The sequence below is a fragment of the Pseudomonas sp. S2_A05 genome, from assembly GCF_054668485.1.
In genome coordinates this window covers 5,451,715-5,545,000 of record NZ_CP162775.1, presented here as the reverse complement: position 1 = coordinate 5,545,000, position 93,286 = coordinate 5,451,715, and the positions used below count along the sequence as shown (strand labels likewise).

Genomic DNA, 93,286 nt, shown 5'->3' with positions numbered 1-93,286 from the left:
TTATAGACCTCTGGAATCTGCCGTCAACACCTATTTTCATATTTCTGTCATATCGGTCAAAAAACCCCGAAAACGCGAAGGCCGACCTGAAAGGTCGGCCTCCTGCGCACCCTGCTACTTATAAGCTTGGGAATGCGAACTGCGAAGCTTCATGGCTTGCACGCTGCGGCCAGCGCTGGGTGATCGCCTTGCGACGAGTGTAGAAGCGCACGCCATCCGGACCATACGCATGCAGGTCGCCAAACAGCGAACGCTTCCAGCCGCCGAAACTGTGATAAGCCACCGGCACCGGCAACGGCACGTTGACGCCGACCATGCCGACTTCGATCTCGTCGCAGAACAGCCGCGCCGCTTCGCCGTCACGGGTGAAGATGCAGGTGCCGTTGCCGTATTCGTGATCATTGATCAGTTGCATCGCCTCTTCCAGGCTGTTCACCCGCACCACGCACAGCACCGGCCCGAAGATCTCTTCTTTATAGATGCGCATCTCAGGGGTGACGTTGTCGAACAGGCAGCCACCGAGGAAGAAGCCGTCTTCATGACCGGCGACGCTCAGACCGCGACCATCGACCACCAGGGTCGCGCCCGCCGCCACACCGTCATCCACATAACCGCTGACCTTGTCACGCGCCTGACCGGTAACCAACGGCCCCATGTCCAGACCGCACGAGGTGCCCGCGCCGATTTTCAGCGCTTTGATCTGTGGAACCAGTTTCGCCACCAGCGCGTCCGCGACCTGATCGCCAACACACACGGCCACCGAGATGGCCATGCAGCGTTCGCCGCAGGAACCGTAAGCCGCGCCCATCAGTGCACTTACCGCATTGTCCAGATCGGCATCCGGCATCAGTACCGCGTGGTTCTTCGCGCCGCCCAGTGCCTGTACGCGTTTGCCGCGCTTGGTGCCTTCGGCGTAGATGTACTCGGCAATCGGTGTCGAACCGACGAAACTCAGCGCTTTGACTTCCGGCGCTTCGATCAACGCGTCCACCGCTGTCTTGTCACCATGGACCACACTCATAACGCCTTTCGGCAACCCTGCTTCCAGCAGCAACTGAGCGATCAGCAGCGTCGAGCTTGGATCGCGCTCGGATGGCTTGAGGATGAAGCAGTTGCCGCAGACGATCGCCAGCGGGTACATCCACAGCGGGACCATGGCCGGAAAGTTGAACGGGGTGATACCGGCAACAATCCCCAACGGCTGGAAGTCCGACCAGGCATCGATGTTCGGGCCGACGTTGCGGCTGTATTCGCCCTTGAGGATTTCCGGGGCGGCGCAGGCGAACTCGACGTTCTCGATACCGCGCTTCAATTCACCGGCGGCATCTTCCAGGGTCTTGCCGTGCTCTTCGCTGATCAGTTGCGAGATGCGCGCTTCGTTCTGCTCCAGCAGTTGCTTGAAGCGGAACATCACCTGGGCGCGTTTGGCCGGTGGCGTATTACGCCACGCAGGAAACGCAGCCTTGGCGGCATCGATGGCTTTCTGAATGGTGGCCTGGCTGGCCAATGGCAGTTTATGGATCGCCTGGCCGGTAGACGGGTTGAACACATCCACCGCGCGACCGTTCTCGGTCACCAGTTCGCCATTGATCAAATGCGGGATAACGCTCATCGAACACTCCTGAATTCTGGTCCGCAGGCGCCGTGAGAGACGCCGGCACTTTTGTACATATATAGAGGGAAAAATCAGTCGAGCTTGTTCAGCACTTCGCCGACCGCGTCGAACAGACGATCAAGGTCTTGCGGCTTGCTGTTGAAGGTTGGGCCGAACTGCAGGGTGTCGCCGCCGAAGCGTACGTAGAACCCGGCTTTCCACAAGGCCATGCCCGCTTCGAAAGGACGCACGATCGCGTCGCCGTCACGCCCGGCAATCTGGATCGCGCCAGCCAGGCCGTAGTTGCGGATGTCGATGACGTTCTTCGAGCCCTTCAGACCATGCAGCGCGTTTTCGAAATGCGGCGCGACTTCGGCGACGCTCTGCACCAGGTTTTCCTTTTGCAGCAGGTCGAGTGCTGCAAGGCCGGCGGCACAGGCCACCGGGTGTGCCGAATAGGTGTAGCCGTGAGGGAATTCCACGGCGTATTCCGGCGTCGGCTGGTTCATGAAGGTCTGGTAGATCTCGGAGCTTGCAATCACCGCGCCCATTGGAATCGCGCCGTTGGTGACTTGCTTGGCGATGCACATCAGGTCCGGGGTCACGCCGAAGCTCTCGGCGCCGAACATCGAACCGGTGCGGCCGAAACCAGTGATCACTTCATCGAACACCAGCAGGATGTTGTGCTGATCGCAGATTTCGCGCAGACGCTTGAGGTAACCCTGCGGCGGAACCAGTACCCCGGCAGAGCCGGCCATCGGCTCAACGAACACCGCAGCGATGTTGGAAGCGTCGTGCAGTTCGATCAACTTCAGCAGTTCATCGGCCAAAGCAATACCGCCCTGCTCCGGCATGCCGCGGGAAAACGCATTGCTCGCCAGCAGTGTGTGCGGCAGGTGATCGACATCCATCATCGCCTGACCGAACAGCTTGCGGTTGCCGTTGACGCCGCCGAGGCTGGTGCCAGCGATATTCACGCCGTGGTAGCCACGGGCGCGGCCGATCATTTTGGTCTTGGTCGCCTGACCTTTCAGACGCCAGTAGGCACGCACCATTTTCACCGCAGTATCGGCGCACTCGGAACCAGAGTCGGTGAAGAACACGTGGTTCAGGTTGCCCGGAGTCAGTTCGGTGATTTTCTCTGCCAACTGGAACGACAATGGATGGCCGTACTGGAAACCCGGCGAGTAATCGAGGGTGCCCAGCTGTTTCGAAACGGCTTCCTGAATTTCCTTGCGGGTGTGCCCGGCGCCGCAGGTCCACAGACCGGACAGCGAGTCGTAGATCTTGCGGCCCTTGTCATCGAACAGCCAGCTGCCTTCAGCGCCGACGATCAGCCGCGGGTCGCGCTGAAAGTTGCGGTTGGCGGTGTACGGCATCCAGTGCGCGTCCAGCTTCAGTTGACTGGCCAGTGGCGACGGCGCGTTTTCAGGCATGTTCATCGGGCAAAACCTCGCAGGGCATAAGCGTCAGGGAGATGGAAAGCGTTGTTGCAGCTAAATTGCCACGGCGATAAAGTCGGTGAAATCCAACTCTTCTAACCTTCAGTTAGATCATTGCTAAACAAAGAGAACAAAAAATGAGCAGCCGCCGCGCCGATCCATTGGCCCAGGTCAGTGACTTTGATATCCGTTTGCTGCGGATTTTTCGCAGTGTCGTGGAATGTGGCGGCTTCTCCGCAGCGGAAACCGTGCTCGGCATCGGGCGTTCGGCGATCAGCCAGCAGATGAGCGATCTGGAACAGCGCCTCGGCTTGCGCTTGTGTCAGCGTGGCCGGGCCGGATTTTCCCTGACCGAGGAAGGTCGTGAGGTGTATCAATCGGCACTACAGCTGTTGAGTGCACTGGAGAGTTTTCGCACTGAGGTCAACGGACTGCACCAACACCTGCGCGGCGAGCTGATCATCGGCCTCACCGACAACCTCGTCACCCTGCCGCACATGCGCATCACCCATGCCCTCGCGCAGTTGAAGGAGCGCGGGCCGGACGTACAGATCCAGATCCGCATGATTGCGCCGAACGAAGTTGAACAAGGTGTGCTCGACGGGCGCCTGCACGTTGGCGTGGTGCCGCAGGCCAGCGCCTTGTCAGGACTGGAATATCAGCCGTTATACAGCGAGCGTTCGCTGCTGTATTGCGCGGTGGGTCATCCGCTGTTTTATGTCGACGACAAACAACTCGATGATCAACGCCTCGACAGTCAGGACGCGATTGCGCCGACCTTTCGTTTGCCGGCGGAGATTCAGGCGCATTATCAGGCGCTCAACTGCACCGCCAGTGCCTCTGACCGTGAGGGCATGGCATTTCTGATTCTGACCGGGCGCTACATCGGTTATCTGCCGGATCACTACGCCAGCCTTTGGGTGCAGCAGGGGCGTTTGCGTGCGCTCAAGGCCGGCACGCGTTTTTACGATTTGAGTCTGGCATCGGTCACGCGCAAGGGCCGGCGCCCTCATTTGGTGCTGGAAAGTTTCCTCGAGAGTCTGGCCGCGACGCGTTAGCTAAGCGCGCAGAGCCCAGCCCGGCAGGGCCTCATCGACAGAACCCAGGAATAACCTGAGCAAGTGGACAGGTTTTTGCAGTGAAGGGCTGACTCGTCCTTCAACAAGAAGCCAAAACCATGCAGCCAGATTCCGATTCGTCCAGTGAACTGATCTACGGCCTCAACGACCGCCCCAAACCACTCGCCGCCATTCTCGCCGCGCTGCAACACGTGCTCGCCAGTTTCGTCGGCATCATCACCCCGCCACTGGTGATTGGTTCGGCGCTCGGGCTGACCGCGCATCTACCGTACCTGATCAGTATGGCGTTGATGGTCTCGGGCGTCGGCACCTTTATCCAGGCGCTACGACCGTTCGGCATCGGCGCGGGGATGATCTGTCTGCAAGGCACCAGTTTCGCGTTTCTCGGTGCGGTGCTGTCGGCCGGGTTTCTGGTCAAGCAGCGCGGCGGCAGCCCGGAAGATATCCTGGCGATGATTTTCGGCGTGTGCTTTTTCGGCGCAATCGTGCAGATCGTGCTCAGCCGTTTCATCGGTCAGTTGCGCCGAGTGGTCACACCGCTGGTGACCGGCATTGTCATCACGCTGATCGGCATCAGCCTGATCAAGGTCGGCATCACCGATCTGGGTGGCGGCTTCAACGCGCCGGACTTCGGCGCGCCGGGCAATCTGGCCTTGGGCGTGTTCGTGCTGCTGACGATCATTCTGCTCAACCGTTCGAACACGCCTTGGGTACGACTGTCGGCGATCATCATCGGACTGGTGCTAGGCAGTCTCGCTGCGTGGTTCAGCGGAAAATTAGTGCCACAGCCGTTGCCTGACTTGCCGCTGGTGAGTTTTCCTACGCCGTTCAAGTTCGGATTCAACTTCGACTGGACCGCTTTCCTGCCGGTCGCGCTGATTTATCTGATTAGCACCATCGAAACCGTCGGCGACCTCACCGCCAATTGCATGCTCGCCCGCCAACCGATCAGCGGCCCTTCTTATATAAGCCGCTTGCGCGGTGGCGTGCTCGGTGACGGCGTGAGCTGCATGATTGCGGCGACCTTCAGCGCTTTCCCCAACACAACGTTCGCGCAGAACAACGGCGTGATCCAATTGACCGGCGTTGCCAGCCGCTACGTCGGTCTGTACATCGGCGCGATCCTGTTCTGCCTCGGCCTGTTCCCGATGATCGGTGCGGTGCTGCAACAGATCCCGAAACCGGTGCTCGGCGGTGCGACGCTGGTGATGTTCGGCGCAGTGGCGGCGGCGGGCGTACGCATTCTCGCGCAGTCACCGCTGGACCGGCGCAGCATGTTGATCATCGCCACTTCGTTCGGCGTCGGCCTTGGCATCGCCGCGCAACCGAACCTGCTGCACCTGTTGCCGAAACTGGTGCAGAACCTGTTCGACTCGGCGATCACCAGCGGCGGGTTGACGGCAATCTTCCTTTGTCTGTTGTTGCCGGAAGGCAAAACCGCAGCGGCAAAAAGCTCCGCGTCATTGAACAAGATCGAACAGGCGTAACTGTTTTTCCGCGCAAGGACTTGTCGGATGCCTGTGGGTGCGCTATCAACGCAACTGGTTGCACCCACAGACAATTCCGGAAGTGCCTATGACCTTTGAAGTCCCAGCCCACGGCGGCAAACCCGCCAGCCGCATTCGTCAGAAGAACGAAGAGACCATTCTCAAAGCCGCCGAAGACGAGTTCGCCCGTCACGGGTTCAAAGGCACCAGCATGAACACCATCGCGCAGAATGCCGGGCTGCCCAAGGCCAACCTGCATTACTACTTCACCAACAAGCTCGGTTTGTATGTGGCAGTGCTGAGCAACATCATCGAGTTGTGGGACAGCACCTTCAACACCCTCACTGCCGAGGATGACCCGGCCGAAGCGCTGACCCGCTACATCCGCGCGAAGATGGAATTCTCCCGGCGCCAGCCACAGGCTTCGCGAATCTTCGCCATGGAAGTGATCAGCGGCGGCGAATGCCTGAGCGAATATTTCAATCAGGATTACCGCACCTGGTTCACCGGGCGCGCGGCGGTGTTTCAGGCGTGGATCGATGCGGGCAAGATGGATCCGGTCGATCCGGTGCACCTGATCTTCCTGCTGTGGGGCAGCACCCAGCATTACGCCGACTTCGCCACGCAGATCTGCCGCGTCACCGGGCGCAGCAAGTTGACCAAGCAGGACATGGAAGACGCCGGCAACAACCTGATCCGCATCATTCTCAAAGGCTGCGGCCTCACTCCTTCTCTATAAGACGTTTATGCCTTTCACCCTCAGCGGTTTTTGCGAGTACCGCGAAGAGATTCGCAAAAGCCGCTTCATCACTCTGGCGACGCCGATCAGCAGCCCCGCCGACGCGCAGGCATTTTTCGAGCAGCACAGCGATTTGAATGCCACGCACAATTGCTGGGCGTGGAAACTCGGCGCGCAATACCGCAGCACTGACGACGGCGAACCTGGCGGCACCGCAGGGCGCCCTATTCTCGCGGCGATCGAAGCGCAGGACTGCGATCAGGTCGCGGTGCTGGTGATCCGCTGGTACGGCGGCATTCAACTGGGCACCGGCGGCCTGGCCCGGGCCTACGGCGGTGGCGCCAACAAGTGCCTGCAAGCGGCGGAAAAAATCGAGCTGATCAGCCGCGTGCCGCTGAGTTGCGCCTGCGGATTTGCCGAGTTGGCGCTGGTGAAGTTGCGCGTGGCGGATCTCGGTGGATTGGTGGTGGAGGAAAACTTCACGGCCAATGGGGTTGAGTTGAAATTGGCGGTAGGAGAAGCGCAGATCGAAGTGCTGCAAAGTCAGTTGGCGGATCTGAGCCGTGGGCGGATTTTGTTGCAGCGTTGAGAGTGGAAGATCAAAACATCGCAGCCTTCGGCAGCTCCTACAGGGGGATCGCATTCCAATTGTAGGAGCTGCGGAACGCTGCGATCTTTTTGGGGCATTACATGCATTCCATTTTCTGCCGACTTGCCCACATCGGCTGTGCACCCGGCTGTGGATAACCTGAGTACATACCGCTGTAACCCTTCTGTCATGCGGCTTTGCGCGATTTGTTCACTTTTCGTTCAATTGATCCGACGAAACGAAAAATCAGCGTAAAAACAGATAGTTAACATCGTTTATCACCATTAGAAGAAAGCATCGCAGTGCTTATGCCCGACCTCGGCGCTTGCGCACAATTACTGTGGAACAACCTGTGGATAAGCCGTTCATGACCGTCGCTGTCGCTGGATCTGCCTAGGCCCCAAGTGATTGCTCGTTTTTTAACCAACGTAGCGCGAGCAAAACTGGAGCCTGTTCAATGGCTTTGCGCTGAATTGGTGCTCGATAGAAAGACAAAACGCCCGCCGATGCGCTGCTGTCGGCACTTGCGGACTGGCTCCGCAAGCGTTCCTGACTCAATGGCCAGGAAATTGCTTTATCCACAGGCACAACTCCAAGTCAGTCGAGCCTGTCATGTCCATCGCCCCTTCCCCGCCGCGCCTGCAACTGCGCCAGATCAGCAAACGCTACCCCGGTTGTCTGGCCAACGACGCCATCGACCTGAACATCGCGCCGGGTGAAATCCATGCCCTGCTCGGTGAAAACGGCGCGGGCAAAAGTACGTTGATGAAGATCATTTACGGGGTCACCCAGTGCGACAGCGGCGAAATGCTCTGGCAGGGGCAGCGCGTGCAGATCCGCAACCCGGCACAGGCGCGGCAGTTGGGCATTGGCATGGTGTTCCAGCATTTCTCGCTGTTCGAAACCCTCAGCGTCGCGCAGAACATTGCCCTGGCGATGGGCGCGGCGGCCGGCACGCCGAAACAACTGGAGCCGAAGATTCGCGAAGTATCGCGGCGTTACGGCATGGCGCTGGAGCCGGAGCGACTTGTCCACAGCCTGTCGATCGGCGAGCGGCAGCGGGTGGAAATCATCCGTTGCCTGATGCAGGACATCCGCCTGTTGATTCTCGACGAGCCGACCTCGGTGCTGACGCCGCAAGAGGCGGACGAATTGTTCATCACCCTGCGGCGCCTTGCCGACGAGGGTTGCAGCATTCTGTTTATCAGCCACAAGCTCGGTGAAGTGCGGGCCTTGTGCCACAGCGCCACGGTGCTGCGCGGCGGTCGGGTAGCCGGGCATTGCCTGCCGGCGCAATGTACGGATCAGCAACTGGCACAACTGATGGTCGGCGAAGCGGCGGCATTGATTGGCGAGTATCCGAAAGTCAGCGGTGGCGCGGCGTTTCTGCAGGTGCAGGGTTTGAGCTGGCACAACCCGGATCCGTTCGGCTGCTCGCTGACAGACATCGACCTGCAAGTGCGCAGCGGTGAAATCGTCGGCATCGCCGGGGTCGCGGGCAATGGTCAGGATGAGCTGCTCGCCCTGCTCAGCGGCGAGCAGCCCTTGCCTCGTGCGCAAGCGGCGACCCTGCGCTTCGCCGAGCGAAACGTCGCTGACCTGCGCCCGGACGCGCGGCGCAAACTCGGTCTGGCCTTCGTGCCGGCCGAACGCCTCGGCCACGGCGCGGTGCCGGAGTTGAGTCTGGCCGATAACGCCCTGCTCAGTGCTTTCCAGCAAGGACTGGTGAGCCACGGGTTGATCCAACGCGGCAAAGTCGAAACCCTCGCGCAGCAGATCATCCAGCGTTTCGGCGTGAAGACCCCGGACACGCAAACCGCTGCGCGCAGCCTGTCCGGCGGCAACCTGCAGAAATTCATCCTCGGCCGGGAAATTCTTCAGCAACCGAAACTGCTGATCGCCGCGCACCCGACCTGGGGCGTCGACGTCGGCGCCGCCGCCACCATCCATCGCGCCTTGATTGCCCTGCGCGATGCCGGCGCGGCGATTCTGGTGATTTCCGAAGACCTCGATGAGCTGTTCCAGATCAGCGATCGCCTCGGCGCGCTATGCGGCGGGCGTCTGTCGGCACTGCAAGACACCTGCCTTACACAACTGAGCGATGTCGGCGCGTGGATGGCCGGCCAGTTCGATCACTCACCTCGCACCGCCTCGGTTTAACGGAGTTTCAACATGCTGCTTTCCCTCGAACCCCGTGGCCAGCAATCGCGCCTGATGCTGTGGTGCTCGCCGTTATTGGCGGCGGCGCTAACCCTCGGCTGCGGCTCGCTGTTGTTCATCGCGCTGGGCCACGACCCATTGCAAACCTTGCACACACTGCTGATCGCGCCCGTCAGCGATTTGTATGGAGTGTCCGAATTGCTGGTCAAGGCGCTGCCGATTCTGCTCTGCGCACTCGGCCTGGCCGTGGCCTATCAGGCGCGGATCTGGAACATCGGCGCCGAAGGCCAACTTCTACTCGGCGCGTTGGCCGGCAGTGCTCTGGCAGTGAACGTTATCGACATGCAAAGTCGCTGGGCGCTGGTGCTGATTCTGCTGACCGGCACGCTGGCGGGCGCCGCATGGGCCGGGCTCACCGCATGGCTGCGCACGCGCTTCAACGCCAACGAAATCCTCACCAGCATCATGCTCAACTACATCGCGCTGAACCTGCTGCTGTTCTGCGTGCACGGGCCGTTGAAGGATCCAGCGGGCTTCAATTTCCCGGAGTCGGCGATGTTCGGCGACGCCAGTCGTTTGCCGCTGCTGCTGGAAGATGGCCGCGTGCATGCCGGCGTGTATTTCGCCCTGCTCGCGCTGGTTGCGGTGTGGGTGCTGTTGCAGAAAAGCTTCATCGGCTTCCAGATCAAAGTGCTCGGGCTGGACAAACGTGCGGCAGGTTTTGTCGGCTTTCGCGAGAAGCGCCTGATCTGGCTGGCGCTGTTGATCAGCGGTGCTCTGGCCGGGCTCGCCGGAGTCTGCGAAGTGACCGGGCCGATCGGCCAACTGGTGCCGCAGGTGTCGCCGGGCTATGGCTACGCGGCGATCACCGTGGCGTTTCTGGGACGGTTGAATCCGCTCGGCATTCTGTTCTCCAGTCTGCTCATGGCGCTGCTGTACATCGGCGGCGAGAGCGCGCAGATGTCGCTCAATCTGCCGCAAGCGATCACCCAATTGTTCCAGGGCATGATGCTGTTTTTCCTGCTCGCCTGTGACGTGCTGATTCTCTATCGGCCACGCCTGAAACTGCGCTGGAGCCGGCGCGCCTCGACCCCTGCCGTAACCGCCGGAGCGCTGTGATGGATATCGATCTGTTGAGCAATATTTTCTATGCCATGGTCCGCTGCGGCACGCCGCTGTTGCTGGTGGGATTGGGTGAGTTGATCTGCGAGAAAAGCGGCGTCCTCAACCTCGGCCAGGAAGGCATGATGCTGTTCGGTGCGGTGATCGGTTTTATCGTCGCGCTGAACAGCGGCAACCTGTGGCTGGGTGTGCTGTTGGCGATGTTGGCCGGGATGTTGTTGTCGTCACTGTTTGCCCTGGTCGCGCTGGTGTTCAACGCCAATCAGGTGGCCACCGGGTTGGCGCTGACGATCTTTGGTGTCGGGCTTTCGACGTTTGTCGGCGCGGCCTGGGTGGGTAAGCCGCTGGCGGGTTTCGAGCCTCTGGCGATTCCGTATCTGAGTGAGATCCCGCTGATCGGGCGGATGCTGTTTGCCCAGGATCTGCTGGTGTATCTGTCGTTCGCGCTATTTGCCTTGGTGGCGTGGGTAATCATCAAAAGTCGTGTCGGCCTGATCATTCAAGCGGTCGGTGAAAACCCGGATGCGGCCAGCGCGATGGGCTTGCCAGTGCTGACCGTGCGTACCTTGGCGGTGTTGTTCGGCGGAGCAATGGCCGGGCTGGCCGGGGCCTATCTGTCGCTGGCCTACACGCCGATGTGGGCGGAAAACATGACCGCTGGGCGCGGCTGGATTGCCCTGGCACTGGTGGTGTTTGCCAGTTGGCGGGTGTGGCGGTTGTTGCTCGGGGCGTATCTGTTTGGCCTCGCCAGCATCCTGCATTTGGTGGCACAGGGATTGGGACTGGCGATACATTCGAGCCTGCTGGCGATGCTGCCGTATGTGGCGACGATTTTGGTGCTGGTGTTGCTGTCCCGCGATGCCGTGCGCACTCGGTTGTATGCGCCGGTTTCGTTGGGGCAGCCGTGGCAATCGGGACATTAGTTGATGTCAGAGCGGGCCTCTTCGCGAGCAGGCTCGCTCCCACAGGGGATCTGAGTGAACGCGGGCATATGTGGGAGCGAGCCTGCTCGCGAAGGCCTCCGCACCGGCAACATCTGGAGCACGACCCACAACTATTTCTGATCAAACACCCTCGAGAAACTCAAGAAGCCTGGAGTATGCTCCGGGATCAAAGCCTGTTTTCGCCAAGCGCTGCAACTGTGGCTCGGTCAGGCGTGTCCATTGAATCCTGAATGCTGACTTTCAAGGAAACCCATCATGTCTCAGGCAAAAAACGCACTGATCATCGGCGCCTCCCGCGGCTTGGGCCTCGGTCTGGTGAAGACCCTGCTGGCCGATGGCTGGCAAGTGACCGCGACAGTGCGCAATCCGCAGAAGGCCGAGGCGCTGCAAGCGCTGGGTGACGTGCGCATCGAGAAGCTCGACATGGACGATCAGCAAGCGGTGATCGCTCTGAGCCAGAAGCTCAAGGGCGAAACCTTCGATCTGTTGTTCGTCAACGCCGGGGTCAAAGGCCCGGACGTGCAGACGCCGGGCGGCGCGACCCTGGCCGAGGTCGGGCAACTGTTTTTCACCAACGCGGTGGCGCCGATCAATCTGGCCCAGCGCTTCGTCGGGCAGATTCGCGACGGCAGCGGCGTGCTGGCGTTCATGAGTTCGGTACTCGGCAGCGTGACCATGCCCGATGCGCCGGAGCTGGCGCTGTACAAGGCGAGCAAGGCGGCGCTGAATTCGATGACCAACAGTTTCGTCACGCAACTGGGCGAGCAGAAACTGACCGTACTTTCGCTGCACCCGGGCTGGGTGAAGACCGACATGGGCGGCGAAGGCGCCGATCTCGACGTCGAGACCAGCACCCGCGGGCTGATTGATCAGGTCAATGCGTTTACCGGCAAGGGCGGGCATCACTTCGTCAATTACAAGGGTGAAACCATTCCCTGGTAAGCACTGATAATCCCGATGTGGGAGCGAGCCTGCTCGCGAATACGATCTGTCAGGTAAATCTGTATCGACTGACATGACGCCTTCGCGAGCAGGCTCGCTCCCACAGGGGGATGATGGTGAATGGTCGGGTGGCGCTTGCCCGATGGGGCGATTTGTTTGAAACTGCGCGCCTCGTCCTTCGCGGCGACCCTGGATCAGCAGACAGGGCAACACTGAGCTGGCAACCCTGAACCCAACTTTCAGAGGAGCCGGCCACAATGCCTGCGACCCGTACCTGGTTAAAAAATCCCCTCGCCATTTTCACTTCCAACGAGCTTGATGCCCGTGGCGGCCTTGTCGTGCAAGACGGTGTCATCGTCGAAGTCCTCGCTGCCGGTCAGCAGCCGTCGGCGCCGTGCAATGAAGTGTTCGATGCCCGCGAGCATGTGATCCTGCCGGGCCTGATCAACACCCACCATCACTTCTATCAAACCCTGACCCGCGCCTGGGCGCCGGTGGTCAATCAGCCGCTGTTCCCGTGGCTGAAAACCCTGTACCCGGTATGGGCGCGGCTGACCCCGGAAAAACTCGCCCTCGCCACCAAAGTGGCGCTGGCCGAATTGCTGCTCTCGGGTTGCACCACGGCTGCCGACCATCACTATCTGTTCCCGGACGGTCTGGAAAACGCCATCGACGTGCAGGTCGAAACGGTGCGTGAACTGGGCATGCGCGCCATGCTCACACGCGGCTCGATGAGCCTTGGCGAGAAGGACGGCGGTCTGCCTCCGCAACAAACGGTGCAGGAAGGTCAGGTGATTCTCGACGACAGCCAGCGGCTGATTCACGAGTATCACGAGCGTGGCGATGGTGCGCAGATCCAGATCGCTCTGGCGCCATGCTCGCCATTCTCGGTGACCCCGGAAATCATGTCGGCCAGCGCTGATCTGGCGAACAAGCTCGATGTGCGTCTGCACACCCACCTCGCTGAAACTCTCGATGAAGAAGACTTCTGTCTGCAACGCTTCGGCCTGCGCACCGTCGATTATCTGGACAGCGTCGGCTGGCTCGGCCCGCGTACCTGGCTGGCCCACGGCATCCATTTCAACCCCGACGAAATCGCCCGCCTCGGCCAGGCCGGCACCGGCATTTGTCACTGCCCAAGCTCGAACATGCGCCTGGCGTCCGGCATCTGCCCGAGCATCGAGCTGACCGACGCCGGCGCGCTGTTCGGTCTTGGCGTCGACGGTTCGGCGTCCAACGATGCCTCGAACATGATCCTCGAAGCGCGTCAGGCCCTGTACATCCAGCGCCTGCGTTACGGCGCCGAAAAGATCACCCCGGAGCGCGTACTGGGCTGGGCGACCAAAGGTTCGGCGAGCCTGCTCGGCCGCACTGACATCGGCGAAATCGCCGTGGGCAAACAGGCGGATCTCGCGTTGTTCAAGCTCGATGAACTGCGCTTCTCCGGTAGCCATGATCCGATTTCGGCGTTGCTGCTGTGCGGCGCTGACCGAGCGGATCGGGTGATGATCGGCGGCAAGTGGCGTGTGGTTGATGGTCAGGTTGAAGGGTTGGACCTGAAAGGTCTGATCGCCGATCACAGTCAAGCCGCTCGCCAACTGATCGCCGGGACCTGACTCACCGCCGTTCAAAACTGTGGGAGCGAGCCTGCTCGCGAAGAAGGAGTGTCAGACAACATGTTTGTTGGATGACACACCGTTTTCGCGAGCAGGCTCGCTCCCACATGGGTATCTGCCAGCCCTAAAGGCCCAGTAGCGACAGCATGATGAATGTGGCAAACAGCACAAAGTGCGTCATGCCCTCAATGGCGTTGGTCTCGCCGTCATTGAGGTTGATTGCGCTGACGATCAGGGTGATGAAGATCATCACCGTTTGCACCGGGGTCATCGCCATTTGAAACGGCTGGCCGGTGTACAGCGCCATCGCTTCCATCACCGGTACGGTCAGAATCACCGTCGACAGTGACGCCCCCATCGCAATGTTGACCACCGACTGCATGCGATTGGCCAGCGCCGCTCGTAATGCGGTGAGAATCTCCGGCGCGGCGGAAATCGCTGCCACCAGAATCGCCGTGATTACCGGCGGCGCGCCCGTGCCTTCCAGGCCCAGATCGAGGGTCTTGGACATCACCTCGGCCAGTGCGCCGATGATCACCACCCCCGACACCAGAATGCCGACCGACAGCGCCAGGCTGACCGGTTTCGGCTCCTGCTCGACCGGCTCCTTTTTGCGACGTTTGTCCGGATAGCTGTAGCTGAAAAAGTAACTGTGCGGGCCGACCTGCATGCGCAGGAACAGCGCGTAGAGCACCATCATTGCGCCGATGGTGAACGCCGAATACATCTTCCAGTTGGCCTCGGGAATGAACTCCGGGACCACCATCGACACCCCCATCGCGGTGAGGATCATGACGCTGTAGCTGCGCGCCGAATCGTCGTTGTAGGACTGTTCGCCGTGTTTGATCCCGCCCATCAAAGCGGCGAGGCCGAGGATGCCGTTGATGTCGAGCATCACCGCTGAATAAATCGTGTCGCGCACCAGTGTTGCCGAGGCTTCGTTGCTCATCATGATCGCCAGGATCACCACTTCGACCAGCACTGCCGAGAGTGTGAGGATCATCGTGCCGTAGGGATCACCGACTTTTTCCGCCAGCAGTTCGGCGTGATGAGCGACGCGCATTGACGCGGCGACGATGAAGGCAATCAGCAGCAGACCGCCGCCCAGCGCGACGATCTGGCCGCTGTGCAGCAGCCAGTGTTCCAGTGGATAAGCGACGCACGCGGCAAGGACTGCCAGCAGCAGGAAGCTTTCTTGTTTGAGGATCGAGAGCATGACGGGCCTTTTGCCGAAAAGAGCTGATGAAGCTACTGACTGCCGCGCGCCGCTAACGTTTCGTTACATCTTTACGCACCACGCGATGGCAGCTGGATTCAGGCATGCACTTTTATTGGCCTTGCCGGCCTCTTCGCGAGCAGGCTCGCTCCCACATTGAAATGCGTCCCTGTGGGAGCGAGCCTGCTCGCGAAGGCCGCACCGCGTTTTCAAATGAGTTTGTTGTCCTGTTGGTCAGCAATTTGCATTGGCCCTGAGCACACACAACAAAATGGAGTTCGGGTTCATGCCAATACGTCCGCTGCACAAACTGCTGTACGCCGCCATCGGTCTGGGAATCAGCCTGAGCGCCAGCGCTGCCGATCCGCTGAAGGTCGGTTTCGTCTACATCGGCCCGATCGGTGACCACGGCTGGACGTATCAGCACGAACAGGGGCGCAAGGCCCTGGCGGAAAAACTCGGCACGCAGATCACCACCAACTACGTGGAAAACGTCGCCGAGGGCGCCGACGCCGAGCGGGTGATCCGCAACATGGCCAAGGACAAATATGACCTGATCTTCACCACGTCTTTCGGCTACATGAACCCGACAGTGAAAGTCGCCAAGCAATTTCCCAAGGTGACGTTCGAACACGCCACCGGTTACAAGCAGGACAAGAACCTCGGCACCTACCTGGCGCGCACTTACGAGGGCCGTTACGTCGGCGGTTTCCTCGCGGCGAAGATGACCAAGACCAAGAAGATCGGCTACGTCGCCTCGTTCCCGATTCCGGAAGTGATCCGCGACATCAACGCCATCCAGCTGGCCTTGAACAAGTACAACCCCGGCACCGAAATCAAAGTGGTGTGGGTCAACTCCTGGTTTGATCCGGGCAAGGAAGCCGACGCCGCCAACGCGCTGATCGATCAGGGCGTCGACGTGGTGTTCCAGCACACCGACAGCCCGGCGCCGATCCAGGCTGCCGAACGGCGCGGCGTGTATGCCGTGGGCTACGCCTCGGACATGGCCCGCTTCGGCCCGAAAGCGGTGCTGACCTCTATCGTCAACGACTGGGCGCCGCACTACATTCAGGCGACGCAGAGCGTGATCGATCACACCTGGAAATCCCAGGATTACTGGGGTGGGTTGAAGGAAGGCACGGTGGAACTGCCGATCAGCGACCTGGTGCCGGCGCCGGTGAAAGCCGAAGCCGAGCAGTTGATCGCCGACATCAAGAGCGGCGCATTGCAGCCGTTTACCGGGCCGATCAAGGATCAGGCCGGTGTAGAAAAAATCCCGGCGGGCGTGAGCGCGACCAATGCGGAACTGGCTTCGATGAATTATTACGTTGAGGGCATGAAGGCCGAGATGCCGAAGTAGTCCCCCGATTCACCACACAAAACCCTGTGGGAGCGAGCCTGCTCGCGAAAGCGGTGTGTCATTAAACAAAAATGTTGTCTGACACTCCCTCTTCGCGAGCAGGCTCGCTCCCACATTGGAAACACAGCGTATTCAAGGATTGTGTATGGATCAGCTTCCGATCATTGATATCAGCCCGCTCTACAGCACCGATGAAAATGCCTGGCCCGCCGTGGCCGAGCAGATCGACCAAGCCTGCCGCGAGTGGGGCTTTTTCTATATCAAGGGCCATCCGATCTCGGCGCAACGCATCGACGATCTGCTCGGTCACGCCCAGCGCTTCTTCGCCTTGCCCGCCGCAGAAAAACTCAAGATCGACATCACCCAGACCCGCCATCATCGCGGCTACGGTGCGATTGCCACAGAGCAACTGGACCCGGACAAACCCAGCGATCTCAAAGAAACTTTCGACATGGGCCTGCATCTGCCGGACGAACATCCCGAGGTGCTCGCGGAAAAACCCTTGCGCGGCCCCAATCGGCACCCGGCGCAACCCGGCTGGGAAACGCTGATGGAGCAGCATTACCTCGACATGCAGGCGCTGGCGCAAACCCTGCTTCGAGCGATGACCGTTGCGCTGGGCATCGAGCGCGACTTCTTCGATACGCGTTTTGTCGAACCGGTCAGCGTGTTGCGCATGATCCATTACCCACCGCGTCACACCGCCAGCTCCGCCGAGCAACAAGGTGCCGGCGCCCATACCGATTACGGCTGCATCACCCTGCTCTATCAGGACAGCGCCGGCGGTTTGCAGGTGAAGAACGTCAAAGGTGAATGGATCGACGCGCCACCGATTGACGGCACGTTCGTGGTCAACCTCGGCGACATGATGGCGCGCTGGAGCAACGACCGTTATCGCTCGACGCCGCACCGGGTGATCAGCCCGCTGGGCGTGGATCGCTATTCGATGCCGTTCTTCGCCGAACCGCACCCGGACACGCGCATCGAATGCCTGCCCGGCTGCCAGGACGCGCAGCATCCGGCGAAATATCCGACCACCACCTGCGCGCAATTCCTGCTGTCGCGCTTCGCCGATACCTACGCGTATCGACGTGAGCAAGAGGCGGTTTGATCGATCACCTGGTCAGGTTTTGCCAATTGTTGCGGCCAGCCTCTGTAGAATGCCGGCATTGCACCTGATGAGAAAAGACTATGTACGACTGGCTCAACGCCCTGCCCAAAGCCGAACTGCACCTGCATCTGGAAGGTTCGCTGGAGCCTGAACTGCTGTTCGCCCTGGCCGAGCGCAACAAGATCGCCCTGCCGTGGAGCGACGTCGAAACCCTGCGCAAGGCCTACGCCTTCAACAATCTGCAGGAATTTCTCGATCTGTATTACCAGGGCGCCGACGTGCTGCGCACCTCGCAGGACTTCTATGACCTGACCTGGGCCTACCTGCTGCGCTGCAAAGCACAGAACGTGATTCATACCGAACCGTTCTTCGACCCGCAGACCCACACCGACCGGGGCATCCCGTTCGAAGTGGTGCTCAACGGCATCGCCGCCGCCCTCAAGGATGGCGAGACGCAACTGGGCATCAGCAGCGGTTTGATCCTCAGCTTCCTGCGCCACCTCAGCGAAGACGAAGCGCAGAAAACCCTGGATCAGGCGCTGCCGTTCCGTGATGCGTTTGTCGCGGTCGGGCTCGACAGTTCCGAGATGGGCCACCCGCCGAGCAAATTCAAACGCGTCTTCGATCGCGCCCGCGACGAAGGTTTCCTCACCGTCGCCCATGCCGGTGAAGAAGGCCCGCCGGAGTACATCTGGGAAGCCATCGACCTGCTGAAAATCCAGCGCATCGACCATGGCGTACGCGCGATCGAAGACGAGCGCCTGATGCAGCGGATCATCGACGAGCAGATTCCTCTGACCGTATGCCCGCTGTCGAACACCAAGCTCTGCGTGTTCGATCACATGTCGCAGCACAACATCCTCGACATGCTCGAGCGCGGCGTGAAGGTCACGGTCAACTCCGATGACCCGGCGTATTTCGGTGGGTACGTGACCGAGAACTTCCATGCGCTGCACGAGCATCTGGGCATGACCCAGGATCAGGCCAAGCGCCTGGCGCAGAACAGCCTGGATGCGCGGTTGGTAAAACCGTAAGCAACACCGCAAAACCAATGTGGGAGCGAGCCTGCTCGCGAAGAGGGAGAGTCAGTCAACATTTACGTTGAATGACACACCGCTTTCGCGAGCAGGCTCGCTCCCACATTCATATCGATGTTCACTCGGTAAGCTCTTCCAGGGTCTTGCCCCGCGTCTCCATCCCGAACAACCACACCACGCCCGCCGCAATCGCGAAGCACGCCGCGCCCAGCGCGAACACCCCGCCCTGCCCGGTAATCGGGAACACCAGCCCGGTCACCAATGGCCCGAGCAGAGAGCCGACGCGGCCGATGGCCGAGGCGAATCCCGAGCCGGTTGCCCGCGCTGAAGTCGGATACAGCTCTGGCGTGTAGGTGTAGAGCACCGCCCACATGCCGAACAGGAAAAACTGCATCAACAATCCGGTGCCGATCAGCAACGCGACGTTGCCGCCGAACACCGCACTCTGCCCATACAGAAACGCCATCACCCCGCCGCCGAGCAGGGTGACGATGCACACCGGTTTACGCCCCCAACGCTCGACCAGCCACGCCGCCATGAGGAAGCCGGGAATCCCGCCGAGCGAGATCAGCACCGTGTAGTACACCGACTGCGTCACGGCGAAACCCGACTGCTGCAGCAATGCACTGAGCCAGGAAGTCAGCCCGTAAAAACCCAGCAATGCGAAGAACCACAGACTCCAGATCATCGTTGTACGCTGGCGATATTGCGGCGACCAGATCTGCTTGAGTGCCGAGAAGAAATTACCCGGTGGCGTCACCGTGCGTGGCAAACGAACCGGTTCCGGCAAGGCTGCACCGCAGAGCGAAGCACGCACTCGCGCTTCGATGCCGTTCAACACCTTGTCCGCGTCGACGTCGCGCCCGGCCTGTTCCAGCCAGCGCGGCGACTCAGGGATGAAAAAGCGGATAGCCAGAACGAACACCGCCGGCACCGCCAGTACCAGGAAGATATCGCGCCAGCCAATCAGCGGCAGCAGGAAGTACGAGAGTACGCCCGCCGCGACAAACCCCAGCGGCCAGAAGCCGTCCATCAGGGCGATGTAGCGCCCGCGCCGTTGTGCTGGAATCAGCTCCGAGAGCATCGACTGTGCGATGGGAAACTCCATGCCCATGCCAATTCCGAGCAGGATGCGAAACAGCGTCAGCGTCTCCACCGTTTGCGCCGTCGAACACAGGTAACTGGCCACGCCCCACAGCACGATGCTCCATTGAAACACCGGTTTGCGCCCGAAGCGGTCGGCGAGCATTCCCGACAGCGACGCGCCGAGCACCATGCCGAAAAAGCTCGAGCTGGCCAGCAACCCCGCTTGCGCACTGCTCAGGCCGAACTCGGCTTTGATCGAGCCGAGCAGGAAAGTCATCATCGCCAGATCCATGGAATCGAAGAAAAACGCCAAGGCGATGATGATGAAAATGACGCGGTGATAGCCGCTGAGCGGCAGCCGTTCCAGGCGTTCAGCCGCACTAAAGCGTTGTGTATTCATGTTGTGCTCCCCCATCCGGAAAATCCCCGGATCGAGTGTGCGCGATGGTCATACAGAGGTCGTACTGGATGCGACCTGTTCACAGCCGTGGACGACGTCAGCCTTCAGCTCATCGCCGAGCAACGCTCTAGAACGCTGTTTCCAGCTCGGTTTCCTTGGCAAAGCGATGGATTTCGCGCTGGCCGGTGGCGGTCAACTGCAAGGCGCGGGAATCGTTGGGCAAGGTCAGCCAGCCGGACTGCATGAACAACTGCAACAGCGCCGCGCCCAGTGAGCCGCCCATGTGCGGACGGCGCTCGCTCCAGTCCGGGCAGGCGCAGGCGACCTGCACGTTGCGGTGGGCCAGGGCCTGGATGAACACTCCGCGCTGCGCCAGTCGGGTGGAGCCCTTGTGCGTCACCACCACCCGCTGCTCAAGCTGTTCGATCCAGCCGGCGTCGAGCAGGCGCTGATACAGATCGGCCGCCAGGGTGCCGCCCAGATGATCGTCGCAGAACCGCGCGCGCAACAGCGAAGACGGCGCCGCCTGCGGCCTGACCATGGGAGTCGTGCGTTTCAGCGCATCAGGGATTTGCCGTGGCGCGCTGGCAATGGTGGCGCTGGCCAGTGCTTCGATTGCCGCGCCGATTTCCGGTGCCGCCAGGCGAAAGAAGCGTTTGCGCCCACGCATTTCGATGTTCAACAGCCCCCCTGCGGACAGGCGTCCCAGATGCGCACTGGCCGACGACGGCGATAGCCCGGCCAGCAGCGCCAGCTCTTCGGCTTGCCGGGCCGAGCCATCCATCAACGCCCACATCATCGCGCTGCGCTTGGGGTCGGCCAGCAATGTCGCGATCTGGCTGATGCACGGTGCATGTTCCATATGTTCACTCCCTGTTGAATCGTATCGTCTACCGCTCGGAGACATCCTGGCCGGTTATGGGGCATCGGCCAACACGCGAAAATCGCCCGGGATCGGTGGCAAGGGATGCCACCGACACCAGCTGCTCCGGCACACAACCTGGCAGCAGAAGTAGCAACCGTCACCAAAAGCCGGCAACGCGTTACGGGGTCTGCGCGCCGGGTGTCAGTGCAGGCATGAGGCGGGCGCTAGTATAAGCGGGTTAAGCCAGACGTCCTGCGCCTGGGCCTGGGCAGGTGGCGATTGTTCCTGACAGAAATTTCTCTAATTGCCTGCGACTAATGATCAACTTTGAGGAAACCGGGAAATTGGCTACTCAATTCGGCGCATCGGCTGGCGAGCATCGCCCTCAGCAGGTTCACCGGCTTACTCAATTGTGCGCGATGGGCGCACAACAGATTCAGCGGTGCGCGCTCACACAGCAGTTCCGGCATCAGCACTTTGAGGCGTCCGGCGAGCACATCGGCGCCGACGTCGAGCCAGGATTTGTAGGCAATGCCGGCACCGGCCAGCGCCCATAACCGTACTACGTCGGCGTCATCGCTGAAGCGGTCGCCGCTGACGGTCAGGCCGACTTCGCGCTTGCCATCGTGAAAACTCCAGTGGTCGTGAACGCGGCTGCCGAGCATGTAGAGCAGGCAATTGTGCTGGGCCAATTGCTCGAGATGGCGCGGCTCGCCCTGCCGGGCCAGGTAATCGGGGGATGCGCACAACACCCGGCGATTGTGTGGCGCGATGGGCAAGGCGATCAGGCTGGAATCTTCCGGCTCGCCGTAGCGCAGGGCGATGTCCACCGGTTGCCGGAACAGGTCGGCGATGCGGTCGCCAAGCAGCAGGCGCACCGTCAGTTTCGGGTGTTCACGCTGGAACGCGTCGAGCCACGGCAGCAGCAGATTGCGACCGAAGTCCGAGGGCGCCGAAAGCTGCAAAATCCCGCTGACCTGGTCCTGACCGCTGGCGAGCAGGCGACGCCCCTCGTCGAGATTGCTCAGGGCGGCGCGGGCATACTCAAGGAAGCCTTCGCCCTCGGCGGTGAGGCGCAGGCTGCGGGTCGAACGCGCCAGCAGCCGCGCACCGAGTTGCTGCTCGATGCGCTTCAACGCCGCGCTGGCCACCGCCGCGGACATGTCCATCACCCGTGCCGCCGCCGACAGGCTGCCCAGATCCGCCGCGCGAACAAACAACTGCAAGTCATCAAAACGCAGCATGCGCAGCCTCGATTATCAAAAAAATATTGAAAGAGACTGCTCTTTTAGCCGGTTTTATCGCGCAGAGAAATAGCCAATGATGACCTCCATCGAATTCACCCCGATTCTGGAGTCCACGCATGTCCCAGCCCTTTACCGCTATCGCCACCCTGACCGCTAAATCCGGCCAGCAGGACGTTCTCGAACAGGCCCTGCGTGCCCTCGTCGAACCGAGCCGCGCCGAGCCCGGTTGTGGTCAGTACGACCTGCACCGCGACCTTGCCGATCCGCAGGTTTTTTATGTCATCGAACAGTGGGCCAGTGACGAGATTCTTGAGGCGCACAACGCCAGCGCGCATTTTCAGAAGTTTCAGGCCAGCGCCGGCCACACCATCGAACACTTCCAGCTCAAACGCCTCGGCAAGATTGTCTGAATCCTTCTTCTATCAACTGTACGGAGCCATTTATGAAAGCCATTGCCTATTACGCTTCCCTGCCGATCAGCGACGCCAAGTCCCTGCAGGACATTGAACTGCCAGAGCCGGTCGCCGGCCCGCGCGACCTCTTGGTGGAGGTCAAAGCCATTTCGGTCAACCCGGTCGACACCAAAGTGCGGCAGAACATGGCGCCGGAAAACGGCGCGGCGAAAGTGCTGGGCTGGGACGTTGCCGGTGTGGTCAAGGCGGTCGGCAGCGAAGTCACCCTGTTCAAGGCGGGCGACAAGGTGTTCTACGCCGGTTCGATCGCCCGGGCCGGTGGCAACAGCGAGTTGCACGTGGTCGATGAGCGCATCGTCGGTCACATGCCCAAGTCCCTCGGTTTTGCCGAAGCCGCCGCGCTACCGCTGACCGCCATCACTGCGTGGGAATTGCTCTTCGAGCGCCTGCAAATCAGCGAGGGCAGCAGCGATGAAGGCCAGAGCCTGCTGATCGTTGGTGCGGCGGGCGGCGTGGGCTCGATCCTTACCCAATTGGCCAAGCAGTTGACCGGCCTGAAAGTGATCGGCACCGCTTCGCGCCCACAGACCAGTGACTGGGTCAGTGAACTCGGTGCCGATCTGGTCATCGATCACAGCCAGCCACTGAGCGAAGAATTGAAGCGCGCCGGCATCGCCAGCGTGACCCACGTCGCCAGCCTGACCCAGACCGATCAGCATCTGGCGCAACTGGTCGAAGCCCTCGCGCCGCAAGGCAAGCTGGCGCTGATCGACGATCCGAAGTCACTCGACATCAGTCTGCTCAAGCGCAAGAGCCTGTCGCTGCACTGGGAGTTCATGTACACCCGCTCGCTGTTCGAAACGCCGGACATGATCGAACAGCACAAGCTGCTCAACCGCGTCGCCGAACTGATCGACGCCGGCACTTTGAAGACAACTTTGGGCGAGCACTTCGGCGTGATCAATGCAGCCAACCTGCGCCGCGCCCATGAGCTGCTGGAAAGCGGCAAGGCCAAGGGGAAAATTGTTTTAGAAGGTTTCTAAAAAAATAAAGCCCCGCAACCGCTCGTGATGCCAGAGCGGTTGCGGGGCTTTTTGCCGTCAGTCGGTTGCTTGACCCTTGTCACAATTACGCGGGTATCGAGGTCTACAATCGAAGCCTCTGCGATACATCTTTTACGCAAGGGAGGTCAGCAATGAAGATCCTGATAAAAGAAGTGGCAAAGTCCAAATGGCAGGTGCGCCTGGACCAGCACGTCGTAACCTTTCGCAGTGAAGCCGAGGCTCTGGCCTTCACTCGCACCCTCGAAGCGCGACTCTGCGCGCCCCACCGAATCCCCGAACCCAGCCAGCAGCGCGCCGCCGGCTGAGCTCCAAAGTCGAGCGTTCAGACCTGGGCTTGCGCCAACGCCCGGGCATTCTGCAAACGCCGGGTGAGCAGCGCGACGCTCACCACCAGCAAACCGCACAGGCTGATGACCATCGCCATCGGCACGGCGCTGCCATCGTGCAACACCCCCACCAACGCGGCGGCACCGGCGGCGATGCTGAATTGCAGGCAACCGAGCATTGCCGATGCACTGCCGGCACGGGCGCCCTGACCGTTCATTGCGCAAGCTGAGGCGTTGGGAATGATGCAGCCGAGGCTGGCAATGCAGATGAACAGCGGAATCAGCAACGGCCACAACGCCTCTGGACGCATCGCGCCGACCGCCAGCAGCGTCAGCCCGGCGAGGAAATACACCCACACCGCGCGCACCAGCAAGAACGCCGGGCCACGCTTGGCCAGCAGACGCGCATTGACCTGCGCCACCAGAATGAAGCCCGCCGCGTTGGTGCCGAACAGCCAGCCAAAATGCTCGGCGGGTACACCGTAGAGCTTGATGAACACAAACGGTGAGCCAGCGATGTAGGCGAACATGCCGGCGATCGCGATGCCGCCGGTCAGGGCGTGGCCGAGGTAGACCGAGTCCTTGACCAGTCGCGCGTACTGGCGCAACGCACCGGACAACGGCTGGCGCGGCACGTGGGCCGGCATGCTTTCCGGCAGCCCCAACGCCACCGCCAGACCCGCCGCCGCACTGAACCCGGTCAGGACCAGAAAGATCGACTGCCAACCCGTGGTGTTGACCAGCAGACCACCGAGCATCGGCGCCAGAATCGGCGCCAGGCCCATCACCAGCATCAATTGGGAAAACACCTTCGCCGAGCCGACCGCGTCGCACTTGTCGGCAACCACCGCGCGGGAAATCACCATCCCCGCGCAACCGCCCAATGCCTGGACGAAACGCGCGCCGATCAGCCATTCCAGGCTCGGCGCATAGGCGCAGGCCAATGACGCCAGGGTGAACAGAGCAACGCCGCTGAGCAGCGGAAGCCGCCGGCCAAAACGATCGGAAATCGGCCCATAAGCCAGTTGGCCCAGGGACAGACCAAGGAAATACGCCGCCAGCGTCAGCTGGACATGCTGCTCATCGGTGCCGAACGCCAGCGCCATGGCCGGGAAGGCAGGTAAATAGAAGTCGATCGCCAAGGGACCGAAAGCGCTCAAGGCGCCGAGTATCAAAATCGTGCGGAAGTTCATCAGGCATCCAGGTGGGCAAGTCGCAGCCCGACAGTCTAGCCGCGCCCGGACGCCTTGAACATTCCGATAGCTCGCTAACGATCAATTTCAGACGAGCTTCACCTCATAACCCTTTTCGCGAATCGCTGCGATGACCTGATCGGCACTCAGCGCGCTCTCGACGCCGACTTCCCTGGCCGCCAGATCGACGCGCACGCTGGCTGCCGGATCCAGCGCCTGCACCGCAGTGGTGATGGCTTTGACGCAATGACCGCAGGACATGCCTTGAACGTTGAACACTTGCATGGGAAGACTCCTTTGAGTGAGGTTGCCGGCAGTCTCAAGCTTGCCACGATGGCAAGGTCAAGTTCTGCGAAAAACTGCCGGGCTGGCATTCGGCGCCGCGCTCGGCCAAGCTGCATGCATCAATGACTGGAATTCAGGAGATTCAGCCATGCGCTGGTCAGCTTTGGGCCTGTTTGGCTTGCTCAGCCTTTTCGCCGCCGTCCCGCAGGTGCAAGCCGCCGGCGAGGATTACGCGGTACTGATCATTTCCCGCGAGCGCCTCGAAGTGGCGACCTCGTGCGAGATCGGCGTGTACATCCAGGACCAGCTCTCGGCGCGCCTGTTCCAGGAGCAGAGCACGTCGTTCAACCTGCCGCCGGGCAAGGTTTCGCTGCGCTTGAAACTGCTGCCGGGCCAGGCACCGGGTTGCAACCCCGGGATGCTCGCACCGGGCTCGCAGGAAGTCGTGCTGCACGCCGGGGATGTGCTGAAGTTCCGCCTGGCAATGAATGCCGAAGGCGTGTACCTGAAGCCGGCTGGCCTCGGTTACTGAGCCAAGCGCCGACCCGTTGCCGATCGTTCCCACGCTCTGCGTGGGAATGCAGCCATGGACGCTCTGCGTCCCGAAGCGTGACGCGGAGCGTCACAGGAGGCATTCCCACGCGGAGCGTGGGAACGATCAACATCTTGCGGAATGGTGCTTGACCTTGCCCGCATGGCAAGGTTGATCCTGTAGACATCCACTACAGGGAGCGCGACCGATGTCCGAATCCACCACTTTCGATCTGCCGATTGCCGGCATGACCTGTGCCAGTTGCGCCGGGCGTGTCGAGCGAGCGCTGCGCAAGGTCAGCGGCGCCAGTGCCGTCAGTGTCAACCTCGCCACCGAACAGGCGCGGGTACAGGCGCCCGGCGACAGCCTGCCGGCGCTGATGCAAGCCGTGGAGCGCGCCGGTTACAGCGTGCCCCGGCAAACCGTCGAATTGAGCATCGACGGCATGACATGCGCGTCCTGCGTCGGTCGCGTCGAACGCGCCCTGAGCAAAGTCCCAGGCGTGAGCAGCGTCAGCGTCAATCTGGCCAACGAACGTGCGCACATCGAATTGCTCGGCCAGGTCGATACGCAAACCCTGCTCGACGCGGTGAGCAAGGCCGGTTACTCGGCCAGAGTCTGGCAAGCTGAACGGCCACAGTCCGATGACCAGCAAAAACGCCTGCATCGCGAGCGCTGGGCATTGATCTGTGCGATCGCCCTCGCTCTGCCGCTGGTGCTGCCGATGTTGCTGCAGCCGTTCGGCATTCACTGGATGCTCCCGGCCTGGGCGCAATTCGCCCTCGCCACCCCCGTGCAATTCATCTTCGGCGCACGCTTTTATGTTGCGGCGTGGAAAGCCGTGCGCGCCGGGGCCGGCAACATGGACCTGCTCGTCGCCCTCGGCACCAGCGCCGGTTATGGCCTGAGTGTCTATGAATGGGCCAGCGCGGCGGGACGCATGCCGCATCTGTATTTCGAGGCCTCGGCGGTGGTCATCGCTTTGGTGTTGCTCGGCAAATATCTCGAAAGCCGCGCCAAACGCCAGACCGCCAGCGCCATCCGCGCTCTTGAAGCGTTGCGGCCGGAGCGGGCGATTCAAGTCATCGACGGGCGTGAGCAGGACGTTGCGATCAGCGCCCTGCGCCTCGACGATCTGGTGCTGGTCAAACCCGGCGAACGCTTCCCGGTGGATGGCGAAGTCGTTGAAGGCCAGAGCCACGCCGACGAAGCGCTGATCAGTGGCGAAAGCCTGCCAGTGCCGAAACAGCCGGGCGACAAGGTCACCGGCGGCGCGATCAATGGCGAAGGTCGTTTGCTGGTGCGCACCCAGGCGCTCGGCGCGGAAACCGTGCTGGCGCGGATCATTCGTTTGGTCGAGGACGCGCAAGCGGCGAAAGCGCCGATCCAGAAACTGGTGGACAAGGTCAGCCAGATCTTCGTGCCGACCGTATTGCTGATCGCCCTGGCCACGCTGATCGGCTGGTGGCTGTACGGCGCACCGCTGGAAACTGCGCTGATCAATGCCGTCGCCGTGCTGGTGATTGCCTGCCCGTGCGCCCTCGGCCTCGCCACCCCGACGGCGATCATGGCCGGCACCGGCGTCGCCGCACGCCACGGCATTCTGATCAAGGACGCCGAAGCGCTGGAGCGCGCCCATGAAGTCAGCAGTGTGGTGTTCGACAAGACCGGCACGCTGACCTCGGGTACGCCGCGTATCGCGCACTTCAGCGCGGTCGATGGTGACGAAAACAATCTGCTGACACTGGCCGGTGCCTTGCAGCGCGGCAGCGAGCATCCGTTGGCCAAAGCCGTGCTGGATGCAGCCGCCGAACGCGGCTTGAACGTGCCCGACGTCAGCGACAGCCAGTCGCTGACCGGGCGCGGCATCGCTGGCACGCTGGATGGCCGGCGCCTGGCGCTGGGCAACCGGCGGATGCTCGACGAAAGCGCCTTGAATGCCGGTGAATTGAGCACATCCGCCGAAGCGTGGGAACGCGAAGGTCGGACACTGTCGTGGCTGATCGAACAAAGTCCTGAGCCGAAGGTACTGGGTCTGTTCGCCTTCGGTGACACGCTGAAACCCGGCGCACTGCAAGCGGTGCAACAACTCGCCGCGCGGGGTATCCAGAGCCACCTGCTGACCGGCGACAATCGCGGCAGCGCACGGGTGGTGGCCGAGGCCTTGGGCATCCGCAATGTTCACGCCGAAGTGCTGCCTGCCGACAAAGCCGCGACGGTGGCCGAGCTGAAGAAAACCGGCGTGGTTGCCATGGTCGGCGATGGTATCAACGATGCCCCGGCCCTCGCCGCCGCAGACATCGGCATCGCCATGGGCGGCGGCACCGACGTCGCCATGCACGCGGCCGGCATCACCTTGATGCGCGGCGATCCGCGACTGGTGCCGGCAGCGCTGGAGATCAGTCGCAAGACCTATGCGAAGATTCGCCAGAACCTGTTCTGGGCCTTTGTCTACAACCTGATCGGCATTCCGCTGGCGGTGTTCGGCTTCCTCAATCCGGTGCTGGCCGGTGCGGCGATGGCGCTGTCGAGCGTCAGCGTGGTGAGCAATGCGCTACTGTTGAAAACCTGGAAACCCAAGGACCTGGAGGAACACCGATGAACATCGGCCAAGCGGCCCGACAAAGTGGCCTGAGTGCAAAAATGATCCGCTATTACGAATCGATCGGCCTGCTCAAAGCGGCCAATCGCACCGACAGCGGTTACCGCGTGTACGGCAGCGATGACCTGCACACGCTGGCGTTCATCAAGCGCTCGCGGGATCTGGGCTTTTCCCTGGAAGAGGTCGGCAAGCTGCTGACCCTCTGGCAGGATCGCCAGCGCGCCAGCGCTGATGTGAAAGCACTGGCGCGCCAGCACATCGACGAGCTGAACCAGAAGATCCGCGAGCTCGGCGAGTTGCGTGACACCCTGCAGGACCTGGTCGAGCATTGCAGCGGCGACCATCGCCCGGACTGCCCGATCCTCAAGGAACTGGCGTCGGGCTGCTGCGCGCAACCCGCCCGCGCCTGATCCGCAAAAGCGTCACCACGCACAACGTACCCAGGGGAATGCCGTGGAACAGCATGACCACGGCCCCCGGCGTCCACCACGCATAGAACGGCGCAGCGACCAGCATGCCGATACCGAAACCGGTCATCTGCAGCAAGGTCAGCACGCTGAAAAACGGCAGGCGCAACGCCGCAGGTTCCCGTTGCAGCCGTGACATCAGGCTGACTTCGGAAACCCCGTCGCCAAGCCCGGCCGGCAAGGCGAACAGCAGCAGACCGTAGAGGCCGTGCTGCTGGACCATCAGAATGAAACCGCATGACATCAGCGCCACGCCGAAGAAAAATCTTCTTTCGAGGTGGCTGTTCTCCGAGCCCTTGAGGTGACTGGCGATGCGTGCGCCGAGCAGTTTGCCGCTGGCCCATACCGCAAGCGCCAGGCCCAAGGTCGTACTCGCCGCCTCCGGCGTGAGCAGTTTCGAAATGATCGGGAAGCCGACGTTATGCGCGGCACTGCCCAAGGTGTCGGCCATGGTCACCGCGAGCATGGCCGCGACCACTGGCGCCGAACGCAGGCCTTGCCGCAGCGCAAACCATTCACCGCGTTCCGGCTGTTCGCTGACGTGCGTTTTTTCGAAACGCAGCGGCACGATCAGCAGCGCCGCGAGCAAATAGGTCAGCGCGTTGAGGGCGAAGACCGTTTCAAAACCAAAAGCAGCCACCAGCAACCCCGACACCAGACTGCCGCCGACCATGGCGGCTGAAGAGGCTGAAGTGATCCAGGCGTTGGCCTTGAGCAACTGCGCCGGCGCGATCAAACGCGGCAACTGGCTGTTGAGGCCGATGGCGAACATCGAATTGCCCAAGCCGAGGCCGAAGGCAATCAACGGCAACAGCCACGCCTGCTGACTCGCCGGAGTGATCAACAGCAGCCCCAGCAGCGCCGCACGCAACAGATCGAACGCAATCAGCGGCGCGCGGCCCTGCCAGCGTCGGTAGAAGCGTGTGCCGATCAGGCTGGCAAAAATTCCGCCACCGACGCGGCTGGCGAGGAAAATCCCGACGCTCATGGCGCTGTTGCTTAACAGGTAAACGTAGGTGGCCAGCGCGACCATGTTGAGGAAGGCGCCGAAATCGGAGATCAGCCGGGCGGTTACGATCAGGTGGGTGTTGCGTGGGGTGGTCACATTCAGTCCTTGAGTGTGGTTGGAGCGCTGGACAGTAGACGCGAATAAGCCAGGATCCGAAAGCCCCCTCACCCTAGCCCTCTCCCAAAGGGAGAGGGGACCGATTGGGGGATATTTGGGAGATACACCGACCTGAACGTTTTCCGTTGAATCCATGATCGACTCGGTTTTTTCAGGTCGATGTATGGCTCAAGACACCTCGGTCGGCCCCCTCTCCCTCCGGGAGAGGGACCGATTGGGGGATATTTGGGAAATACACCGACCTGAACGTTTTTCTTTGAATCCATAATCGACTCGGTTTTTTCAGGTCGATGTATGGCTAAAGACACCTCGGTCGGCCCCCTCTCCCTCCGGGAGAGGGACCGATTGGGGGATATTTGGGAGATACACCGACCTGAACGTTTTTCTTTGAATCCATAATCGACTCGGTTTTTTCAGGTCGATGTATGGCTAAAGACACCTCGGTCGGCCCCCTCTCCCCTCCGGGAGAGGGCTGGGGTGAGGGTGCTTTTTGACTCAAACAAAAAACCCGGCCGAAGCCGGGTTTTTCATCACGCGATCACTGCATCCACGGCGGTGGAGGCGGTTCTTCGGGTTTGCCTTTCGGCGCGTCGTCCGCCGCGCGAATGGCTTGCTTGCGTTCCTCGTCGAGGCGCGCCGCTTCGATTTCGCGCAGCACCCCGCCGACATCCGCCAGGTCCTCCGGATCGTCGAACTCGCCGGTCAGCACACTGTTCGGGTGCAAGGTGCCGGCTTCGTACAACGCCCACATTTCCTTGGCATATTTGGTCTTCTTCAATTCCGGCGCGAAGCGACCGAAGTACGAAGCCATGTTGCCAACGTCACGCTCGAGCATGCTGAACGCGTGGTTGTTGCCCGCAGCGTCGACTGCCTGGGGCAGGTCAATAATCACCGGACCGGTCGGGGTCAGCAGCACGTTGAACTCGGAGAGGTCACCGTGCACCAGACCGGTACACAACATCAGCACGATCTGCGAAATCAGGAACGCGTGATACTCGCGGGCCTGATCAGGCTCCAGCACCACATCGTTCAGACGCGGCGCAGCGTCGCCGAATTCGTCAGCCACCAGTTCCATCAACAGCACGCCGTCGAGGAAGTCATAGGGTTTGGGCACTCGCACGCCGGCGCCGGCCAGACGGAACAGCGCCGCCACTTCGGCGTTCTGCCAGGCGTCTTCGGTCTCTTTGCGACCGAACTTGGACCCCTTCGCCATGGCCCGCGCCTGACGACTGTTACGAACCTTGCGGCCTTCCTGATACTCGGCCGCCTGGCGGAAACTGCGTTTATTCGCCTCCTTGTAGACCTTGGCGCAACGTAACTGATTGCCGCAGCGCACTACATAAACAGCTGCCTCTTTGCCACTCATCAGTGGACGCAGCACTTCGTCGACCAGACCGTCCTCGATCAGGGGTTCAATGCGTTTTGGAGTCTTCATCAGCTTTTATTGTGGGTCCTTTATTACCAAACACGCGAATGTCACTCGTTATACGGCAATCCTCGCCCGACGGGGAGGGGTTGCCGACCTGTGAACCTTGAGGATGCACACACTGTGCCGGATCAATCGCAGCGACCCGGGCGAATCATAGCCGAGACCGTGGCATTGATTGGTATCGGTCGGCAAGGGCATTTGCGACAGAATCTGACATGGTCGGTGAACTTCAGTTGCCCTCACCCCAGCCCTTTCCCAGAGGGAGAGGGGGCCGACCGAGGTGTCTCCCGTAATACATCGACCTGACAGACCGCAGCGCTTCTGGTTTGAATCGCATCTCTGGATTCGGTGAAGGGCGCTCAGGTCGGCGTCGATTTCAAGCATCCCCCAATCAGTCCCCTCTCCCTTTGGGAGAGGGTTAGGGTGAGGGGCTTTTTCAGCGTTCAATGATCGCGGTGACACCCTGCCCGCCCGCCGCACAGATCGAAATCAACCCTCGGCCCTTGCCCGCCGCATCCAGCAGCTTGGCCAAATTCGCGACAATCCGCCCGCCCGTTGCGGCAAACGGGTGCCCCGCCGCCAGCGAACTGCCTTTCACATTGAGCCGACTGCGATCAATCGAACCCAGCGGTGCGTCGAGCCCCAGGCGGGTTTGGCAATATTCGGGATCTTCCCAGGCCTTGAGCGTGCACAGCACTTGCGCGGCGAAGGCTTCGTGAATTTCGTAGTAATCAAAATCCTGCAACGTCAGCCCATTGCGCGCCAGCAAGCGTGGCACGGCGTACACCGGCGCCATCAGCAGGCCCTCGGCACCGTTGACGAAATCCACCGCCGCCGCTTCACCGTCGCGCAAGTAGGCAAGAATCGGCAGACCGCGCTCTTTGGCCCATTCCTCACTTCCCAGCAACACCACCGAAGCGCCATCGGTGAGCGGCGTGGAGTTGCCGGCCGTCAGCGTGCCCTTGGCGCTTTTCTCGAACGCCGGTTTCAGCGTGGCGAGTTTTTCCAGGGTCAGATCGGGGCGCAGATTGTTGTCGCGGGTCAGGCCGAGGAACGGCGTCATCAGATCGTTGTGCCAGCCTTCGCTGTAGGAAGCGGCGAGTTTGTGGTGGCTTTCGAGGGCCAGTTGATCCTGTTCTTCGCGGGGGATATTCCAGGTCTGCGCCATCAGTTCGCAGTGCTCGCCCATCGACAGGCCAGTGCGTGGCTCGCCGTTGCGCGGGAATTCGGGGATCAGGTGCTGGGGGCGCAACTGCAAAAGGGTTTTCAGTTTGTCGCCGGTACTCTTGGCGCGGTTGGCCTGCAGAAGAATCCTGCGCAGGCCTTCGCTGACGCTGATCGGCGCGTCGGAGGTGGTGTCGACGCCGCCGGCAATGCCGCAGTCGATCTGGCCGAGGGCGATCTTGTTCGCCACCAGCAACGCCGCTTCCAGACCGGTGCCGCAGGCTTGCTGAATGTCATAGGCCGGCGTCGCTGGAGACAGGCGCGAGCCGAGCACGCATTCGCGGGTCAGGTTCATATCCCGTGACAATTTAAGCACCGCGCCTGCCACCACCTCGCCAATGCGCTGGCCGTGCAGGTTGTAGCGCTCGATCAGGCCTTCCAGCGCGGCGGTGAGCATCGCCTGATTGCTGGCCGTGGCGTACGGCCCGTTGGAGCGGGCGAAAGGGATGCGGTTACCGCCGATGATCGCGACGCGGCGCAGCTGGGTCATGGATAACTCCTGTGGAATTTGCGGATTCACATGGAAACCTGTGGGAGCTGGCTTGCCAGCGATGGGGGCGGCACTCCCAACCCTTCAGCGGCTGACACTCCGCCATCGCGGGCAAGCCCGCTCCCACAGGGTCAGTGGTCTACTCTGCTAAACCAGCGTAGGCCTTATTGCGCCGATCGAACGATTGATTGCCGTAGACAGTCCACACTTTGAACCCCAACTTCTGGAGAGCGTTCCATGTCTGACCGCTATATCGACTTCGCCAACTCATCCTTCGGCCATCGTCTGGTCGGGGCCTTGGGCCTGCCGTCGCCGGTGCGGCTGGAACGCTGGCAGGCGGGGCGTCTGCGGCCGATCGAGGGCGCCCTGTTGATCGGTGGCGGGCCGCTGGCCGAACGGATCAGCGTGTTTGCCAACCGCTTGACCGATGCAATCTACAGCTACGGCACCGAGCCCTCGCTGGCCACCGCGTGGATCCCCGGCCACGGGCCGAAACTCAAAGCGGTGGTGTTCGACGCCAGCGGTCTGCAACACACCGACCAGCTCAAGCAGTTGCGCGAGTTCTTCCAGCCATTGATGAAGAACCTCGACCATAGCGCGCACCTGGTGATTCTCGGCCGTGCTCCGGAAAGCCTGGGTGATCCGTTCGCCTCCAGTGCGCAGCGAGCACTCGAAGGCTTCTCGCGCTCGCTGGCCAAAGAGCTGCGCGGCGGTGGCACCTTGCAGTTGATCTACGTCGGCGAAGGTGCCGAGGATCAATTGGAAGGCCCGCTGCGATTTTTCCTCTCGCCGAAAAGCGCATTCGTTTCCGGCCAGGTGATTCGCCTGACCGCGTGCGCCACGCCAGTGACCGACTGGACCCGACCGCTGGCCGGGCGCAAGGCGCTGGTCACCGGTGCTGCGCGCGGCATCGGCGCGTCGATTGCCGAAACCCTCGCCCGCGATGGCGCCGAGGTGATTCTGCTCGACGTACCGCCGGCCAAAACCGATCTCGAAGCCCTCGCCGCGCGCCTCGGCGGCCGGGCGATCACCCTCGATATCTGCGCCGATGACGCCGCCGTGCACTTGATCGAACAGCTGCCCGACGGCCTCGACATCCTCGTGCACAACGCCGGCATCACCCGCGACAAAACCCTGGCCAACATGACCCCGGAATTCTGGGACGCGGTGCTGGCCGTCAACCTCAATGCCCCGCAAGTGCTGACCAAGGCGCTGCTCGACAGCGGCACCCTGCGCGACAACGCACGGGTGGTCCTGCTCGCCTCGATCAGCGGCATCGCCGGCAATCGCGGGCAAACCAATTACGCGGCGAGCAAGGCTGGCCTGATCGGTCTGGCCCAGGCATGGGCGCCAACGCTGCTGGAACGCGGCATCAGCATCAACGCCGTGGCCCCCGGTTTTATCGAAACCCAGATGACCGCGCACATTCCGTTCGGCCTGCGCGAGGCCGGGCGGCGCATGAGTTCGCTGGGCCAGGGTGGCTTGCCGCAGGACGTCGCCGAAGCCGTGGCGTGGCTGGCGCAACCGGGCACGGGCGCGTTCACCGGGCAAGCGCTGCGGGTTTGTGGGCAAAGTGTTCTGGGGGCATAAAGATGAGCATCGAATGGCACACGCTGGATCGCGAACCGAGTCTGCCCGCGCTGTACTCGCGGGCGGCGACGCGACGCAAAATCACCGGTACGCAACTGCCCGACAGCGGCCTGCGCTGCTGGGTTGATATCGACGGCAAGCGGCTGGCGGCTTATCGCAAGGTCTGCGGTTTCGTCGATGACGGCCTGCTGCCGCCGACCTATCCACACATCCTCGCCTTTGCCTTGCAGATGCAATTGCTCACGGCCAGGGATTTTCCCTTCCCGCTGCTCGGGCTGATTCACCTGAGCAACCGCATCCGCGTGCTGCGGCCGATGGGCGCGATGAGCCGCGCGCAAGTCAGCGTGCATGTGCACAATCTGCAACCGCACGCCAAAGGCGCGACGTTCGATCTGCTCACTACCCTGGACGATCAACTCGGGCCGCTGTGGGAAGCCGAAAGCCGGATGCTCTGTCGCGGGGTGAAACTCGAGGGCGAGGCGCTGGCACAGGACTGGCAGCCGTCGCAGGATTTGCTTGAGGTGACGCGTTGGACTGCGCCGGCCGATATCGGTCGCCAGTATGCGAAAGTCTCCGGCGACTACAACCCGATTCACCTGAGTGCAGCGAGCGCCAAGCTGTTCGGTTTTCCCACCGCGATCGCCCACGGACTGTGGAACAAGGCACGCACACTGGCGGCACTCTCTGATCACCTGCCCAAAGCCAACCTGGAAATCGCCGTGCACTTTCGCAAACCGGTGCGCCTGCCCAGTGAAGTGACATTGCTGGCCAGTGCCGCGGGCTCCAGCGGTGAGTTGCGTCTGATCGGCGCCGGCGACCTGGAACATATGGTCGGTCAGTGGCAACCGATCGCCTGATCTGGCGGGGCGGAAAAACCCGTTAATTGTGTATATATCACTTAAGTTTTTCCGCGCCCTGCCCGCTGCTTTGCAAAAAACCGAGCCTTGAATTTCAAGGCTTTTTTTTGCCCGTTTATTACCTGGGTATTAGTCCTTCGGCATAGCGCCGAGCCCTCTATATAAAGGGGTTAATACCAACTTGAGAATGGTGAAAAACCTGCCCTCGACTGAGATTACAGCCACGGACGAGGCATCGCCGACGACAGATCGGCGAGCCATCGAAGGCAACGTAACGTTGTGACAGGTGCAGGAATCTCAATCATGAAAACTCAAGTGATGTGGTCCAAATCGGCAATCGCGCTGGCACTGATTCTTTCGGTCGGCCTCGTCGGCTGCAGCAGCGGCGGTGGCGGCCATCGCAGCAGTTCGGGCAGCTCGACGGCGGACGGCACGGCGGGCACCGATGGCAGCGGTGGCGCGGGCGGCGGAACCGGCGGCGATACTGCCGGCACTGGTGGCACAGGTGGCACCGGCGGCGATACCGCAGGCACTGGTGGAACCGGTGGCACTGGCGGTACTGGCGGTACTGGCGGCGGCACCGATCCGACCAATCCAACCAATCCGACAGACCCGACCGATCCCACCAACCCGACCAATCCCGCTGCACCTTCGCTGGTGACCACAACACTTGTTCAGGATGTCGGCAAAACCGTCAGCGGTGTCGGCGATGGCGTCGGCCAGATCGGCGATTCGCTGAGCACTGTTCCGGTCGCTGGCGGCATCGTGCAAAGCCTGGCCAACACCACCGGCAACGTGGTCAGCACCTTGGGCGATGGCGTCACTGATGGCATCGGCAAACTGGCCACTGACCCCAATGGCCTGACCACCACCGTGGCCTCGGTTGGTGGCGTGGTTTCCGATGTTGGCGGCGGCGTGTCGGACCTCAGCGTCAAACTCAACACAGCGACCCGTAGCGTTCCTGTCGTTGGCGGTGTAGTCACCCGTGTGGCGCCGCTGGTCGATGGCATCGGCGAAAAAGTCACCATGCTTGGCGACACCCTCAACACCTCAATGACCAGCGGCCCGACCAGCCAGTTGACCGACAAGGTCGGCAGCGGCCTGGTACCGGTGATCGCCATGGTCGAAAGCACCACCGACAAACTCGGCGATGCCACCGGTCTGGGTGATCCGCTCAAAGGGGTGATCTCCAAGGTGGGCGGCACGGTGAACAGCCTTGGCGGCAAAGTCACCGACGCAGGCAGCGGCAATGCCCTGACCAACACCCTCGGCGGCGCCCTGAGCAACACCGGCACGGCGGTCGGCAAAGCGGGTGGTCTGGTGTCCAATGGCACTGGCTCGGGCAGTGGCGGCATCGGTGGCGGGCTGGGCGGCACCGGTCTGCTGCAAACTGTCGGTGGTGCGGTGGTCAACGTCGGCAGCGGTCTGAATGCCGGCAGCACCAGCGGCGTGGTCAGTGCCGGCGGCGTCACCGCCGGCGGGCTGGGCAACACGATTGCTTCGATCAACACCGTACTCGGTGGTTCGGGCACACCGATTACTGTATCCACCTCGCCGCTGGCCAGCGTCGGCGCCGCAGTCGGAGCCGGCCTCAATCCGGTCACCAGCGCGGTGACCACTGTCACTCAACAGGTCGGCGCCGCTACCGGTCTCGGCACTCCGGTGGCGGGTATCACAAGTCAGGTCGGCGCTGCGGTGGGCAATCTCGGCGGGGCGATCGCCGCAACCAACAACCCGGTCACCACAGCGGTCGGCGGTCTGGTTACCAACGTCGGCGGCACCGTGGCAGCGGTCGGTGGTCTGGTCAACAGCGGCACTGCCACTGGTGGCGGCACGGCAACCGGTGGCCTGGGCGGGGTACTCGGCGGCCTGACCGGCGCGTTGAGCGGCACTCAACGCTGAATTGCACCTGGCCGATTCGACGGCCTTACCTACAGCGCCTACGCTTGGTTGAGGGCGGAAGATTCCCACGAGTCTTCCGCCTTTTTTCTAAGGAAAAATCTGCCCTGTGCTGTGTTCTGACCATGGAGTGTCCTATGCGCGTACTGGCATCCCTGCTGTGCCTGAGCCTCAGTTCCGCTGCCCTCGCCGACACCTTGCCCAGCTTTCTCAACAGCAACGAAACCATCCGCAACCTGCCCGTTCCCAACCTGCCCGCCGACGCCTATCGCCCGAGCGCGGCGCCGCTGCAAGTGCCGGACCCGGGTGCGACCGCCGCGCAGCCACTGCTGATGGAAACCAAGGTCAACCTGAAGACCGTGCAGATCGAAGGCGGCACGATCTACCCGCTCAACGAACTCGCGGAAATCTACAAGCCCCTGATCGGCCGTCAGGCCAGCCTTGCCGAACTGATCGAAGCCACGCGCAACATCACCCGTCGCTATCAGCAGGACGGCTATCTGTTGTCCTACGCGTTCCTGCCGCAACAGAACTTCGATGACGGCGTGGCCCGCGTGGTGCTGGTCGAGGGCTATGTGCGCGATATCCAGATGCAGGGCGACATCGGTCGGGTCAAAGGCCTGCTCGATAAACTCGCCGCGAAAATCCAGGCCGAACGCCCGCTGACGCGCAAGACCTTCGAGCGCTACACCACGCTGATGAGCCGCATTCCCGGCGTGACGATTCAAGCGCAAGTGCCACCGCCGGGCACCACCGATGGCGCGACCACCCTGGTTGCCCAGGCCAGTCGCAAACCGTTCACCAGCACCCTGAGCACCACCGAAGACAACCGTAACGGCCCGCAAGCGTTGCTCGGTGTCAGCAGCAATTCGCAGACCTCGATGGGCGAACAGTTGAGCCTCAGCGGCCTGTTCCCACCGGGCGACGACAAAGAGCATTACTACCGTCTCGACTACAGCCAGTTCCTCGATACCGAAGGCACGCAACTCAACGTCTCGGCCTCGCGTTACCGCGCCGACCCGGACACCGAAGTGCTGGTCGGCGGTGGCGGACGCCTGAGTACCCACCGCGAGAACGATCGCTACTCGATCGGCTTCAGCACGCCCTTGATCGCCTCCGCCAACGAACTGCTGACCGCCGGCTCACGCCTGTATGCGGTCGACGACAAGACGCGCTACGACGGCATCAACTTTCCCTTCAGCACCGAACTGCGCACCGATGTCCGCGCCCTGGCTTTCGAAGGCGACTGGCGCAAGGCCGACGCCCGCCAACTGCGCATCCTCAGTGCCGGCGTCTACCAGGGCTTCGACAGCCTCGGCGCACACACCAACTACGACGACATCGACCTGGATTTTTTCCGCGTGCGCTTGTCCGGCGTGCAGAGCGACAAGTTCCTCGACAACTGGCAAGGCGTGCTCTCGGCGGCGCTGTACTGGAGCGACGACACCTTGCCCGACAGCGAACGCGCCGTGTTCGGCGGGCAGAACTTCGGCCGTGGCTACCCCGACGACCAGGCCTCGGGCGACAAGGGTTGGGGCGTGGCTTACGAGGTCAACTACAGCTTCAACCGCGACGGCAACTGGGTGCGCATCCTGCAACCCTACGTAGTTGTCGACCGCTCGCGCAGCTGGTTCAACCAACTGCCGGTGCAGGCCAACAACCTGTCATCCACCGCCGTCGGGCTGCGCTTTGGTGATGCCAAGTATTACAACGTGGCGCTGGAAGTGGCGAAGGCGATGTCGGATGAAGCACTGGATACGTTCAATCGCAAGCCTCGGTACAGCATCAGTTTCAGTTATCAGTTGTGATGGTCGAGCGATGTGTCAATCAGGATTTTTTTGACTGACGCACCGCCTTCGCGAGCAGGCTCGCTCCCACAGATTCGGCGGTGTTCATGGTTGCTGAGTACAACCGCCGTCCCTGTGTGAACGAGCCTGCTCGCGAAAGCGTTCGGCTATTCAACCGATTTATCGCAGCGCTTAAACCAGCCGTTTAAACACACGCCCCGTTACCTCGCAACAGCCCACAAATCCTTGCGCCATTGCCTACGGCTACGCCAGAATCCGCCGGCTTGTGCGCCTGGGGCGCGGGTTCTATCGTTTGCCTGCCACTGCTCATCAGTGGTCGGGTTTAGCAGCTCGCCGATACCACGTTGCACCAGTTCTATCAGTCTGGAATACATTCCTGTGCTTGATGGCGGCTGTGCGCAGGGCGCCCTCGGGCGCGCCGATTTCGTGGCTCATCGGTCTGCTAACCTGCGTCCAGCTGCCACCCTTATCGTTTAGCAGCGAGAGGTTGCGGCCCTTACTCCACAAGGAGACTGAGCCCGTGAAAAAGATAACGCCCGATCCACCCCTTGCCGATCCGACTTTCGCCGACCCGCTCGTCGAAGCGCAAAAGCTCAAGGAAGCCGCCGACCGCGCCATCGATTACTACCTCAACCCCCGCCTCATCAAAGACCCCGCCGCACCGCGCAAACCCAGCACCCTGTTCATCGTCGACCCGGCCGCGGACAACGAAACCCTGCTGGTGCATGCCTGCGAATCACTGGCCTCGGCGAGCATCATGGCCAGCGACCTCGCCGGATTTATCGATGGACCGCAGCGCAACTCCCTGTTGGGAATACAGCAGGTGATCATGCTGGGCGAACTGGCGGTCAACCGCGTACTGGACAGGCTTGTGCCGGAGTGACAAGAGCAAGAGGCTGGTTGCGAAGGTGGTGAGACAGGCAGAGCGTTGTTGGCTGGCTGGCCGTCTTCGCTGGCAAGCCAGCTCCCACAGGATTCATGTACATCAGGCAGGAATGGGTCGGCTGGCAGGGCGCTATCGCGAGCAGGCTCACTCCTACAGTTTTGATCGCGGGTGTTCAGTGAGAAACAGGTCGGCTGGCAGGGCGCCTTCGCGAGCAGGCTCGCTCCTACAGTTTGAATCGAGTACATCAGCGAGAAACAGGTCGGCAGGCAGACCGCCTTCGCTGGCAAGCCAGCTCCCACAGGATTGATGTAAATCAGGAAGAAATGGGTCGGCTGGCAGGCCGCCTTCGCGAGCAGGCTCGCTCCCACAAAAGCAAAAGCAAAAGCAAAGCAGCGCAGCTGCCCGCGGCGAAGCCGCCCCACTCAACAATGAGCGCAAGCTCGAGTGCTCTTGATCTTGATCCACCGGCGACGTCGGAAGGCTGAGTGGAGGGATTGATCTGGGCGTGGGAGCACAGCGACCGTCTGGCGCAGCCAGACACAGCGGAAGGAGGTGCAGCGAAGCAAACCGGAGCCGCTGCGCCCGGATCAGTCCCGGAGCGAAGGAACCCGAGCCTGCGAGGGCCGGACGCAGGAGCTAGCGTTTTTTGCTTACTTTTTTAGGCGCTTGTAAAAAAGTAAGTCGCCGTCAGGCGAAACCGCCAGCCGCAGCACCCGAAGCAACGGATACTCACCCAAACCCCCACCAACACGGTCGGCCCAAAGGCCGCCGAGTTCACCCACCCTGAACCTTAGGCTTGGGAAAAAGATTATCGAGAGTCTCCAACAACCTCACGTGATAAATCGGCTTGCGAAACAGATCCAGCACCTGCAACCGCAACATATCGCTGACATCCTCCATATCCGCATGCCCCGACATCACAATCACCGGCAAATGCGCCCGCGACGTATGCTCACGCAACCGCCTGATCAGCGACATGCCCGACTCCTCCGGCATACGCAGATCAGTAATCACCAAAGCAATATCCGGATGCCGGGTCAGATGATGCAGCGCGAGCTTCACCGACGTCGCGGTATGACAGACAAACCCCTCCCCCTCCAGCAACTCCGCCAACTCCAGCAACGCGTCTTCTTCATCATCAACCAGAAGCAGTTGTTGGCGGGGCGACGAAGACGCGTTCATAGGCAATACCTGAATACTGAAAGGTAAATCCAGTGTAGTGCGATATCAGCCAGGTGCAGTGTTCACAAGATCAGGGCGTTGGCCGAGTCACAGCCGTACCATCGAGCGAGGTCAGAATATTGTTGAAGATCGCCAATACCCTGTCTCCAAGCGGAGTGACGAACGCCACAACCACCACAGCCACCATCGCCACCACAATCGCATACTCGATCGCCGAAGCACCCTCTTCACTGCGGGCAAACGCGCGAGCCTTGGCGATCACATAATCAAAAGTCATACGAAACATAGGTCCACTCCTTCGCGCCTCTGGCGCCGACATCACCACCGCGGCAAGGTTCCACCGTGCCACCTGAGCATTGTCAACAAACCCCCGCCCAACAACTGTAAGAACGCATTAATCACAAAGCATTAATCCCAACGTGTCTCGGCCATTTCCCGCTGTTAACCGGCCAGACTCACACTTTGGTACGGTTATTTTGCCTGTCACTAATGGCGCTTTTGCTTGGATCAGCTAGCTTGGAAATAGCGAAATAGTTGCATGTTCATAGCTGCCGATTCAGTCCGCCTTTCGCAAGCAAATGCAGTCGGTTGTGCAGCAGGAAAGGGAGAGCCGTCATGAACAGTCGCGTCACCATGGGCCTAGCCGCGTTGCTGTTGCTCGGCGCGGTTTTTGTCGGTTACTGGGGGCTGGTGCTCAGTCGTCAGCCAGCCCCGATTGCCGAGGCGCCCGTCGCGCCCGCGGTCAGCGTTGAACAGACTGTCGCGATTGCCGAAGACCAGACCCGCCACCCGGTGGTGGTACTGCTCCACGATGTAGCGCCGTTCACGCCGTTGACCGCCGCCGATGTGACTGTGGAAAAACTGCGCAGCGCACCGGCCGGCAGCCTGACCAGCATCGAACAAGCAGTCGGCCGCACGCCTTGGCGCCACCTCAGCGCTGGCACCTGGCTCAATGACGAAAGCTTCCAGGCCGGCGGCGCGCTGGCGCGGATGATTCGCCGCGACGAGCGCGCGCTCACCGTGGCCGTCGATGAAGTGATCGGTGCCGCCGGGCAGTTGCTGCCGGGCGATTACGTCGATGTGCTGCTGTATCTGCGCGAGGACGCGAGCAATCTGCAGCAGTCGGCGCAGATCGCCGTTCCGGCCTTGCGCGTGCTCGGGGTCGGCGATCAGTACGGCCTGACCAACGACGGCCAACCGGCGACGCCCAGCCTCAGCGCCGAAGAAAAACTCAAACAGGACCAACGCCGCATCGCCGCGCGGACTGCGGTGCTGGCGGTGCCGGAACAACTGCTCAGCCGCCTGATGCTCGCCACTCAAGTCGGCACGTTGCGTCTCGCGGTGCGCAGCAGCGAAGAACAGCGGCTGGCCAAATATTGGGCCGGCGAAGCGCAATCGCCCGCGCATCTGGATCGCGCCAACAGCCAGCTCTTCCAGTTCACTCAACTCGCCCTGGGCAGCGCGCAAAAAGCACCTGCCACCGCCAGTGCCGACGCGGCGCCCAGGCCTGCGGTGGAAATCATTCGCGGCAACCAGATCAGCCAACAAACCCCATGACTGCGCAAGGATTCACGTGCATGCAGAGTCGACTCAGACCGACATTAAAACCGGCGCTCCGGGCCTTGCTGTTGTTGGGATTGACGATGGATACCGCCGTCGCGGCGGTGGGCAATTGCTCGGCACTGCCGCGCCTGCCCTCGGTGATCGAGATCGGTGAAGGCTTCCAGCAGGATATGCAGTCACCGGTGGCAATCACTCGGCTGGCAGTGGGCGACCCGAAAATTGCCGACGTGCATGCCAATGGCGGTTCGTCCTTTTTGCTCACGGGCGTCGGCCCCGGCGCGACCAGCCTGATGGTCTGGACGGCCTGCTCGGCGCAGCCGCAGCAAGCCATGGTCTTTGTCCAGGGCGCGGCGACCACGGCGCTGACCAGCAGCGTGCCGTCGGACGATCCGACCCTGCCGTCGCAAGTGCAGACCGACATCCGCTTCGTCGAAGTCAGCCGCACCAAACTCAAGGAAGCCACGGCGTCGCTGATCGGCACGCGCGGCAATTTCCTGTTCGGTTCGCCCGGCACGCTGCCACCGATCGACGGCGTGCCGCAGCCGCGCCTGCCGGTGGATAACTCGCTGTTCAATTTTTCCTGGGTCGGCGGCAAGACCATGGCGATCATCAACGCCCTGGAAACCAGCGGCTTCGCCTACACCCTGGCGCGACCAAGTCTGGTGGCGTTGAACGGGCAGAGTGCGAGCTTCCTGGCCGGCGGAGAAATCCCGATTCCGGTGCCCAGTTCCGGCAGCGACAGCGTGTCGATCGAGTACAAGGAATTTGGCATCCGCCTGACCCTGACGCCAACCATCATCGGCCGCGACCGCATCGCGCTGAAGGTCGCCCCGGAGGTCAGCGAACTGGATTTTGCCAACGCGGTGAACATCGCCGGCACCACCGTTCCGGCGCTGACCATCCGCCGGACCGACACCAGCGTGTCGCTGGGTGATGGCGAAAGTTTCGTCATCAGCGGTTTGATCAGCACCACCAACAGCTCGCAAGTGAACAAGTTTCCAGGCCTGGGCGACATTCCCATCCTCGGCGCGTTTTTCAAGGGTTCGCAAATCAAACGCGAAGAGCGCGAACTGCTGATGATCGTCACCCCGCATCTGGTCCAGCCATTGGCGGCGGACGCGCGACTGCCGTCATTGCCGGGGGAGAAACTGCGCAATTACGACCCGAATTTCTATCGCATGTTCTTCCTCGAGAACGGTAACTTCGACAAGCGCAGCGGATTGTCGCAATGAGCCAGAATCTCAGTCAGACCTTCCTCGCCATCACCCGCAACAGCACCGATCTGGAATGGCTGCAAAGCGCACTCGCGCCACTGGGCCAGGTGGTCAGCGCCGGTGCCGGCAGCCTCGACGAACTGCTCGCACTGGTCGATGTGACGTTCGCCAATCTGGTCTTCGTCGGTCTCGATCGCGAGCATGTCGTGGCGCAAAGTGCGCTGATCGAAGGTGCGCTGGAAGCCAAGCCGATGCTGGCAATCGTCGCCCTCGGCGACGGCATGGACAATCAACTGGTGCTCAATGCGATGCGCGCCGGCGCGCGGGATTTCGTCGCCTATGGCTCACGTTCAAGCGAAGTCGCCGGGCTGGTGCGGCGCCTGGGCAAACGCCTGCCCGCCGTCACTCCCAACACGCAGCTGGGCGGGCTTACCGTGATGTACGGCGTGCAGAGCAGCTCCGACGGTGCCTTGCTCGCCAATCACATGGCCATGGTGGTGCAGAAGAGCGGCCAGCAAACCTTGCTGCTCGATCTCGGCCTGCCCCGTGGCGACAGCCTGGCGTTGTTGGGGCTGGAGAGTTCGTTTCACTTTGGCGATGCCCTGCGTCATTTGCGCCGGCTCGACGCTACGCTGATCGACAGCGCTTTCACCAGCGCCGACCACGGCCTGCGCATTCTTGCCTACGCCAACACTGACGAGCCGCTGGAAACCACCAGCGCCGCCGAGCTGTACATGCTGCTCAGCGCCTTGCGCCAGCACTTTCAGCACATTGTCGTGAACCTCACCGGGCAGGCCGACAGTGAGGCATTGCGCACCTTCGTCAGCCATTGCGACAAACTGCTGTGGTACACCGACCAGAACGTACTCAACTGCCGACGCAACCTCGCCGTGCTTAACCAGTGGCGCGAAAAAGGCATGAAACTCGAGCACGGGCGCTTGCTGATCGATCGCTACCTGAGCAACGTCGCGCCGGATGCCGAGACCTTGGGCAAGACCTTCAATCTGGAAGTCATCGCCGTGCTGGCGTTCAGTCCCGACGTGCGCCTGAACGCGAAAAACCAGGGCGTCAGCCTGTTCGAACTGGCGCCCAGGGAGAAACTCACCCAGAGCCTGCGCACCCTCGGCGAGCGCTTGGCGAAACGCTCAGAAGGCCTGAGCAAACCGAAAGTCACCTGGTTCGACCGTCTGCGAGGCCACTCATGAGCGCAGAAAAACTCTTTGGCGCAACGTCGCACGGAGCGATCGGCAACAGCGACCACGAAGGCCTGAAACTGGTCCTGCACCGCTACATCATCGACGCCATCGAGGAGTCGGGGAAAAACCTGCTGGAAGGTTCGCGCCAGCAACTGGCGCAGTTCGTCACCGACAAGGTCGCCGAATACATCGCGCGTTTGCACTTGGCGATCTCGCGCTACGAAATGGAGCGCCTCGGCGAAGAAATCGTCGACGAACTCACCGGATTCGGCCCACTGGAAGTCCTGCTGCGTGACCCGTCGGTGACGGAAATTCTGGTCAACGGCCCGCACCGGGTGTTCATCGAGCGCGACGGCGTATTGCATCAAAGCGATCTGCGTTTTATCGATGCGCATCACGTCGAGCGGGTCATGCAACGCATCCTTGCGCCGCTCGGGCGCCGCCTCGATGAGTCCTCGCCGATGGTCGATGCGCGCCTGCCGGACGGCAGCCGGGTCAACGCGATCATCCCGCCGATTGCCCTCGACGGCCCGTGCCTGTCGATCCGCAAGTTCCGCAAGGACATGCTCAAGAGCACCGACCTGATGGCGATGCAGACCATCGATCTGGCGATTTTCGAATTCCTGCAGAACGCCGTGGGCAAGCGCTGCAACATCCTGATCAGCGGCGGCACCGGCACCGGCAAGACCACGCTGCTGAACATCCTCAGCCAGTTGATCAACCCGCACGAACGGCTGGTGACCATCGAAGACGTCGCCGAACTGCAACTCGGCCATCCGCATGTGGTGCGTCTGGAAACCCGTCCGCCCAACGCTGAGGGGCATGGCGAGGTCAAGGCCAGCGACCTGATTCGCAACGCCCTGCGCATGCGTCCTGACCGGATCATCCTCGGCGAGATCCGAGGCGTCGAAGTGGTCGACGTGCTCACCGCGATGAACACCGGTCACGACGGTTCGATGAGCACCGTGCACGCCAACAACGCCCAGGACGCGTTGCTGCGCCTGGAGACTCTGGTCGGCCTGACCGGACGCTCGATTGCCGAACGCACCTTGCGTCAGATGATCTGCGCCGCCCTCGACGTGATCATTCAACTGACACGCATGCCCGATGGCCGGCGCTGCGTCAGTGAAGTGGTGGAAGTGGTCGGCATTCGCGAGGACGTCTACGTCACCAACACCCTGTTCCGCCTCGACCGCCGCACGGGGTTCGGTTTTGTGCGCGAAGCGGTCAACCCGGCCGGCGACAAGCTGCGCCACGACGCTCACCTGGGCTGACGGCGAGGAGCACGCAGATGCTGGGACCGATCATTCTCATCGCCATTTGCCTGATGCTGCTGGGGCTGTCGATCTATCTGTTCCTGCAAGGGCTGCGCAAGACCGCGAAGGAAAAAGTCCTCAATCGACTCGCCGCCGGACAACCGCAGCTGGCCGTCGAGCAGGCCAGGTGGGTGGGACTGGAACGGATGTTTTTACGTGCTGGACTGGGTCGGCCGAGCGAGCGTTTCGGTCTGTGGCTGAGCCTGTGGGCAGTGGCAATGGGCCTGGGATTTCTGCTCGCCAGCTGGGTCGGTCTGCTGATCATGTTGCTCGTCCCGCCCGTGGCGTTGCGGTTGTACATCGCCATTCGCTACCGGCAACGGATTCGCCGCATGATCGAACAACTGCCGCAACTGCTCGACCACACCGTGCGCAGCCTCAAGTCCGGGCGCACCCTCAGCGATGCGGTGCTGGGCGGCATCGAGGCCAGTGAAGCCCCTTTGAAAGCGGCCATGGGCCGGGTACAGCGCAACGTGCAACTGGGGGTGAACTTGCCTGACGCCGTCAGCGATTTTGCCGAACTCTACGAGCAGGACGAACTGCGTATGTTCGCCCTCGGCCTGAAGGTCAACCACCGCTACGGCGGCAACGCCAGTGAGCTGCTGGAGAACCTGATCAAACTGATCCGCGAGCGCGACCAGGGCGCGCGGCAGTTGCGCGCGCTGACCGGGGAAACGCGCATGACCGCTTGGGTGCTCGGTTTGCTGCCTTTGATTCTGGTCAGTTACTTCATGCTCACCAACCCCGGCTACATGCTCGGCATGTGGCACGACGAAAGCGGCCAGACCATGCTGCTCAGCGCCGCCGTGTTGCAGGTGTTGGGCAGTCTGGCGCTGTGGCGCATGTTGCGGAGCGTTTGAGATGGTCTGGCTCGCGGCGTTGCTGTTGCTCCTCGGTTCGCTGTTATTGCTGGGCAATCACCTGCTCACCGAGCGCCGCCGCGTGCGTCAGGTGCATCAGCGCTTGCACGGCCAATTGGTCCGGGAAAACCGTTTCGGCCACTGGCTGCGCGCGCTGGGCAACAGCCGTTTCGGCCGGGGCTCGGTGAGCATCGACAGCGAAACCCAGACCCTGCTCGGCCGCCTCGGCTGGCGCCGCGCCAACGAACGCGCGCTCTTCGCCGCCTGCCAGATCGGCACGCCGCTGCTCGCTCTGGGGCTGGCGATCTTTTTGCAGGAAGTGTTTTTCCCGCAGACCAGCCACCGCTGGATGGCGCCGATGTTCGCTGCGGGCGGCGGCTATCTACTGCCCAAACGCCTGCTCGCCTACGCCGCCGCCCGCCGACAGAAAACCATCGCCGTGGAAATTTCCACGTTCATACCGCTGCTGCGCATCCTCTTCGAATCCGGCATGGCGGTGGAACAAGCGTTGCGCGTGCTCAGCGTCGAAGCACAGAAACTGCTGCCGGAACTGACCAGCGAACTGCGCCTGATCCTCAGCCGCGTCGACTCCGGTCTGGAGCTAGGGCAGGAGCTGAACAAGACCGCAGTGATGCTCGCGGTGGACGAATTCACCGACACCTGCGTGATCCTCCAGCAACTGATCCACCAGGGCGGCGGTGCGATGAAATCGCTGCTGGCGCTCAAGCAATTACTCGATGACCGACGCCTGACCCGGCTGCAGGAATACATCTCGAAAATGTCCGCGAAGATGTCGGTGGTGATGATGCTGTTTCTGTTTCCGGCCCTGCTGATCGTACTGGCCGGCCCGGGTTTCACCGCCATTGCCCGCGCCTTCGCAAACTGACCTTGGCTCATGGAGAGCGTTTGATGAAAGTACTGATAGTCATGGCAAGTCTGTTGCTGATCAGCGGCTGCGCCACGGACGGCCAGGCGCCGTGGACCTCGCTGCTGTCGCCGTCCAGCTGCAGCAAACTGACCTCGGAGCAGGAACTGTCGCTGAACCTCGCCGATGACCTGGCCAGCGACGGCAAGCTCCACGCCAGCCTCGCCAACCTGCAAAGCCTGCCGGACAACCTCAGCGAAGTGCGCCTGCGCAAAGCCAAGGTTTATCGCCTGCTCGGCCGCAGCGAAGCCGAGCCGCTTTACCGCAGCCTGCTCGGCGGCTGCCTCACCGCCCAGGCCGAACACGGCCTCGGCCAGGTCTACGCCGCCCGCGGCGACAACGGCCAGGCCCAGGCCCACCTGCAACGCGCCGCACGCCTGGCACCCACTGACGAGAAAATCCGCAATGACCTCGGCGTGGTCTACCTCAACCAACTGCGCCTCAACGAAGCGAAATTCGAATTCCTCACCGCCATCGAACTGAGCCAGAACAATCAGTTGGCGACGCTGAACATGGTCACCCTGCTGCTCTACCAGAACGACTGGCCGCAAGCCGCGGAAATCGTCAGCCGCTCGAAACTGACCCCGGAGCAATTCACCGAAGCGCAGCAACGCGCAGAAAAACTCAAAGCCCCGGCCAACGCCAAAGCCACACCCGGCGACCGCGTCGCCGCCTTCATCGACCCGCTACCGCCGACGCTCGAATAGGAGACAGCCATGACCATCCGCAAAGGCCTGTGCTACCTGACCCTGCTCACCCTGCCCCTCAGCGCCCAAGCCATCGACGCCGGTCCTGCTTCTGCGCAGCAGCAGGAAACCGAAGGCTGGCTGGTCCTGCAAAGCCGCAACAAAGCCGCCTCCCCCAAACCCCAAAGCGCCACCGCCACCGAACGCGAACTGGCGATGCAGCGCTGGCTGAAGAAATACCAGTACGAGATCCCGGATTTTTATGATCCGGATGCGGGCGGGAAGATCGAGAGCAAGAATTAGTTTGGTGGTGCCCTTGAAGGCCCCTTCGCGAGCAGGCTCGCTCCCACAGTCGACCGCGTGCTTTCGGTGGGAGCGAGCCTGCTCGCGAAGAACGATAACGCGGTCGCAGGTCAGGTCTGCGGATCAACCCGATCCAGCGCCCGATTCACGGCTAGCTCGGCCAGCATGACAATCTGCTGAATCGCCAACGCCGTGCTGCGCTGAAACCCGCTCAACTCGCCAGCGAAATTACTCGCCATCGCACTCGCTGACGCCAGCGACTCACAGGCATGCGCCAACAAGCTTTCGGTATCGACATTGGGCACCACCATGAACAGCGCGCTGGGCGGGTGCGGTTTTGCGGGTTCGGGGCAGAGATAGAAATCGAGCGCGCGTTTTATCGCTTCGCGGTTTTTCACAAGATCGTCGGCGCGCATGGCGTCTTCGAGCGGGGTGGTGGGGGATGGGGGTGGGTCTGGGATCAGTTTGTCCATTAAAACGGCTCTCCAAAATCTGCGGTGCGACCCAATGCCATTCTCACGGGGCAAAAGGTGGCAACTGTATGCGGGGTGAGAATACCGGTTATGGACACCCGGCCAGACCGAAGTCTGCCCGCACACAGCCGCCATGACACATTGCAGACAGCGGACAAGCTGGCGGCGATTATGCGTGCACAGATACTGGATGACCATAAGTAGCAGGGTTCTCACACCCGATCGCCGAAGATTCGACGACAGCCAGAGACTAGTGACCCGACGTCCGACGGACAACCTGAAAACCTTGTGGGAAGGTTCTGGCAAATCACACACAGATTTAAACAATCAAAACCAAAAGCACCCTCACCCTAGCCCTCTCCCAGAGGGAGAGGGGACCGACCGAGTTGTTTGGGCGAAGTACACCGACCTGAAATACCGAGTCGAATGCAGATTTTGAAGCAGATCAAAAGCACCCTCACCCTAGCCCTCTCCCAGAGGGAGAGGGGACCGACCGAGTTGTTTGGGCGAAGTACACCGACCTGAAATACCGAGTCGAACACAGATTTTGAAGCAGATCAAAAGCACCCTCACCCTAGCCCTCTCCCAGAGGGGAGAGGGGACCGACCGAGTTGTTTGGGCGAAGTACACCGACCTGAAATACCGAGTCGAATGCAGATTTTGAACCAGATCAAAAGCACCCTCACCCTAGCCCTCTCCCAGAGGGAGAGGTGACAGACCGAGTTGTTTGGGCGAAGTACACCGACCTGAAATACCGGGTCGAACACAGATTTTGAAGCAGATCAAAAGCACCCTCACCCTAGCCCTCTCCCAGAGGGAGAGGGGACCGACCGAGTTGTTTGGGCGAAGTACACCGACCTGAAAAACCGAGTCGAACACAAATTTTGAACAACCCACAAATCGGCTCCCTCTCCCTCGGGAGAGGGCTGGGGTGAGGGGCGAATCCAGCGCAAAACAAAAGCCAGACACCGCATGCTTTTCACCACTCAAAACAATGAGCGCAAGCTCGAGTAGCTTTTGATCTTGATCTGGGAGCCCGTCGGCAGGCTGAGTGGAGGGATTGATCCGGGCGTGGGAGCGCAGCGACCGTCTGGCGCAGCCAGACACAGCGGAAGGAGGTGCAGCGAAGCAAACCGGAGCCGCTGCGCCAGGATCGATCCCGGAGCGAAGGAACCCCGAGCCCCAGCGAGCGGGCCGAACGTCAGGGCGAAGACCTTTTGGTTACTTTTGGGGCGTTTGCCAAAAGTGACCCGCCGTAAGGGCGGAACCGTAATCAGCGACACCAAAAAAACGGATATTCACCCCAACCACCCAAAGCATGGTCGGCCCAAAGGCCGCCAAGTCAATGCGCAGTAACCCGCTGCCGCCCAGCAGATCCAACGGGCGAAAGGGCCAAAGCCAACTGCGTCCGATTATGCATATGCGTCAACCGCAACACCTGCGACACATACAGCTTCACCGTGTTCTCGGTAATCCCCAACTCACAGGCAATCTGATAATTGGTCTGCCCCTTGCCCACCAACCGCGCCACATCCAACTGCCGGGGCGACAACTGACTGAACACCGCCGGCATCTCGGCAGGCTCAGGCTCACCATCGGCCAGCACCGGCGCGGGCGAGCGCCGCACCTTGTCCAGATCCTGATAAAGGTCATCGATCGACTCGGACAAGAACTGCAACTTCTGATTCAGATGACCCAGATGCAGATTCTTCTGCCGTTCCTGCAAAGCCAGCTCCTGACGCTGCACCCCCTCGAGCAACTCAGCCAGATCAATCGGCTTCTGATAGTAATCGGCAATCCCCGCACGCAACGCCTTGATCACATCCTGCTTGTCAGCGCGCCCGGTGAGCATGATCGCCTCGAACACCCGCTGCTTGCCGGCCAGCCGCTGCAAAGCCTGGATCAACTCGATGCCGTCCATGTCCGGCATGTGCAAATCACTCAGCACCAGACCGATGTCCGGGTCCGCCCTGAACAGCTCGATGGCTTCAAGGCTTGAGTCGCACGGCACGCAACGGTAGCCACTACTCTCGAGAAACTCACAGAGTTCTTCGACGATCAGCGGCTGATCATCGACCACGAGGATTTTTACCGAATTAGGCTTGTTCACGAACCACTCCATTTGCTCGGCCAACGCTGACGATTCCTGCACTTTGGTGGCGTATTCGCCTGAATTGAAAGTAGACCCACTTTCCGACTATGTACATAGGACTAGTGGCACCCCGCGATCAGGTGATCCAGTACAGCGAAAGCACTACCCCTACCCACACAAACGGCGCAAATGGCAGCTTTTTTGACTTGTCCGGGGCCAGATGCCGCAGATGCGCTCTAAGCCCTTGAGCCATATGAGGCCAGACTTTTGGCGCGAGCAGCAGCCACAGCACGCTGGCCAGGCCAGCGCCGATAAACGCGCCAAGAACGAATATGCCGTTCGTCGCAAGACCCAGGGCTGTCATTAATTTCACATCACCAGCGCCCATGCGGCCCATGAAATAACCGGGCAGCGTCAGCAGCAAAGCGATCAGGCAGGCCCAGCCGCCCTGCCCCGCGTCGGCGCCCAGCCAGGTGCTGCCGGTCGCCAGCAACCAGACCAGCGCCAGCGCGCCCACGCCTAACGTCAATGCGTTGGAAATTCGCCGCTGCCGGGCATCTTGCGCGGCGCAGATCGTCAGCCAGATCAGAACGAGAGAAATCTGCATCCGCTGAAAGCCGTCCGTTTTGCCTGATTGATTCTATGCTGATACTACGCAGTGACTGTCAGGGTAGACGCACGCATGAAAAACGGCTTTCGCAGGTCGCAAAAAGGTGCGGTGGCGATCGAATTCGCCTTGGTGTTCATCATCTTTTTCGCAGTGTTTTACGGGCTGGTCAGCTACGGCCTGCCCTTCGTGATGATGCAATCGTTCAACCAGGCCACCGCCGAGGCGGTGCGCCGCAGCGTTGCGGTCGACCCGACCACGCCGAACTATTCGACGGTGGTGGTCAACACCGCCAATGCCGCGCTGACCCAACAACTGCAATGGCTGCCCTCGGCCTTGAATCTGGTGGTCGGCACCGACACCAGTGCGGCGTACGACGCGGGGACTGGCACCCTGACCGTCAGCGTCAATTACCCGGTGAGCAAGCTCAATCAGATCATGCCGTTTCTGGTGCTGCCCGGGATCGGCACGGTGCCTAATCTGCCCACGCATCTCACCGCCCGCTCGAGCCTGCAATTTTGACCGCCGGCGATAAGCTTTTCGGGCGCTTGCTCAAGCGCGCCCCCGTCGCAGCCCACGACTTGCCGGACCACCTCGGCGCGCCGCCGATCGGCCTGCATTTTTATCTGGATGGCAACGGCGATGTGTTGCAGATCGCCGGCCCGCTGCGGCATTTGCTCGCCCAGCACAAACCTCAGGGTCAGCCGCTGCCGCTTCGCGCCTATCTGCTGCCGCATAGCCTGCTGAGCGTCGAAGGCCAGCCGCGGGACTGGCACGGGCAATTGCTCGATCTGGATTTCACCGGCCTGAATGATCAGCCGCTGCACCTGCGCGGCTGGGTGCAGCCACTAAACGATGGCTGGCAACTGCAGATGCTCGACATCGCCGACCTGTTGCTCGAACGTCAGCAAGCGCGCGACCGCGACGCCTGCCAGACCCTCGCCGCGCAGGTCAGCGATCGTCTGCGCACGTGCAGCCTGACGCGTCTGCCGACGGTGCTTGGCGAACAATTGCAGGCCATCGCCCAGCGCTGGCACATCCCCTGCCTCGCCGTGGCCTTGCTGGATGAACAGGCCCAGGGCTGGCAGATTCATCAACAGTTTCGTGCCCACGACGCCCCGCAACTGTGGGAGGACGGCCAGCCATTGGGCACGCCGCTGGACAGCCTCAACGGCAGCGCACCGCAACGCCTCGCCGGCCCGCAGGGCCGCTATGAACATTCGCGATTGCAGGCCACGTTCGGCAACGCCAACGGGTTCGCTGTGCCCTACAGCAATGATCAAGGCGTGGTCGCATGGCTGCTTTGCGGGTTTTACACGGTCGACAACGTGGCGCCATGGCTGACCGATCGCGACTGGCTGACCTTGGCCGGTGCGCTGGCCGGACCGCTGCTCAGCCGCTTGCGCGAGCAGCGCCATGTGCAATCGATGGAGCGTCTTGATTCCCTGCAAAACCTGCTCGGCACTGGCTGGTGGGAAATCACTGCCGAAGAGCAGATTGCGCTGGCGCCGACGCTGGCCTCGGCACTGAATCTCAGCGATCGCCTGCTGCCGGTAGAAGACTGGCTGTCGCTGTTTCATCCCGCCGATCGCGACGAATTGCGCAGCCGTTTGCGCGCCCTGCAACTGCAAGGAGAAGCGCTGACCCTGAGCGTGCGTCTGCACCGCGCGGAGGTCGGCGCAGCGGCGACGTGGTATCGGATTCAGGGCCAGGTCAGCGCCACCGGTGAGCATCGGCGTCTGGTCGGGTTCATGCTCGATATCAGCGATATCCAGAATCAACAACAACGGGCTGCTGCCGCCCATGCGCGGCTGGACAATCTGATTGCCAGTTCACCGGCGGTGATCTACGTGCAGCGCTACGCAGAAGGCGCGTTGATCCCGGCGTTTTTCAGCGCCAGCCTGCAACCCTTGCTGGGCTGGACGCTGGAAGATTGCGACACGACAGCGCTGGTCGAGCGCGTGCACCCCGACGACCGCGAACTGTATTTCCAGCGCAACCGCCAGTTGCTGCGTGAAGGCTCGGTGCGTGCGCGTTATCGCCTGCGCGACAACCGTGGCGAGTATCACTGGCTGCTCGATGAGGCAAAACTGCTGCGCAATGATCTCGGGCTGCCGGTCGAGGCGGTGGGCCTGTGGCTGGATGTCACCGACGCGACGCTTGCCGCCGAGCAGGTGCGGCAGAGCGAGGAGCGCTACCGGATTCTGGTAGAGGATTCGCCGGCGATGATCTGCCGTTATCGCCCGGACCTGACGCTGATCTTTGGCAACCGACCCTTGGCGACTTATCTGGAATGCACCCCGGAACAACTGCCCGGCGTTGATCTGGGTGGCTGGATGTCCGAAGAACAGCGCGGCGCGTTTGTGCAGCGCCTGAGCCAACTGACCCCGGAACAGCCAGTGAGCACCGCCGAAATCAGCCTGCAATTGCCCGGACGCGAACACGCCTGGTGGGTGTGGTCGGATCGCGGCGTGTTCGATGAGCATGGGCAGTTGATCGAAGTGCAAGCGGTGGGCCGCGACAACACCGAGGTGCGCCGCTCACAACAGCAACTCACGCAAAGCGCGAAAATGGCTACCCTCGGCGAAATGGCCACCGGCCTCGCCCACGAAATCAACCAGCCGCTCAACGTGATGCGCATGGCCATCGTCAACGTGCTCAAGCGCCTCGGCAACGGTGATGTGCAGGTCGATTATCTGACCGACAAACTCAACCGTATCGACGCTCAGGTTCAACGCGCAGCGAAGGTGGTCGACCACATGCGTGTGTTCGGTCGCCGCTCGGAAATCGAACAACAATTGTTCAACCCGGCCCAAGCCATCGAAGGCACCCTGTCACTGCTGGCCGAGGGCATGCGAGGCAAAGGTGTCGATCTGCGCATCAGCGAGACCGGCTTCGAGGCGCAGGTGCGCGGCTACGTCGATCAGTTGGAGCAGGTGCTGATCAACCTGATGGTCAACGCCCGCGACGCGCTGCTCGGCAAGCGCGAGCACGACCCTGCATTCAAACCGTGGATTTCAATCTACGCCGAGCGTGACGAGGAAAGCGTGCGGCTGTGGGTCGAGGACAATGGCGGCGGCATCGATCCGCGTTTGCTGGAGCGGATCTTCGAGCCGTTCTTCACCACCAAGCCGATTGGCGTCGGCACCGGCCTGGGCCTGTCGGTGAGCTACGGCATCATCGCCAACATGGGCGGGCAATTGAGCGTGCGCAACTCCACGGAGGGCGCACGGTTCTGCATCGAATTGCCGATTGCCACGGATGATCAGATCACCAGATAGGCCTTGCCGGTCTGCCCGCAGGTCATGTTGGCGCCCACCTCGGTGTTCATCAGATTGATGCCCAGGCCTTTGAGCAAATTGTTCAACAACGGGTCGAGCAAGGGACTGATCAATCCGGTGACCACTGGCAACAAGCGGTTGCTGACGTCGCTGATCAACGAAGCCACACCGGTGACGACAGCGCCCAGCGGGTTGCTGCCCACGGGTTTGTAGACGATCAGGTTGATGCCCGACAGGGTGTTCGCCAGGCTGCCGACGATGTTGCTGGTCGGCGCGGCCGGCAGCAGGCTCGGCGGCAGTTTCAGATTGGCCGGGGTGGCGAAGGGTGTGGTGCTGGAGAACAGCAGATTCTGCGTGGTCTGCGCGACGCTGGTGTCGAGTTTGAGGGCGATGCCGCCCGCGCCGTATTGCACGTGGGAGGCGGCATCGCAGCTGCCGATGCCGAGAATCTTGTGGCAGGTGATGATGCCGAGATCGACCAGCGGCAACGGCGTCACCGTTGGTTCGGCGACTGAAGAGAACGCCGCGACAGGATCGATCTTGCCGAGTTTGAGATCTGCCAGAGAGGTTGTGGCGGCGGCAGTCAGGCTTTTGCTGTCGGTATCGCCGGTCGGGCAGCGGTAATCGGTGACATAGCTTTTCGCCCCGCCGGCATCCAGCGCGATGTCGATTTGCGGTGAGGGCAGCAGCTTCGGATCGAGCTGTTGGCAGCCGGCACCCAACAGGCAGAACACTGAATTGAGCGTGTCCACCAGATTCAGGCTCAACAGTGCATTGAGCGTCGGCGTCAGCGTACCGACCAGGCCCAGCACCGCATTGGTCAGCCCCGTCACCCCCGAGAGCACCGGCAGATTCACCGACAGCAGCGTGCGCACCTGCGCGGTGCGCACATAAATCCGGTCCGGTCCCAACGGATCGGCCTTGGCCCGCGCCGGGTCGCCAATCGCCGAGAACTGCGGCGGCTCGATCACCTTGACCCGCACCGTGACACCGGCCAGCCCCAGCACGTTGACCGGCAAGGTCGCCGCCACCGCGCTCTTGCTGTTGGCCAGTTGCACCACGCCTTGCACCAGTTGCAGCAATTGCAGATTGGCATCCAGCCCCGCCGCCGTAGTGCCGGTCTGCAGTTGCAGGATCTCGCCGAGTCTGACCGGCGCCGCGTTGATCGCGGCGACCTGCAACTGGCCCAGCGCGGTGACCACTTGCGCGGTTGCGCCGTTGAGCTGCACCACCGTCGCCGCTGCCTGAATCAGTTGCGTCACGGTCGCTTGGGTATTGAGCAACTGCGTGTAATTGCCGGCGCCGACGTTGAGGTCGATCGCCAGTTGATCGAGGTATTTGAGCAGGTTGATATCGGTGTGCAGCAAACCGTCCCAGCCCAACGCCGTGAGGTTGACGTTGCCGCCGAGCAACCCGGAAAACAGCGGATTGAGGATGTTCGACTGCGCCGTGTCGATGCTGACGAGGGTGCTGCGGATATTCAGTTGGGCGATGGTCGGCTGCGGTTTGGCCGCGACTGCCGATGCATTGAGGGTGGTATTGAGGCTGACCGGCGTGGCGCTGAACAGCGCCTGCACACCACCAGCAAAACTGCTGGTGACCGTACGACTGGCGGCGACTTTGACTGCGCTTGATTGCGTGGCATCGACGGTGAAACTGCGCACACCACTGGCAGCGGTGGCCAGCGTGCCGCAAGTGGTGACGAGCGTATTGGCGGCGTCCACCACGTAACCATTGCGCAGCGCACTTTGCCCGGCATAACTGGCGGCGCTCAGCCCGGGCAGGCAATTGCCGCCGCGACTGACCGCTTCGAGGGCGGCGGTATCGACCACCCGCTGCAATTTGCGCTGTTCCATGTACAAGCGACCGCTGTCGACCACCAGCAACATCATCACCAGCGCCAGACTCAGGGTGGCGGCTGCCATCAAGCCGATCGCCCCGCGTTGCCGGGCCGGGCCGTTGCCTTGCGATCCTCGCGACATGGCGCACTCCTTTGCCGGCGCAGTGCCGAGCGCTACCTCCGTTGGTGAAAATGAGTGTAGACGCGGTCGGTCGAGAGTGCTGGCGTGGCGCCATTCCTGTCACCACCGCCACGGTGGGAGCGAGCCTGCTCGCGAAAGCGTCGTGCCAGAGGATTCAATGCTGAATGACACACCGCCTTCGCGAGCAGGCTCGCTCCCACAGGGACGGTTCAGAGCGGTTCAACGCGGTGGATAGTTGGCCAGAATCCGTGCGACGGTCTCGCGAATGGCATTGCTGCGGTCAGCCGGATTCGGGCGGTTGCTGAGCATTTGCTCATCGCTGCCACGCCAGACCAGTTTGCCGTCCTTGCCGTCGAGCAGGTCGATCTGAATGGTCGCGACCTTGTAGGTGATGTTGCGCGTTTCGTTGTACATCGGCGCGCCCCAGTAGCCGTTCCACGGGCCGCCCCAACCGCCGCCGTAATTGGTCGTCACTTGCTGCTGCCGGTCCTCGACGATCAGGTAGGTCTGCACGCTCAGATCACCCTTGCCACCGCCAGCGGCCGGGCGCAAACCGCGCTGATCGAGCTGATCGGCCACCGCCTGGCGGATGCGCTGTTCGGTCAGGTCGCTTTTGATGCGCGGATCATCGGGGCGATATTGCAGAGCCGGGTCTTTCCAGCTCCAGCTGCGATAAGCGGCAAAGTCGCGGCTGGCGTCGAAGTCGTGATTGACCTGGTTGGCAGCGCAGGCACTGAGCAGCGCGGCAACAGCGAGTAGAGCGAGACGGCGGAACATGATTTTTCTCCGGGTGAAGACATGAACCTGCTGACACGACGTCAGCTGGGAGGATACGCCGCCATGGCTTTTTCCACAGCCTCGCGGATCGCATCGGCGCGTTCGATCTGATTGCCCTGGGTGCCGGTCTCGGCGCTGGCGCTCCACACTGGCTGACCATTGCCGGCATCGAACAGATCGACCCGCACCACCACGACCTGCTCTTGATAGGTGCGCACGATCGGCACGCTGTTGTACATGCCGTAACCGCGACCATAACGATCATAGCCGCCGTATCCGCCGTAGTAGCCGTAGTCGTCGCGAACCTGGCGCAAACGGGTTTCCAGACGCAGATCGGCGCTGACCAGCAGGTCCGCCGGGCGGTTGTCGCGCATCGGCCGCAAGCCGCGCTGGTCGAGGGCGTTGCTGACCGCCTCGGCCACCTGCGCCGAGTCGGCCCACGCCGTGCCCGGCGGCAACTGCCCGTTGCGCCAGGCCCAGTTGCGGTAGCGCCCGTAATCACGCGGCGGCGCCGGGTAGGCGCTGCGGTCGAAGGTGGTGGCGGCTTGCGGCGGTGCCGGCGGCAACGGCCGTGACTGGGCCACGTAGGGGTTGCTGCCCTGGCAAGCGGCCAACCCCAGACTTATCAGCAATAACCCGCATCGAGCTTTCATGTCGCGCTCCGCTCAGATCGGCCGGCAGATCCAGTGCAAGTAACGCCCAAGCCCGGCGAAGCCTGGGTGACGACGGTGCGCGAGTTCCATTTCCAGCAAGTCCGCCAGTTCGGCGCGGGCCTGGAATTCCACCGGCATGTAATCGTGAAATACCCGTACGCCGCTCTGACTTTCGACCTGCCACATACCGGCGAGTTGCGTTGCCAATTCCCGTGGGTCGAGAGGCTGCTGCGGGGTCAGGCTCTGCTTCTCGCCGGCCATGACGTTCTTGCGCATTTTCTTGAAATGGCCCTTGAGCAGATTGCGATAAATCAGCGCATCACGGTTGTAGAACGCCAGCGACAGCCAGCCGCCAGGGTTGGTCAACTGATGCAGCACCGGCAGGATCGCGTGGGGTTCGGCGAGCCATTCCAGCACGGCGTGGCAGATCACCAGATCGTAGGGCTCGGTGAGCTGACCGGGCAGTTCCTGCCACGGCGCCTGTATGAATGTCGCGGTGTGTCCGGCTTCGGCAAAACGCTGGCGCGCACCCTCGAGCATCGGCTCAGCCGGCTCGGTGAAGGTGACGTCATGGCCGCGCTCGGCCAGCCACAGCGACATGTGCCCAAGGCCCCCGCCGATATCCAGCACGCGCAGCGGACGATCCGGCAAAGCCTCGGTCAGATCGGCCTGCAATACCGCGAGGCGAATCGCGCCTTTGGCGCCGCCGTAGATTTTTTCGGCGAAGCGCGTGGCCAACTGGTCGAAATGACGGTCGCTCATCAGCTGAACCGCCGTTCGCTGTCTGCGAGCTTGGCGCGCACCACTTCATTCATGTCCAGGCCCAGTTCGCTGCACAGCAGCAACAGATACAGGACGATATCGCCGACTTCCTGCCCGGCGTGGGCGAGCTTGTCCGCCGGCAACTGGCGCGACTGGTCTTCTGTCAGCCACTGGAAGATTTCCACCAGCTCGGCCATTTCCACGCTGGCGGCCATGGCGAGGTTTTTCGGGCTGTGAAATTGCCGCCAGTCATTGCGGTCGCGAATGGCATGCAGGCGTTCGGTCAGTTCAACAAGGTTCATCGGGCTCTCCTGAAGACGCATAGCTTCGGGGGGATGCGGGCTGAAGGCAAGCAGCGCAGATGATCTATTGTGGGAGCGAGCCTGCTCGCGAAAGCGATGGATCATCCAGACCGGATTTGCCTGACACGCCCCCTTCGCGAGCAGGCTCGCTCCCACACATGATCCGGGCAAACCTTCTATCATGCAGGGAACTCGGCCGCCCTCGGCGTGGCCCAAGGCTCAGCTCTTTCATCAGGGATGCACACATGCGTGTAGAAAGCTTTTTCGAATGGCTCGGCCAGGCACTCGGTTCGATCATCCGCTTTATCGTCGACGGCCTCAGTGGCCTGTTCAATATGCTCAGCAATGCCGGCGGCAACTTTGTCGACGGCCTGGCGCAAACGCTGGGGATGGACACCTCGATCATCAGCATCATCGCCCTGATCGTTGGCCTGATGCTGCTGTGGTCGGCGATCCGGGCGTTCATGAACGCGTCGATCATTGCCGGGATCATCTGGTTGTTGCTGGGGTTGTGGTTGTTGAGCTGGATTATTCACTAGCGCTTCAAAAGCCCCTCACCCCAGCCCTCTCCCAGAGGGAGAGGGAGCTGACCGCGTTGCTTTGAAATTCTCCACCGACCTGCAATATCGAGTCGAACTCACGCTTGAGAGCGACGAAGATCGGCCCCCTCTCCCATTCCCGGAGAGAGAGGGAGCTGACCGCGTTGCTTTGAAATTCTCCGCCGACCTGGAATATCGAGTCGAACTCACGCTTGAGAGCGACGAAGATCGGCCCCCTCTCCCTCTGGGAGAGGGCTGGGGTGAGGGTGTTTCTGCCGCTACAATCCCCGCTCCCCCAAGGAGCCTGCATGTCCTCACTGATTACCGACTGGCGCGACCGCCCGACTCACCGCAAGGTCTGGGCGCTCGCCGCGCCGATGATTCTTTCCAATATTTCCGTGCCGCTGGTGGCGCTGGTCGACAGCACTGTCATCGGTCACTTGCCCCATGCCCATCAATTGGGCGCGGTGGCAGTCGGCGCCAGTCTGTACACCTTTCTGGCCTGGGCGATGGGTTTTCTGCGCATGGGCACCACCGGTTTTGCCGCGCAGGCTGCCGGGCGCAGCGATGGCGTGGCGTTGCGGCAGATTCTCTTGCAGGGTCTGTTGCTGGCACTGGGCTTGGCCGTCGTGCTCGGCGGCCTCGGCGTGCCGCTCAGCGGCGTCGCTCTGCACTTCATGCAGCCGTCGGCTGAACTGGATCAGCTGACCCGGGAGTTTTTCCACACGCGCCTGTTTGGCCTGCCCGCCGCGCTGGCGACGTATGCACTGGTCGGCTGGTTCCTCGGCACGCAGAACGCGCGGGCGCCGCTGGCGATTCTGCTGAGCACCAACCTGATCAACATCGTGCTCAACCTGTGGTTTGTCATTGGCCTGGACTGGGGCGTGGTCGGCTCGGCGCGGGCTTCGGTAATCGCCGAATGGAGCGGCGCCCTGCTCGGCCTGTGGCTGACGCGCACGGCATTGCGCGCCTATCCGGGGCAGATCATCTGGTCGGCACTGAGAGTCTGGCAGAGCTGGCGGCCGCTGCTGGCTGTCAACCGTGACATTTTCATCCGCAGCCTCGCCCTGCAATCGGTGTTTTTCCTGATCACCGTGCAGGGCGCACGGCTCGGCGATGCGACCGTAGCGGCCAACGCGCTGCTGCTCAACGGCCTGCTGCTGACGGCCCACGCACTGGATGGCCTGGCCCACGCAGTCGAAGCCTTGTGCGGCCATGCCATTGGCGCGCGGGATCGCCTGGCATTGCGTCGATCGCTGGTGGTGGCCGGCGGCTGGTCGCTGATCGCCAGCCTCGGGTTTGCCGTGCTGTTTCTGCTGGCGGGGCACCTGTTCATCGAGATGCAGACCGATATTCAGAGCGTGCGCGAGACGGCGTTCGTCTACCTGCCCTACCTCGCCGTGCTGCCGCTGATTGCGGTGTGGAGTTACCTGCTCGACGGCCTGTTCATCGGCGCTACCCGCGCGCGGGAAATGCGCAACGGCATGCTGCTGACGGTGTTGTTGCTCCTGCCGTTCGCCTGGCTCTTGCAAGCGTTGGGCAATCACGGCCTGTGGATATCTTTTCTGCTGTTCATGGTCTTGCGCAGCGTGACCCTTGGCGCGCAAGCCCTGTGGCTGAAACGCCGCGATGGCTGGTTCAGCGGCAAGGCTCACTGACGGACAGTCAGCCCGCGCCCCACTGCCGACGCAGGAAGTCGAGCCGTTCCGGCTGCGTCAATCCGGCCGGCGGCACAACCAGCACGGCGCGCGGATTGAGCAGGCGCAGCCACAGCCAGCCATCCAGCACAGCACGATCGCTGAAACCCAGCGCCAGACCTTGTTGCACATGCACAGCGATCGTCTGGTAATCAACGCTCAGAGACTGGCACCAGCGCCAGATGTGCTGCTCCAGCAGACAGGTTTGCAAGCGCTCGCGCTGGCGCCGGGTCAGGCTTTCTTCGATGCCCAAAGGTTCGACGAGCAGGCCGGGATTGCGCAGCTGTTGCCAGCCCTGACTGCCAATGGCGCGGTCGGCCCAGGTGCCGCCAAACCAGCGCAACTGGCGGATTGGCCCGAGCCAGCGACTCAGTTGCGCGGCGTCGCAGGCGTCGAAGAAATAGCTGGCGGTCTGACGGTTGTAATAGCTGAGCAAGGCCCGGTGATTCAAACCGAACGAGACGGTAAGCATGCGCTGCAAGTGGCTGAGCAGCTGCTGCGCCGGTATCTCGCAGCTCAGCAACAGGCCACGCCAGGTGTCCGGATCGCGCAGGCACAAGGCGGTCAATGCCGGACTCTCGCGCAAGTCGACGAGGACCGGGCCGTGCTCGCTGACCGGTTGAAATTCGGTGCCGTCAAACAATCGGTGCCGCTGCACATCGGCAAAGCCCTGGCGCAAGGTCAGCAGGGCGCGTGCCGCGTCCGGGGTGTCGAGCAACAGCCATTGCGCCATGGGCTCAAGCGCCGCGCCGCTCATCGTGCGCTGCTCTGATCGAGCGCGGTGAGCAGCCGGCAACTGCACACGGACTCGGCGCAGTGGTTGAAGCTGCCACCGCCCGGCATCAGGCACAGCAGCAGCAACGGCTCGCCAGACTGCAACAGTTGCTGCAACCCATCGCTCACCAGCAGTTCTGGGAGCGATACCGGATCATCGTCCTCGACCGCAGCCTCTGGCAACACTGAGGGCTGGAGCACGCCACTGACCACCGGCTGATCGGGGTCGCCCTCAAGAAAACTCACCACCACTTCCACACCATCAGCGAGTGCCGCCGAGGGCAGCTCGTTCAAGTCAGGCGCGAGGGGCAGCCAGCAATGACTCGGCGAAGCCCCTTCGCCCTGATAGAGCCAGTCGAATTGCACCGCCACCGGCCGCGAGCAATCCGGCTTCGGCTCATCGACGGTGACCACCCAGGCTCGCTGCAGGCTGTGCATGCGCTGCTTGGACTGCGCAGCGGCAGGCGCACAGACGGGTACCCGCGCGGCCGCGAACAGGCGATTGCAATAGGGCGGTTCGAGAGACTGATCGGCACGGTGCTCGATGCGGGTCAGCAACCATGGGCGGTTGCATTCGATGAAAGGATGGTCGTCCAGGGGCAACCACTGACCGCTGCGCAAGGCGGGCAGATCGCTGTGGCCTTCGGCACTGGGGCCTCGCTGGCTGGCCTGCGAGTCTTCGTGCAGTTGCCATTGGCGGACGGCTGGAGCGACGCCACGCTGGTCATGCTCGCCCTGATAGGGCGCGACGTCTGCATGGGGCATCCGTGTCGGATCGTCGCCGAACACCAGGCAGTGCCTGTCGCGGTGATGCTCGAAGTAATAGTGAATGCGCGCCTCTGCGCACAGGCGCTGGAGCAGTTGCAGATCGGATTCGCGGTATTGCGTGCAGAAGGTGCGGGTCGGGTAGTCGCTATGCAGGTCAAAACGTCGTTGCAAGCCGACGATGCCATGCTCGCGCAGAACCTGTTCGATGATCTGCGGCACGCAGCGGCCGCTGAAAATGCGCTGGCTCAAGCGCAGGTCGAGGCAGTCGAGCCTCGGTCCGAGACGCACTCGACACAAGCGCAAGCCATGGCCATGCTCGTGCTGGACAAGGCTGTGCAACTGCCCGTGCACACCCTGGCCGGGCGAGCCGAAGCACAGGAACGCAGAACGATGCAGCAGGCTGGCAAGATCCAGATGCGGATCGTCGATCACCACATCGATCTCGAAGGCAAAGGGTTCGCTGAGCGCTTCCCTTCCGGTAAAGGCGAGAACTTCGAAGGGGTCGGACAGGCCCGCTACATCGAGACGAAACGACGGCTCGTTGACTGGATCGAACATGGGCGGATCTCTACAGGAGGGGCGGCCGGGGATTCTCGCCGAGAGGCATGGCCGAGTAGAGAGGCGAAGTACAACTTAGGAAATGACCTACGCGAAAAGCAGACCAGATGAGTTTGCTGACCGTGATCGCACAGGTTTTCGTGAAAAAATCAGGAGATGTCCCACCGGGTTGTCCGAATTTTCCACAGCTTGCGGAAAAAAATCGGACAACCCGGGCGGAACGCTATCGGGTCTCAGGAAGACAGATAGGAGGAGCGGGTCAGGCCCAGACGCAAGGCATCGAGGAACTGCGTGCGCTCGCTGGCACTGATGCGGGCACTGGCGCACTTGTCGCGGTAGTGGGTCATCAGTTCTTCCGGCGACAAGTGCACGTAACGCAGCATGTCTTCGATGGTGTCGTGGGTCTCGATACCAGCGTGGTACACGCTGCCATCGGCGTTCTGGTAGATGTTCACCGAGTCGGTGTCACCGAACAGGTTGTGCATGTCGCCGAGGATTTCCTGATAGGCGCCGACCAGGAACACGCCCAGCAGGTAATCTTCGCCTTCATTCAACGCGTGCACCGGCAGGCTGGTTTCGATGCTCTGCTCGTCGACGTACTGGTTGATCTTGCCGTCGGAGTCGCAGGTCAGATCCTGCAGCACCGCGCGGCGCAGCGGCTCTTCGTCGAGGCGATGCAGCGGGATGATCGGCAACACCTGATCGATCGCCCAGGTGTCCGGCAGGCTCTGGAACACCGAGAAGTTGCAGATGTACTTGTCGGCCAGCTTGTCGTTGAGTTCGTCGAGCACCTGGCGGTGCGAACGCTGACGCGCTTTCAGCGAGTTGTGCAGGCGCCGGCACACGGCGAAGTAGCACTGCTCGGCGAGGGCTTTTTCCGCCAGGGTCAGCTTGCCGTCGGCATACTGCGCGGCGACGTCGCTCATGTAGTGCGTGGCGCGCCAGTAAGTTTCGGTGACCATTTCGATGTCGGTCGGGCCGAGCAGATCGACCAGCCACTGCACGGTTTCCGGCAGGCTTTCCTTGTTTTCGATCAGCGGGATTTCGTCGTTGTGTTTCTCGACGTCGGTGACCTGCACAACCAGCATTGCGTGGTGCGCGGTCAGCGAACGGCCACTCTCGGAGAAGATGTGCGGATGCGGCAGGCTCTGCGCGTCGCAGAATTCCTTGAGCATGCCGACCACCACACCGGCGTAATCGTCCATGTCGTAGTTGATCGAACTGGCGTTGCGCGAATGCGTGCCGTCGTAGTCGACACCGAGGCCGCCGCCGACGTCGATGTGATCGACCGGCAGACCGAGGTTGCGCAATTCGCCGTAATAACGGATCGCTTCCTTGAAGCCGTGCTGATAGTCAGCGAGGTTGGCAATCTGCGAACCCATGTGGAAGTGCAGCAGGCGGATGCCCTGATCCAGACCGGCGCCACGGAAGCGCTCGACCACCGACAGCAGTTGCGCCGCCGACAGGCCGAATTTGGATTTTTCGCCACCGGTGTCGGCCCATTTCGACGAGGCCAGCGACGACAGGCGCACGCGCAGACCCACCTGCGGCTTGACCTTCAGCGAGGCGGCTTCTTCGATCACCAGGCCGACTTCGGATTCTTTCTCGATGACGATGAACACGTTATGGCCGAGCTTCTGGCCCATCAGCGCCAGACGGATAAACTCGCGGTCCTTGTAACCGTTGCAGACGATGGTGCCGCCCTTCGGCGCCAGCGCCAGCACGGCCAGCAGTTCAGGCTTGGAGCCGGCTTCCAGACCGATGGAAACGTTCTGGGTGGCGATGATGTTCTCGATCACCGCTTCCTGCTGGTTGACCTTGATCGGGTACAGCGCAGTGTATTTGCTCTGGTATTCCAGGCGCTCGATGTTCGAATCGAAAGCACCGGTCAACTGACGGACACGGTCTTGCAGGATGTCGGGGAACCGCACCAGCAGCGGCAAGGACAAACCGCTCTTGCGCAGTTGGTCGACTTGCTCGAACAGATCGATAGGCGAGCTGCTCGGGCCGTTCGGACGTACTTCGACGCGACCGGCTTCATTGATCGCGAAATACCCGGCCCCCCAATGGCGAATCCCGTAAACGCTGCGGCTGTCCGCAACTGTCCATTGGCTGCCATCGTCTTTACGTGTGCGTCGTACGGACATCGAAGTCCCCTATAAAGAAGTCAGAGTGCGTCGCCTGAAGTGCAGGCCGGCGCAGTCTAAAGAATGAAAATGACGGTTCGTCAGTGCGGCGGTAGACCGCACTGACTGCGTGGAGTTTAGAAACCGGTCATGAACAGGCTCTGTGAAAACCATGGCGACGACGCCGGATCCGAGAACACTCGAAGCCGGATCAAGCCGCCGGAGGGTTTCACAGAGGCTGCTAGCCGCCGGATTTCTTCGCTTTGAAACCGTGCTTGATCAGCTCTGCCAAGAGTAGCTCGACGTGATCGCCCTGGATTTCGATGATGCCGTCCTTCAACGCCCCGCCGGTGCCACAACGTTTCTTCAACGTCGTCGCCAGCTCCTTGAGCGCGTCTTCGGCCAAGGGCACGCCGGTGATGGTGGTCACCGTCTTGCCGCCACGGCCCTTGCTTTCGCGACGCACGCGGGCAATGCCGTCACCGGCCGGGATCACGGTTTGTTTGCAGATACAGGCGTCCACCGGCTTGCTGCATTCCGGGCAATGACGACCTGCGTCGGTGGAAAATACCAGGCCGCCCAGGGCGGCGAAGGATGCGGCTTTCTTGGCCACCGGCAATCCTCTCGGGAGGACAAAGACTGATCGCAACCTTGGGCAAGGTCAGCGACCGCGAAGCCCCACTCAGGCAGGGGCAGCGCTACTGCATCGGAAAACTTTGAACGCTGGACTGAATCTGTAGGAGCTGACGAGTGCAACGAGGCTGCGATCTTTTGATCCTGATCTTTAACGGCAAGATCAAAAGATCGCAGCCTTCGGCAGCTCCTACGGTAAATCTGCAGGCCAACCTCAAGCTATCCGGTGCAGCTTGAAAAGGTCGCGCAGTGTAACGGCAAAAATCGCGATTGCTAAGAGCCAATCGGCGCCAATTCATGTGTTCTTTGCGACGTTGCTTTGCTGCGCCTTGAGATAGCGCCTTAACGCGGCCAGAGAGTCCGGGCAATAAGGCTTTTCGCTGATTTCGCGCATGACCTGTTCGACAGGGATGAATCGCGCTTCGAGGACTTCTTCCGGCTGCAGTTTCAGCGGCCCGTCCCATACAGCGGAAAATGCCGAACACCACAGACGGTTGCCGGTGTCTTCGAAATAGAAGTGATCGTGAGCGGTGAGTTCGACGCCGCTGACGCCCAGCTCTTCTTCCAGCTCGCGCGCCGCCGACTCGGCATAACTTTCGTCGGCCTGGACCATGCCGCCTGCGGCAACATCCCAGTAACCAGGATAAATCGCCTTGCTCAACGTACGGCGGTGCACGCACAGCTCACCGGCGGAGTTGAACAGCATGATGTAAGTGCCACGGCCAATCAGCCCGCGCTCACGCAAATCGGAGCGCACCAGAGCGCCGAGCAGGTTGTCCTGTTCGTCGACCCAGGCGATCTGTTCAGCGTCCGAGGCGGCGCGATGGGCCGCCTCTCTTGTAGTCTGGCTCACGTATCAGCCCTGATTGAGCAGTTGACGCAAATCGATCACCGCAGCGTTGGCCCGGGAAATGTAGTTGGCCATGACCAGCGAGTGGTTGGCCAACACGCCGAAACCGCTGCCGTTGAGGATCATCGGGCTCCACACCGGCTCTTGCGAAGCCTCCAGCTCACGGATGATCTGGCGCACGCTGACGGTGGCGTTTTTCTTCGCCAGCACATCGGCGAAGTCGACTTCGATGGCGCGCAGCAGATGCGACAGCGCCCAGGCCTGACCGCGCGCTTCGTAGAACACGTTGTCGATCTGCATCCACGGGGTTTCCACGACTTCTTCGTCAACCTGCGGCACTTCGCCGACTGCCGGAACTTCGGTCTTCAGCGCAGTGTTGAGCTTGACCCGGCCGACACTGGCCGACAAGCGTTGCGACAGCGAACCGAGACGGGTACCGACATCGCCCAGCCAGTTGTTGAGGTTGTCGGCGCGCGCGTAGAACAGCGCGTTTTTCTGGTTCGGATCCGACAAGCGCGACTGATAGCGGCTCAGGGAGTTGATGCCTTCCTGGTATTCCGACTCGCTGGACGGCAGCACCCAGCTCTTGTTGTCGAAGTTGAAGCGTGGTTCGGCCTTGGCCAGATCTGCGTCTTCGGCCGACTGCGATTGCGAACGGGCAAAATCCTTGCGCAGGGCACGGGTCAGGTCACGCACCTGCACCAGCACGCCGTATTCCCAACTCGGCGTGTTGTCCATCCACAGGCCCGGCGGGAAACGGTCATTGGAAATGTAACCGCCCGGCTTGTTGAGCAAGATGCCGGCAACGGTCTTCAGGGTTTCGACCGTGGTGTAGCCGACCACCATTTGCTTGCCTTCTTTCTCGGCAGCGACCTGGGCGTTCTGCGCCACCGGAAACAGTTCCGGTTCCTGGCTCCAGTACCAGCCCAGCGCGATGGTGACCAGCAAATACAGACCGATCACTGTGGCCAGCGCCCGGCTGAACAGCAGCGCGCCGACATAGCTGCGGGTGGCCGACTTGGGCTCGGCAGCACGTTCAGGCGCGCTGCCCGCGCGGTTTTTCCAGTCCAGCATGGCGATATCCTTTCAATCACTTGGGTTCAACGGTTCGACCACAACCATACAACAACGTGCCAAGGCCTAGCACCCGCTATCGCGGCACTGGCGCAAAACAAGCGAAGGACGTCGCGAACGAAAGGATAGACGCAGATTTCAGACGTTGAAGATGCGCAGCGAAAGCTGCCGCACTTGGTCGTCGGTAAACAGATGTGCAATGCCTTGGGCATCAGTTCGGCGCTGACTGGGTATTCCATCGATCGTGGCGATGTAGGCCTGCGCGGGCAACGGCTGACCGGTCACGCTGTCGACCAGACGAAAGATTCGTGCGGTGCGGGTGGGCTGCTCGGGCGGGTTGTTCATCAGCTCGAGCACGGCCTGGTGGAACACCGCTTCGGCGCCCTGCCAGTAGCCATAGTCGGCCTCGGCTTTGATCAGGCTCCATTCACCCTGTTCGATCTGCGCCAGGACTTCGCTGTCCAGATTGATCATCAAGCCTGCGCGTAGCTGGTCCAGCCCTTCGAGCGGTTGGCGCATGCTCAACAGACTGCTGACGTGCTCCAGCGCCTCTTCCACGCCACAGACATGCTGGCGCTCGTGGTCGGTCAGGCTCAGTTCACGGACCAGCCTCATCGAAGTCCCTCGCCTTGCCACTCGTCCGAACCCATCGTCCGGCTGATTTCGTGGCGCCAGTAGATGCGCCTGTAGCTGAAGTGGACTTTCTCCAGTTGGGTGAGATGCGACGTGGCCGTGTCGAGACAGTGCGGCATCAATAGTTCGCTGCCGACGACCAACGCATCCTCCAGCTCCACCGTGTAGAAGTGCTCCTGCACGCCGCTGGCCGAAGTGCGATAAAACTCCACGCGGCATTCGCTCAGCAACTCGCCGCTGGACAGCGCCATATTCAGCAAGGGCGAAGCCTTGTCGAGGGTTTTGGTGATGATCAATGGCCTGTGCATCCGCCGCCCGGCGCCCCGATCCTTGGGTATGTACATGCCATGGCTGAGGGCCTGCACCATGATCTTGTCTTCGCGCCCGCTCTGGTAGCCGTTACCGACCGACGCCTCGGTGAAAGCGCCGGCGGTGATCAGGCCCTGGCGGCTGCCGTGGATGGTCATGAAGGCTGGGATGGGCATGGGATAGCTCCTTAGTTATGAAGTTTTACTGTCTTTGCGAACGCAACCATTCGCAGATGCTGCATTGGCAAACGGCAAATAGGGCTCATCAACTGTCAATACAATTCGATAAAGCGGATCTGTTTTGTGAGTCCTCATCCCCCATGGCTCTAAATCAATCGCCAACTGATACTTGTCAGCTGCCAGCCAAAACGACGTCGCATATTCCGTACGGGAGTGAAACCATGTGCGCCATTGCAACGTGTCCGCTATTGGAGGGTCATTCATCACTTTTGCCTCCACCCAGCATTTTTTGCGCAGTTGGGCATGCAAATCCGAGACGACGATGAGTGCCTCATCAAGTGAAAGCGGCTTCATTTGCGGTGAAAGACGAACACGCCCTACCCACTGTACTGACTTGGCATTGATCCTGAATTCGCGAGCTAAAGGAGTTACAAAACCGAATTCTGGATCGATGAAGCGCAAACGCACACCCGATCTGGACTTGCTGATCCAAACAGCACTGGATGGCACCGGTCCGACGGCGGCAAATGAGCGTTGACGCATCTGCTCCCAAGGCTCGTTGATCGTTAGAGCGATCTCGAAATCGTCCTGCATGATTTCAATTGACCAGCGCAGTAACGCGACCGCTATGATCGCAAGCAGAACAAATCGCCAGCCATCAACCCATCGACGCAGCTTCATCGCGCCACAGTTCCAGCCGCTATATCTCTTATTGACTCTTCAAGAGCGGAGCGATGGATGCCACTTAGCAAATCATCGAAACGCCGCGCAGCCCGAAGCACAAATTCCATGCGCTGTTCGATGTCAGCGAGATTGGCGAATGGATTGTCGTCAAAGCCGATCGTGCGTCCGTCGTCGAGCGAACGGCACTGATTGGCCAAAGTGAGTTCGATGGCCTGAGCTACTCCGGAGGGAAAACCTGTGACGAAGGAGGCGTGATTGCTTCTAAGCAAAGCGATGAGGCGCGTGTCTTCATAAATAGTCGGTTGAAGTATGTGACGCTGCTCATGTTCCGCAAGATGCTTCACGCTACGCGCGATATCCCCTTCTTCAATGGCTTGAAATGCCTGCAGTAATATTTCGAAGTACTGTCCAAACTTCAGTTGCTTTTGCCCAACGGGCCATAGCACCGGAAACATGGGATGTCCGTAAATCCCCTCTCGCGCCTTCAGACAGGTACTAAATTCTTTCAGTCCCCGATTGGCGTAAAACACATGAAGTGGAAAAATATCCAAAAACAGGGTGGTGTTCCCCAAAGCCATCATTTCGTGCACGTGGCGAAATTGCTGCTGCACGAGCGTCAACTCGCCGCCCAGGTGCAGATCCAGTGCGGAAACCGGATTACGCGCATTCGCGGCCTTGTAATCCTTCAACGCTTTCGCTTGTTCTTCAAGCCGACCCGGCGTCAGCAATCCGGCCTCTCGGCGAATACCACGTAATTGAGCTCTGGCGTCCCGCTGCTGCCCTATGAGATCGACAGTGTTTGAAGCATGCAGCAATCCACAACCGACCTGTTTTGAGGCAAACGCCGCTAAACCTGCCCATTGAAAACGAGAATCCTGCAACCACAATCGGGCATAGGCCGCATTAATTACCTGATTACGCTCCACAGGATCGGCAATCAGAACGCCGTCTGGCGCAACGATATTTTCGGCTTCGCGCTGATAGATACGCCATAGACCAGTGCAGGTCAGCACTGGCACCTCTGTCACCTGCACCCGCTCGCCGTACAACAACTCTTCGTCGCAAGCGCAGTCATCGAAGGGCCTGATGTTGTGATTGAGGCGCTGGGCATCACTGGCGAGTTCGGTGAAACATTGGCTCATGGCGGATGGACGGCAGCTAGGGGAATCCCTGAACCGTAACAGCCAACCGGGCCGGTGAAAGCGCGTAGAAGAAAAATCAGAAAGCGCTGTCAGACGCCGCCTATCAAGGCCGCTGAAATGTCGACAGCGCTGGCAGGATTGCTCGCTAAGCCCCAGCATGCGGGCACTTGGTCAAAATCAGAGGTAAAAACAAAACCACCCGGTCAGAAACTGAATCGTGTCGTCCAGCAGATTATTGACGTACGACACTCGTCTAAGGGAAAAGAGGTGCTAGCATAGAGCCACCAGTCGATCTCAGCATGCACCCTAACTAGTAGTCAGGATATGACCGAGCCAGAAGACCCCAGCCGTGAGCGTCTCAAGCACCACTTTGCCCAGCGGGTAATTCATCAGGCACGTCAGATTCTTGAGATATGGCAGCGCCTGCAACGCAGTGAGTGGTCCACCGTCGATCTTGCCGAACTGAGCGAGGCGAATCTGCGTCTGCTGCGTTTTGCCGAGCGCTTCGAACAGCCGGAACACACTCAGTTGGCGCATCACATCAGCCAGTCGCTGCAAGCGGTGGATGCCAACCGTGGGCGCCTCAGCAGCGGCCTGATCACCGATCTCAATCGTTTGATGCAGCGCCTGTCGCGCACTGGCCTGCGCCATGGCGATCAGCTCGACCAGACGTTCCTGCCGCCGCTGCGCAAGCCGATCTACGTGATGTTGCAGGATCACGACCGCGCTGAACGCCTGGCCAAGCAACTGGAATTTTTCGGCTTGAGCGCGCAGGCACTGGACAGCGTGGCCGCGTTTCGTTCGTCGATGGTCGAGCGCTTGCCCGCAGCGATTGTCATGGACGTGGATTTCAGTGGCCCCGGCATCGGCCTGAAACTCGCCGCCGAAGCTCAGGTCGGCCTCGAAGAACCCCTGCCGCTGCTGTTCTTCAGCCTGCACGAAACCGACACCCCGACCCGCCTAGCCGCCGTGCGCGCCGGTGGCCAGGAATTCCTCACCGGCACCCTTGAAGCATCGAGCCTGCTGGAAAAAATCGAAGTGCTGACCTGCGTCGCCCAGTACGAGCCTTATAAAGTGCTGATCATCGACGACTCGCGCGCCCAAGCCCTGCACACCGAGCGCCTGCTCAACAGCGCCGGGATTGTCACCCGCACCCTGATCGAACCGATTCAGGCAATGGCCGAGCTGGCGGATTTCCAGCCGGACCTGATCATCCTCGACATGTACATGCCGGCCTGCACCGGCACCGAGCTGGCGAAGGTCATTCGTCACAACGACCGCTACGTCAGCGTGCCAATCATTTACCTGTCGGCCGAGGACGATCTGGACAAGCAGCTCGACGCCATGAGCGAGGGCGGCGATGACTTCCTGACCAAGCCGATCAAACCGCGGCACCTGATCACCACTGTGCGCAACCGCGCCGCTCGGGCGCGCAACCTCAAAGCACGGATGGTCCGCGACAGCCTCACCGGCCTGTACAACCACACGCACATCCTGCAATTGCTCGAAGACTGCTCGTTCCGCGCCCGCCGCGAGAACAAACCGCTGAGCTTTGCCATGCTCGACATCGATCACTTCAAACGGGTCAACGACAGCCATGGCCACCCGATGGGTGACCGGGTGATCAAGAGCCTGGCGCTGTTTCTCAAGCAGCGGTTGCGCAAGACCGATTTCATTGGCCGATACGGCGGCGAAGAGTTCGCCATCGTCATGCCCGACACCGATATCGACGCGGCGCACAAAGTCCTCGACGAGATTCGCCAGCGCTTCGCCGAGATTCATTACCCGGCGCAGCCGCAGGACCTCTGGTGCACGTTCAGCGCCGGCGTAGTAGAAATGTGCGATGACTCCGACAGCCTGATGATGGCCAGCCAGGCCGATGAGGCGCTGTATCGCGCCAAGGGTGCAGGACGCAATCGGGTGCAGACCGCGCGCCAGTCAAAGCAAAGTGCCACTTTTTCATCGGAATCCACTGATTCGGTCATAACCCTGTAATAGAACCGCAATAAATTCAGGCGCTTACCATTCCTGCCGTTGGTAGCCGTCATGCGCCTGAAGTTGCTCACCAATCTCAACACTCTGCTGCTGGTCGCCGTCTGCGTGGCCCTTGGCGCCACGCTGTGGTGGTCGCAAAAAGCCCTCGAACGCCCCTATCTGTTGATGGAGCGTTACCTGGGGCTGTCGCAACAATTTCAGAATGAAGTGGCGCGCAACGTCGAGGATTATCTGGCCAGCGGTGACGCGCTGCGCCTGAGCAGCGCCGCCCAGGCTATCGACAGCGTGCACAAGCAACTGGGTGACTTGCCCCCGGCGCTGGCCGACACGGTACGGCCAAGCCTGTCGAGCCTCGATGAATTCAGCAAAACCGACCTGCTCGCCGCCGGCAAACTGGCTGGCGATCCGCAGGCGCTGCTGTTGCAGGCCGAACGCGAACTCAGCGCCAGCCTCGACCAGCTCAATACCTACGCCAATGGCAACGCCGCCTACCTCGCGCCACTGCTTGCCGCATCGCAGCATCTGGGCAGACTGTCGCTGGCGCGGGACAAACTGGTCAGCAGCGGGCGCAGTGAACTGGCTGCCGATGTCGAGCGCGAAGTGAGCAACATGCGCGCTCAGGCCGAGGCCATCGATGCCCTGCCCTTGCTCGGTGTGGTCGCCAGCAACGAATCGAGCAGTGACGATTTCGCCGCGCTGATGGGCATCGAAACCACTGATAAAGCCGCCGCCGAAGATGCCGGTGTCGGCCTCAAACGCGAACTCAACAGCTTGCTCGGCCGCTATCCGGCGGAACTGACGCGCACCCGCGAGCAGATCCAGAAACGCGCCGAGCTCAGCGCCGCGACTCACGAAAAAATCGCCAGCGTGCAACACGCCATCGCCGGCCTCGAACCGGTGGTACGCGCGCAACATGGGCAGATCCAGGGCGAAGTGCGGCTGATGCAAGGCGTGATGATCGGCCTGATTCTGCTGATCGCCCTCCTCATCGATACCTTGCAGCGGCGCCTGGCCCGCACCCTGACCAACCTCGCCCCAGCGCTGTCGACCTGGGCCGAAGGCGATTTCAGTCGCGACATCCAACTGGGCAAGACCAATCGCGAATTGCATGACATCGAAGCGTCGCTCAACCGCTTGCGCGCCTATCTGGTGGATCTGGTCGGCACCATTCGCGGCAACGCCGAGCAGGTCGCGGGCAGCAGCCGCACCCTCGCCGAACTGAGCAATGACCTGCACAGCGGCGCCGAGCATCAGGCCGGCGATACCGCGCTGATTCGCGACTCGCTGGGGGAACTTGAGGCGACCATTCAGCAAGTGGCCGGCGATGCCCGTCAGGCTGCCGACGCCAGTCGTCATGCCGGACTGGCCGTCGAGCATGGGCAGGCTGTAATCGGCCAGAGCCTGACCGGACTGCATGCGCTGGTCGGTGAGGTTCAAGGCAATGCGCAGATGATCGAACATCTGGCAGAAGAATCAGCAACCATTGGCGGCGTGCTGACGGTGATTCGTTCGATTGCGGATCAGACCAATCTGCTCGCCCTGAACGCCGCGATCGAGGCGGCCCGCGCCGGGGAGATGGGCCGTGGTTTCGCCGTAGTCGCCGAGGAAGTGCGCTCGCTGGCACAACGCACCGCCGGGGCCACGGCGGAAATCCAGACGCTGATCGCCGGCCTGCAGACCGCCGCGCGACAATCGGTCGAAGGCATGCGCGCGCAGGTCGAACACGCCGAAGCCACGGCCAGTCAGGCGCAAGCGGCAGACGGTGCACTGGACAAAATCGTCGGTGCGATCCAGACCATCGCCGACACCGCCGTGCGCATCGCCGATGTCACCGCGCAGCAAAGTGGCGCGGTCAGCGAGATCCGCGATCACAGCGAGCGCATTCATCAATTGGGTGGGGATAACCTGCTGCGCATCGGCCAAGGGCGCGAACAGGGCGAGAATTTGTTGGTTCTCGGCGGCCAACTGCATACAGCCGTTCAGGCCTTCCGCGTCTGACGTACCACCTTCGCGAGCAGGCTCGCTCCCACATTGGAATGCATACCCCTGTGGGAGCGAGCCTGCTCGCGAAGAGGCTCTTGCCGACACCACGAATGACCGGATCAGCTCACTCGGTCACAAATTTCGCGCAAACATCGCCCATCGTGCCGCCTATTGCATGGAACTGGACAGTCACAAAGGCTTTGCGGCATAGTCGCCGGGTTCTGACGACTGCTCATTGATAACAAGGACAACGCAGATGGCGACGCTACTGGTGCTGCACGGCCCCAACCTGAACCTGCTCGGCACCCGGGAACCGGGGACCTACGGGTCGACGACCCTGGCGCAGATCAATCAGGATCTGGAGCGGCGCGCCCGTGAAGCCGGCCATCATCTGCTGCACCTGCAAAGCAACGCCGAGTACGAATTGATCGATCGCATCCACGCTGCACGCGGTGAAGGCGTGGACTTCATTCTGATCAATCCGGCGGCTTTTACGCACACAAGTGTCGCATTACGTGACGCGCTGCTGGGAGTGAGCATCCCATTCATCGAAGTGCATTTGTCCAACGTGCACAAGCGCGAACCTTTCCGCCATCACTCCTACTTCTCCGATGTAGCGGTAGGAGTGATCTGCGGCCTTGGCGCCAGCGGTTACCGACTGGCCCTGGAGGCCGCACTAGAGCAGCTTGAACACCAAGCTATACGCCCCTGACCGACCCTTGGGAGTTGATGATTCATGGATATCCGTAAAGTTAAGAAACTGATCGAATTGCTGGAAGAGTCCGGCATCGACGAGCTCGAGATCAAGGAAGGCGAAGAGTCCGTACGCATCAGCCGCCACAGCAAGACCCCGGCGCAGCAGTACTACGCGCCAGCCCCGATGCAGGCTCCGGCCGCTGCCCCTGCTGCCGCGCCAGTCGCTGCCGCTGCTCCGGCTGCCGCTGCTGCACCCGCGCTGAACGGCACCGTGGCCCGTTCGCCGATGGTCGGCACCTTCTACCGCAAATCTTCGCCAACCTCGCCTGCCTTCGTTGAAGTCGGCCAGACCGTGAAGAAAGGCGACACCCTGTGCATCGTCGAAGCCATGAAGATGATGAACCACATCGAAGCTGAAACCAGCGGTGTGATCGAATCCATCCTCGTCGAAGACGGCCAGCCGGTTGAGTACGACCAACCGCTGTTCACCATCGTTTGAACCGCGGAGAGCCTTTGATGACTGCGAAGTTGGAAAAAGTTCTGATCGCTAACCGCGGTGAGATCGCCCTGCGGATTCTGCGTGCCTGCAAAGAGATGGGCATCAAGACCGTCGCCGTTTACTCCAAGGCCGACAAAGAGCTGATGCACCTGGGTCTGGCAGACGAATCCGTCTGCATCGGTCCGGCGTCCGCCGCTCAGTCTTACCTGCACATTCCGGCCATCATCGCTGCCGCTGAAGTGACCGGCGCTACCGCCATTCACCCAGGCTACGGTTTCCTCGCGGAAAACGCCGATTTTGCCGAGCAGGTCGAGAACTCCGGCTTCGCCTTCATCGGCCCGAAAGCCGACACCATCCGCCTGATGGGCGACAAGGTATCGGCCAAGCACGCGATGATCGAAGCCGGCGTACCGACCGTTCCTGGCTCTGACGGCCCGCTGCCGGAAGACGAAGAAACGGCGCTGCGCATCGGTCGTGAAGTCGGCTACCCGGTGATCATCAAGGCCGCCGGTGGCGGTGGTGGTCGCGGCATGCGCGTGGTGCACAAGGAAGAAGACCTGATCGCCTCGGCGAAACTGACCCGCTCCGAAGCAGGCGCGGCGTTCGGCAACCCGATGGTCTATCTGGAAAAATTCCTCACCAACCCGCGCCACGTCGAAGTGCAGGTTCTGTCCGACGGCCAGGGCCACGCCATCCACCTGGGCGACCGCGACTGCTCGCTGCAGCGTCGTCACCAGAAGGTTCTCGAAGAAGCGCCGGCACCGGGCATCGACGAGAAAGCGCGCCAGGAAGTATTGGCTCGCTGCGTCAAGGCATGCATCGACATCGGCTACCGTGGCGCCGGTACTTTCGAGTTCCTCTACGAGAACGGCCGTTTCTACTTCATCGAAATGAACACCCGTGTTCAGGTGGAGCACCCGGTTTCGGAGATGGTCACCGGTATCGACATCGTCAAGGAGATGCTCAGCATCGCCGCTGGCAACAAGCTGTCGTTCACTCAGGATGACGTGGTCATCCGCGGTCACTCGCTGGAGTGCCGGATCAACGCTGAAGATCCGAAGACCTTCATGCCGAGCCCGGGCACGGTCAAGCATTTCCACGCCCCAGGCGGCAACGGCGTTCGCGTCGATTCGCACCTGTACAGCGGTTATGCCGTGCCACCGAACTACGACTCGCTGATCGGCAAGCTGATCACTTACGGCGCAACCCGCGACGAAGCCATGGCACGCATGCGCAATGCCCTGGACGAAATCGTGGTCGACGGGATCAAGACCAACATCCCGCTGCACCGTGATCTGGTTCGTGACGAAGGCTTCTGCAAGGGCGGTGTGAACATTCACTACCTCGAGCACAAGCTGGCCAAACAGTCGTAAGGCTGAAGCGGCATGAAAAACCCGATCCCTGCGGATCGGGTTTTTTTATGCCTGCAACAAGCAGATCAGACCATTACCGTGGAGAACGCCTGCTGCTCGACCATTGTGGCAGATGCCCCCAGACCAGCCTCATCGACCACCGCTCCTGCTGCGTTTTCATGTAACGGTCTGCGGGTGAACCGCCTCGTAAAGTTTCGGGCACGTATCGAGAGCCCGTCCGTGGCATAACTCGATCTGGCGATAAGCGGGTTGTACAACCTGCCAATCTGACCAGAGGAATGCTTGAACACTCTCGAGACTCCATTGTTCAGATTCAGCACCACGCCATAGCTGTTGCCCAGGCACGACGAGTATGACCAGTAATCCCAGGTCGGTTGCAGGCCCTGTTCGCGCAACACGCGCCTGACCGGACCGCCGATGTCAGCACCCGCCGACAGCCAGTCGCCACCCACCAGCGTGGCACGAATGTTTTGTGGTGTTCCCCCCAGACGCTCCAGCACCTGCGTGACACTTCGCTCGATCAGCGGGCGAATATTGTGATCGAAATGAATGACCGCCCCCACTCTCGTCGTCGGGTTATACAGCGAGGCGATGACGCAACTCTGCGCATTCAACGAAAACAGGTAGTTATCCTGCGATCCGGGACGGAAAGCCGCCACTACGGCTTCGCCCTGCAGCGCGCCGCGGTTCAGCACGGGCTCGACACCTCCAGGAAAAGCATCATTCAAATTATTCACGCGCCCAAGGTTGCGCACGTTGCCTCCTGTGAGTCCGACCCTGGCATGTGTCCACTTGCCCCCCGGAGCAAGCTGAATCGGTTGCTGATAGATGGCGCTCGGGCGACGGGCATCGACCAGGCTCAGGCCACCGAAATGCGGATTTTCCCTGACCAGAAAGTACTTGCCTCTGTTGCGAATGTAATAGGCCGGTTGCGGCTGTGCAGCGCTGGACGGGCTGCGCCAGGTGCCGAAAAAGACGCCTTCTTCGCTCACCCTTTGCAAATGTTCGGGCGTCTTGCTGACGGCCTGCCTGGCATGAAAGCGTACTTCCCGGACCGCCGGCAGCGCGTCCCTGCGTAGCGGAGCCACGGTATTCAGACGCTCTGACAACAACGAGACAGGCCTCATGGTGTGCTTCAGACTTCTGGCCGCACCGCCCAGCCACTTGATCGCACTGCCTGCGCCGACCATGGCAAACAGCGCCCCCCACGACGCCTCCAGCCAGTGGCCGAGAGCGCCATCGATGTCGCCCTCCAGATGCGCCGCGACCGCCTGACCAGCGCTGACGGCAATGAACAAGACATCGAGCAGCAAGGCAAACGGAGGGAACACCATGCAAAACGGTGCGGCTGCAAACATCAGCCCCTTGACCACTTGGCGTTCGATCATTTGCGCGCGGCTGGTGGTGATGTCCTGCACATCCGTGACCGCGCGCTCGATGTACGCATTGAACTCGATGCGCGCGTCAATCAGGCGCTGCGCTTCGTGCAGCGTATCGACGCGTTGTTTTTTTGCCGCAATCGCATACAGGGTGCGCGACACGATGCTGCGCGCAGCAACCGGCGTACGCGCCATCAAGTAGTCATGCAAAGCGCCGGCGATGTCGCCGAACAGTGACTGATATGCACGTACCACAATGCCGTCGGGGGCATCAGGCGTGTACAGCCACCAGGACGGCTCGGGGTCGAACGAGGTCAGCACATACACCCCGAGCACGACGTGATGGCGCACGGTGAACCTGAACACGCCGTCACTTTCAACCATGCTGGCGCCCGGAAAATGCGTACCCGGTGCTGGCACCTGGCTCAACAGAGAAACCTGACGGACCAGCGCCGAATACACCGCGTCGCTCAATCGCGCCTGACTTCTGGCAACGCGTAAATCCCGGTCCATCTTTGACAGCAGCACGTTGCGGTAGGCAAAGCGACGCGGTTCGTAGGCAGCATCACGCGGATCGAGATATTTGCCACGGATCTCGCTGGCGTATTTTTCACCCAGCCACGCCCGGCGCAGATACAGCGCCAGATCGGCGCTGCGCACCTGGCTCAGATCCTGGCCAACCGACGATCGCACGCCTTTTTTCGGATGGTCGATGCCGGAGTTGTCATCGTAGCCGTGAATGGCCAGGTCGAGCAGCGTGGCAACCTGCTGCTTCCTGCGGTCGGCGACACCGGGGTTGTAATCGATCAACACGGTGGCCGGATCGACCGGTTCCAGCACGTTCTTGCTGCGCATATAGGGCGTGATCGCTGCGGCAACCGAGCGCCTGGCGAAATCGACAAAAACCTCGAAACCGCCCAGCAGCTCGTTGAACACCTGCTGATGAACGATCAGTTCCTGATTCAGACTGCTGATGCGCCGGCGAGCCTCGAGCGCGAGCGTCGTGTACCAGCGCAGCGAGTTGTCCTGCTCGACCCGCTGCAGGTTGTTTGCCAGGGCCATTTTTGCAGCGGCTTCGACGCACTCGTCGAACGGCAAGGGCGTTCGTCGAAGGTCACTCTGCATGCCCCAGAGAGCAGGACTGGCCGCCGCAGCCACAAGATAATCACGTGCTGGGTGATGTGCCGTCGGCGAAAGCTGCTGCAACAGATACTCGCGACCGGATTCGCTCTGCGTCCAGCTCCATACTTCGCCGGTCAACGCCGCAATCGACGGCAACCGAACCCACTCCTGACCGTCGGGTTTGTTGGGCGCGTACAGCACCAGGTTATTCACCGCTTGCTCAGTCTCTGCCTGGTAGAACACCAGAAGATCGGCGCATTGCATGCCGTTGGGCAGCTTCAATGCGGCCACTTGCAACGGTTTCATTGCCGCTTGCCCAGACCACATCTGCTCCAGACGCTCATGGTCGGAATCCGCCAGATGAGCTGCGCAGCGCGCGACGAATGCGCTCTGCCTGAGCCGTACGGTGAACCAGTCGATGAGTGCCTTTTGCACGTCGGTGCGCTGGTACTGCTCGGCGAGGGCGCGCAGGTAGTCCGCCGGATAATCCTGTTCCGCCAGCATGTCGGCAATGAATGCCGGCTTGAGTGACTGGTTGCGCAATGGCGCAGGACTGGTGATCTCCAATACCGCTGCGAAGTCCTGACCGATCGGCCCGCATGCCAGCAGGTCACTGAGGCTGCGATTGTGGGTCGGCTCACCGACCGCCGAGCGCCATCTGAGCCGCACGTCGATCCGGTCTGGTTCAACCGCCATGTCGAGCTTGAGCTGAATGTATTCGATGGCCTGCTGGCGGGCAAAGTCGCGCAACGAGCCGTGGCCCTGCAGCAGGTCATCGAGAGCTGCCTGCGCCAGTGACGTCTGCTCCTGATAATCGCGCAACAGGGCGCGATCCGGCTCCTTCAGCGCTTTGATCCATGACGGCAGTTGCGCGAAGGAATGCGCCTCGAGAATCTTTTTCTCTGCGCCGGTTGCCAGGGCAGTCAACCGGTACCGACGCGTGCTGCGGGCGTGAACCCGGTCGATTTTGCTGCGCAATTGATCCAGTGTCAGGCCCGCCAGTTGGTCACGGCGCAACAGTAACTCGATATCCTTGATATAGCGCCGCAGCTTGCGCTTGATCAGGCGATCAAACAGCGCTTCCTGCCCTTTTGTCGTCCAATGTTCTCGCAGGTATTTTTTGTACTGGTCGAGGAAGTGCAGCGAAACGCTATCCACCGTCCGGATCACATGCTCATGACGGCTGGACGGTAAACCGGGGTCAGCGCCCCCAGGCCAGCGAAATGGCGCGTCCTGGAGCGCCAGGAACATGACTGGCCGGCCGTCGATAAGCTTTTGCAGAATGGCGTCAAGCAGCGCAACCACAAAGCCCGGGGCGAAATGGCCGTCCGGGTAATGCCTGCGCAGTTCAGTCAAAGCGAAATGCTCCAGCGCCTCGAGCAACGTCATCTGGCTGTTCAAGCGCTTGTCGATCATCACCTGCCAGCGCGTGATGCGCAGGAGGATCTCCTGCACCGACCCCGTAGACGCAGCGGCTATCGGTGGTTTTTCTTCTACAGTCCCTTGTTGATCCGCCATGTCGTCCAGCCTTTTGTTGCGTAGAGATGAGCGCTCACTCTATTTGCCGACAAAAGTGCTCAGGCCATACATATGTATATCGCGGCCGCGAATGTGTAACAGCCAAGCGGTGTGTCCACTTTGCCGGCGACCTGGCGTAAACTGCGCGCTTTTGCAGCTTCGGGCTGCCCCACAGATTTTCAAAGGTGCCCGCCATGCCTTGGCTGCAAGTCCGTCTCGCCATCACCCCGGAACAAGCCGAAACCTACGAGGACGCATTCCTCGAAGTCGGCGCCGTGTCGGTGACTTTCATGGACGCCGAAGACCAGCCGATCTTCGAACCGGAACTCAACACCACGCCGCTGTGGTCGCACACCCACTTGCTGGCGCTGTTCGAAGGCGGTACCGAACCGGAGCCGGTTCTGGCCCATCTGGAATTGCTGACCGGCAGCCCGTTGCCCGAACATCACAGCGAAGTCATCGAAGACCAGGACTGGGAACGCAGCTGGATGGACGGTTTCGAGCCGATGCGTTTCGGCCAGCGTCTGTGGATCGTGCCGAGCTGGCACGCCGCGCCCGAGCCTGGCGCGGTCAACCTGCTGCTGGACCCGGGCCTGGCGTTCGGCACCGGCACCCACCCGACCACCGCACTGTGCCTGGAATGGCTCGACGGTCAGGATCTGAAAGGCTGCCACGTGCTCGACTTCGGCTGTGGCTCGGGGATTCTGGCGATTGCCGCCCTGCTGCTCGGCGCCAAACAAGCTGTGGGCACCGACATCGACGTACAGGCACTGGAAGCCTCGCGCGACAACGCTGGGCGCAACAATATTGCCGATGAGCTGTTCCCGCTGTACCTGCCCGAGGATCTGCCGCAAGTTCAGGCCGACGTGCTGGTCGCCAACATTCTCGCCGGCCCGCTGGTGTCGCTGGCGCCGCAACTGTCCGGTCTGGTCAAGAGCGGCGGGCGCCTGGCGCTGTCGGGCATTCTCGCCGAGCAGGGCGAAGAAGTAGCGGCAGCTTATGCGCAGGACTTCGAGCTCGACCCGATCGCCAATCGCGACGGCTGGGTGCGCATCACCGGGCGTCGGCGCTAAAATGACCGCTTGCCTGAACCGGATCGCCGCATGACCGACAGTTTCGTCACCCAATGCCCGCATTGCCAGACCAGTTTCCGCGTCAACCATGCTCAATTGAGCGTGGCGCGCGGGGTGGTTCGTTGCGGCTCCTGCCTGCAAGTGTTCAATGCCGCCAAGCAGCTGCTCGAGCAACATTCCGGCAAGGACACGGTGACGCCGCTCGCACCAGCGCTGCCTGAAGCGCCCGCGCCTGTCAGCGATTCTGCGGTCGTCGAACAGATCCCCGCACCGCGCGCCATCAGCCAGAAGCAATGGAGCGCGTCGGAACTGGATCTGGACAGCCTCGATCTGGACGAAGAACTCGCCCGCCTCGAACAGCGCGAAATCCAGCCGGCCGCCGAATTCGGCCGTACCCGCGAAGAATCCTTGAGCGCCCGACGCGACAGCCCGGAGCCGGACGAAGGCACATGGCCCGACAGCCTGTTCAGCGAGCCTGCGGATGAGCGCAGCGTAGCGCCGGATATCGAGCCGGATATCGACGGCATCGAAACCCTCGAACCCGAGCGCACCGAACCTTCGCTGTCGCTGGAGCCGGTGGATCTGGATGACGAGCCGCCGATTCCGCAATTGCGCCTGCATGACCCGATCGACCCCAACGCCCGCCGCGAACGACTGTCGGCTAGCGACGACAACGATGACGACGATCTGCCATTGATCACTTCGCCGCGCAAAAAACGCGAACGGGCCGAGCCCGGGGTGCGCGCCGAGGTCCTGCAGGATCTGACCGACGACCCGCTGCAACTGGACTGGCAGCAGCGCCGCTCGCCCTGGGCCGGCGCCTGCTCTGGCTGGTGCTGGTGGTGTTGGCGGCCGGCGGCCTTGCCGCCCAGTACATCGCCTATCACTTCGAGGAACTGGCGCGGCAGGATCAATACCGACCGTGGTTCCAGCAGATCTGCCCGCAGATCGGCTGCACCGTGCCGTCGAAAGTCGATATCGGCAAAATCAAGAGCAGCAATCTGGTGGTGCGCAGCCATCCCGATTTCAGCGGGGCGCTGGTGGTCGACGCGATCATTTACAACCGGGCGACGTTTTCCCAGCCGTTCCCTTTGCTCGAACTGCGCTTCGCCGACCTCAACGGTCATCTGATCGCCAGTCGTCGCTTCAAACCCGGCGAGTATCTGAGCGGCGATCTCGAAGGCCTCGCGGAAATGCCGCCGCAGACGCCGATCCACATCGCCCTGGATATTCTCGATCCGGGGCCGAAAGCGGTGAATTACAGCCTGAACTTCCACTCACCGGAGTGAACCGCTTCAGCGTTTCTCGATTGACGGCATTTTTCTGACTGGATCGCGGCCAACCAAACCGTTGGCGATAACAGAATAACTGTTCAGATTTTGTTCAATTCAGCCTTTAACCAGTCATCGAGAGCGGGTATCATGCCCACCCTTTTTCGAACTCTCATGATCCGGCCCCACTTCAGGGAAGTCCTATGTCGGCGGTACGCATCGGCCCATATACATTGCAGAACGGTTTGATTCTCGCCCCGATGGCGGGCGTCACCGACCAGCCCTTTCGTCAGCTGTGCAAGCGTCTGGGCGCAGGGCTTGTAGTCTCGGAAATGGTCACCAGTGACATGAGCCTGTGGAATACCCGCAAGTCGCGCATGCGCATGATCCACGAAGGCGATCCCGAGCCGCGCTCGGTGCAGATCGCCGGTGGCGACGCGCAGATGCTGGCCGATGCGGCACGGGCCAACGTCGAGCTGGGCGCACAGATTATCGATATCAACATGGGCTGTCCGGCCAAAAAGGTCTGCAACAAGGCCGCCGGCTCCGCGTTGCTGAAAGACGAAGCACTGGTGACCGAGATCCTCCAGGCCGTAGTGGCCGCGGTTGATGTGCCGGTCACCCTGAAGATCCGCACCGGCTGGGATCGCGAAAACAAGAACGGTCTGAACGTGGCGAAGATCGCCGAACAGGCCGGGATCACAGCGCTGGCCGTGCATGGCCGTACGCGCGCCGATCTGTACACAGGGGAAGCCGAGTACGACACGATTGCCGCGATCAAGCAGGCCGTGTCGATCCCGGTGTTTGCCAACGGCGATATCGATTCGCCGGAAAAGGCCCGATACGTGCTTGATGCGACCGGTGCCGATGGCCTGCTGATAGGCCGGGCCGCTCAAGGGCGGCCATGGATTTTTCGCGAGATCGATCATTTCCTGCGTACCGGCGAGAAATTGCCGGCGCCGGAACTGAGCGAAGTGGAACGCATCCTGCTGGAGCATCTGGCTGCCCTTCACGCCTTTTATGGTGACGTGATGGGCGTGCGCATTGCCCGCAAGCATGTGGGCTGGTATCTCGCAACCTTGCCGGGCGCCAGGGAGTTTCGCGCCCGTTTCAATCGTTTGGATGGTACGGAAACACAATGCGCCGACGTTCGGGAGTTCTTCGCCGAGCGTTACAAGAGCCTGACAGGGGACGAAGAAGGGGTGGCCGCATGACGATGATGACCGAGACTTTAGTGAGTGGAACAACACCCGTGAGCGACAACGTGAATTTGAAACAGCACCTCAACACGCCGAGCGAAGAAGGCCAGACCCTTCGCGGGAGTGTCGAGAAGGCGCTGCACAATTATTTCGCCCACCTTGAGGGCGCGTCCGTCACGGATGTGTACAACCTGGTGCTGTCCGAAGTCGAGGCGCCCCTGCTCGAAAGCGTGATGAACTACGTCAAGGGCAACCAGACCAAGGCCAGTGAGCTGCTGGGACTGAACCGCGGCACGCTGCGCAAGAAACTCAAGCAGTACGATCTGCTGTAAGCATTCAATCAAACCAGAAAGGCGCCCGCGTAAAAAACGGTCGCCTTTTTTGCTGACTTCCTTTGCTTTTGATGGAAATTGAGATGACCGACCAGACTACCCGCCTGCCGATTCGCCGCGCCTTGATCAGCGTTTCCGACAAGACCGGGATCCTCGAATTCGCCAAGGAGCTCGAAGCTCTGGGCGTCGAGATCCTCTCCACCGGCGGAACGTTCAAGCTGCTGCGTGACAACGGCGTTGCCGCAGTGGAAGTCGCGGATTACACCGGTTTCGCCGAGATGATGGACGGTCGGGTGAAAACCCTGCACCCGAAAATCCACGGCGGCATCCTCGGTCGTCGCGGTACTGACGATGCGATCATGAACGAGCACGGCATCAAGCCGATCGATCTGGTAGCGGTCAACCTGTACCCGTTCGAAGCAACCATCAACAAGCCAGGCTGCGACCTGCCGACCGCCATCGAGAACATCGATATCGGCGGCCCGACCATGGTCCGTTCGGCAGCGAAAAACCACAAAGACGTGGCCATCGTGGTGAATGCCAGCGATTACGCCAACGTTCTGGAAAATCTCAAGGCCGGCGGCCTGACCTACGCTCAGCGTTTCGACCTGATGCTCAAGGCCTTCGAACACACCGCCGCCTACGACGGCATGATCGCCAACTACATGGGCACCGTGAACCAGGCCGCTGAAACCCTGAGCACTGAAGGTCGCAGCGAATTCCCGCGCACGTTCAACAGCCAGTTCATCAAGGCTCAGGAAATGCGCTACGGCGAGAACCCGCACCAGAGCGCGGCGTTCTACGTGGAAGCCAGGCCTGCCGAAGTCGGCATCGCCACCGCGACCCAGCTGCAAGGCAAAGAACTGTCGTACAACAACGTCGCCGACACCGACGCTGCGCTGGAATGCGTGAAGAGTTTCGTCAAGCCAGCCTGCGTGATCGTCAAGCACGCCAACCCGTGCGGCGTGGCGGTCAGCCCGGACGCTGAGGGCGGCATTCGTCAGGCTTACGAACTGGCCTACGCCACCGACACCGAGTCGGCGTTCGGCGGCATCATCGCCTTCAACCGTGAACTGGATGCCGAGACCGCCAAAGCGATCGTCGAGCGCCAGTTCGTTGAAGTGATCATCGCCCCATCGGTCAGCGAAGAAGCCCGCGCCATCGTCGCGGCCAAAGCCAACGTACGCCTGCTGGCCTGCGGCGAGTGGTCGGCTGAGCGCGCCGCTGCCCGGGATTACAAGCGCGTCAACGGTGGCCTGCTGGTGCAGAGCCGTGATATCGGCATGATCAGCACCGATGACCTGAAAGTGGTGACCAAGCGCGCGCCGACCGAACAGGAAATCCACGATCTGATCTTCGCTTGGAAAGTCGCCAAATACGTCAAATCCAACGCCATCGTCTACGCCAAGAACCGCCAGACCATCGGTGTCGGCGCCGGCCAGATGAGCCGCGTCAACTCGGCACGCATCGCCGCGATCAAGGCTGAGCACGCCGGTTTGCAGGTGGCCGGTTCGGTCATGGCGTCCGACGCGTTTTTCCCGTTCCGCGACGGTCTGGACAATGCGGCCAAGGTCGGCATCACTGCGGTGATCCAGCCGGGCGGTTCGATGCGTGATGCTGAAGTGATTGCCGCTGCCGACGAAGCCGGCATCGCGATGGTATTCACCGGCATGCGCCACTTCCGTCACTGATACACCGATTCAAATGTGGGAGCGAGCCTGCTCGCGAATGCAATCTGCCAGCGACGTTGACGTTGACTGACACACCGCTTTCGCGAGCAGGCTCGCTCCCACATAAAGCGCTCCAGCAGCGCCTGACAGATTTTTGAGGTTTTTGAAATGAATGTTTTGATCATTGGCAGCGGTGGCCGTGAACACGCTCTGGCCTGGAAAGTGGCTCAGGATCCGCGTGTGCAGAAGGTTTTCGTTGCACCGGGCAACGCTGGCACCGCCATTGAAGCCAAATGTGAAAACGTCGCCATCGACGTGTTGGCGCTGGAGCAACTGGCCGATTTCGCGGAAAAGAACGTTTCCCTGACCATCGTCGGCCCGGAAGTGCCGCTGGTGGCTGGCGTGGTCGATCTGTTCCGCTCCCGTGGCCTGGACTGCTTCGGTCCGACTGCCGGTGCTGCGCAACTGGAAGGTTCGAAAGCCTTCACCAAGGATTTCCTCGCCCGCCACAAGATTCCGACCGCCGATTACCAGAACTTCACCGAGATCGAGCCGGCCCTGGCTTATCTGCGTGAGAAAGGCGCGCCGATCGTGATCAAGGCCGATGGCCTGGCTGCCGGCAAAGGCGTGATCGTCGCCATGACCCTGGCCGAAGCCGAAGACGCCGTGCGTGACATGCTCGCTGGCAACTCGTTTGGCGACGCCGGTTCACGCGTGGTGATCGAAGAATTCCTCGACGGCGAAGAAGCTTCGTTCATCGTCATGGTCGACGGCAAGAACGTGCTGCCGATGGCCACCAGCCAGGATCACAAACGCGTCGGCGACGGCGACAGCGGCCCGAACACCGGCGGCATGGGTGCCTACTCCCCTGCCCCGGTGGTTACCGCCGACGTACATCAGCGCGTGATGGATCAGGTGATCTGGCCGACCGTGCGCGGCATGGCCGAGGAAGGCAACGTCTACACTGGCTTCCTTTATGCCGGTCTGATGATCGACAAGGCCGGTAACCCGAAAGTCATCGAGTTCAACTGCCGCTTCGGCGATCCGGAAACCCAACCGGTGATGCTGCGTCTGCAATCGAGCCTGGTGCTGCTGGTTGAAGCCGCATTGGCGCAGGCACTGGACAAAATTGAAGCACAGTGGGATCCGCGTCCGAGCGTTGGCATCGTTCTGGCTGCTGGCGGCTACCCGGGCGACTACGCCAAAGGCGCAGCGATCAACGGTCTGGACGCAGCGTCAGGTCTGGAAGGCAAAGTCTTCCACGCCGGCACCGCGTTGAAGGACGGTCAGGTCGTTACTGCCGGTGGTCGTGTACTGTGTGCCACTGCCATGGGCGCCACCGTGGGTGAAGCTCAGCAGCAGGCCTACAAACTGGCCGCTGCCATCGACTGGGAAGGCTGCTTCTACCGCAAGGACATCGGCTACCGCGCCATTGCCCGTGAAAGCGGCGAAACCCAGGAGTAAGCGATCCATCAGGCCCGGCGCGGGATGCCATTCCTCGCCGGGCTGTTCGGTCGTCGCGCATCGTTATATTCTGGCATCAACCTACGAAGGGATTTCGCCGTGCGCTGGCTCAGGATTGCCATAAGCTTCACCGTCACGCTGATGACCTTGCTCTGCATGCTCCCGGCCCAGGCCGCGCAAGGCAGTGGCTGGTCGGTATTGCTTGACGATCAGGGCATCCTGCAACTGAGCGACATCCGCTCCGCTCGCTACACCAATCAATTCAGCCCCATCGAGCTTGACCGTCTGACCGCGGCCGAACCCGAGGGCGCCCTGTGGCTGCGCTTCAAACTGGCGCCGGGCAAGCACGAACAAGTGCTGCGCATCTTTGCCCCCGACCTGTCCCAACTCAATCTCTACGTGCTCGACGGCGACCGGCTGATCGAGCAACGCAATACCGGCAACGAACGGCCGCAGGCCGAACATCCTTTGCCAAGCAGCGATTTCATGCTGCCGCTGCCCCAGGCCGACAAGCCGCTGGACGTCTACGTGCGCATGGTCTCCGGCCATCAGCTGCGCCCGCACATCACCCTGCAAGCGGCAATCGAGGGCGCAGCCGATCAGAAGCAGACGCTGATTTTCGGCCTGCTGTTCGGCTGCCTCGCCATGCTCCTGCTGCACAACCTGGTGCGCTACGCCTACTCGCGCTCGCGCAGCAGTCTGTGGCTGGCGATCTGTGAAGGCCTGCTCGGACTGAGTCTGTTCCTGTTGCTCAATCTCGCCGGTCCGTGGTTGCCGAACTGGCAAGCCATTCAGACGCCGGGCGCTTATCTGGCATTGCTGCTGACGGCTCCAGCCGGATTGATGTACGCCCTGCGCTTCTTTGCACCACTGGGCCAGCATCCGCTGAACAAACTGCTGTGGGGCGACATTCTGTTGATCGTCACGTGCAGCCTGTTGCTGCTGTTCGTCAACACCTTGCCGCTGAACATCATCACCTACGCATTGGTCGCATTGGCCGGTCTGAGCATGTTGCTGGTGGGTTTCTATCACTGGCAGAAGGGCTATCGCCCGGCGCGTCTGTTCGTCGCCGCCATGATCGTGTTCAACATCGGCACCCTGGTTATCCTGCCGGCGTTGCTGGGGCTGACCCTGGTCACGCCGCAAGGCCTGATCATGACGCTGATGTTGTTCATTTGCATCAGCGGTCTGCTGATGAGCGTCGCCTTGGGCGAGCGACAGCGCAGCATCACTGAAAGTCGTTTCAGCATCAGCCGCGACCTGGCGGCAAGCAACGCCGAAATCAACGCCAAAGCCGAATTCCTCGCCAAGATCAGCCACGAAATCCGCACACCGATGAACGGTGTACTGGGCATGACCGAGCTGCTGCTGGGCACGCCGCTGTCGGTCAAGCAACGCGATTACGTGCAGACCATCCACAGCGCCGGCAACGAACTGCTGACGCTGATCAACGAGATCCTCGACATCTCCAAGCTCGAATCCGGGCAGATCGAACTCGATGACGTGCAGTTCGACCTCAACGCGCTGATCGATGATTGCCTGAGCATCTACCGGGCCAAGGCCGAGCAACAGAACGTCGAGCTGATCAGCTTCATCCAGCCGCAAGTGCCACGGGTGATCAGCGGCGATCCGACGCGCCTGCGCCAGACCTTGCTGAGCCTGCTGGAAAACGCCCTGAAGAAAACCGAAGAAGGCGAAGTGCTGATCGTCGTTGCACTGGATGAGCGCAGCAGCAAGCCGCGCCTGCGCATTGCCGTGCAGGACAGCGGCGTGCCGATGGAGCCGGAAGAGCGCGAAGCGCTGTTGCACGCCGAATTGCACAGCAAGCACTTCCTCTCGGCCAATCGCCTGGGCGGCAATCTCGGCCTGGTGATCGCGCGCCAACTGATCCGCCTGATGCAAGGCGAGTTCGGCATCAAGAGCGGCGCCACCCAGGGCAGCACTTTGTGGCTGACCTTGCCACTGGACCCGGATCGCCTCGAACATCCGACCTCCGACCTCGACAGCCCGCTGCAGGGCGCGCGGGTGCTGGTGGTCGACGATAACGACACCTGCCGCAAGGTACTGGTGCAGCAGTGCAGCGCCTGGGGCCTGAATGTCAGCGCCGTGCCGTCGGGCAAGGAGGCGCTGGCGCTGCTGCGCACCAAGGCGCATCTGCGCGATTACTTCGACGTGGTCCTGCTCGACCAGAACATGCCCGGCATGACCGGCATGCAACTGGCAGCGAAGATCAAGGAAGACCCGAGCCTGAACCACGACATTCTGCTGATCATGCTCACCGGCATCAGCAACGCGCCGAGCAAGATCATTGCGCGCAATTCGGGGATCAAACGAATACTGGCCAAACCGGTGGCCGGCTATACGCTCAAGACCACGCTGGCTGACGAGCTCAATCAACGCAACAAGGGCCAGGTCGCGTTCCAGCCGCAGGTCGTTACGGCGGCCACAGCGGCCAAAGTGCCGAGCGACTTCCGCATCCTCGTCGCCGAAGACAACACCATCTCGACCAAAGTGATCCGTGGCATGCTCGGCAAGCTCAACCTGCAACCGGACACCGCGAGCAATGGCGAAGAAGCGCTGCAAGCGATGAAGGCCCAGCGTTACGACCTGGTGCTGATGGATTGTGAAATGCCGATCCTTGATGGCTTCTCCGCCACTCAGCAACTGCGCGCCTGGGAAGTCAGCAATCAGCGCATCCGCACACCGGTTGTAGCCCTCACCGCGCACATTCTTGCCGAACACAAGGAGCGCGCCCGGCAGGCCGGCATGGACGGGCACATGTCCAAACCGGTCGAGCTCTCCCAGTTGCGCGAGTTGATCGAACACTGGGTTGCCCAGCGCGATCAGCAGAACCGGGCCACGACCCAGCCGTCGTAAACCGACAGAATCTGCGGTGCCTGATAGACTCCCCCCGACTCCATCGCCAGTGAGCTTGCATCATGCTCCATGTGTTGTTCAGCGTTTATCTGAAGATGCTGGTGCTCTACAGCCCGTTCTTCGTGTTGTCGTGCTTTATCAGCCTGACCCGTGGCTATTCGCGCAAGGAACAGCGGCGTCTGGCGTGGAAGGTCGCCCTCGCCACACTGATTTCCAGTGTGCTGCTCTATTTGTTCGGGCGGGTGATTTTCGATGTCTTCGGCATCACCGTGGACGCCTTCCGCATTGGCGCCGGCAGCGTGCTGTTCATTTCCGCGCTGGGCATGGCTCAGGGCAAACCGGCGGTGCAGGCCGACAATGTGCAGCAGGACGTGACCATCGTGCCGCTGACCATCCCGCTGACGGTCGGCCCCGGCACCATCGGCGCCTTGCTGGTAATGGGTGTCAGCCAGCCGCACTGGGACGACA

The 93,286-nt window shown here is 61.5% G+C and carries 80 protein-coding genes and 1 pseudogene (1 of these 81 cut by a window edge); 48 read left to right on the top strand and 33 right to left on the bottom strand.

Annotated elements, in window-relative coordinates; all coding sequences use genetic code 11:
• Window positions 1-118 precede the first annotated feature (118 nt).
• The gene (locus AB4O12_RS25045; protein WP_041479657.1) at window positions 119-1,612 is read right to left on the bottom strand and encodes a CoA-acylating methylmalonate-semialdehyde dehydrogenase; all 1,494 of its coding nucleotides are present in this window, start codon (window positions 1,610-1,612) and stop codon (window positions 119-121) included.
• Between the two features lie 74 nt (window positions 1,613-1,686).
• Window positions 1,687-3,036: an omega-aminotransferase AptA gene (gene aptA, locus AB4O12_RS25040; RefSeq protein WP_064362892.1), complete on the bottom strand. Its 1,350-nt coding sequence runs from the start codon at window positions 3,034-3,036 to the stop codon at window positions 1,687-1,689.
• A gap of 137 nt (window positions 3,037-3,173) precedes the next feature.
• On the opposite strand from aptA, the gene AB4O12_RS25035 reads away from it, so the two are divergent.
• The 9 genes from AB4O12_RS25035 (at window position 3,174) to AB4O12_RS24995 (ending at window position 13,714) form a co-directional block, all read left to right on the top strand.
• Entirely contained in the window at window positions 3,174-4,094 is a 921-nt protein-coding gene (locus AB4O12_RS25035) for a LysR family transcriptional regulator (protein ID WP_056787796.1), read from the top strand.
• A gap of 119 nt (window positions 4,095-4,213) precedes the next feature.
• On the top strand, window positions 4,214-5,602 hold the full coding sequence (locus AB4O12_RS25030) for a uracil-xanthine permease family protein (protein ID WP_460059895.1): 1,389 nt from the start codon (window positions 4,214-4,216) through the stop codon (window positions 5,600-5,602).
• An 88-nt stretch (window positions 5,603-5,690) separates the two neighbouring features.
• Window positions 5,691-6,341: a TetR/AcrR family transcriptional regulator gene (locus AB4O12_RS25025; protein ID WP_016771809.1), complete on the top strand. Its 651-nt coding sequence runs from the start codon at window positions 5,691-5,693 to the stop codon at window positions 6,339-6,341.
• A gap of 7 nt (window positions 6,342-6,348) precedes the next feature.
• Window positions 6,349-6,930, top strand: a complete 582-nt coding sequence (locus tag AB4O12_RS25020) for an IMPACT family protein (RefSeq protein ID WP_125917571.1) — start codon at window positions 6,349-6,351, stop codon at window positions 6,928-6,930.
• A gap of 612 nt (window positions 6,931-7,542) precedes the next feature.
• Window positions 7,543-9,090 carry an ABC transporter ATP-binding protein gene (locus AB4O12_RS25015; protein ID WP_460059894.1) on the top strand — a complete coding sequence of 516 codons (1,548 nt, stop codon included), beginning with the start codon at window positions 7,543-7,545 and terminating at the stop codon, window positions 9,088-9,090.
• 12 nt (window positions 9,091-9,102) lie between these two features.
• Window positions 9,103-10,209 carry an ABC transporter permease gene (locus AB4O12_RS25010; protein ID WP_056787784.1) on the top strand — a complete coding sequence of 369 codons (1,107 nt, stop codon included), beginning with the start codon at window positions 9,103-9,105 and terminating at the stop codon, window positions 10,207-10,209.
• Window positions 10,209-11,135: an ABC transporter permease gene (locus tag AB4O12_RS25005; protein WP_460059893.1), complete on the top strand. Its 927-nt coding sequence runs from the start codon at window positions 10,209-10,211 to the stop codon at window positions 11,133-11,135. Before AB4O12_RS25010 ends, AB4O12_RS25005 begins: the two co-directional genes overlap by 1 nt.
• Window positions 11,136-11,411: 276 nt before the next feature.
• On the top strand, window positions 11,412-12,098 hold the full coding sequence (locus AB4O12_RS25000; protein ID WP_217864429.1) for an SDR family oxidoreductase: 687 nt from the start codon (window positions 11,412-11,414) through the stop codon (window positions 12,096-12,098).
• A gap of 257 nt (window positions 12,099-12,355) precedes the next feature.
• The gene (locus AB4O12_RS24995; protein WP_073471861.1) at window positions 12,356-13,714 is read left to right on the top strand and encodes an 8-oxoguanine deaminase; all 1,359 of its coding nucleotides are present in this window, start codon (window positions 12,356-12,358) and stop codon (window positions 13,712-13,714) included.
• Window positions 13,715-13,838: 124 nt separating this feature from the next.
• On the opposite strand, the gene AB4O12_RS24990 is transcribed toward AB4O12_RS24995, so the two are convergent.
• On the bottom strand, window positions 13,839-14,930 hold the full coding sequence (locus tag AB4O12_RS24990) for a calcium:cation antiporter (RefSeq protein WP_041479650.1): 1,092 nt from the start codon (window positions 14,928-14,930) through the stop codon (window positions 13,839-13,841).
• Between the two features lie 286 nt (window positions 14,931-15,216).
• On the opposite strand from AB4O12_RS24990, the gene AB4O12_RS24985 reads away from it, so the two are divergent.
• From AB4O12_RS24985 to AB4O12_RS24975, 3 genes are all read left to right on the top strand, one after another.
• The gene (locus AB4O12_RS24985) at window positions 15,217-16,290 is read left to right on the top strand and encodes a BMP family ABC transporter substrate-binding protein (RefSeq protein ID WP_460059892.1); all 1,074 of its coding nucleotides are present in this window, start codon (window positions 15,217-15,219) and stop codon (window positions 16,288-16,290) included.
• 145 nt (window positions 16,291-16,435) lie between these two features.
• Window positions 16,436-17,401 (top strand): 2-oxoglutarate and iron-dependent oxygenase domain-containing protein, encoded by a 966-nt coding sequence (locus AB4O12_RS24980; RefSeq protein WP_150638123.1) that lies wholly within the window; start codon window positions 16,436-16,438, stop codon window positions 17,399-17,401.
• An 80-nt stretch (window positions 17,402-17,481) separates the two neighbouring features.
• A complete protein-coding gene (locus AB4O12_RS24975) occupies window positions 17,482-18,435 on the top strand; it encodes an adenosine deaminase (RefSeq protein WP_024011466.1) in 954 nt (317 codons plus the stop codon).
• Window positions 18,436-18,556: 121 nt separating this feature from the next.
• Here AB4O12_RS24975 and AB4O12_RS24970 read toward each other — a convergent pair whose 3' ends face one another.
• The 3 genes from AB4O12_RS24970 to AB4O12_RS24960 all read right to left on the bottom strand — a co-directional run bounded on the left by AB4O12_RS24970 (window position 18,557) and on the right by AB4O12_RS24960 (window position 22,033).
• Entirely contained in the window at window positions 18,557-19,924 is a 1,368-nt protein-coding gene (locus AB4O12_RS24970) for an MFS transporter (protein WP_056787772.1), read from the bottom strand.
• A 127-nt stretch (window positions 19,925-20,051) separates the two neighbouring features.
• Window positions 20,052-20,786 (bottom strand): ArsR/SmtB family transcription factor, encoded by a 735-nt coding sequence (locus AB4O12_RS24965; RefSeq protein WP_041479646.1) that lies wholly within the window; start codon window positions 20,784-20,786, stop codon window positions 20,052-20,054.
• Between the two features lie 317 nt (window positions 20,787-21,103).
• Window positions 21,104-22,033 (bottom strand): LysR family transcriptional regulator, encoded by a 930-nt coding sequence (locus AB4O12_RS24960; RefSeq protein ID WP_460059891.1) that lies wholly within the window; start codon window positions 22,031-22,033, stop codon window positions 21,104-21,106.
• A 119-nt stretch (window positions 22,034-22,152) separates the two neighbouring features.
• On the opposite strand from AB4O12_RS24960, the gene AB4O12_RS24955 reads away from it, so the two are divergent.
• The 3 genes from AB4O12_RS24955 to AB4O12_RS24945 all read left to right on the top strand — a co-directional run bounded on the left by AB4O12_RS24955 (window position 22,153) and on the right by AB4O12_RS24945 (window position 23,818).
• Complete coding sequence (locus AB4O12_RS24955; RefSeq protein WP_460059890.1) at window positions 22,153-22,446, top strand: putative quinol monooxygenase; 294 nt, start codon at window positions 22,153-22,155, stop codon at window positions 22,444-22,446.
• Between the two features lie 32 nt (window positions 22,447-22,478).
• Window positions 22,479-23,492, top strand: a complete 1,014-nt coding sequence (locus AB4O12_RS24950) for a zinc-binding alcohol dehydrogenase family protein (RefSeq protein WP_460059889.1) — start codon at window positions 22,479-22,481, stop codon at window positions 23,490-23,492.
• A gap of 152 nt (window positions 23,493-23,644) precedes the next feature.
• Entirely contained in the window at window positions 23,645-23,818 is a 174-nt protein-coding gene (locus AB4O12_RS24945) for a hypothetical protein (RefSeq protein ID WP_024011461.1), read from the top strand.
• Window positions 23,819-23,835: 17 nt separating this feature from the next.
• Here the strand turns inward: AB4O12_RS24945 and AB4O12_RS24940 are convergent, their stop codons facing one another.
• The gene (locus AB4O12_RS24940; RefSeq protein ID WP_016771824.1) at window positions 23,836-25,032 is read right to left on the bottom strand and encodes a multidrug effflux MFS transporter; all 1,197 of its coding nucleotides are present in this window, start codon (window positions 25,030-25,032) and stop codon (window positions 23,836-23,838) included.
• Window positions 25,033-25,119: 87 nt separating this feature from the next.
• Complete coding sequence (locus tag AB4O12_RS24935; protein ID WP_460059888.1) at window positions 25,120-25,317, bottom strand: cation transporter; 198 nt, start codon at window positions 25,315-25,317, stop codon at window positions 25,120-25,122.
• A gap of 148 nt (window positions 25,318-25,465) precedes the next feature.
• Here AB4O12_RS24935 and AB4O12_RS24930 point away from each other — a divergent pair, with 148 nt between their 5' ends.
• The 3 genes from AB4O12_RS24930 (at window position 25,466) to cueR (ending at window position 28,861) form a co-directional block, all read left to right on the top strand.
• Window positions 25,466-25,849 (top strand): hypothetical protein, encoded by a 384-nt coding sequence (locus tag AB4O12_RS24930; protein ID WP_024011458.1) that lies wholly within the window; start codon window positions 25,466-25,468, stop codon window positions 25,847-25,849.
• 208 nt (window positions 25,850-26,057) lie between these two features.
• On the top strand, window positions 26,058-28,451 hold the full coding sequence (gene cueA / locus AB4O12_RS24925; RefSeq protein ID WP_460059887.1) for a copper resistance metal-translocating P1-type ATPase CueA: 2,394 nt from the start codon (window positions 26,058-26,060) through the stop codon (window positions 28,449-28,451).
• Window positions 28,448-28,861 (top strand): Cu(I)-responsive transcriptional regulator, encoded by a 414-nt coding sequence (gene cueR, locus AB4O12_RS24920; protein WP_016771827.1) that lies wholly within the window; start codon window positions 28,448-28,450, stop codon window positions 28,859-28,861. Before cueA ends, cueR begins: the two co-directional genes overlap by 4 nt.
• Here cueR and AB4O12_RS24915 read toward each other — a convergent pair.
• From AB4O12_RS24915 to AB4O12_RS24905, 3 genes are all read right to left on the bottom strand, one after another.
• Window positions 28,815-30,023 (bottom strand): MFS transporter, encoded by a 1,209-nt coding sequence (locus AB4O12_RS24915; protein WP_460059886.1) that lies wholly within the window; start codon window positions 30,021-30,023, stop codon window positions 28,815-28,817. The genes cueR and AB4O12_RS24915 overlap by 47 nt on opposite strands.
• Window positions 30,024-30,582: 559 nt before the next feature.
• A complete protein-coding gene (locus tag AB4O12_RS24910; RefSeq protein ID WP_016771829.1) occupies window positions 30,583-31,479 on the bottom strand; it encodes a PA4780 family RIO1-like protein kinase in 897 nt (298 codons plus the stop codon).
• A gap of 430 nt (window positions 31,480-31,909) precedes the next feature.
• Window positions 31,910-33,187 carry an acetyl-CoA C-acetyltransferase gene (locus AB4O12_RS24905; RefSeq protein ID WP_460059884.1) on the bottom strand — a complete coding sequence of 426 codons (1,278 nt, stop codon included), beginning with the start codon at window positions 33,185-33,187 and terminating at the stop codon, window positions 31,910-31,912.
• Window positions 33,188-33,424: 237 nt separating this feature from the next.
• Here AB4O12_RS24905 and AB4O12_RS24900 point away from each other — a divergent pair, with 237 nt between their 5' ends.
• The 5 genes from AB4O12_RS24900 (at window position 33,425) to AB4O12_RS24880 (ending at window position 40,224) form a co-directional block, all read left to right on the top strand.
• The gene (locus AB4O12_RS24900; RefSeq protein ID WP_252887270.1) at window positions 33,425-34,777 is read left to right on the top strand and encodes a 3-oxoacyl-ACP reductase; all 1,353 of its coding nucleotides are present in this window, start codon (window positions 33,425-33,427) and stop codon (window positions 34,775-34,777) included.
• A 2-nt stretch (window positions 34,778-34,779) separates the two neighbouring features.
• Entirely contained in the window at window positions 34,780-35,634 is an 855-nt protein-coding gene (locus tag AB4O12_RS24895; protein WP_310219093.1) for a MaoC family dehydratase, read from the top strand.
• Between the two features lie 303 nt (window positions 35,635-35,937).
• The gene (locus AB4O12_RS24890) at window positions 35,938-37,536 is read left to right on the top strand and encodes a collagen-like triple helix repeat-containing protein (RefSeq protein ID WP_460059883.1); all 1,599 of its coding nucleotides are present in this window, start codon (window positions 35,938-35,940) and stop codon (window positions 37,534-37,536) included.
• 134 nt (window positions 37,537-37,670) lie between these two features.
• A complete protein-coding gene (locus tag AB4O12_RS24885; protein ID WP_056787743.1) occupies window positions 37,671-39,341 on the top strand; it encodes a ShlB/FhaC/HecB family hemolysin secretion/activation protein in 1,671 nt (556 codons plus the stop codon).
• A 520-nt stretch (window positions 39,342-39,861) separates the two neighbouring features.
• A complete protein-coding gene (locus AB4O12_RS24880; protein ID WP_016771835.1) occupies window positions 39,862-40,224 on the top strand; it encodes a DUF6124 family protein in 363 nt (120 codons plus the stop codon).
• A 777-nt stretch (window positions 40,225-41,001) separates the two neighbouring features.
• Here AB4O12_RS24880 and AB4O12_RS24875 read toward each other — a convergent pair.
• Window positions 41,002-41,409 (bottom strand): response regulator, encoded by a 408-nt coding sequence (locus tag AB4O12_RS24875; RefSeq protein WP_041480644.1) that lies wholly within the window; start codon window positions 41,407-41,409, stop codon window positions 41,002-41,004.
• Between the two features lie 70 nt (window positions 41,410-41,479).
• On the bottom strand, window positions 41,480-41,695 hold the full coding sequence (locus AB4O12_RS24870; RefSeq protein ID WP_370593582.1) for a Flp family type IVb pilin: 216 nt from the start codon (window positions 41,693-41,695) through the stop codon (window positions 41,480-41,482).
• Between the two features lie 329 nt (window positions 41,696-42,024).
• Between AB4O12_RS24870 and cpaB the strand changes: the two genes are divergently transcribed.
• From cpaB to AB4O12_RS24830, 8 genes are read left to right on the top strand one after another with little or no spacing between them, the layout of a single operon-like run.
• On the top strand, window positions 42,025-42,966 hold the full coding sequence (gene cpaB / locus AB4O12_RS24865) for a Flp pilus assembly protein CpaB (RefSeq protein WP_460059882.1): 942 nt from the start codon (window positions 42,025-42,027) through the stop codon (window positions 42,964-42,966).
• A gap of 20 nt (window positions 42,967-42,986) precedes the next feature.
• Window positions 42,987-44,204 (top strand): type II and III secretion system protein family protein, encoded by a 1,218-nt coding sequence (locus AB4O12_RS24860; protein ID WP_122699975.1) that lies wholly within the window; start codon window positions 42,987-42,989, stop codon window positions 44,202-44,204.
• Window positions 44,201-45,391, top strand: coding sequence for a pilus assembly protein (locus AB4O12_RS24855; RefSeq protein ID WP_056787738.1), 1,191 nt, complete (start codon window positions 44,201-44,203; stop codon window positions 45,389-45,391). The genes AB4O12_RS24860 and AB4O12_RS24855 overlap by 4 nt, the downstream gene beginning before the upstream one ends.
• Window positions 45,388-46,656 (top strand): CpaF family protein, encoded by a 1,269-nt coding sequence (locus tag AB4O12_RS24850; protein ID WP_041480648.1) that lies wholly within the window; start codon window positions 45,388-45,390, stop codon window positions 46,654-46,656. Before AB4O12_RS24855 ends, AB4O12_RS24850 begins: the two co-directional genes overlap by 4 nt.
• 17 nt (window positions 46,657-46,673) lie before the next feature.
• Complete coding sequence (locus tag AB4O12_RS24845; RefSeq protein ID WP_460059879.1) at window positions 46,674-47,558, top strand: type II secretion system F family protein; 885 nt, start codon at window positions 46,674-46,676, stop codon at window positions 47,556-47,558.
• Between the two features lies 1 nt (window position 47,559).
• Entirely contained in the window at window positions 47,560-48,444 is an 885-nt protein-coding gene (locus tag AB4O12_RS24840) for a type II secretion system F family protein (RefSeq protein WP_110647081.1), read from the top strand.
• A gap of 23 nt (window positions 48,445-48,467) precedes the next feature.
• Window positions 48,468-49,190, top strand: coding sequence for a tetratricopeptide repeat protein (locus tag AB4O12_RS24835; RefSeq protein WP_460059878.1), 723 nt, complete (start codon window positions 48,468-48,470; stop codon window positions 49,188-49,190).
• A gap of 9 nt (window positions 49,191-49,199) precedes the next feature.
• The gene (locus tag AB4O12_RS24830) at window positions 49,200-49,472 is read left to right on the top strand and encodes a DUF3613 domain-containing protein (RefSeq protein WP_041480652.1); all 273 of its coding nucleotides are present in this window, start codon (window positions 49,200-49,202) and stop codon (window positions 49,470-49,472) included.
• 110 nt (window positions 49,473-49,582) lie between these two features.
• Here AB4O12_RS24830 and AB4O12_RS24825 read toward each other — a convergent pair whose 3' ends face one another.
• The 3 genes from AB4O12_RS24825 to AB4O12_RS24815 form a co-directional block, all read right to left on the bottom strand.
• The gene (locus AB4O12_RS24825) at window positions 49,583-49,945 is read right to left on the bottom strand and encodes a DUF6124 family protein (RefSeq protein ID WP_252887265.1); all 363 of its coding nucleotides are present in this window, start codon (window positions 49,943-49,945) and stop codon (window positions 49,583-49,585) included.
• Between the two features lie 1,342 nt (window positions 49,946-51,287).
• Window positions 51,288-52,067: a response regulator gene (locus AB4O12_RS24820; protein WP_374046347.1), complete on the bottom strand. Its 780-nt coding sequence runs from the start codon at window positions 52,065-52,067 to the stop codon at window positions 51,288-51,290.
• A 106-nt stretch (window positions 52,068-52,173) separates the two neighbouring features.
• Window positions 52,174-52,644 (bottom strand): A24 family peptidase, encoded by a 471-nt coding sequence (locus AB4O12_RS24815; RefSeq protein ID WP_460059877.1) that lies wholly within the window; start codon window positions 52,642-52,644, stop codon window positions 52,174-52,176.
• A 75-nt stretch (window positions 52,645-52,719) separates the two neighbouring features.
• Between AB4O12_RS24815 and AB4O12_RS24810 the strand changes: the two genes are divergently transcribed.
• Both AB4O12_RS24810 and AB4O12_RS24805 read left to right on the top strand, forming a co-directional pair.
• Window positions 52,720-53,166 (top strand): TadE/TadG family type IV pilus assembly protein, encoded by a 447-nt coding sequence (locus tag AB4O12_RS24810; protein ID WP_024011435.1) that lies wholly within the window; start codon window positions 52,720-52,722, stop codon window positions 53,164-53,166.
• Window positions 53,163-55,925 carry a PAS domain-containing sensor histidine kinase gene (locus tag AB4O12_RS24805; RefSeq protein ID WP_460059876.1) on the top strand — a complete coding sequence of 921 codons (2,763 nt, stop codon included), beginning with the start codon at window positions 53,163-53,165 and terminating at the stop codon, window positions 55,923-55,925. Before AB4O12_RS24810 ends, AB4O12_RS24805 begins: the two co-directional genes overlap by 4 nt.
• Here AB4O12_RS24805 and AB4O12_RS24800 read toward each other — a convergent pair.
• The 5 genes from AB4O12_RS24800 to AB4O12_RS24780 form a co-directional block, all read right to left on the bottom strand.
• A complete protein-coding gene (locus tag AB4O12_RS24800) occupies window positions 55,910-57,907 on the bottom strand; it encodes a pilus assembly protein TadG-related protein (RefSeq protein WP_460059875.1) in 1,998 nt (665 codons plus the stop codon). The two genes, AB4O12_RS24805 and AB4O12_RS24800, sit on opposite strands and share 16 nt — an antisense overlap.
• Window positions 57,908-58,126: 219 nt before the next feature.
• A complete protein-coding gene (locus AB4O12_RS24795) occupies window positions 58,127-58,684 on the bottom strand; it encodes a DUF4136 domain-containing protein (RefSeq protein ID WP_016771849.1) in 558 nt (185 codons plus the stop codon).
• A gap of 41 nt (window positions 58,685-58,725) precedes the next feature.
• Complete coding sequence (locus AB4O12_RS24790; protein ID WP_056787719.1) at window positions 58,726-59,337, bottom strand: DUF4136 domain-containing protein; 612 nt, start codon at window positions 59,335-59,337, stop codon at window positions 58,726-58,728.
• A gap of 12 nt (window positions 59,338-59,349) precedes the next feature.
• Window positions 59,350-60,099: a methyltransferase gene (locus AB4O12_RS24785; protein ID WP_095180904.1), complete on the bottom strand. Its 750-nt coding sequence runs from the start codon at window positions 60,097-60,099 to the stop codon at window positions 59,350-59,352.
• Window positions 60,099-60,401, bottom strand: a complete 303-nt coding sequence (locus tag AB4O12_RS24780; protein WP_016771852.1) for a MazG-like family protein — start codon at window positions 60,399-60,401, stop codon at window positions 60,099-60,101. The genes AB4O12_RS24785 and AB4O12_RS24780 overlap by 1 nt, the downstream gene beginning before the upstream one ends.
• A gap of 245 nt (window positions 60,402-60,646) precedes the next feature.
• On the opposite strand from AB4O12_RS24780, the gene AB4O12_RS24775 reads away from it, so the two are divergent.
• On the top strand, window positions 60,647-60,940 hold the full coding sequence (locus tag AB4O12_RS24775; RefSeq protein WP_073471796.1) for a hypothetical protein: 294 nt from the start codon (window positions 60,647-60,649) through the stop codon (window positions 60,938-60,940).
• Window positions 60,941-60,944: 4 nt separating this feature from the next.
• Here the strand turns inward: AB4O12_RS24775 and AB4O12_RS24770 are convergent, their stop codons facing one another.
• Window positions 60,945-61,250 carry a hypothetical protein gene (locus AB4O12_RS24770; RefSeq protein ID WP_460059874.1) on the bottom strand — a complete coding sequence of 102 codons (306 nt, stop codon included), beginning with the start codon at window positions 61,248-61,250 and terminating at the stop codon, window positions 60,945-60,947.
• Between AB4O12_RS24770 and AB4O12_RS24765 the strand changes: the two genes are divergently transcribed.
• Entirely contained in the window at window positions 61,249-62,598 is a 1,350-nt protein-coding gene (locus AB4O12_RS24765) for an MATE family efflux transporter (protein WP_460059873.1), read from the top strand. The genes AB4O12_RS24770 and AB4O12_RS24765 overlap by 2 nt on opposite strands.
• 7 nt (window positions 62,599-62,605) lie before the next feature.
• Here AB4O12_RS24765 and AB4O12_RS24760 read toward each other — a convergent pair whose 3' ends face one another.
• The 10 genes from AB4O12_RS24760 to AB4O12_RS24715 all read right to left on the bottom strand — a co-directional run bounded on the left by AB4O12_RS24760 (window position 62,606) and on the right by AB4O12_RS24715 (window position 72,367).
• Window positions 62,606-63,394 carry a DUF4123 domain-containing protein gene (locus tag AB4O12_RS24760; RefSeq protein ID WP_252868741.1) on the bottom strand — a complete coding sequence of 263 codons (789 nt, stop codon included), beginning with the start codon at window positions 63,392-63,394 and terminating at the stop codon, window positions 62,606-62,608.
• The gene (locus AB4O12_RS24755; protein WP_460059872.1) at window positions 63,391-64,737 is read right to left on the bottom strand and encodes a type VI secretion system Vgr family protein; all 1,347 of its coding nucleotides are present in this window, start codon (window positions 64,735-64,737) and stop codon (window positions 63,391-63,393) included. Before AB4O12_RS24755 ends, AB4O12_RS24760 begins: the two co-directional genes overlap by 4 nt.
• 233 nt (window positions 64,738-64,970) lie before the next feature.
• A complete protein-coding gene (gene speA / locus AB4O12_RS24750) occupies window positions 64,971-66,884 on the bottom strand; it encodes an arginine decarboxylase (RefSeq protein WP_016771856.1) in 1,914 nt (637 codons plus the stop codon).
• Window positions 66,885-67,104: 220 nt separating this feature from the next.
• Window positions 67,105-67,476, bottom strand: coding sequence for a translation initiation factor Sui1 (locus AB4O12_RS24745; RefSeq protein ID WP_007914613.1), 372 nt, complete (start codon window positions 67,474-67,476; stop codon window positions 67,105-67,107).
• A 315-nt stretch (window positions 67,477-67,791) separates the two neighbouring features.
• Entirely contained in the window at window positions 67,792-68,349 is a 558-nt protein-coding gene (locus tag AB4O12_RS24740) for an NUDIX hydrolase (protein WP_041480663.1), read from the bottom strand.
• Between the two features lie 3 nt (window positions 68,350-68,352).
• Window positions 68,353-69,420 (bottom strand): DUF2333 family protein, encoded by a 1,068-nt coding sequence (locus tag AB4O12_RS24735; protein WP_460059871.1) that lies wholly within the window; start codon window positions 69,418-69,420, stop codon window positions 68,353-68,355.
• 138 nt (window positions 69,421-69,558) lie between these two features.
• On the bottom strand, window positions 69,559-70,035 hold the full coding sequence (locus tag AB4O12_RS24730; RefSeq protein WP_460059870.1) for a hypothetical protein: 477 nt from the start codon (window positions 70,033-70,035) through the stop codon (window positions 69,559-69,561).
• Window positions 70,032-70,538 (bottom strand): Hcp family type VI secretion system effector, encoded by a 507-nt coding sequence (locus tag AB4O12_RS24725; protein ID WP_460059869.1) that lies wholly within the window; start codon window positions 70,536-70,538, stop codon window positions 70,032-70,034. The genes AB4O12_RS24730 and AB4O12_RS24725 overlap by 4 nt, the downstream gene beginning before the upstream one ends.
• Before the next feature lie 15 nt (window positions 70,539-70,553).
• Window positions 70,554-71,222, bottom strand: coding sequence for a hypothetical protein (locus tag AB4O12_RS24720; protein WP_052392226.1), 669 nt, complete (start codon window positions 71,220-71,222; stop codon window positions 70,554-70,556).
• Entirely contained in the window at window positions 71,219-72,367 is a 1,149-nt protein-coding gene (locus tag AB4O12_RS24715) for a DUF2515 family protein (RefSeq protein WP_460059868.1), read from the bottom strand. The genes AB4O12_RS24720 and AB4O12_RS24715 overlap by 4 nt, the downstream gene beginning before the upstream one ends.
• Window positions 72,368-72,691: 324 nt before the next feature.
• On the opposite strand from AB4O12_RS24715, the gene gcbA reads away from it, so the two are divergent.
• From gcbA to accC, 5 genes are all read left to right on the top strand, one after another.
• Window positions 72,692-74,362, top strand: a complete 1,671-nt coding sequence (gene gcbA / locus AB4O12_RS24710) for a diguanylate cyclase GcbA (RefSeq protein ID WP_016771860.1) — start codon at window positions 72,692-72,694, stop codon at window positions 74,360-74,362.
• Between the two features lie 51 nt (window positions 74,363-74,413).
• Window positions 74,414-76,360, top strand: coding sequence for a methyl-accepting chemotaxis protein (locus tag AB4O12_RS24705; protein WP_460059867.1), 1,947 nt, complete (start codon window positions 74,414-74,416; stop codon window positions 76,358-76,360).
• Window positions 76,361-76,601: 241 nt separating this feature from the next.
• Window positions 76,602-77,057, top strand: coding sequence for a type II 3-dehydroquinate dehydratase (gene aroQ, locus AB4O12_RS24700; protein ID WP_016771861.1), 456 nt, complete (start codon window positions 76,602-76,604; stop codon window positions 77,055-77,057).
• 24 nt (window positions 77,058-77,081) lie between these two features.
• A complete protein-coding gene (gene accB, locus AB4O12_RS24695; RefSeq protein ID WP_016771862.1) occupies window positions 77,082-77,540 on the top strand; it encodes an acetyl-CoA carboxylase biotin carboxyl carrier protein in 459 nt (152 codons plus the stop codon).
• Window positions 77,541-77,557: 17 nt separating this feature from the next.
• On the top strand, window positions 77,558-78,913 hold the full coding sequence (accC, locus tag AB4O12_RS24690; protein WP_024011424.1) for an acetyl-CoA carboxylase biotin carboxylase subunit: 1,356 nt from the start codon (window positions 77,558-77,560) through the stop codon (window positions 78,911-78,913).
• A 65-nt stretch (window positions 78,914-78,978) separates the two neighbouring features.
• Here the strand turns inward: accC and AB4O12_RS24685 are convergent, their stop codons facing one another.
• On the bottom strand, window positions 78,979-82,932 hold the full coding sequence (locus tag AB4O12_RS24685) for a type III effector 1 (protein WP_460059866.1): 3,954 nt from the start codon (window positions 82,930-82,932) through the stop codon (window positions 78,979-78,981).
• A 194-nt stretch (window positions 82,933-83,126) separates the two neighbouring features.
• Between AB4O12_RS24685 and prmA the strand changes: the two genes are divergently transcribed.
• The 8 genes and pseudogenes from prmA to AB4O12_RS24645 all read left to right on the top strand — a co-directional run.
• The gene (prmA, locus tag AB4O12_RS24680) at window positions 83,127-84,005 is read left to right on the top strand and encodes a 50S ribosomal protein L11 methyltransferase (protein WP_095180914.1); all 879 of its coding nucleotides are present in this window, start codon (window positions 83,127-83,129) and stop codon (window positions 84,003-84,005) included.
• A 30-nt stretch (window positions 84,006-84,035) separates the two neighbouring features.
• Window positions 84,036-85,294: pseudogene (locus AB4O12_RS24675) on the top strand (DUF3426 domain-containing protein).
• A gap of 185 nt (window positions 85,295-85,479) precedes the next feature.
• Window positions 85,480-86,490 (top strand): tRNA dihydrouridine synthase DusB, encoded by a 1,011-nt coding sequence (gene dusB, locus AB4O12_RS24670; RefSeq protein ID WP_016771866.1) that lies wholly within the window; start codon window positions 85,480-85,482, stop codon window positions 86,488-86,490.
• Window positions 86,487-86,807, top strand: a complete 321-nt coding sequence (fis, locus tag AB4O12_RS24665; protein WP_002555375.1) for a DNA-binding transcriptional regulator Fis — start codon at window positions 86,487-86,489, stop codon at window positions 86,805-86,807. Before dusB ends, fis begins: the two co-directional genes overlap by 4 nt.
• A gap of 83 nt (window positions 86,808-86,890) precedes the next feature.
• On the top strand, window positions 86,891-88,498 hold the full coding sequence (gene purH, locus AB4O12_RS24660) for a bifunctional phosphoribosylaminoimidazolecarboxamide formyltransferase/IMP cyclohydrolase (protein WP_460059864.1): 1,608 nt from the start codon (window positions 86,891-86,893) through the stop codon (window positions 88,496-88,498).
• A gap of 147 nt (window positions 88,499-88,645) precedes the next feature.
• Complete coding sequence (gene purD, locus AB4O12_RS24655) at window positions 88,646-89,941, top strand: phosphoribosylamine--glycine ligase (RefSeq protein ID WP_460059863.1); 1,296 nt, start codon at window positions 88,646-88,648, stop codon at window positions 89,939-89,941.
• Window positions 89,942-90,040: 99 nt separating this feature from the next.
• Window positions 90,041-92,818: a hybrid sensor histidine kinase/response regulator gene (locus AB4O12_RS24650; RefSeq protein ID WP_150741627.1), complete on the top strand. Its 2,778-nt coding sequence runs from the start codon at window positions 90,041-90,043 to the stop codon at window positions 92,816-92,818.
• A 62-nt stretch (window positions 92,819-92,880) separates the two neighbouring features.
• On the top strand, window positions 92,881-93,286 hold the 5' portion of the coding sequence (locus AB4O12_RS24645; protein WP_016771870.1) for a MarC family protein. Its footprint extends 191 nt past the window's final position; 406 of the gene's 597 nt are visible here — the first part of the coding sequence; its start codon is at window positions 92,881-92,883; the stop codon falls past the right edge of the window.

What these genes read in the sequence shown, in the direction of transcription:
- AB4O12_RS24790 (WP_056787719.1), bottom strand. Translation starts at nt 59,337, where the DNA reads ATGAAAGCTCGATGCGGGTTATTGCTGATAAGTCTGGGGTTGGCCGCT.
- AB4O12_RS24715 (WP_460059868.1), bottom strand. Translation starts at nt 72,367, where the DNA reads ATGAGCCAATGTTTCACCGAACTCGCCAGTGATGCCCAGCGCCTCAAT.
- AB4O12_RS24780 (WP_016771852.1), bottom strand. Translation starts at nt 60,401, where the DNA reads ATGAACCTTGTTGAACTGACCGAACGCCTGCATGCCATTCGCGACCGC.
- aroQ (WP_016771861.1), top strand. Translation starts at nt 76,602, where the DNA reads ATGGCGACGCTACTGGTGCTGCACGGCCCCAACCTGAACCTGCTCGGC.
- AB4O12_RS24935 (WP_460059888.1), bottom strand. Translation starts at nt 25,317, where the DNA reads ATGCAAGTGTTCAACGTTCAAGGCATGTCCTGCGGTCATTGCGTCAAA.
- AB4O12_RS24770 (WP_460059874.1), bottom strand. Translation starts at nt 61,250, where the DNA reads ATGCAGGCTCCTTGGGGGAGCGGGGATTGTAGCGGCAGAAACACCCTC.
- AB4O12_RS24760 (WP_252868741.1), bottom strand. Translation starts at nt 63,394, where the DNA reads ATGAGCGGCGCGGCGCTTGAGCCCATGGCGCAATGGCTGTTGCTCGAC.
- AB4O12_RS24860 (WP_122699975.1), top strand. Translation starts at nt 42,987, where the DNA reads ATGCAGAGTCGACTCAGACCGACATTAAAACCGGCGCTCCGGGCCTTG.
- AB4O12_RS25025 (WP_016771809.1), top strand. Translation starts at nt 5,691, where the DNA reads ATGACCTTTGAAGTCCCAGCCCACGGCGGCAAACCCGCCAGCCGCATT.
- AB4O12_RS24930 (WP_024011458.1), top strand. Translation starts at nt 25,466, where the DNA reads ATGCGCTGGTCAGCTTTGGGCCTGTTTGGCTTGCTCAGCCTTTTCGCC.
- AB4O12_RS24985 (WP_460059892.1), top strand. Translation starts at nt 15,217, where the DNA reads ATGCCAATACGTCCGCTGCACAAACTGCTGTACGCCGCCATCGGTCTG.
- purD (WP_460059863.1), top strand. Translation starts at nt 88,646, where the DNA reads ATGAATGTTTTGATCATTGGCAGCGGTGGCCGTGAACACGCTCTGGCC.
- AB4O12_RS24685 (WP_460059866.1), bottom strand. Translation starts at nt 82,932, where the DNA reads ATGGCGGATCAACAAGGGACTGTAGAAGAAAAACCACCGATAGCCGCT.
- AB4O12_RS24725 (WP_460059869.1), bottom strand. Translation starts at nt 70,538, where the DNA reads ATGCCCATCCCAGCCTTCATGACCATCCACGGCAGCCGCCAGGGCCTG.
- AB4O12_RS24785 (WP_095180904.1), bottom strand. Translation starts at nt 60,099, where the DNA reads ATGAGCGACCGTCATTTCGACCAGTTGGCCACGCGCTTCGCCGAAAAA.
- AB4O12_RS25030 (WP_460059895.1), top strand. Translation starts at nt 4,214, where the DNA reads ATGCAGCCAGATTCCGATTCGTCCAGTGAACTGATCTACGGCCTCAAC.
- AB4O12_RS25015 (WP_460059894.1), top strand. Translation starts at nt 7,543, where the DNA reads ATGTCCATCGCCCCTTCCCCGCCGCGCCTGCAACTGCGCCAGATCAGC.
- AB4O12_RS24960 (WP_460059891.1), bottom strand. Translation starts at nt 22,033, where the DNA reads ATGCTGCGTTTTGATGACTTGCAGTTGTTTGTTCGCGCGGCGGATCTG.
- AB4O12_RS24990 (WP_041479650.1), bottom strand. Translation starts at nt 14,930, where the DNA reads ATGCTCTCGATCCTCAAACAAGAAAGCTTCCTGCTGCTGGCAGTCCTT.
- accB (WP_016771862.1), top strand. Translation starts at nt 77,082, where the DNA reads ATGGATATCCGTAAAGTTAAGAAACTGATCGAATTGCTGGAAGAGTCC.
- AB4O12_RS24850 (WP_041480648.1), top strand. Translation starts at nt 45,388, where the DNA reads ATGAGCGCAGAAAAACTCTTTGGCGCAACGTCGCACGGAGCGATCGGC.
- speA (WP_016771856.1), bottom strand. Translation starts at nt 66,884, where the DNA reads ATGTCCGTACGACGCACACGTAAAGACGATGGCAGCCAATGGACAGTT.
- AB4O12_RS24810 (WP_024011435.1), top strand. Translation starts at nt 52,720, where the DNA reads ATGAAAAACGGCTTTCGCAGGTCGCAAAAAGGTGCGGTGGCGATCGAA.
- AB4O12_RS24765 (WP_460059873.1), top strand. Translation starts at nt 61,249, where the DNA reads ATGTCCTCACTGATTACCGACTGGCGCGACCGCCCGACTCACCGCAAG.
- cueA (WP_460059887.1), top strand. Translation starts at nt 26,058, where the DNA reads ATGTCCGAATCCACCACTTTCGATCTGCCGATTGCCGGCATGACCTGT.
- AB4O12_RS24835 (WP_460059878.1), top strand. Translation starts at nt 48,468, where the DNA reads ATGAAAGTACTGATAGTCATGGCAAGTCTGTTGCTGATCAGCGGCTGC.
- AB4O12_RS24730 (WP_460059870.1), bottom strand. Translation starts at nt 70,035, where the DNA reads ATGAGGCTGGTCCGTGAACTGAGCCTGACCGACCACGAGCGCCAGCAT.
- AB4O12_RS24705 (WP_460059867.1), top strand. Translation starts at nt 74,414, where the DNA reads ATGCGCCTGAAGTTGCTCACCAATCTCAACACTCTGCTGCTGGTCGCC.
- AB4O12_RS24840 (WP_110647081.1), top strand. Translation starts at nt 47,560, where the DNA reads ATGGTCTGGCTCGCGGCGTTGCTGTTGCTCCTCGGTTCGCTGTTATTG.
- AB4O12_RS25000 (WP_217864429.1), top strand. Translation starts at nt 11,412, where the DNA reads ATGTCTCAGGCAAAAAACGCACTGATCATCGGCGCCTCCCGCGGCTTG.
- prmA (WP_095180914.1), top strand. Translation starts at nt 83,127, where the DNA reads ATGCCTTGGCTGCAAGTCCGTCTCGCCATCACCCCGGAACAAGCCGAA.
- AB4O12_RS24735 (WP_460059871.1), bottom strand. Translation starts at nt 69,420, where the DNA reads ATGCTGGACTGGAAAAACCGCGCGGGCAGCGCGCCTGAACGTGCTGCC.
- AB4O12_RS24755 (WP_460059872.1), bottom strand. Translation starts at nt 64,737, where the DNA reads ATGTTCGATCCAGTCAACGAGCCGTCGTTTCGTCTCGATGTAGCGGGC.
- AB4O12_RS25005 (WP_460059893.1), top strand. Translation starts at nt 10,209, where the DNA reads ATGGATATCGATCTGTTGAGCAATATTTTCTATGCCATGGTCCGCTGC.
- AB4O12_RS25010 (WP_056787784.1), top strand. Translation starts at nt 9,103, where the DNA reads ATGCTGCTTTCCCTCGAACCCCGTGGCCAGCAATCGCGCCTGATGCTG.
- AB4O12_RS24980 (WP_150638123.1), top strand. Translation starts at nt 16,436, where the DNA reads ATGGATCAGCTTCCGATCATTGATATCAGCCCGCTCTACAGCACCGAT.
- AB4O12_RS24855 (WP_056787738.1), top strand. Translation starts at nt 44,201, where the DNA reads ATGAGCCAGAATCTCAGTCAGACCTTCCTCGCCATCACCCGCAACAGC.
- AB4O12_RS24905 (WP_460059884.1), bottom strand. Translation starts at nt 33,187, where the DNA reads ATGACCCAGCTGCGCCGCGTCGCGATCATCGGCGGTAACCGCATCCCT.
- accC (WP_024011424.1), top strand. Translation starts at nt 77,558, where the DNA reads ATGACTGCGAAGTTGGAAAAAGTTCTGATCGCTAACCGCGGTGAGATC.
- AB4O12_RS24870 (WP_370593582.1), bottom strand. Translation starts at nt 41,695, where the DNA reads ATGTTTCGTATGACTTTTGATTATGTGATCGCCAAGGCTCGCGCGTTT.
- AB4O12_RS24775 (WP_073471796.1), top strand. Translation starts at nt 60,647, where the DNA reads ATGCGTGTAGAAAGCTTTTTCGAATGGCTCGGCCAGGCACTCGGTTCG.
- AB4O12_RS25035 (WP_056787796.1), top strand. Translation starts at nt 3,174, where the DNA reads ATGAGCAGCCGCCGCGCCGATCCATTGGCCCAGGTCAGTGACTTTGAT.
- AB4O12_RS24800 (WP_460059875.1), bottom strand. Translation starts at nt 57,907, where the DNA reads ATGTCGCGAGGATCGCAAGGCAACGGCCCGGCCCGGCAACGCGGGGCG.
- AB4O12_RS24890 (WP_460059883.1), top strand. Translation starts at nt 35,938, where the DNA reads ATGAAAACTCAAGTGATGTGGTCCAAATCGGCAATCGCGCTGGCACTG.
- AB4O12_RS24815 (WP_460059877.1), bottom strand. Translation starts at nt 52,644, where the DNA reads ATGCAGATTTCTCTCGTTCTGATCTGGCTGACGATCTGCGCCGCGCAA.
- AB4O12_RS24795 (WP_016771849.1), bottom strand. Translation starts at nt 58,684, where the DNA reads ATGTTCCGCCGTCTCGCTCTACTCGCTGTTGCCGCGCTGCTCAGTGCC.
- AB4O12_RS25020 (WP_125917571.1), top strand. Translation starts at nt 6,349, where the DNA reads ATGCCTTTCACCCTCAGCGGTTTTTGCGAGTACCGCGAAGAGATTCGC.
- AB4O12_RS24820 (WP_374046347.1), bottom strand. Translation starts at nt 52,067, where the DNA reads ATGGAGTGGTTCGTGAACAAGCCTAATTCGGTAAAAATCCTCGTGGTC.
- aptA (WP_064362892.1), bottom strand. Translation starts at nt 3,036, where the DNA reads ATGAACATGCCTGAAAACGCGCCGTCGCCACTGGCCAGTCAACTGAAG.
- gcbA (WP_016771860.1), top strand. Translation starts at nt 72,692, where the DNA reads ATGACCGAGCCAGAAGACCCCAGCCGTGAGCGTCTCAAGCACCACTTT.
- AB4O12_RS24965 (WP_041479646.1), bottom strand. Translation starts at nt 20,786, where the DNA reads ATGGAACATGCACCGTGCATCAGCCAGATCGCGACATTGCTGGCCGAC.
- AB4O12_RS24825 (WP_252887265.1), bottom strand. Translation starts at nt 49,945, where the DNA reads ATGGACAAACTGATCCCAGACCCACCCCCATCCCCCACCACCCCGCTC.
- AB4O12_RS24910 (WP_016771829.1), bottom strand. Translation starts at nt 31,479, where the DNA reads ATGAAGACTCCAAAACGCATTGAACCCCTGATCGAGGACGGTCTGGTC.
- AB4O12_RS24945 (WP_024011461.1), top strand. Translation starts at nt 23,645, where the DNA reads ATGAAGATCCTGATAAAAGAAGTGGCAAAGTCCAAATGGCAGGTGCGC.
- AB4O12_RS24830 (WP_041480652.1), top strand. Translation starts at nt 49,200, where the DNA reads ATGACCATCCGCAAAGGCCTGTGCTACCTGACCCTGCTCACCCTGCCC.
- purH (WP_460059864.1), top strand. Translation starts at nt 86,891, where the DNA reads ATGACCGACCAGACTACCCGCCTGCCGATTCGCCGCGCCTTGATCAGC.
- AB4O12_RS24940 (WP_016771824.1), bottom strand. Translation starts at nt 25,032, where the DNA reads ATGAACTTCCGCACGATTTTGATACTCGGCGCCTTGAGCGCTTTCGGT.
- AB4O12_RS24895 (WP_310219093.1), top strand. Translation starts at nt 34,780, where the DNA reads ATGAGCATCGAATGGCACACGCTGGATCGCGAACCGAGTCTGCCCGCG.
- AB4O12_RS24995 (WP_073471861.1), top strand. Translation starts at nt 12,356, where the DNA reads ATGCCTGCGACCCGTACCTGGTTAAAAAATCCCCTCGCCATTTTCACT.
- AB4O12_RS24970 (WP_056787772.1), bottom strand. Translation starts at nt 19,924, where the DNA reads ATGAATACACAACGCTTTAGTGCGGCTGAACGCCTGGAACGGCTGCCG.
- AB4O12_RS24900 (WP_252887270.1), top strand. Translation starts at nt 33,425, where the DNA reads ATGTCTGACCGCTATATCGACTTCGCCAACTCATCCTTCGGCCATCGT.
- cueR (WP_016771827.1), top strand. Translation starts at nt 28,448, where the DNA reads ATGAACATCGGCCAAGCGGCCCGACAAAGTGGCCTGAGTGCAAAAATG.
- AB4O12_RS24950 (WP_460059889.1), top strand. Translation starts at nt 22,479, where the DNA reads ATGAAAGCCATTGCCTATTACGCTTCCCTGCCGATCAGCGACGCCAAG.
- AB4O12_RS24885 (WP_056787743.1), top strand. Translation starts at nt 37,671, where the DNA reads ATGCGCGTACTGGCATCCCTGCTGTGCCTGAGCCTCAGTTCCGCTGCC.
- cpaB (WP_460059882.1), top strand. Translation starts at nt 42,025, where the DNA reads ATGAACAGTCGCGTCACCATGGGCCTAGCCGCGTTGCTGTTGCTCGGC.
- AB4O12_RS24975 (WP_024011466.1), top strand. Translation starts at nt 17,482, where the DNA reads ATGTACGACTGGCTCAACGCCCTGCCCAAAGCCGAACTGCACCTGCAT.
- AB4O12_RS25045 (WP_041479657.1), bottom strand. Translation starts at nt 1,612, where the DNA reads ATGAGCGTTATCCCGCATTTGATCAATGGCGAACTGGTGACCGAGAAC.
- AB4O12_RS24955 (WP_460059890.1), top strand. Translation starts at nt 22,153, where the DNA reads ATGTCCCAGCCCTTTACCGCTATCGCCACCCTGACCGCTAAATCCGGC.
- AB4O12_RS24720 (WP_052392226.1), bottom strand. Translation starts at nt 71,222, where the DNA reads ATGAAGCTGCGTCGATGGGTTGATGGCTGGCGATTTGTTCTGCTTGCG.
- AB4O12_RS24845 (WP_460059879.1), top strand. Translation starts at nt 46,674, where the DNA reads ATGCTGGGACCGATCATTCTCATCGCCATTTGCCTGATGCTGCTGGGG.
- AB4O12_RS24875 (WP_041480644.1), bottom strand. Translation starts at nt 41,409, where the DNA reads ATGAACGCGTCTTCGTCGCCCCGCCAACAACTGCTTCTGGTTGATGAT.
- dusB (WP_016771866.1), top strand. Translation starts at nt 85,480, where the DNA reads ATGTCGGCGGTACGCATCGGCCCATATACATTGCAGAACGGTTTGATT.
- fis (WP_002555375.1), top strand. Translation starts at nt 86,487, where the DNA reads ATGACGATGATGACCGAGACTTTAGTGAGTGGAACAACACCCGTGAGC.